General features: G+C 64.7%; 96 protein-coding genes, 1 tRNA gene and 1 riboswitch (2 of these 98 cut by a window edge). Of the genes, 67 read left to right on the top strand and 30 right to left on the bottom strand.

Annotation, left to right across the window (positions count from 1 at the left end):
- From fdnG to BMX85_RS04605, 4 genes are all read right to left on the bottom strand, one after another.
- Positions 1-941, bottom strand: the beginning of a protein-coding gene (gene fdnG / locus BMX85_RS04625) for a formate dehydrogenase-N subunit alpha (RefSeq protein ID WP_143067894.1). The gene continues 2,131 nt to the left of window position 1, outside the view; the window shows 941 of its 3,072 coding nt (coding positions 1-941); it begins with the start codon at positions 939-941; its stop codon lies beyond the left edge, outside the window.
- A gap of 231 nt (positions 942-1,172) precedes the next feature.
- Positions 1,173-2,105 (bottom strand): carbohydrate kinase family protein, encoded by a 933-nt coding sequence (locus BMX85_RS04615; RefSeq protein WP_090314465.1) that lies wholly within the window; start codon positions 2,103-2,105, stop codon positions 1,173-1,175.
- 1 nt (position 2,106) lies between these two features.
- Positions 2,107-3,318, bottom strand: a complete 1,212-nt coding sequence (locus BMX85_RS04610; protein WP_090315236.1) for an AGE family epimerase/isomerase — start codon at positions 3,316-3,318, stop codon at positions 2,107-2,109.
- A gap of 137 nt (positions 3,319-3,455) precedes the next feature.
- Positions 3,456-4,520 carry a LacI family DNA-binding transcriptional regulator gene (locus BMX85_RS04605; RefSeq protein ID WP_090315234.1) on the bottom strand — a complete coding sequence of 355 codons (1,065 nt, stop codon included), beginning with the start codon at positions 4,518-4,520 and terminating at the stop codon, positions 3,456-3,458.
- Between the two features lie 311 nt (positions 4,521-4,831).
- On the opposite strand from BMX85_RS04605, the gene BMX85_RS04600 reads away from it, so the two are divergent.
- Genes BMX85_RS04600 through axe2C form a run of 7 tightly spaced genes read left to right on the top strand, consistent with a single transcriptional unit; the run spans position 4,832 to position 16,361 of the window.
- Positions 4,832-6,100, top strand: coding sequence for a sugar MFS transporter (locus BMX85_RS04600; protein ID WP_090314464.1), 1,269 nt, complete (start codon positions 4,832-4,834; stop codon positions 6,098-6,100).
- 47 nt (positions 6,101-6,147) lie between these two features.
- Positions 6,148-8,442 carry a glycoside hydrolase family 3 C-terminal domain-containing protein gene (locus BMX85_RS04595; protein ID WP_090314463.1) on the top strand — a complete coding sequence of 765 codons (2,295 nt, stop codon included), beginning with the start codon at positions 6,148-6,150 and terminating at the stop codon, positions 8,440-8,442.
- A 26-nt stretch (positions 8,443-8,468) separates the two neighbouring features.
- Positions 8,469-9,800, top strand: a complete 1,332-nt coding sequence (locus BMX85_RS04590) for a glycoside hydrolase 5 family protein (protein WP_090314462.1) — start codon at positions 8,469-8,471, stop codon at positions 9,798-9,800.
- Between the two features lie 10 nt (positions 9,801-9,810).
- A complete protein-coding gene (locus BMX85_RS04585) occupies positions 9,811-11,025 on the top strand; it encodes a glycoside hydrolase family 27 protein (protein ID WP_090314461.1) in 1,215 nt (404 codons plus the stop codon).
- Between the two features lies 1 nt (position 11,026).
- Complete coding sequence (locus BMX85_RS04580) at positions 11,027-14,539, top strand: glycosyl hydrolase 2 galactose-binding domain-containing protein (RefSeq protein WP_090314460.1); 3,513 nt, start codon at positions 11,027-11,029, stop codon at positions 14,537-14,539.
- Positions 14,536-15,297: a GDSL-type esterase/lipase family protein gene (locus BMX85_RS04575; RefSeq protein WP_229210278.1), complete on the top strand. Its 762-nt coding sequence runs from the start codon at positions 14,536-14,538 to the stop codon at positions 15,295-15,297. Before BMX85_RS04580 ends, BMX85_RS04575 begins: the two co-directional genes overlap by 4 nt.
- Positions 15,297-16,361: a bifunctional acetylxylan esterase/glucomannan deacetylase AxeC2 gene (gene axe2C, locus BMX85_RS04570; RefSeq protein WP_090314459.1), complete on the top strand. Its 1,065-nt coding sequence runs from the start codon at positions 15,297-15,299 to the stop codon at positions 16,359-16,361. Before BMX85_RS04575 ends, axe2C begins: the two co-directional genes overlap by 1 nt.
- A 44-nt stretch (positions 16,362-16,405) precedes the next feature.
- Here axe2C and BMX85_RS04565 read toward each other — a convergent pair whose 3' ends face one another.
- A complete protein-coding gene (locus BMX85_RS04565) occupies positions 16,406-19,075 on the bottom strand; it encodes a TonB-dependent receptor (RefSeq protein WP_229210277.1) in 2,670 nt (889 codons plus the stop codon).
- Between the two features lie 470 nt (positions 19,076-19,545).
- On the opposite strand from BMX85_RS04565, the gene BMX85_RS04560 reads away from it, so the two are divergent.
- The 32 genes from BMX85_RS04560 (at position 19,546) to BMX85_RS04405 (ending at position 52,547) form a co-directional block, all read left to right on the top strand.
- On the top strand, positions 19,546-20,883 hold the full coding sequence (locus BMX85_RS04560; protein WP_218147299.1) for a sugar MFS transporter: 1,338 nt from the start codon (positions 19,546-19,548) through the stop codon (positions 20,881-20,883).
- 51 nt (positions 20,884-20,934) lie between these two features.
- Positions 20,935-23,571, top strand: coding sequence for a TonB-dependent receptor (locus tag BMX85_RS04555; protein ID WP_229210276.1), 2,637 nt, complete (start codon positions 20,935-20,937; stop codon positions 23,569-23,571).
- A 27-nt stretch (positions 23,572-23,598) separates the two neighbouring features.
- Complete coding sequence (locus BMX85_RS04550) at positions 23,599-26,223, top strand: family 20 glycosylhydrolase (protein ID WP_090314456.1); 2,625 nt, start codon at positions 23,599-23,601, stop codon at positions 26,221-26,223.
- Between the two features lie 261 nt (positions 26,224-26,484).
- Positions 26,485-27,714 (top strand): ABC transporter substrate-binding protein, encoded by a 1,230-nt coding sequence (locus BMX85_RS04545; RefSeq protein WP_229210275.1) that lies wholly within the window; start codon positions 26,485-26,487, stop codon positions 27,712-27,714.
- Positions 27,707-28,414 (top strand): response regulator, encoded by a 708-nt coding sequence (locus BMX85_RS04540; RefSeq protein ID WP_090314454.1) that lies wholly within the window; start codon positions 27,707-27,709, stop codon positions 28,412-28,414. Before BMX85_RS04545 ends, BMX85_RS04540 begins: the two co-directional genes overlap by 8 nt.
- Positions 28,407-29,870, top strand: a complete 1,464-nt coding sequence (locus BMX85_RS04535) for an ATP-binding protein (RefSeq protein WP_090314453.1) — start codon at positions 28,407-28,409, stop codon at positions 29,868-29,870. The genes BMX85_RS04540 and BMX85_RS04535 overlap by 8 nt, the downstream gene beginning before the upstream one ends.
- Before the next feature lie 234 nt (positions 29,871-30,104).
- Complete coding sequence (locus tag BMX85_RS04530) at positions 30,105-30,875, top strand: GIN domain-containing protein (protein ID WP_229210274.1); 771 nt, start codon at positions 30,105-30,107, stop codon at positions 30,873-30,875.
- Positions 30,876-30,918: 43 nt separating this feature from the next.
- Complete coding sequence (locus tag BMX85_RS04525; RefSeq protein WP_090314452.1) at positions 30,919-31,527, top strand: tetratricopeptide repeat protein; 609 nt, start codon at positions 30,919-30,921, stop codon at positions 31,525-31,527.
- 74 nt (positions 31,528-31,601) lie between these two features.
- Positions 31,602-32,582 (top strand): NAD(P)H-quinone oxidoreductase, encoded by a 981-nt coding sequence (locus tag BMX85_RS04520; RefSeq protein WP_090314451.1) that lies wholly within the window; start codon positions 31,602-31,604, stop codon positions 32,580-32,582.
- Positions 32,583-32,689: 107 nt separating this feature from the next.
- Positions 32,690-33,445: a triose-phosphate isomerase gene (gene tpiA / locus BMX85_RS04515; RefSeq protein WP_090314450.1), complete on the top strand. Its 756-nt coding sequence runs from the start codon at positions 32,690-32,692 to the stop codon at positions 33,443-33,445.
- 137 nt (positions 33,446-33,582) lie between these two features.
- Positions 33,583-33,996, top strand: coding sequence for a preprotein translocase subunit SecG (gene secG / locus BMX85_RS04510; protein WP_090314449.1), 414 nt, complete (start codon positions 33,583-33,585; stop codon positions 33,994-33,996).
- A 216-nt stretch (positions 33,997-34,212) separates the two neighbouring features.
- Positions 34,213-34,297, top strand: a tRNA-Leu gene (locus BMX85_RS04505).
- A gap of 175 nt (positions 34,298-34,472) precedes the next feature.
- Positions 34,473-34,832 (top strand): NADH-quinone oxidoreductase subunit A, encoded by a 360-nt coding sequence (locus BMX85_RS04500; RefSeq protein ID WP_090314448.1) that lies wholly within the window; start codon positions 34,473-34,475, stop codon positions 34,830-34,832.
- Between the two features lie 3 nt (positions 34,833-34,835).
- The gene (locus BMX85_RS04495) at positions 34,836-35,312 is read left to right on the top strand and encodes a NuoB/complex I 20 kDa subunit family protein (protein ID WP_008450353.1); all 477 of its coding nucleotides are present in this window, start codon (positions 34,836-34,838) and stop codon (positions 35,310-35,312) included.
- An 18-nt stretch (positions 35,313-35,330) separates the two neighbouring features.
- Positions 35,331-35,921, top strand: coding sequence for an NADH-quinone oxidoreductase subunit C (locus BMX85_RS04490; protein ID WP_090314447.1), 591 nt, complete (start codon positions 35,331-35,333; stop codon positions 35,919-35,921).
- Between the two features lie 3 nt (positions 35,922-35,924).
- Positions 35,925-37,178 (top strand): NADH-quinone oxidoreductase subunit D, encoded by a 1,254-nt coding sequence (locus BMX85_RS04485; protein WP_090314446.1) that lies wholly within the window; start codon positions 35,925-35,927, stop codon positions 37,176-37,178.
- Positions 37,179-37,189: 11 nt separating this feature from the next.
- The gene (gene nuoE, locus BMX85_RS04480; RefSeq protein WP_090314445.1) at positions 37,190-37,681 is read left to right on the top strand and encodes an NADH-quinone oxidoreductase subunit NuoE; all 492 of its coding nucleotides are present in this window, start codon (positions 37,190-37,192) and stop codon (positions 37,679-37,681) included.
- On the top strand, positions 37,678-38,973 hold the full coding sequence (gene nuoF / locus BMX85_RS04475) for an NADH-quinone oxidoreductase subunit NuoF (RefSeq protein WP_008450345.1): 1,296 nt from the start codon (positions 37,678-37,680) through the stop codon (positions 38,971-38,973). Before nuoE ends, nuoF begins: the two co-directional genes overlap by 4 nt.
- Positions 38,974-38,995: 22 nt before the next feature.
- Positions 38,996-41,332: an NADH-quinone oxidoreductase subunit NuoG gene (gene nuoG / locus BMX85_RS04470; protein ID WP_090314444.1), complete on the top strand. Its 2,337-nt coding sequence runs from the start codon at positions 38,996-38,998 to the stop codon at positions 41,330-41,332.
- Positions 41,332-42,417: an NADH-quinone oxidoreductase subunit NuoH gene (gene nuoH / locus BMX85_RS04465; RefSeq protein WP_177196644.1), complete on the top strand. Its 1,086-nt coding sequence runs from the start codon at positions 41,332-41,334 to the stop codon at positions 42,415-42,417. Before nuoG ends, nuoH begins: the two co-directional genes overlap by 1 nt.
- 12 nt (positions 42,418-42,429) lie before the next feature.
- On the top strand, positions 42,430-42,918 hold the full coding sequence (gene nuoI, locus BMX85_RS04460; protein WP_090314443.1) for an NADH-quinone oxidoreductase subunit NuoI: 489 nt from the start codon (positions 42,430-42,432) through the stop codon (positions 42,916-42,918).
- An 84-nt stretch (positions 42,919-43,002) separates the two neighbouring features.
- Positions 43,003-43,647: an NADH-quinone oxidoreductase subunit J gene (locus BMX85_RS04455; protein WP_090314442.1), complete on the top strand. Its 645-nt coding sequence runs from the start codon at positions 43,003-43,005 to the stop codon at positions 43,645-43,647.
- Positions 43,644-43,952, top strand: coding sequence for an NADH-quinone oxidoreductase subunit NuoK (gene nuoK, locus BMX85_RS04450; protein WP_090314441.1), 309 nt, complete (start codon positions 43,644-43,646; stop codon positions 43,950-43,952). The genes BMX85_RS04455 and nuoK overlap by 4 nt, the downstream gene beginning before the upstream one ends.
- A 48-nt stretch (positions 43,953-44,000) precedes the next feature.
- Entirely contained in the window at positions 44,001-46,106 is a 2,106-nt protein-coding gene (gene nuoL, locus BMX85_RS04445; protein WP_090314440.1) for an NADH-quinone oxidoreductase subunit L, read from the top strand.
- 31 nt (positions 46,107-46,137) lie between these two features.
- Positions 46,138-47,637: an NADH-quinone oxidoreductase subunit M gene (locus BMX85_RS04440; protein ID WP_090314439.1), complete on the top strand. Its 1,500-nt coding sequence runs from the start codon at positions 46,138-46,140 to the stop codon at positions 47,635-47,637.
- 19 nt (positions 47,638-47,656) lie between these two features.
- Entirely contained in the window at positions 47,657-49,162 is a 1,506-nt protein-coding gene (nuoN, locus tag BMX85_RS04435; protein WP_090314438.1) for an NADH-quinone oxidoreductase subunit NuoN, read from the top strand.
- A complete protein-coding gene (locus tag BMX85_RS04430; protein WP_090314437.1) occupies positions 49,162-49,467 on the top strand; it encodes a DUF2818 family protein in 306 nt (101 codons plus the stop codon). Before nuoN ends, BMX85_RS04430 begins: the two co-directional genes overlap by 1 nt.
- 30 nt (positions 49,468-49,497) lie before the next feature.
- A complete protein-coding gene (locus BMX85_RS04425) occupies positions 49,498-50,052 on the top strand; it encodes an NUDIX domain-containing protein (RefSeq protein ID WP_090314436.1) in 555 nt (184 codons plus the stop codon).
- Positions 50,053-50,056: 4 nt separating this feature from the next.
- Complete coding sequence (locus tag BMX85_RS04420) at positions 50,057-50,758, top strand: hypothetical protein (protein ID WP_090314435.1); 702 nt, start codon at positions 50,057-50,059, stop codon at positions 50,756-50,758.
- Between the two features lie 5 nt (positions 50,759-50,763).
- A complete protein-coding gene (ispD, locus tag BMX85_RS04415; RefSeq protein WP_090314434.1) occupies positions 50,764-51,480 on the top strand; it encodes a 2-C-methyl-D-erythritol 4-phosphate cytidylyltransferase in 717 nt (238 codons plus the stop codon).
- A 13-nt stretch (positions 51,481-51,493) separates the two neighbouring features.
- Entirely contained in the window at positions 51,494-51,982 is a 489-nt protein-coding gene (gene ispF, locus BMX85_RS04410) for a 2-C-methyl-D-erythritol 2,4-cyclodiphosphate synthase (protein ID WP_090314433.1), read from the top strand.
- Positions 51,983-52,244: 262 nt separating this feature from the next.
- Positions 52,245-52,547 carry a hypothetical protein gene (locus BMX85_RS04405; protein WP_090315225.1) on the top strand — a complete coding sequence of 101 codons (303 nt, stop codon included), beginning with the start codon at positions 52,245-52,247 and terminating at the stop codon, positions 52,545-52,547.
- On the opposite strand, the gene BMX85_RS04400 is transcribed toward BMX85_RS04405, so the two are convergent.
- Positions 52,548-53,792, bottom strand: a complete 1,245-nt coding sequence (locus BMX85_RS04400) for an MFS transporter (protein WP_090314432.1) — start codon at positions 53,790-53,792, stop codon at positions 52,548-52,550.
- A gap of 104 nt (positions 53,793-53,896) precedes the next feature.
- Between BMX85_RS04400 and BMX85_RS04395 the strand changes: the two genes are divergently transcribed.
- On the top strand, positions 53,897-54,505 hold the full coding sequence (locus BMX85_RS04395; RefSeq protein WP_090314431.1) for a TetR/AcrR family transcriptional regulator: 609 nt from the start codon (positions 53,897-53,899) through the stop codon (positions 54,503-54,505).
- Between the two features lie 93 nt (positions 54,506-54,598).
- Here the strand turns inward: BMX85_RS04395 and BMX85_RS04390 are convergent, their stop codons facing one another.
- From BMX85_RS04390 to BMX85_RS04375, 5 genes are all read right to left on the bottom strand, one after another.
- Positions 54,599-55,597, bottom strand: a complete 999-nt coding sequence (locus BMX85_RS04390) for an FHA domain-containing protein (protein WP_090314430.1) — start codon at positions 55,595-55,597, stop codon at positions 54,599-54,601.
- Positions 55,594-56,952: a S1 family peptidase gene (locus BMX85_RS04385; protein ID WP_229210273.1), complete on the bottom strand. Its 1,359-nt coding sequence runs from the start codon at positions 56,950-56,952 to the stop codon at positions 55,594-55,596. The genes BMX85_RS04390 and BMX85_RS04385 overlap by 4 nt, the downstream gene beginning before the upstream one ends.
- Before the next feature lie 46 nt (positions 56,953-56,998).
- A complete protein-coding gene (locus tag BMX85_RS30890) occupies positions 56,999-57,271 on the bottom strand; it encodes a hypothetical protein (RefSeq protein WP_229210272.1) in 273 nt (90 codons plus the stop codon).
- A gap of 26 nt (positions 57,272-57,297) precedes the next feature.
- The gene (gene ribA, locus BMX85_RS04380; protein WP_090314428.1) at positions 57,298-57,951 is read right to left on the bottom strand and encodes a GTP cyclohydrolase II; all 654 of its coding nucleotides are present in this window, start codon (positions 57,949-57,951) and stop codon (positions 57,298-57,300) included.
- A 137-nt stretch (positions 57,952-58,088) separates the two neighbouring features.
- Positions 58,089-58,790, bottom strand: a complete 702-nt coding sequence (locus BMX85_RS04375; protein ID WP_090314427.1) for a pirin family protein — start codon at positions 58,788-58,790, stop codon at positions 58,089-58,091.
- 173 nt (positions 58,791-58,963) lie between these two features.
- Between BMX85_RS04375 and BMX85_RS04370 the strand changes: the two genes are divergently transcribed.
- The 6 genes from BMX85_RS04370 (at position 58,964) to BMX85_RS04345 (ending at position 64,802) form a co-directional block, all read left to right on the top strand.
- Positions 58,964-59,896, top strand: a complete 933-nt coding sequence (locus BMX85_RS04370) for a LysR family transcriptional regulator (RefSeq protein ID WP_090314426.1) — start codon at positions 58,964-58,966, stop codon at positions 59,894-59,896.
- Positions 59,897-60,009: 113 nt separating this feature from the next.
- Positions 60,010-61,020, top strand: a complete 1,011-nt coding sequence (locus BMX85_RS04365) for an EAL and HDOD domain-containing protein (protein WP_090314425.1) — start codon at positions 60,010-60,012, stop codon at positions 61,018-61,020.
- Positions 61,013-63,184 carry a putative bifunctional diguanylate cyclase/phosphodiesterase gene (locus tag BMX85_RS04360; protein WP_090314424.1) on the top strand — a complete coding sequence of 724 codons (2,172 nt, stop codon included), beginning with the start codon at positions 61,013-61,015 and terminating at the stop codon, positions 63,182-63,184. Before BMX85_RS04365 ends, BMX85_RS04360 begins: the two co-directional genes overlap by 8 nt.
- Before the next feature lie 121 nt (positions 63,185-63,305).
- A complete protein-coding gene (locus BMX85_RS04355; RefSeq protein WP_090314423.1) occupies positions 63,306-63,887 on the top strand; it encodes a BPSL1445 family SYLF domain-containing lipoprotein in 582 nt (193 codons plus the stop codon).
- Between the two features lie 160 nt (positions 63,888-64,047).
- Positions 64,048-64,413 (top strand): glutaredoxin, encoded by a 366-nt coding sequence (locus BMX85_RS04350; protein WP_090314422.1) that lies wholly within the window; start codon positions 64,048-64,050, stop codon positions 64,411-64,413.
- A complete protein-coding gene (locus BMX85_RS04345; protein WP_090314421.1) occupies positions 64,413-64,802 on the top strand; it encodes a PPC domain-containing DNA-binding protein in 390 nt (129 codons plus the stop codon). The genes BMX85_RS04350 and BMX85_RS04345 overlap by 1 nt, the downstream gene beginning before the upstream one ends.
- On the opposite strand, the gene BMX85_RS04340 is transcribed toward BMX85_RS04345, so the two are convergent.
- The 3 genes from BMX85_RS04340 to BMX85_RS04330 form a co-directional block, all read right to left on the bottom strand.
- Positions 64,799-65,098, bottom strand: a complete 300-nt coding sequence (locus tag BMX85_RS04340) for a protealysin inhibitor emfourin (protein ID WP_229210271.1) — start codon at positions 65,096-65,098, stop codon at positions 64,799-64,801. The genes BMX85_RS04345 and BMX85_RS04340 overlap by 4 nt on opposite strands.
- A 17-nt stretch (positions 65,099-65,115) precedes the next feature.
- Entirely contained in the window at positions 65,116-66,147 is a 1,032-nt protein-coding gene (locus BMX85_RS04335) for a M4 family metallopeptidase (protein ID WP_090314419.1), read from the bottom strand.
- Between the two features lie 87 nt (positions 66,148-66,234).
- Complete coding sequence (locus BMX85_RS04330) at positions 66,235-66,444, bottom strand: DUF3820 family protein (protein ID WP_090314418.1); 210 nt, start codon at positions 66,442-66,444, stop codon at positions 66,235-66,237.
- Positions 66,445-66,637: 193 nt separating this feature from the next.
- Here BMX85_RS04330 and BMX85_RS04325 point away from each other — a divergent pair, with 193 nt between their 5' ends.
- Positions 66,638-67,849, top strand: a complete 1,212-nt coding sequence (locus BMX85_RS04325; protein ID WP_090314417.1) for an MFS transporter — start codon at positions 66,638-66,640, stop codon at positions 67,847-67,849.
- A 70-nt stretch (positions 67,850-67,919) separates the two neighbouring features.
- A complete protein-coding gene (locus tag BMX85_RS04320) occupies positions 67,920-69,554 on the top strand; it encodes an ATP-binding domain-containing protein (RefSeq protein ID WP_090314416.1) in 1,635 nt (544 codons plus the stop codon).
- Positions 69,555-69,566: 12 nt separating this feature from the next.
- On the opposite strand, the gene BMX85_RS04315 is transcribed toward BMX85_RS04320, so the two are convergent.
- Entirely contained in the window at positions 69,567-70,097 is a 531-nt protein-coding gene (locus tag BMX85_RS04315; RefSeq protein WP_090315223.1) for a sugar O-acetyltransferase, read from the bottom strand.
- Between the two features lie 186 nt (positions 70,098-70,283).
- On the opposite strand from BMX85_RS04315, the gene BMX85_RS04310 reads away from it, so the two are divergent.
- The 3 genes from BMX85_RS04310 (at position 70,284) to sppA (ending at position 74,526) form a co-directional block, all read left to right on the top strand.
- Positions 70,284-71,066 carry a DeoR/GlpR family DNA-binding transcription regulator gene (locus BMX85_RS04310; protein ID WP_177196642.1) on the top strand — a complete coding sequence of 261 codons (783 nt, stop codon included), beginning with the start codon at positions 70,284-70,286 and terminating at the stop codon, positions 71,064-71,066.
- A gap of 89 nt (positions 71,067-71,155) precedes the next feature.
- Positions 71,156-72,619 carry a sodium:solute symporter gene (locus BMX85_RS04305; protein WP_090314414.1) on the top strand — a complete coding sequence of 488 codons (1,464 nt, stop codon included), beginning with the start codon at positions 71,156-71,158 and terminating at the stop codon, positions 72,617-72,619.
- Between the two features lie 32 nt (positions 72,620-72,651).
- The gene (sppA, locus tag BMX85_RS04300) at positions 72,652-74,526 is read left to right on the top strand and encodes a signal peptide peptidase SppA (protein WP_090314413.1); all 1,875 of its coding nucleotides are present in this window, start codon (positions 72,652-72,654) and stop codon (positions 74,524-74,526) included.
- 43 nt (positions 74,527-74,569) lie between these two features.
- Here sppA and BMX85_RS04295 read toward each other — a convergent pair whose 3' ends face one another.
- A complete protein-coding gene (locus BMX85_RS04295) occupies positions 74,570-75,835 on the bottom strand; it encodes an ATP-binding protein (RefSeq protein WP_090314412.1) in 1,266 nt (421 codons plus the stop codon).
- On the bottom strand, positions 75,835-76,569 hold the full coding sequence (locus BMX85_RS04290; protein WP_090314411.1) for a response regulator transcription factor: 735 nt from the start codon (positions 76,567-76,569) through the stop codon (positions 75,835-75,837). The genes BMX85_RS04295 and BMX85_RS04290 overlap by 1 nt, the downstream gene beginning before the upstream one ends.
- Positions 76,570-76,856: 287 nt before the next feature.
- Here BMX85_RS04290 and BMX85_RS04285 point away from each other — a divergent pair, with 287 nt between their 5' ends.
- The 9 genes from BMX85_RS04285 to BMX85_RS04245 all read left to right on the top strand — a co-directional run bounded on the left by BMX85_RS04285 (position 76,857) and on the right by BMX85_RS04245 (position 94,071).
- Positions 76,857-78,236: an MdtA/MuxA family multidrug efflux RND transporter periplasmic adaptor subunit gene (locus BMX85_RS04285; protein ID WP_090314410.1), complete on the top strand. Its 1,380-nt coding sequence runs from the start codon at positions 76,857-76,859 to the stop codon at positions 78,234-78,236.
- Positions 78,236-81,355: an efflux RND transporter permease subunit gene (locus BMX85_RS04280; protein ID WP_090314409.1), complete on the top strand. Its 3,120-nt coding sequence runs from the start codon at positions 78,236-78,238 to the stop codon at positions 81,353-81,355. The genes BMX85_RS04285 and BMX85_RS04280 overlap by 1 nt, the downstream gene beginning before the upstream one ends.
- Positions 81,352-84,666 carry an efflux RND transporter permease subunit gene (locus tag BMX85_RS04275; RefSeq protein WP_090314408.1) on the top strand — a complete coding sequence of 1,105 codons (3,315 nt, stop codon included), beginning with the start codon at positions 81,352-81,354 and terminating at the stop codon, positions 84,664-84,666. Before BMX85_RS04280 ends, BMX85_RS04275 begins: the two co-directional genes overlap by 4 nt.
- The gene (locus BMX85_RS04270; RefSeq protein WP_090314407.1) at positions 84,663-86,120 is read left to right on the top strand and encodes an efflux transporter outer membrane subunit; all 1,458 of its coding nucleotides are present in this window, start codon (positions 84,663-84,665) and stop codon (positions 86,118-86,120) included. The genes BMX85_RS04275 and BMX85_RS04270 overlap by 4 nt, the downstream gene beginning before the upstream one ends.
- Positions 86,121-86,279: 159 nt before the next feature.
- On the top strand, positions 86,280-88,886 hold the full coding sequence (locus BMX85_RS04265; protein ID WP_229210270.1) for a chemotaxis protein CheB: 2,607 nt from the start codon (positions 86,280-86,282) through the stop codon (positions 88,884-88,886).
- Positions 88,883-90,637, top strand: a complete 1,755-nt coding sequence (locus tag BMX85_RS04260) for a sensor histidine kinase (protein ID WP_090314406.1) — start codon at positions 88,883-88,885, stop codon at positions 90,635-90,637. The genes BMX85_RS04265 and BMX85_RS04260 overlap by 4 nt, the downstream gene beginning before the upstream one ends.
- Before the next feature lie 82 nt (positions 90,638-90,719).
- Entirely contained in the window at positions 90,720-92,858 is a 2,139-nt protein-coding gene (locus tag BMX85_RS04255; RefSeq protein WP_177196641.1) for a S46 family peptidase, read from the top strand.
- Positions 92,858-93,538 carry a nicotinamide riboside transporter PnuC gene (gene pnuC / locus BMX85_RS04250; protein WP_090314404.1) on the top strand — a complete coding sequence of 227 codons (681 nt, stop codon included), beginning with the start codon at positions 92,858-92,860 and terminating at the stop codon, positions 93,536-93,538. The genes BMX85_RS04255 and pnuC overlap by 1 nt, the downstream gene beginning before the upstream one ends.
- Positions 93,535-94,071, top strand: a complete 537-nt coding sequence (locus tag BMX85_RS04245; protein WP_090314403.1) for an AAA family ATPase — start codon at positions 93,535-93,537, stop codon at positions 94,069-94,071. The genes pnuC and BMX85_RS04245 overlap by 4 nt, the downstream gene beginning before the upstream one ends.
- 32 nt (positions 94,072-94,103) lie before the next feature.
- On the opposite strand, the gene BMX85_RS04240 is transcribed toward BMX85_RS04245, so the two are convergent.
- Positions 94,104-96,263, bottom strand: a complete 2,160-nt coding sequence (locus BMX85_RS04240; RefSeq protein WP_090314402.1) for a TonB-dependent siderophore receptor — start codon at positions 96,261-96,263, stop codon at positions 94,104-94,106.
- A gap of 56 nt (positions 96,264-96,319) precedes the next feature.
- A riboswitch (TPP riboswitch) is annotated at positions 96,320-96,418 on the bottom strand.
- 195 nt (positions 96,419-96,613) lie between these two features.
- Here BMX85_RS04240 and BMX85_RS30390 point away from each other — a divergent pair.
- Entirely contained in the window at positions 96,614-97,102 is a 489-nt protein-coding gene (locus BMX85_RS30390) for an Imm26 family immunity protein (RefSeq protein ID WP_090314401.1), read from the top strand.
- On the opposite strand, the gene BMX85_RS04230 is transcribed toward BMX85_RS30390, so the two are convergent.
- From BMX85_RS04230 to ompR, 3 genes are read right to left on the bottom strand one after another with little or no spacing between them, the layout of a single operon-like run.
- Positions 97,086-97,805, bottom strand: coding sequence for a hypothetical protein (locus BMX85_RS04230; RefSeq protein ID WP_090314400.1), 720 nt, complete (start codon positions 97,803-97,805; stop codon positions 97,086-97,088). The genes BMX85_RS30390 and BMX85_RS04230 overlap by 17 nt on opposite strands.
- Positions 97,802-99,169: a sensor histidine kinase gene (locus tag BMX85_RS04225; RefSeq protein ID WP_090315219.1), complete on the bottom strand. Its 1,368-nt coding sequence runs from the start codon at positions 99,167-99,169 to the stop codon at positions 97,802-97,804. Before BMX85_RS04225 ends, BMX85_RS04230 begins: the two co-directional genes overlap by 4 nt.
- 15 nt (positions 99,170-99,184) lie before the next feature.
- Entirely contained in the window at positions 99,185-99,952 is a 768-nt protein-coding gene (gene ompR / locus BMX85_RS04220; protein ID WP_090314399.1) for an osmolarity response regulator transcription factor OmpR, read from the bottom strand.
- Between the two features lie 233 nt (positions 99,953-100,185).
- Here ompR and BMX85_RS04215 point away from each other — a divergent pair, with 233 nt between their 5' ends.
- The 3 genes from BMX85_RS04215 (at position 100,186) to BMX85_RS04205 (ending at position 104,669) form a co-directional block, all read left to right on the top strand.
- The gene (locus BMX85_RS04215) at positions 100,186-100,518 is read left to right on the top strand and encodes a hypothetical protein (RefSeq protein WP_229210269.1); all 333 of its coding nucleotides are present in this window, start codon (positions 100,186-100,188) and stop codon (positions 100,516-100,518) included.
- 239 nt (positions 100,519-100,757) lie between these two features.
- Positions 100,758-102,668, top strand: a complete 1,911-nt coding sequence (locus tag BMX85_RS04210; protein ID WP_229210268.1) for a flagellar assembly protein A — start codon at positions 100,758-100,760, stop codon at positions 102,666-102,668.
- Positions 102,669-102,803: 135 nt separating this feature from the next.
- Complete coding sequence (locus tag BMX85_RS04205) at positions 102,804-104,669, top strand: flagellar assembly protein A (RefSeq protein ID WP_229210267.1); 1,866 nt, start codon at positions 102,804-102,806, stop codon at positions 104,667-104,669.
- Positions 104,670-104,673: 4 nt separating this feature from the next.
- Here BMX85_RS04205 and BMX85_RS04200 read toward each other — a convergent pair whose 3' ends face one another.
- On the bottom strand, positions 104,674-105,582 hold the full coding sequence (locus BMX85_RS04200; protein ID WP_090314396.1) for a LysR family transcriptional regulator: 909 nt from the start codon (positions 105,580-105,582) through the stop codon (positions 104,674-104,676).
- Positions 105,583-105,664: 82 nt separating this feature from the next.
- Between BMX85_RS04200 and BMX85_RS04195 the strand changes: the two genes are divergently transcribed.
- Positions 105,665-106,450 (top strand): sulfite exporter TauE/SafE family protein, encoded by a 786-nt coding sequence (locus BMX85_RS04195; RefSeq protein ID WP_090314395.1) that lies wholly within the window; start codon positions 105,665-105,667, stop codon positions 106,448-106,450.
- Here the strand turns inward: BMX85_RS04195 and arfB are convergent.
- Complete coding sequence (arfB, locus tag BMX85_RS04190; protein ID WP_090314394.1) at positions 106,440-106,838, bottom strand: alternative ribosome rescue aminoacyl-tRNA hydrolase ArfB; 399 nt, start codon at positions 106,836-106,838, stop codon at positions 106,440-106,442. The two genes, BMX85_RS04195 and arfB, sit on opposite strands and share 11 nt — an antisense overlap.
- A 159-nt stretch (positions 106,839-106,997) precedes the next feature.
- On the opposite strand from arfB, the gene BMX85_RS04185 reads away from it, so the two are divergent.
- Positions 106,998-107,513 (top strand): chemotaxis protein CheW, encoded by a 516-nt coding sequence (locus BMX85_RS04185; protein WP_229210325.1) that lies wholly within the window; start codon positions 106,998-107,000, stop codon positions 107,511-107,513.
- Between the two features lie 22 nt (positions 107,514-107,535).
- Here the strand turns inward: BMX85_RS04185 and BMX85_RS04180 are convergent, their stop codons facing one another.
- Genes BMX85_RS04180 through BMX85_RS04165 form a run of 4 tightly spaced genes read right to left on the bottom strand, consistent with a single transcriptional unit; the run spans position 107,536 to position 112,014 of the window.
- Complete coding sequence (locus tag BMX85_RS04180) at positions 107,536-109,536, bottom strand: ATP-binding cassette domain-containing protein (protein WP_090314392.1); 2,001 nt, start codon at positions 109,534-109,536, stop codon at positions 107,536-107,538.
- A gap of 25 nt (positions 109,537-109,561) precedes the next feature.
- Positions 109,562-110,449, bottom strand: coding sequence for a 50S ribosomal protein L3 N(5)-glutamine methyltransferase (gene prmB, locus BMX85_RS04175; RefSeq protein ID WP_090314391.1), 888 nt, complete (start codon positions 110,447-110,449; stop codon positions 109,562-109,564).
- Between the two features lie 60 nt (positions 110,450-110,509).
- On the bottom strand, positions 110,510-111,643 hold the full coding sequence (gene dapE, locus BMX85_RS04170) for a succinyl-diaminopimelate desuccinylase (protein ID WP_090314390.1): 1,134 nt from the start codon (positions 111,641-111,643) through the stop codon (positions 110,510-110,512).
- Between the two features lie 17 nt (positions 111,644-111,660).
- On the bottom strand, positions 111,661-112,014 hold the full coding sequence (locus BMX85_RS04165; protein WP_090314389.1) for an ArsC family reductase: 354 nt from the start codon (positions 112,012-112,014) through the stop codon (positions 111,661-111,663).
- Between the two features lie 189 nt (positions 112,015-112,203).
- On the opposite strand from BMX85_RS04165, the gene BMX85_RS30385 reads away from it, so the two are divergent.
- Positions 112,204-112,377, top strand: a complete 174-nt coding sequence (locus BMX85_RS30385) for a hypothetical protein (protein WP_177196640.1) — start codon at positions 112,204-112,206, stop codon at positions 112,375-112,377.
- A 14-nt stretch (positions 112,378-112,391) separates the two neighbouring features.
- Here BMX85_RS30385 and BMX85_RS04160 read toward each other — a convergent pair whose 3' ends face one another.
- The 3 genes in view from BMX85_RS04160 to dapC are tightly spaced (at most 59 nt apart) and all read right to left on the bottom strand, a layout consistent with a single transcriptional unit that may run on beyond the window.
- Entirely contained in the window at positions 112,392-113,534 is a 1,143-nt protein-coding gene (locus BMX85_RS04160; RefSeq protein ID WP_090314388.1) for a PilT/PilU family type 4a pilus ATPase, read from the bottom strand.
- Positions 113,535-113,593: 59 nt separating this feature from the next.
- Positions 113,594-114,421 (bottom strand): 2,3,4,5-tetrahydropyridine-2,6-dicarboxylate N-succinyltransferase, encoded by an 828-nt coding sequence (gene dapD / locus BMX85_RS04155; protein WP_090314387.1) that lies wholly within the window; start codon positions 114,419-114,421, stop codon positions 113,594-113,596.
- Positions 114,422-114,432: 11 nt separating this feature from the next.
- A protein-coding gene (gene dapC / locus BMX85_RS04150) for a succinyldiaminopimelate transaminase (RefSeq protein WP_090315215.1) crosses the window boundary here: on the bottom strand, positions 114,433-115,343 show its 3' portion. 307 nt of this gene lie beyond the right edge of the window; 911 of the gene's 1,218 nt are visible here — the last part of the coding sequence; its start codon lies off the right edge, out of view; its stop codon occupies positions 114,433-114,435.

Raw genomic sequence — 115,343 nt, 5'->3', positions numbered from 1 at the left:
CGGACGATGAACGGCATGTCCGTGTAATTGCGGACGTACTCGTGCTGGATTTTGTCGTTCGTGAGCAGATAATTGATGATCGCGCCCAGGAATACGATGTCCGAGCCGGTACGGGTAGGGACGTAATAGTCGGCTACCGAGGCGGTTCGGGTAAAGCGCGGATCGACCACGATCAGCTTGGCGCCGCGATGCGCCTTCGCTTCCGTGACCCATTTGAATCCGCAAGGGTGTGCTTCAGCGGCGTTTCCGCCCATGACCAGGATGACATCCGCGTTCTTGATGTCTACCCAGTGATTCGTCATCGCACCACGTCCAAATGTCGAGGCAAGACCTGCCACCGTCGGACCGTGTCATACACGTGCTTGATTGTCGAATGCCAGCATGCCCAGACTGCGCATGGTTTTATGGGTTAAGTAGCCTACCTCGTTGGAGCCGGCCGACGCGCACAGCATGCCGGTCGTGGTCCATCGGTTGACGGTTTTGCCGTCGGCGCTCTTCTCGATGAAGTTGGCGTCGCGGTCGGCCTTCATCAACTTGGCGATGCGCGTGAGCGCGTCGTCCCAGGCGATCGGGCTCCATTCCGTGGCGCCCGGGGCGCGGTATTCCGGCACCATCAAGCGATTCGGCGAGTGGATAAAGTCGATCAGGCTTGCGCCCTTTGGACACAGCGTGCCGCGGTTGACCGGGTGGTCGGCATCGCCTTCGATGTGGATGATTTTGGCGGTGGCGTTTTTGGCGCCGTCGCCCAAACCGTACATCAGGATTCCGCAGCCTACGGAGCAGTAGGGGCAGGTGTTGCGGGTTTCGGTGCTGCGCGCCAGCTTGTACTGCCGGACTTCGGCCAGGGCCGTTGCCGGCGCAAAGCCGAGGAGCGCGATGCTCGAACCCGCGATGGTCGCGCCAGTTACCCGAAGGAACTGTCGCCTGGACATCTGGTTCATGGAAAGCCTCTCAGTTGGAACAAAGACTTTCCGAGTGTAGCACCGGAAAAACATTTATGTTCGCACTGACACGGGTCAAATGTTGGGTTAACGCCAGTGCCGCACCTTTGACATAGCTCAAAGAATAATGTTTCAGCGGCTTGTTGAAGGAAGATGATTAATTTGCTACGACGCCGGTCGGATTGCGCCATGGCGGCCAATCCGACCAACGTGTCAATATGCTAACGTGGCTCAGGCGTCGGCGGTCGACGTCAGCAGCGCTTCGATCGCCGCCAGCGACGGCGGCGAGGCGCCCGCCGCCAGGCAGGCGGCGGCGCCGGCGGCCACCGCGAAGCGCAGGTGCTCCAGCGGCGCGCGTTCGGCGTTGTGCATCATGCTGTAGGCCAGCGCGGCGATGCTGGCGTCGCCCGCGCCGACCGAATCGACCACGGTGATGCGCGGCGCCGGCAGCGCCCATTGCTCGCCGCCGATGTGCAGCGAGGCGCCGTCGCCGCCCTTGGTGTACAGATAGGTGGCCGCCGGATTCCAGCCGCGCAGCGTGGCGAACGCCGTCTCGATGTCGCCGGTGCGGAACAGGCCCGCCAGATCCTCTTCCGACACCTTGACCACGTCGGCCAGCTCCGTCATGCGGCGCAAGGTCGCATCGTAACGCTCGTCCATCAGCAGCCGGTAGTTCGGATCGAAGCTGATGCGCACGCCGTCCAGTTTGAGCTGCTCGGCCAGCGCCACCAGCTTGCCGGCCAGCGGCTGGCGCGCCAGGCTGATGCCGCCGAAGTGCACCCATTTGCAGTGTGCGCGCCAGCCTTCCGGCAGCAGCGCGGCGTCGAAGTGCAGGTCGGCGCTGTCGTCGCCGACGAAGAAGTAGGCCGGCGGATCGGTGCGGTGCACGATCGCCAGCAGCGGCGATTTCGCATAGCGCTGCAGGAAGCGCATGTCGAGGTTGGCCGCTTCGCTGGCGCCGTGCAGCGCGTCGCCGAAGACGTCGACGCTGACGGCGCCGGCGAACGCGGTCGGCACCTCCAGCTTGGCCATCGTGCGCGCCACGTTCCAGGTCGAGCCGCCGACCTGGCTGAGCCAGCGCTGGGGATTGGGCTGGTCGCCGTCCTGCACGATCATGTCGGTCAGCGCCTCGCCCGCCGCGACAAACAAAGGAAAATTCGCCATCTCAATCCTTCTTCAATACGTTGAGCACTTCGTAGCAGGCGCCCATGGTGTGGTAATCCACTTTGCCGGCCGGGCTTTTCTCGTCCGTCAGCTTGCTGTTGTCGGCGCCGAGGATGCGGTACCACGCGCCGTATTGGTGATCGACGAAATGCTCCCAGCTATAGGCCCAGATCTTGTCGTACCAGGTCCAGTAGCTTGCCTCGCCGGTGCGCGCGCCCAGCAGGGCGGCGGTGGCCAGGCTCTCGGCCTGCACCCAGAAGTATTTGAGATCGTCGCAGATGCTGTCGTCCGGGCCGAAACCGTAGTAGATGCCGCCGTGCTGCGCGTCCCATGCCTTGTCCATCGCCGCGTTGAACAACTCCACCGCGCGCGGCAGCAGCCAGTCCTTGCCGCCTTCCAGCTGGTCGCCGTGACGCTCCAGCAGCAGCAGCAGCTTGGCCCATTCGGTCAGGTGGCCCGGCTGGTAGCCCCACGGACGGAAGATGTTGCTCTTGTCGTGGCGGTTGTACTCGGTGTCGACCGACCAGTCGGCGTGGTAGTGCTCCCAAATCAGATTGTCCGCCAACGCGGCCTGGCGTTGCGTGATGTTGCGCGCCAGCGTTTCGGCGCGCAGCAGGAAGGCGCGCTCGCCGGTCGCTTCGAAGGCGGCGATCAGCGCCTCGCAGGCGTGCATGTTGGCGTTCTGGCCGCGATAGGCGTCAAGGGTCGACCAGTCGGCGCTGGCCTCGTCGGCGTACAGGCCGTAGTCGGCGTCCCAGAAGCGCTGTTCCATCAGTTCGAAGGTTTCGTCGATCCATGCGCGGGCGTCGGCTTCGCCGGCCATCAGCGCGTGGCTGTAGGCGAGCAGCACGAAGGCCAGGCCGTAACAGTGGTTGGTGCCGTCGGTGACGCGGCCTTCGCCGTTGTTCCAGTCCAGTTGCCAGGCGTAGCCGCCGGTCGCCGGGTTGCGGTGGGCGGCGCGCAGGAAGGCCAGGCCGTGGCGCAGGCGCTGCTGGTCGGCCGCCTCGCCGAACTGGCGCCACGCCATCGCGTGCGTGAAGATGAAGCGCGTGCTGCTGACCAGATGGCGCGTGCGGCTATCGTAGACGGTGCCGTCATCCTTGTAGAAGTGATAGAAGCCGCCGCTCGGGTCCACGCAACGGCTGTCGTAGAAGTTGCGGGTGTGGCGGATGTGGTTGAGCAGCGTTGCGCGGGATTGAAAATCTGGTACCATCATTGGGTCCGTTTTTAGTTGATAGGCAGGGCGCTTTTTACGGCTGCCCGGTGGTATATTTTCGGGCGCGCACAGGCCCCCGCATCGGCGCGGAGCCGATGCCAGTTGTTGCGCGACCTTGCTCGGTCTAGCTAGTTTCAGGCGGCGGCCACGCTGCCTCCTTTGCCCTGCGGCTTCTGTACCCGCCAGCCGTCGAACACCGTGCTGGCCCTCACCACCAGCTCCACCGGCGCGATTTTTTCCACCGGTTCGTTATGCGGGCCATTCAACAGCATTTCCACGCCCAGCGCGCCGAGCGCCTTCTTATCGATGCGCAGCGTCGTCAACGGCCGGTGTCCCAGCACGGCGGTCGAAATATCGTCGAAGCCGACGATCGCGATGTCATGCGGGACCTTCAATCCCTTGGCCAGGCAGCAGCGCATCGCCACCAGCGCGGCGCTGTCGTTGTAGCAAAAGACGGCGTCCGGCGGATGGGGAAGGGCCAGCAACTGCTCCATCGCCTCCCATGCGCCGGTTTCCAGGTCGACGCCGTCCGGCAGGCCCGCTTCCATACGCGGGTCGGCCAGAATGCCCTCTTCGAACAGGGCCTGGCGGTAGCCGCGCGCCCGCTCGCGAATACTGTAGTGCGACAGCGGACCTGAAATAAAACCCACCCGCGTGCGGCCGGTGTCGATCAGGTGCTTGGTGGCCAGGTAGCCGCCCATCATATTGTCCGGGTTGACCGAGCTGTAACCGCGCAGCTTCATATCAATCAGCACCAGCTGCTTGCCGGTCGAGCGCAGGGCGCTCAAGGTTTCGGGCTCGAAGAAGCCGGCGCAGACGATACCGTCCGGCGCGTGCATGCGTATCTGGTCGATCAATCCATCGGCCGGGCCGACCGCCATGAACGACAGCACGATGCCCTGTTTGCGGCAGGCCTCCTCGGCCCCGTGCAGCACCGGGGAGTAGAAAGGGCTGCTCGAGGCGGTGTTGTGCTGTCGGTGCAGCAGGAAAGTCAGGCGGCGCAGACGTTTCGGCCGCAGCTTGCAAAAGTCGTAACCGAGCTTGCGCGCCGCCTCCAGCACCATCTGGCGCGTGGCTTCGGTCAATCCCGGTTCGTTTTTCAGGGCGCGTGAAATGGTCCCCGCCGACACGCCGGCCACGCGTGCGATATCCCGTATCGTCACTCCGGTGGTCGCAGCGCTATTTGTGGAATCGCCCATCTCGGTCTCCAAATCTCTCATGAACCGGCTCGCGGCGGTGCCGTCGGCGGGTTTCTGGTGTGAATACAGTCTTGCATAATCGTCCAGCCACGGTCAAACGACACGTCGACTTTCTCGAAAAGTTTAGCGCAATTTACTAAACACGCCGATTTTAGCCGTACGCTGCGCCGCAACACGGCGTATCGCCTTGCATCGTGTGTTTAGTGAAGGCGGCTAAACTGCGCCTCAAATTCGCTTGCTGTTTGACCCTTGGGCGTCGCCGATGCAGAATCTTTTCACTAATATAAAAACCATCCAAGAGGAGACAGCTGATGGAGCACGTTGCACCGGCAACTTTGAACACCCACGATCATGCGCGTCAGGGCGGAGGCAGCACCACCTTCCCGATGATGATCATCACGCTGCTGTTCTTCATGTGGGGGTTGATCACCTCGCTGAACGATGTCCTGATTCCCCACCTCAAATCGATTTACACGCTCACCTATGTGCAGGCGATGCTGGTGCAGTTCTGCTTCTTCGGCGCCTACTTCATCGTCTCGCTCCCCGCCGGCATGTTGATCAAGCGGCTGGGCTACCAGCGCGGCGCCGTCGCCGGGCTGGTGGTCGCCGCCATCGGCTGCGCCATGTTCTATCCCGCCTCGATGGGCGGCTACGCGCTGTTCCTGCTGGCGTTGTTCGTGCTCGCCGGCGGCATCACCATCCTGCAAGTGTCCGCCAACCCTTTCGTCGCGGCGCTGGGCGCGCCGGCCACCGCATCGAGCCGCCTGACCTTGACGCAGGCGTTTAATTCGCTCGGCACCGCGATCGCTCCGGCGCTTGGCGGTTTCCTGATCCTGTCCGAAGGCGTTCCAGCCGTCGCCAACATCGTCAAGACCAAGGCCGAGGAGGCCGCGACCGTGCAGGGGCCGTACCTGGTGCTGGCGGCCACCTTGCTGGCCATCGCCATCCTGTTCGCGCTGGTGCGCCTGCCGAAGATCGTCGACGCCGAAGAATCGGGCGCCTACACGCTGGATAAAAAAGTGACGTCGCACCGCCACTTGGTGCTGGGCGCGATCGGCATCTTCCTGTACGTCGGCGGAGAGGTCAGCATCGGCAGCTTCCTGATCAACTTCCTCGGCGAGTCCAACATCGCCGGCATGTCGCACGGCGCCGCCGCCAATTACGTCAGCTTCTACTGGCTCGGCGCCATGATCGGCCGCTTCGTCGGCTTCGGCGTGATGCGCTACGTCAGCCCGGGCAAGGCGCTGGCGTTCAACTCGGCCGCCTCCATCGTGCTGCTGCTGACGGCGATCTTCTCGCATGGCGCGGTCGCCATGTGGGCCGTCATCGCCGTCGGCCTGTTCAACTCCATCATGTTCCCGACCATTTTCAGCATGGCGCTGTACAAGCTCGGCCCCCTGACCAGCCAGGGCTCGGGCATCCTGTGCATGGCCATCGTCGGCGGCGCGCTGGTGCCGTTCGCGCAAGGGCTGCTGGCCGACACCATCGGCTTGCAGCTGTCGTTCTTCGTGCCGGCCGCCTGCTATACCTTTATCCTGTACTACGGTTTGAAGTACGCCGGCATGTACTCCGACCGTTGATCTTCGATCCTTTGATTTCGCCCTCCAATAATAAAGTGAGACAGCTAATGAATTCCGAACTGAACCTGCGTCCGCTGGCCATCGCGCTGGCGGTGGCGGCAACGCTTGCCGCCGCGACCATCGTCACCGTGGCCACCGCGCTGCCGGCCTACGCCGCCGGACAAGAGGCGGGCGCGCCGGCCGAACCGGCCTCCAAGCCGTGGCTGGACAAGTCGCTGAGCTCCGACAAGCGCGCCAAGCTGGCGCTGGACGCCATGACGCAGCAGGAAAAACTGAACTGGGTGCTGGGCTACTTCGGCGCCGATTTCGTCCCCAACAAAACCAAGAAGCATCCGGCCGCGCTGCCTTTCTCGGCCGGTTACATTCCCGGCGTGCCCCGACTGGGCCTGCCGGCGCTGTTCGAGACCGACGCCGGCCTTGGCGTTGCCACGCAATTGAGCAAAAACCCGCGCGAGCGCACCTCGCTGCCTTCCGGCCTGGCCACCACGGCCACCTGGAACCGCGACCTTGCCTACCAGGGCGGCGCGATGATCGGCCGCGAGGCGCGCGCCTCCGGCTTCAACGTCATGCTGGCCGGCGGCGTAAACCTGCTGCGCGAACCGCGCAACGGCCGTAACTTCGAATACGCCGGCGAAGATCCGCTGCTGGCCGGCACCATGGTGGCGCAGCAGATCAAGGGCATCCAGTCGAATAATCTGATTGCGACCATGAAGCACTTCGCCGTCAACGACCAGGAGACCGGTCGCTTCGTGCTCGACGCCCGCCTGGACGACACCAGCAACCGCATGTCGGACCTGCTGGCGTTCCAGTTCGTTCTGGAGCAGTCCAACCCCGGCTCGGTCATGTGCTCCTACAATCGCCTGAACGGCGTCTACGCCTGCGAAAACGACTACCTGCTCAACCAGGTGCTGAAGAAGGACTGGGGCTTCAAGGGCTATGTGATGTCCGACTGGGGCGCCGTCCACAGCACCGTGGAAGCGGCCAACAGCGGCCTGGATCAGCACTCCGGCTGGGAGTTCGACAAGTCCGCCTACTTCGGCGGCGCGCTGGAGGAGGCGGTCGAAAACGGCCACGTGCCGCAGGCGCGGCTGGACAACATGGCTTACCGCGTGCTGTGGGCGATGTTCGACAAGGGCGTGGTCGACAATCCGGTCAAGGAAGGCGGTTCGATCGACTACGACGCCCACAAGCTGGTCAGCCAGGCCGACGCGGAAGAGGGCATCGTCCTGCTGAAGAACAGCAACAGCGTGCTGCCGCTCAAGGCCGGCGCCAAAAAGATCGTCGTCATCGGCGCGCACTCGGATGTGGGCGTACTGGCCGGCGGCGGCTCGTCGCTGGTGTATCCGATCGGCGGCAATCCGGTGCCGGGCATCGAGCCGACCATCTGGCCGGGGCCCGTGGTGTACCACCCGTCGTCGCCGCTGAAGGCGATCAAGGCCCGCGCCGGCGGCGCCAAGGTGGTCTACAACGACGGCAAGGACACCGCGTCGGCGGCCAAGGATGCGGCGGACGCCGATGTCGTCATCGTCTTCGCGGAGCAATGGGTGGGCGAGTCGCTCGACGCCGTGTCGCTGTCGCTGCCGAACAACCAGGACGCGCTGATCGCCGCCGTCGCCAAGGCCAACCCGAAAACGGTGGTGGTGCTGGAGAGCTCCGGTCCGGTGCTGATGCCGTGGGTCGACCAGACCGCCGCCGTGGTGCAGGCATGGTACGCCGGCAGCGGCGGCGGCGACGCCATCGCCCGCGTGCTGTATGGCGAGGTCAATCCGTCGGGCCACTTGCCGACCACCTTCCCGGTCTCCGAAAGCCAACTGCCGCGTCCCAAGCTCGATGGCGATCCGAAGAAGGACCGCGAGCGCTTCACCGTCAACTATCACGAAGGCGCGACGGTCGGCTACAAGTGGTTCGACGCCAAGGGCCTCAAGCCGCTGTTCCCGTTCGGTCACGGCTTGTCGTACACGCAGTTCTCGTATTCCGGCCTGGCCGCCAGCCAGAAGGACGGCAAGCTGCAACTGAGCTTCAAGGTCACCAACACCGGCGCGGTCAAGGGCAAGGACGTGCCGCAGGTGTACGTCTCGCCGGTCGGTGTGAAGTGGGAAGCGCCGAAGCGCCTGGCCGGCTGGGACAAGGTCGAACTCGCGCCCGGCGAGAGCAAGGACGTCAGCGTGACGGTCGATCCGCGCCTGCTGGCCATGTATGACGGTAAATCGAAGACCTGGCGCGTCGCCAGCGGTGGCTACAAGGTATTGCTGGCGCATGACGCCGGGGACACCAAAGCCGCCAGCATCACCGTGCAGCTACCCAAGCAGACCTTGAACGTCGCAGGCAAGCCAACCAAGTAACCATCCATAAAAAGAAAGAACGAGACATGAAACAACTCTACAAATTCTGCGCGACCGCGTTGATGATCGGTGCTTGCGGCATCGTGTCCGCCGCCGATGGCGCCACCGTCGGCAAGGGCGATTTCGTCACCGCCAAGAAGACCCACTTCGCGCGCAAAGGCCAGGCCTACTACATCGTCGGCGCCAACTTCTGGTACGGCGGCTACCTCGGCGCGCCGAAGGGCGTGGGCGAGCGCGCCCGCCTGCTGAAGGAACTCGATAGCATGCGCGCGATCGGCATCAACAACCTGCGCGTGCTGGCCGTCTCCGAGAAAACCGACATGAAAAGCGCCGTCAGCCCGGCGACCACCGCCAAGCCGGGCGAGTACGACGAGAATCTGTTGGTCGGCCTGGACTTCCTGATGGCCGAAGCGGCCAAGCGCGATATGACGGTGGTGCTCTACCTGAACAACTTCTGGCAATGGTCGGGCGGCATGACGCAGTACCTGAACTGGTTCGAGGGCACGCCGGCGCTGGACCCGAACGTGACCAAGGATTACGACGACTACATGAAGAAGAACGCGCGCTTCTACGTCAACGCCGCCGCGCAAAAAGAGTACCGCAACGTGATCCAGAAGATCGTCAAGCGCGTCAACACCATCACCGGCAAACCTTATTCGGAAGACCCGATCCTGATGTCGTGGCAGCTGGCCAACGAGCCGCGCCCGGGCAACGGCAACGCCACACCGGAAGAGAAGAAGGCCTACATCAAGTGGATCGACGAAACCGCCGCATACATCCACAGCCTTGACAAGAACCACATGGTCAGCAGCGGCAGCGAAGGCCTGGCCGGCTCCGCGCAGGACGCCCAGCTGTTCCTCGACTCGCACCGCACCAAGCATATCGACTACCTGACCTATCACCTGTGGCCGAAGAACTGGGGCTGGTTCGATTCCAAGGACCCAACCGGTTCGTGGGATGGCGCCATCACCAAGAGCCGCAACTACCTGACTTCGCACATCGACCTGGCCAAGAAACTGGACAAGCCTATCGTGCTGGAGGAATTCGGCCTCGATCGTGACGGCGCCTCGTTCAGCATCAAGGCCACCACCAAGATCCGCGACCGCTTCTACCGCGAAGTGTTCGATTTCGTCTACGACGGCGCCAAGAAGGGCGATCCGATCGCCGGCTTCAATTTCTGGGCCTGGGGCGGCGCCGGCCGCGCGGCCAACGCGGATTACTGGTGGAAGCCGGGTAACGACTTCGTCGGCGATCCACCGCAGGAAGAGCAGGGTCTGTACTCGGTGTTCGACTCGGACACCAGCTCGCTCAAGTTGATCAAGGAGTACGCCGACAAACTCAATACCATCAAGCGCTAAGGGGGCACGCATGAAACGTACCGTCATAAGCATGGCGGCGCTGGCCGCCTGCGCCTGCGCTTTCAACGCCCACGCCCAGAAGTTCGACGGGCTGGCCGACACGCCGCAAATGGGTTGGAACAGCTGGAATACCTTCGCCTGCGACATCAACGAGCAGCTGATCAAGGACACCGCCGATGCGATGGTCAAGAACGGCTTGAAAGACGCCGGCTATCAGTATGTCAACATCGACGATTGCTGGCACGGGAAGCGTGACGAGACGGGCGTGATCCATCCGGACAAGGAGCGCTTCCCGTCGGGTATGAAGGCGCTGGCCGACTACGTTCACAGCAAGGGCCTCAAGATCGGGATCTACTCTGACGTCGGCGCCACCACTTGCGGCGGCCGCCCGGGCAGCCGTGGCTATGAATACCAGGATGCGCGCACCTATGCCTCCTGGGGCATCGACTACATCAAGTACGACTGGTGCGACAGCAAGGGCCTGTCGTCGGTGGGGGCGTACACCACCATGCGCGACGCCATCCGCGCCGCCGGCCGGCCGATGTTGTTCAGCATTTGCGAATGGGGCGACACCAAGCCCTGGGAATGGGCCAAGGATGTCGGCCACTCGTGGCGCACCACCGGCGACATCCATATGTGCTTCGATTGCGAATTCAGCGAGGCGTCGTATTCGCGCTGGGGCGTGCTGCAGATCCTCGACAAGCAGGCGGGCCTGCGGGTGCATGCCGGTCCGGGTCACTGGAACGATATGGACATGCTGGAAGTGGGCCGTGGCTTCACCGAAGACGAGGACCGCACCCACTTCGCCGCCTGGTCGATGCTGGCGTCGCCGCTCATCCTGGGCAACGACGTGCGCAAGATGTCCGAGGCGACGAAACGCATCCTGACCAACAAGGCGGTGATCGGGATCAACCAGGACAAGCTGGGTATCCAGGCGTGGCGCTTCCTGCAATCCGGCCAGTTGGAGTATTGGGCCAAGCCGCTGGCCAACGACGAGTGGGCGGTGATGATCCTGAACCGCAGCGACGAGGTCAAACCGGTGACTTACCAGTGGTCGACATCCCGCATCAACGACGATGCGAACAAGCGCGTGCTCGACACCACCAAGACGGTCTTCAACTGGACCGACGCCTGGACCGGCAAGACCGGCGACACCAGCAAGAAACTGGAGAGCAAGCTCGCGCCGCACGGCGCGATTGTCCTGCGCCTGAAGGCCCGGAGCTGAAATGAAGCACACGATGACTGTGGCGGCGTTGGCCGCGATGATGTGGTCCGGCGCCCAAGCCGGCGACCAGTGGGGACCTTATAACGCCGAATTCCCGGCCGCCAGCGACGGCCTGGTGAAGAAGGTCAAACAGGCCGACATCTTCGCTTCGGCGGTGGCGGGCAGGGTGCAGCCGTTCGCTTTGAGCGGCTGGTTCAAACCGTCGGAGCCGGCGCCCGGCCGCACCCTGATCGCCGGTGTCGCCGGCGCGCAGGCGGGGCCCGGATGGTTCGTGTGCAGTGTGGACGGCGCGTTCGGCTTCTGCGGCTATGGACTGGAAGTGGTCTCGCCGCTGAAGCTTGCGCCCAATGCCTGGGTGCACCTGGCGGCCAGCTACGACGGCAGACGGGTCACCTTGTACGCCAACGGCAGCGCCATCGCCCGGCAGGACGCGGTGCTCAAAGCCGAGGGCTTTACGCCAGCTCCGATCAAGGAAAGTGCGCAGGCCGCGCCGGTCGACGACTTCGCCCCCCGGATTTCGATGGGCCCGCGCAGCAAGGCCGCGACAGGCTACGCCGGGCGGATCGCCGGCTTCACCGTCACCGCCACCGCGCTGGACGAAGGTGCTGTGCGCGCGATGGCCGCCACGCAGCCGAACGATGCGCTGATCAACTTCGAATCCGGCAGTCCATCGTGGCCGATACAGGTTCGCCAGATGTACGGCCAGGTCGCGCCGCAGGACCCGTGGACCTTGCCCAAATCCGGTTCACCGTTCCAGGAGCCGAAAGCCAAGCCGGCCTACAGCGGTCCGGCGCTGGTGCAGAAGGACGCCAACCTGTGGACCATCAAGTCGTGGAAGCTGCAGGCGGCGCCAGAGGTAAGCGCGAAGCCGGAGCACATTTCGTCGACCGGCTTCGACGCCGCCGGCTGGTATCAGACCACCACGCCCGGCACGGTGCTGACCACGCTGGTCGACCGTGGCGTCTATCCAGATCCCGACTACGGCCTCAATAACATGGCCATTCCGGAATCGCTGAACAAACAGGATTACTGGTATCGCACGTCGTTCCAGCCGCCCGCCGCCTTCAAGCAGGGGCAGCGTCTGTTCGTCACCTTCAAGGGCGTGAACTACGAGGCGGAGGTGTGGATCAACGGCCGCAAACTGGGCGGCATGAAGGGCGCCTTCGTGCGCGGCACCTTCGACATCAGCCCCTATCTGAAGCTCAAGGGCGATAACGTCATCGCGGTCAGGGTGTCGCCGCCGCCGCATCCCGGTCTGCCGCAGGAGGAATCGATCGCGGCCGGCGCCGGCGAAAACGGCGGCACGCTGGCGCAGGACGGGCCGACCTTTATCGCCTCCGAGGGCTGGGACTGGATTCCCTCGGTCCGCGACCGCAACACCGGTTTGTGGCAGGACGTGGAGCTGCACGCCACGCGCGACTTCAAGCTGGGCGACGCCCAGGTGATCACCGCGCTGCCGAAGGCGGACAACAGCGTGGCCGATGTCAGCATCGAAGTGCCGGTCTCGAATTTGTCGAAGTCGGCGCAACGGGTCACCGTCCGCGCGACGATTTCGCGGCGTGACGGTAGCATGAAACCCATCCAGGTCAGCAAGACCGTCGGCCTGGCGCCGGGCGAGCATAGCGTGCGTTTCACGCCGGCCGATTTCGCCGCGCTCAAGCTGAAAAATCCCAAACTGTGGTGGCCCAACGGCTACGGCGCGCCGGATCTGCATGAGCTCAAGCTCGAGGCGATGCAGGGCACGCAGCTGTCGGACCAGGCCAGCACCCGGTTTGGCGTGCGGGCGGTGACGTACGAACTGTCGCTGGTGGACCAGGGCGGCCACCTGCGCCGCGTGGAAGCCGACTTCACCAAGGGGCGTGAACTGGGCGTGCGCATCACCGACGGCCGCCACCAAGCCATTAAGAAGCTCTCCGATAATAATTGGGCCACGGGCCTGCGCCCGGAGGCCGAATGGACGGCGGCGATTCGGCCGCTGGAGGAAACCACGCTCAGTCCTTTCCTGGTCATCAAGGTCAATGGCGTGCGCATCGCGGCGCGCGGGGGCAACTGGGGCACGGAAGACTGGCGCAAACGCATCGACCGTGAGCGGCTGGAACCTTACTTCCGCCTGCACCGGGACGCCAACGTCAACATCATCCGCAACTGGGTGGGGCAGAACACCGAGGAGAGCTTCTTCGAGCTGGCCGACGAATACGGTCTGATGGTGATGAACGACTTCTGGGCGTCGACCCAGGACTACAACCTGGAGCCGCAGGACGTCAACCTGTTCATGGAGAACGCGCGCGATGTGGTCAAGCGCTATCGCAACCATCCGTCGGTGATCATGTGGTTCGGCCGTAACGAGGGCGTGCCGCAGCCGGTGCTGAACGAGGCGCTGGAGGCGATGATCTATCAGCTCGACGGCACGCGCTGGTACAGCGGCAGCTCGAACCGCGTCAATCTGCAAAACAGCGGTCCGTATAACTACCAGACGCCGACCAGCTACTTCACCGAGCACGCCAAAGGCTTCTCGGTGGAAGTGGGCACGCCGTCGTTCCCGACGATCGAGGCGATCAAGGCGGCGGTGCCGTCGACCGACCAGTGGCCGTTGACCGACACCGTCACGTATCACGACTGGCACCCGGACGGCAACGGCAGCGTCAAGACCTTCAACGCGGCGATGGCCGCCGGTTACGGCGCGCCCGACTCGCTGGCGGACTTCGAACGCAAGGCCCAGTTGCTGAACTACGAAAGCCACCGCGCCATCTTCGAAGGCATGAACGCGGGGCTGTGGCGCCAGCACAGCGGCCGCATGCTGTGGATGACGCAGCCGGCCTGGCCGAGCACCATGTGGCAGATCCTCAGCCACGACTACGACACGCACGGCGCCTTTTACGGCGTGAAGAGCGCGGCGGAGCCGGTGCACGTGCAAATGAACCTGCCGGACTACCAGCTCATGGTGATCAACAACCCGGCCGCCGCGTTGAATGGCGCCACGCTGTCGTACGCCGCGTATGACGTTCAGGGCAAGCTGCTGGCCAGCGGCGACAAGCCGGTGGCGGTGGCGGCGGTGAGCACCTCGGAACCGATCGACGCCGGCATCGGCGCGCTGGTGGCGCAGCATAAACTGATCGTGCTCAAACTGGCGCTCAAGGACGCCGACGGCAAGCTACTGTCGCAGAACGCCTACTGGCCAAGCAGCACGCTCGCCGGCCAACAGGGCTTGAACCAGCTGGCGACGGTGCCGCTGGAACTATCCACGCGCTGGACCGGCGCGGCCGCGCGGGGCGAACGGCAGTTGGAGGTTACAATGCGCAACGGCGGCGAAGTGCCCGCCCTGAGCGGTAAACTGACCTTGTTCAATGCGGACGGCGAACGGATACTGCCGGTGTATTTTTCGGATAATTATGTAGCGCTGATGCCGGGCGAGAGCCGCACCGTGAGCGTCACGTTCAAGAGCCAGGGCGCGGTGCGCCTGGATCTGCGTGGCTGGAACGTGGCGCCGCAATCGCTGCGGATAGGCGCGCAATGAAAGGATTCCAGATGAAGAAGTCGCTGATCCCCGCGATCGTCGCCGCCGGCCTGCTGGCGCTGGCCAGCGCCCCAAGCCACGCCGACGCGCCGCTTAACCCGGCCGCCTGCAGCACCACGCCGGCGCCACGCAAAATCGAGTACCCGTGGATGTCGGTGGCGCGCTGGCACGAGATGTTCAAAGAGGACGTCGCGGTGGCCGATGCCGGCAACGTCGATCTGCTGTTCGTCGGCGACTCCATCACCGAAGGCTGGAACCGCGAGATCTGGGACAAGTCCTTCGGCGCCTGGAAGGCGGCCAATTTCGGCATCGGCGGCGACCACACCGGCAACGTGCTTTGGCGGCTCGATAATGGCCACGCCGACAAGCTGCACCCGAAGCTGGTCGTGCTGACGATCGGCGTGAACAACTTCTTCCACTGCGGCGCCGCGCCGGACGACGTGTTCCAAGGCGTGCAGGCGGTGCTCAAGAAGTTGCGCGCGCTGTACCCGGACGCGAAGATACTGCTCAACGCCGTGCTGCCTTACGAGCAATCGGCGCAGAATCCAAAGCGGCAGCAGATCATTGAGCTGAATCGCAAGATCGCATCGCTGGGCGATGGCAAGACCATCATTTTCAGGGATTACGGCGCCCGTTTCCTGCTGGCGAACGGCGATATGTCGCCGGAGGTGATGGCCGACTTCCTGCATCCGACGCCCAAGGGGTACCAGATCTGGTCGGACGCGATGCTGCCGGACATACAGAAGTTGATGAAGTAATGAACGGCGCGCACCGCCGTATCGCCGGCTGCGCGGCGTTGATCGCCTCGCTGTGGGGCCAGGCCCCGCTGGCCGCGGCGGCGTCGATGACGGCCGCCGATCCCCACGTCGCCCGCATGGGCCGAGCCGCTATCAGCGCCGACGGCGTGGTGCGGTTCGGCTATCCGGGCGTTAGTTTTTATCTCAACTTCGAGGGCACGCGCCTGAGCGTGGACGCGCAGGCCAGCGGCGGCAACAGCTATCTGGACGTGATCGTCGACGGCGTCGCGCGCAAGGTGAGGCTGGCGCCTGGCAAACAGACCCTCAGCCTGGTCGACGGCGCCGCCGACGGCAGGCACACGGTGGAAATCGTCAACCGGTCCGAGACCTGGCACGGCACTGCCGCGCTGCTGCGGTTTGACACCGACGGCAAGTGGAGCGCCGCGCCCATCCTGCCGCAACGGAAAATGCTGATGCTGGGCGATTCCGTCACCTGCGGTGAGGCGATCGACCGTATCGCCGGCGCCAAGAAGGATCCGTCCTGGTGGAACGCGCGTTCATCCTACGGCATGCTGATGGCGCGCGACTTGGGCGCGCAGGTGCAACTGGTCTGCTACGGTGGACGAGGCTTGATACGCACCTGGGACAACAAGACCAACGAACTGAATTTGCCGGACTATTATCAGTTGGCGATACCTGACCGGGAACAGCCGGCAGAATGGGATCAGCGCGATTATCGGCCAGATGTGATTCTCAGCGCGATCGGCAACAACGACTTCAATCACGGCATTCCGGACCGCGAGCAGTACGTGGCAACCTACGTGCGGTTCGTGCGCACGCTGCTAAAGGATCATCCGCAGGCGCGGGTGGTGCTGACCGAAGGCGGTTTGATGACCGGCGAGAAGCGGGTGGCGCTGATCGAATACATCGCCGAGACGGTGAAACGGGTGGGGGACAAGCGGGTGCACGCCATCGCGTCGAAACCCTATTCGGGCGATGCCGATGACGGGCATCCGACCAGGGAGCAAACCGTCGATATCGCCAACGACTTGCTCCCCCAGGTCCGCGCCATCATGGGTTGGTGAACGCAGGCGGGATTAGCCGGAACGGCTAATCCCGTTAAACAACCTTAGTAGTTCGCGCCAACCCGGAAACCGAACATGCGAGGCTGCACGAAGTTGGCCTCCATGAACCCACCGTACACCGAATTGCCGCTCAACTTGGCGTGGCTGTTCGACACGTTGCGGACATACAGCTCCGCGTGCCATTTGTCGTCCGGCGCCTCCAGCCGCACCGACGCATCGCCCATCGCATACGCTTTCTGGTAGCGGCCGATGTGCGCGAACTCCGAATTGAGCATGTCGAAGTAAGCCTTGTCGCGCCAGTTCACCTTCACGTACGGGATCACCTTGTAGCCGTTTTCAAACCCGAACTCCTGCGAGAAGTTGAGGTTGAACTGGTACTTCGGCGTGTTGGGCAGGTGGTTGCCGTCGACGTTCGCCAGGCGGCGGCCCAGCAAGGTCTTGTCAGGGCCGTTGTAAGCGGTCGGGCAGGCCGGCAAGCCCAGTTCCAGTCGCACATCGCACTGATAGTCGTCGCTGTACGAATTGTAGTCGTGGATGCTGGAGTTGATGTAAGCGAAGCCGCCGCCGATACGGCCGCCGCGCCATGGCTTGTAATCCCATTCCAGCTCCAGTCCCGGGATGTTCACCTTGCCGACGTTGATCGTGCGCCAGCCTTCATATACGTCGCACTTCGGCTGGTCGGCCGGGCATGGCAAGCCGTTCGAAGGGATGATCTGGTTGATGAAATAGGTGCCGGTGACCTGCATGTCCTTGTACTTCATGAAGAACGCGGTGGCCGACAGGCTCAAACGGTTGTCCAGGAATTTGCCCTTGAAGCCCAGCTCATAGTTGGTGACGGTCTCCGGCTCGTACGGCAGGAAGGTCTCGACGCCGGGTTTGCCGTCGGCGCACAGCCGGTAGTTGCAGCTGTCGGTCTTGTCGGCGAAGCCGCCCGCCTTGTAGCCGGTCGACACCGAGGCGTACACCATCTTGTTGGCGTCGAGCTGCTTTTGCAGGCCGGCGCGCCACGTCACTTTTTTCCATTCCTGTTTGTGGTCGTTCGAGGTCGGCGCGCCATACAGGTTGTAGGCCGCCACGCTGCCGCCCATCGCCGGCGTCAGGTCGGTGCCGTCATGGACGTGGAAGCCGGGCGTGCCGGGCGTGCCTTGCGAGTATAGGCCGTTGTAGTAGGCCGAGTTGCCGATCCAGTTGGCGCCATATACCTTGCCGCCCTTGTCCTCCTTGCTGTCGATGCTGTAGCGCGCGCCGAGGGTACCGGTCCACGTCGGCATGAACTTCCAGTCGGCCTGGGCGAAGACCGCCTTGGCGTCGACCTGGCGGTTAGGCTGGTTATACAGCACGCTGCCAACGTCTCCGTACGGCTTCTGGATGGTGTTGGTCTGCTCGTAGTCGATGCGGTTACGCTCGTGCATCCAGAACAAGCCGCCGACGTACTGCACATTGCCGAGCTGCTGCTTCAACTGCGCCTCGTGCACCGTCGACAGGTAGCGCGAATCGAGCGTGCGGTGGAAGGAGTCGGTCAGCGGCCAGGTGCCCCAGTTGCCGTCGGCCGAATTCGGATACGCGCCGTTGATCTGGAACGGCGCCGCATGCTGCATCCCCAAATCGTCGTCGGTGATCTGCGAGCGGCTTTGGTCGGCGATCTGGAAGGTGTAATCGAAGTTGGTGTGGTCGTTGATGTTCCAGTTGACCCCCGTGCGCAGCGTCTTGATACTCAGGTCGTTCTGGCCGGGGACGTTGACGTTGATGTCCCACTTGCCCTGGCCCGGGCCGCAGGCGTAGCGGGTGCCGGCGGTGGCGTCGCAGTCGCGGAAGGTGGCGCCGCCGGCGCCCGAATCCTGGAACTGCTCATACGAGGCCTTGGCCGTGATGTCCTTGTTGATCTTCAGCAGTGCCGTCAGGCGGCCGGCCCATTCGTCCTGGTTGGTGTAGTAGTCGCTCTTGCCGATCACGCGGTTGAAGCGCTGGTCGACATCGGGCTTGCCGTTCGGGATCCAGCCGAGTGCCGGCGCGTTCGCTTCGCTCAGATCGCGCGTCTGGTTGGCATAGCCGTCGCGCTTGACCTTCATGAAGGTGCCGCGCAGGGCCAGCGCGTCGTTGACGACGATGTTCTGCACCACCGAGATTTGCTTCTTGCGGTAGTTGCCGATATCGATGTCGGCCTTGCCGTAGTTGCCCGTCCAATCCGGCTTGGCGGGAATCACGTTGACGCTGCCGCCGGTGGAGTTACGGCCGAACAGCGTGCCTTGCGGACCGCGCAGCACCTCGACCTGTTCCAGGTCGAACATCAGCGCCTGCGCGCCTTGTGGACGCGGCGAGTACATGCCGTCGACGTGGAAGCCGACCGCCGGGTCGCCGGTCTCGGTGAAGTTGGTGGAGGTGATGCCGCGGATGGTGATCTGCACGGCCGAATCCTCGCCGGTGTTTTCGATCACGACGTTGGGCATCTCGCCGCTCAGGTCCGACAGGCTGGTGGCGCCCTTGCGGGTCAGTTGCTCCTGGCTGAGCGCCGCGACGGCCAGCGGGGTGCGCAGCAACGAGGTCGAATAGCGCGTCGCGGTGACGCGCACTTCCTGGATCTGGTCCGGGTTGGACGACGCAGCGGCCGGCGCGGCTTGCGCATCGGCGGCGGCGGTGGCGGTGGACTCGGCTTGGGCCTGGGCCTGGGCGGCGAACGTCATGAATGAACAAGCGCTGGCGACGGCCAGGCTCATGAGAGTGCGTCTTGTGGGTTGCAGCATTGTGTCTGTCTCCTCGATGTTTTTGGAATTATGGAAAGCGCCAGTGCCGCAGGTTGTCTGATACGGCTTAGCTTCCTGGCAACCGGAGTATCGATCCGTAAATATCGAGGGTCAAATGAAACTAAATTTGCAACCGATGTTTAACAAACTTTACTAAACACACAATCTTTTACGGTTTTCGGCCAGCGTGGCTATGCCGACACAACGCCGTAATTTCTCGAACTGTTTTGTAAAGATTTGCAAGCATGCATTGCGCGATACCCGGGCGCGGAACGGGCGCCAGCGGCCGCTTTGTAAAGAAATGTAAGCGGTATACATGTGGGCGCACGACAATGTCCAGTAAAAACAAGGACTTAATCGCGATCGACCGGATGCTGGCTTGAGTGGTATTGCACTGGTAGCATAACTGATCGATAACTTGGGGGAGCCCCATGCAAATGAGCGTGAACACAACGGAACAGACACCCCGCGACGCGTCGCGGTCGGTAGTGGTCGGCATGTTGTTCGTCGGCCTGCTGTTTTTCATTCTCGGCTTCGTCACCTGGCTGAACGGGTCGCTGGTGCCCTTCCTCAAGATCGTCTGCGGCCTGAACAACTTCCAGGCGCTGTGGGTGACGTTCGCGTTCTACATCGCCTACACGGTGATGGCGCTGCCGGCCGCCGCCGTGCTGGCCCGCATCGGCTACAAAAAGGGCATGACGCTCGGCCTGGGCATCATGGGCGCCGGCGCCTTGCTGTTCATTCCGGCGGCGCGCAGCACGCACTACGAACTGTTCCTGGCGGCGCTGTTCACGCTGGCCACCGGCATGACCTTGATGCAGACCGCCATCAATCCCTACATCGTCCAGATCGGCGACCGTGACAGCGCGGCCATGCGCATCAGCATCATGGGCCTGTTCAACAAGGGCGCCGGCGTCGTCGTGCCGCTGGTGTTCAGCTCGCTGATGCTGGCCGATATCGACAGCTTCTCGCACACCGCGCTGGCCACCTTGGAGCCGGCCGCGCGCGACGCCATGCGCGCCACCTTGGCCGAGCGGCTGGTGTTCCCCTATGCCTGCATGGCCGCGGTGCTGTTCGTCATCATGGTGTTCATCCATTTTTCCAATCTGCGCGACATCCCCCCTGACGCGGACGACGCCACCGCCAATGTCGAGCGCACCGGCGTGCTGCAATTCCCGCAACTGGTGCTGGGCGCGCTGGCCTTGTTCGGCTACGTCGGCGTCGAGGTGATCGCCGGCGACACCATCGGCCTGTACGGCCATGAACTGAACGTCGCCAACTTCGGCGTGCTCACTTCCTACACCATGGTGTGCATGGTGCTCGGCTACGTGGTGGGCGTGGCGGCGATCCCGCGCTACCTGTCGCAGAAGGGCGCGCTGATGGTGTCGGCGCTGCTCGGCCTGGTGCTGACGATCGGCGTCGCCACCGGCTCCAGCCAATCGAGCGGCATCGCGCAGGTGCTGCTGGGTTGGTCCGGCGTGCCGCTGGTGCCGGACACGGTCATGTGCCTGGCGCTGCTGGGACTGGCCAACGCGCTGGTATGGCCGGCCATCTGGCCGCTTGCGCTGCAAGGCCTGGGACGCTACACCGCCGCCGGTTCGGCCGTGCTGGTGATGGCCATCTCCGGCGGCGCCGTGCTGCCGCTGCTGTATGGCCGCTTGTCCGACGCCTCCGGTCCGCAAGCGGGTTACTGGCTGATGCTGCCTTGCTACGCGATGATCCTCTGGTACGCCGCGAGCGGCCACAAGATCCGCAGCTGGCGCGGCGCGGGACGCGCGTAAAAGCGGTTTATCGAAGCGGTCTTTTTTGAACAGAAACAGGAGAATCAAATAATGACGACGACCACCAAGCCGCTGTTGAAGCAAAAGCTGCTCCCCAAACTGATCGCGCTGGCGCTGGGAAGCGCTTTCGCGCCGCATTTGTATGCCGCCGCCGATCAGGCGGCGGCCGCGCAGTCCGCCGACGCCGCGCCGGCGGCAGAGCCGGCGGTGGTGGAGGTGAAGGGCATCCGCGAGCGCCTCAAGCGCAACCTGGCGGAGAAGCGCGACTCGGGCAACGTGATCGACACGGTGACGGCGGAGGAGGTGGGCAAGTTCCCGGACAAGAACGTGGCCGACTCGCTGCAGCGCGTGCCGGGCATTTCGGTCGACCGCACTTGGGGCGAGGGCCGCGACATCTTCGTGCGCGGCACCGACAAGAACCTGAATCTGACGCAGTTGAACGGCCAGGCCGTGGCCTCGGGCTACTGGTGGAAAAACGATTCGCAAAGCCGTGGCTTCAACTACGACATCCTGGCGTCGGAGCTGGTGGGCAGCATCGACGTCTATAAAAGCCCGTCGCCCGACTTGGACGAGGGCAGCATCGGTGGCCTGGTCAACGTCAAGACCCGCAAGCCGTTCCAGTTGAAGCCTTTCGTGGCGCAGGTGTCGGCGGAAGCGACCTACAGCGAACTGCCGAAGAAAACCGATCCCCAGTTCTCCGGCCTGGTGAGCTGGACCAACGAACAGAAGACCTTCGGCGCCTTGGTCGCGGTGAGCCAGCAAAAGCGCACGATGCGCCGCGACGGCCTGGAAAACTTCACGGACACGACCAAGTACAACATCGTCGACCAGAACGGCGCGGTCACGCCGGGCGCCTATGCGTCGTGGGGCGGCGGCACGCCGATCTTCCGCCAGGACCGCGAACGCACAACCGGCAACATCACCTTGCAGGCGCGCCCGAACGCCAACACGGATATCTCGCTGAACTACATGAACTCCGATATGAGCATGGACAACAGCAACCAGAACTACCTGTGGCAAGCGGGTGGCCTGGTCGACGCGCGCGGCAATATCGCCGTCACCGATCCGCGCTTCATCACCACCTCGGACGGCACCAAGGCGCTGGTCGGCGGCACCGTCGGTCCGACCAACGGCGTATCGTTCGAGCCGATCTTCCGCCAGTCCTATGTCAAATCGCAGGTGCTGGACCTGGAGGGCACCTACGATGCCGACAACTGGAAGTTCCACGGACAGGCCGGCACCACCAAGGGCTCCGGCGGCAGCGACCATGACCGCAATTTCTGGTTCACCGGGAATACCCGCGCCACCTTCAACCTGGCGCCCGACACCTACGAGATCAAGTACCTGGATATGAGTCCGCTCGATCCGACCAAACTGACATTGCAAAGCACGCGCGACTGGATCCGCCGCATGGAGACCAAGGAGAACTACGCGCAGGGCGACCTGACGATAGACCTCGATAACGCCTTCTTCAAGTCGATCAAGATCGGCGTCAAGCTGCGCGACACCAAGGTGCAGAACCGCCGCATCATCGGCACCAATGGTCCCGGCAATCCGGGCTGGGAGACGCTGACCCTGGCGGACCTGTCGACCGGGCCGTCGCCGCTGATCTCGCAGGAGGCGGCCAGCGCCGGCTCGCTGACGCAATACGCGTGGGTCGATGACGGGCTGGCATCGTCGAGGGGCTTCGCCATGTTCGACAAAGGCATGGTCTACGCCGAGGCGAAGGGCGAGTACTACCGCATCAAGGAGAAAATCTACGCCACCTACGTGCGCGCCGACTTCGCGGTGGGGCAGTGGCGCGGCGACTTCGGCGCCCGGCTGGTCAAGACCGACCAGACCTCGGAAGCCTACCAGGACCTGAACGGCAACGGCAATTACGTGTTGGGCAGCGTTTCGCGCACCTACAACGATGTGCTGCCCAGCCTTAACGCGGTCTATTCGGTGAACAAGGATTTGCTGGTGCGCGGCGCCGTCGCCCGCGTCATGGCGCGTAACACCTACAGCGATTTGAGCGCCAGCACGGAAGTGAGCGGCACCACCAACGCCGCCACCGCCGGCAATCCGTTCCTGAAACCATACCACGCCAACCAGGCGGAGATCGGCGCCGAGTGGTACTACGCCGACGCCTCGCTGCTGTCGGCGACCTTGTTCGCCAAGAAGCTCGACACCTTCATCTACACGCAAAGCGCGCTGGAAAACGTCGGCGGCGTCACCCGCTCGGTCACGCGGCCGTACAACGCCAGCAGCGGGCAGACCGTCAACGGGCTGGAAGTGCAGTGGCAGCAGGCGTTCGGCAGCGGCTTTGGCGCCATCGTCAACTACACCTTCACCGACGCCAAGACCGGCGCCAACGCCAACGGCCAGAAGCTCAATGTGGTGGGCAACTCGCGCAACCAGGCCAATGTCAGCGGCTTCTTCGAAAAGGACGGCTACAGCGCCCGGCTGTCGTACAACTACCGCTCCAAGTCCTATGGCGGCCTGAATGAGGGCGGCCAGGATGTGACCAGCGCCTATGGCCAGTGGGACGCGTCGGCCAGTTGGGACGTCACGCCCAAAATCAGCTTGTACCTGACGGCGGTCAATATCGGCAATGAACTGATACGCACCAATACCACCGACGGCTTGCCGGTCGGCGTGTATGAGAATGGCGCCCGGTATAGTGTCGGTGTCAAAGCCAAGTTCTAACTATTAATCGTCACCCAGGGGAGTGGAATGCTGAAACGGAAAACGGCCGGAGGTATCGGACTGGCGTCGCTGTCATTGTCGCTGTCATTGTCGCTGTCATTGTCACTATTGATGACGGCGCAGGCCGCGCAAGCGGACAAGCCGGCCGTGGCGGCGCAGCCGGCGAAGGCCACCGCGACCCCTTCCGCTGCCGCCGGAGCCAGTCTGCGGCTGCGCTGGGAGCTCGAGCGCAACGAGTTCACTGCCCAGGCGCCCGGCGGCATCACGCATGCGCGCTTCATCCTCACCAACCTGGACAAGTCTCCGCTTCCGCCGCAAGGCTGGTCGCTTTACTTCAACTGCATGGACGGTGTCGCGACCGGCCCGCTGGCCGGCAACCTGACGGTGGAAAAGGTCGCGGGCGGTCTTTACCGCATCCGTCCCGCCGCGGGGTTTGCCGGCGTGGCGCCGGGCCAGACGTTGAACGTGCCGTACATCCATCCGAACCTGGTGATCAAGCTGGCGAAGGCGCCGGCCGGCCCGTATCTTGTCTACGACAGCGCGCCCGATGCGGCGCAGAATATCGTGGACTACGAACTGCTGCCGGTCGTTCGCCCGGAACAACTGGACAAAGGCGGCACCGGCGCCAAAGCCGTCGTGACGCCGCAGGACACCTACCGCCACAACGCCAAGGCCAATGCCACCGCGCTGCCGGCGGAGGCGTTGCCACCGCTGTTCCCGACGCCGCTGCGTTTGGAACAGGGCCAGGGCAGGCTGCGGGTGTCCGCGCAGCCGAAGCTCGTCGCGCCGGCCGCGCTGAAGACGGAGGCCACCTTCGCGCGCTCGCTGTTTTCGTCCGCCTTGCCCGCCGCCGCCGCAGGGGCGGCGGCGGCGCCGGACCTGCGCCTGAGCATCGGCGCGGTCGCCGGTCAGACTTCGCCGGAAGCCTACAGCCTGACCATCAACGCCGATAGCGGCATCGCCATTGTCGGCAACAGCGCCGCCGGCGTGGCCTACGGCCTGCAATCGCTGCGCGACCTGATGCCTTTACCTGGCGCCGCCAGCATCGATCTGCCGGAGCTGGCGGTGGTCGACGCGCCCCGGTTCCCGTATCGCGGATTCCAGCTGGACGTCAGCCGCAACTTCCACACGAAACAAACCGTGTTCAAGCTGCTCGACCTGATGGCGCGCTACAAGCTCAACACCTTCCACTTCCATCTGACCGACGACGAGGGCTGGCGGCTGGAGATCGCCGGCTTGCCCGAGCTGACCGGCGTCGGCGCGGTGCGCGGCCACAGCGCCAAGGCGGGCGTGCGCCTGCAACCGGCGTACGGCTCCGGCGGCGATCCGGACAACGCCACCGGCACCGGCTACTACACCCGCGCCGATTACATCGAGATACTGCGCTACGCCGCCGCGCGCCATATCGACGTGATCCCCGAGATCGAAATGCCCGGCCACGCACGCGCGGCCGTGCAGGCCATGGAGGCGCGCTACCACCGTCTCAAGGCCGCCGGAAAACCCGGCGCGGCCAAGTACCTGCTCAACGACTTCGAGGACAAATCCGTCTATAGCTCGCCGCAGCATTACAACGACCACGTGATCAATCCCGGCCTGGAGTCGAGCTTCACGTTCATCGAGCATGTAGTTGGACAGATCGCCGCGCTGCACCGCGAGGCCGGCGTCAAGCTGCGCACCATTCACGTCGGCGGCGACGAACTGCCGCATGGCGCGTGGGAAAAATCGCCGGCCAGCCTGGCGGTCATGAAGCAGAAGAAGCTGGAAACCGTCGCCGACCTGTGGGACTACTTCTACGACCGCGTCGACGTCATCCTGCGCAAGCAAGGCCTGTTCGCCTCCGGTTGGGAGGAGATGGCCGCGCGCGCGACCATGCTGCGCGGGCAGCACAAGCTGATCCCGAATCCCCGCTTTACGCAGCGCGGCTTCAGCGCCTACGTGTGGAATAACACCGAGGGCGCCGAGGACTTCGCCTACCGGCTGGCCAACGCCGGCTACGACATCGTGCTGGCGCCGGTGACCAAGATGTACATGGACATGGCCTACAACGCCAATCCGCAGGAGCCGGGCGTCAATTGGGGCGACTACGTCGAACTGGATACGGTGTACGACTTCATCCCGCTGGATTACCTGAAGAATGCCGCCAGGCCGATGCCCGGCAAGGATGCGTTGACCGATTTCGGCAAGCGCCGCATCCGCGGGCTGGAAGCGACACTATTCACCGAGACCGTGCTGACCCCGGACCGCATTGACTATCTGGTCATGCCGCGATTGCTGGCGATGGCCGAGCGCTCGTGGGCGCCGGATCCCGCGTGGGCCACCGAAAACGACGCGGACAAAGCCGCCGTGCTGCACCGCGCCGCGTGGTCCGGCTTCGTCAACACGCTGAGCCAGCGCGTGCTGCCGCGCCTCGATTTGGAGAAAACGGGCGTCAACTACCGCATCGCGCCGCCCGGACTACTGGTCGAAGGCGGCCGGGTGCTGGTCAACCACGTCTTGCCCGGCATCGCGCTGCGCTACACCACCGACGGCGCCGCCCCGGACGCCAACAGCAAACCGGTGACGGGACCGATCGCGGAAAAGGGCGTCATCCAGGTCGCCGCCTTCGACCGCAACGGCAGGGCGGGCCTGGTGGCGCGGGTGGAAAACCGCTAAAACCACAGGCATGACGAGCCGTCCCCGCGGGTGGTCATCTCCGCTATAATCATCCCACTGTTTTTTCAGGGATGATGAGTGATAGCGTCGATGGAAAAAGTACTCCCGCCCCGGTTAGGCCGGTTACGATTTCGTTCGAGCGCGCGCTGCGCGACCGCCGTCCGCGCATTCACGTTCTGCCTGTTCGCGACCGGGGCCGGCGCCGCCTGCTGCGCATCGTCGCCGGCGGCGTCCGCGGCGCCCGGAACACCCGTCGCTCCCGTGGCGCCATCGGCGCAGGCCCCGGCCAACACCCTGCAGGTGCTGCACTGGTGGACATCCGCCAGCGAGCGCAAGGCGGCGGACTTGCTGGCCGCGCGCATGGCCGACGAAGGACTGGCATGGAAGGACGCCGCCATTCCCGGCGGCGCCGGCATCGGCGCCGGGAAGGTGCTCAAGGGCCGCGTGCTGGCCGGCGACGCCCCGCAGGTCACGCAGATCATCGGCGCCTCGGTCGCCGAGTGGGCCGAACTGGGCCTGCTGCTCGACATCGACGGCGTCGCCAGCGCCGGCGACTGGAACGGCTTTCTGTTCCCGACCGTCCAAAAGCTGATTCAGCACCGCGGCCATGTGGTGGCCGCGCCGCTCGGCATCCACCGCGTCAACACCTTGTACTACAACCGCGCGCTGTTCGCCCGGCTCAAGCTCGCGCCGCCGCGCACCTGGGCCGAGTTCGAGGCGGCCGCGCGCAAGCTCAGGGCGGCCGGCGTGGCGCCGCTGGCGCAGAGCAGCGAATCGTGGCAGGTGGCCGCGCTGTTCGAGAACCTGGTGCTGGCCGAGAGCGGGCCCGAGTTCTACCGCGAATTGCTGGTCAAGCGCAGCCCTGCCGCCGCCGCCGACCGCCGCACCGCCGAGGCGCTGGTGCGGCTGCGCATTGTCAAGGACTTGATCGGCCGCGAGATGGAGGAGCGGCCCTGGCCCGAGGTGGTGCGCCAGTTCGCGCGCGGCGAGGCGGGCATGATGATCATGGGTGACTGGGCCAAGCCGGAGCTGGCCGAACGCGGCATGGCGCTGGACGAGGACTACGGCTGCGCCGCCGCGCCGGGGACGGCCAGGTATCACCTCTACAGCGTCGATACGCTGACGATGTTCGCCGGCGCCAACCGCCACCGGCCGGCGCAGGAGAAGATGGCGCGGGTGCTGGTGTCGCCGTCGGTGCAGGCCGATTTCAACGCGCTCAAGGGCGCGGTGCCGGTGCGGCGCGACGCCGACCCGGCGCGCATGGACGGCTGCGCGCGCGCCTCGTGGACCATCTTCGCGCAGGGCGCGGCGGTGCAGGCGCCAAGCCTGGTGCACCGCATGGCCTCCGACGAGGCCAGCCGCGACGCCATCATCGCCGAAGTCCATCGTTATTTTCTCGACGACCGGGCCACGCCGGCGGAGGCCCAGCGTCGTCTCGGCGCGCTGTTCCGACTGTTCAATCTCAGAAGCCAAGGAGCACCCGGTGCGTAAGATACTGATCGTAGACGATGACCAAAAAACCCGCGTGCTACTCAAGACCTACCTGGAGAAAAACCAGTACGAGGTGATTTTGTCGCATAACGGCGAGAGCTTCCTGGCCGAGCTGCACGCGCACGCCGACCAGCTGTCGCTCGTGATCCTCGACGTCATGCTGCCGGACACCGACGGCTTCGCGCTGTGCAAGCAGGTGCGCCAGCGCTCCAACGTCGCCATCATCATGCTCACCGCCAGCTCCGACGAAACGGACCGCATCGTCGGCCTGGAACTGGGCGCCGACGACTACATCGCCAAGCCGTACAGCCCGCGCGAGCTGCTGGCGCGTATCAAGGCGATCCTGCGGCGCAGCGCGGCCGAGTCGCCCTCGGCGCGCTATTACCGGTTTGTCGGCTTCACGCTGGACCTCAAGGAGCGCAAGGTGGTGGACCGGGACGGCAATCCGGTGGTGCTGACCGGGCTCGATTTCCAGCTGCTTAAATACTTCGCCGAGCATCCGGGCGTGATCCTCGACCGGGGCGTGTTGTGCGAAGAGACGCGCGGGCGCGACGCCGGACCGCTGGACCGCTCGCTCGACGTCCAGATCAGCCGCCTGCGGCTGCGGCTCAACGACGACGGCAAGCAGCCGGCGCTGATCAAGACCGTGCGCGGGGCCGGCTACGTGTTCTCGGCCGATGTCAGCGTCTCGCATGCCTAGACGCCTGCCCGCGTTGCTCGACAAGCTGCTGCCGCAGTCGCTGCTGGGGCGACTGACGCTGGTGATGGTGGCGGGGCTGCTGGTGACGCAGCTGGCGGCCAGCATCATCTGGGCCACCCAGCTGCGCGCCAAGTCGCAGGTGGAGGCGCAATCGGCGTCGCAGTACGTGGCGCACAGCGCCTCCGGCGCGATCCGGTTTTTCCGCAGCCTGCCGGCCAATTACCGCCTGCTGCTGATCCAGCAGCTGCGCGAGATGGGCGGCACGCGCTTTTTCGTCAACCTCAATCGGGCCTACGTGCCGGTTACGCAGATCGCCGGTCATCCGCTGGCGCGCAGCGTCATCGACACCGTCGGCGCCACGCTGAAAAGCGATCTGCCGCATTCCCCGGCGTTCCACCTGGCGTTCGCATGGCCCGATCAGCTGGTGGTGTCGGAAAACGACGTCCACCTGAGCGACCTGCCGGACGCCTGGGTGCAGCACATCCTGCTGCTGCAGCCGGACCCCGCGCCCATCCTGGTGATCCAGACCGAGATCGAACCGGGAAACTGGCTATACATGGCGGCGCTGATGCCCAACCCGTACTTCTTAAGCACTAACGATCCGCTGGCGTGGGACCGGCTCGCGCTGCAAGGACTGTCGCTGGCGGCGGTGCTGCTGCTGTGCCTTTTGGTGGTGCGCTGGATCACCCGCCCGCTGGCGGCGCTGTCGGAAGCCGCCGCCGCCTTCGGCAACGGCCAGGACGACCGCGCGCCGCCGCTGCCGGAGACCGGCAGCCGGGAATTCATCAACACCGCGCGCGCCTTCAGCGCCATGCGCGAGCGCATCCAGCGCTACATCGAAGACCGCGACCGGCTGTTCATCTCCATCTCGCACGATCTGCGCACGCCGATCACGCGCCTCAAGCTGCGCTCCGAGTTGCTCGACGACGAGGCCCTGCGCAACGAGTTCGAGGAGGACCTCGATGAACTGGACATGATGGTGAAGGGCGCGCTGCAGTGCGTGAAGGACAGCGACATCCACGAGAACCCGGCCGAGGTCAAACTCGACGCCTTGCTGGGGCGCCTGGTGCGCAGCGCGCGGCTGGCCGGGCACGAGGTGGGCTATCGCGACAGCGGCCTGTCGGTGCGGGCCAAGCCGCTGGCGCTCAAGCGGGCCATCGGCAACCTGCTCGACAACGCGCTGTTCTACGGCGACCGCGCCGAGATCGACGTGCGCGGCGAGCCGGGCGCGGTGGCGATCACGGTGCGCGATCACGGCCCGGGCGTGCCGGAGGAGGCCTTCGCCAGCCTGTTCGAGCCCTATGTGCGGCTGGAGCACGGGCGCGAACAGAACGACGGCGGCATGGGCCTGGGGCTGGGCATCGCGCGCAGCATCATCGAGTCGCACGGCGGCGAGCTGATACTGGAAAACCACCGCGAAGGCGGCTTGAACGCGACCATCCGCCTGCCGGCCTGAGTTGGTTCAGCCGCGTCAGCCGCGCCCTGTCAGCCGCCCGCCGCCCACTCCGCACCCGTCGCCCATCCGCGGTTTTCGACGCCCGGTCGCCGTTTTATGCAGTTCGTCGCAATCCCCGCCGGCGCCGCGCCGCCGATCGATATAGTGTCGGCATCCATCATGGATGGTTGGCGGCCGCCGCTGTTGTTGCTATATTGACACCATCGGCTGGTTAAAAAATATTAGAGGATAGAGATGATGACGAAGCTTTTCCGGTTTGGCCTGCTGTTTGCCGCCTTCTGTGCGCTGTTTGCCCGCGCCAGCGCCGCCGAGGAGCGCGAAACCCGCGTGGTGACGATCGACGCGCGCGTGGTGCGGGTCAAGCTCGACGGCGTGATCGACGTCAAGATGCGGCAGGGCGACACGCCGTCGCTGCGCATCATTGGAGACAAGCGCGACATCGATAAGCTGAACGCGGCGCAGACCGGCGACACCCTGTACCTGGACACCGACAACGGCCGTGGCGTGAAGGTGGGGCGCTCCAGCGCGCGCGCCGAGCTGATCTTGCCCGGTTTGCGCCAGGTGATCTGCGAGGGCGTCGGCACGACCGACATCAGCGGCTTCAGCGGAGACGAGCTGGAGCTGACAATGGACGGGGCCGGCAGCATGCGGGCGGTGGTCGACTACAAGGTTCTCAAGGCCAACCTGGGCGGCGTCGGCAAGATGCATCTGCTGGTCGGCGAGAACGAGAGCGTCGAACTCGACTTGCGCGGCGCCGGCTACATCACGCTCGGCGGACGCAGCAAGCTGCTCAAGGCCACCCTGGGCGGGTTGGGCGGACTGAACGCTCAGCAGTTCCAGGCGGAATCGGTCAACGTCGACCTCAGCGGCCTGGGCAACGCCACCGTGCACGCCACGTCGAACGCCACATTGAACCTTAGCGGCCTCGGATCGGTCATCGTCTATGGCAAGCCCCTGAACCGCAACGTCACCGTTGACGGCCTGGGCAAGGTAAGTTGGAAATAAAACCAAGTAAACGTACCCACCGCACCACTTACATGCACGCGACATGAAAAAATTCATACTAGCGCTAGGCCTCGCATTTGCTCTGCAACAGAGCGCGATGGCTGGATTCGCCGAAGGCGCCACCGCCTACAACAACAAAAACTACGCGGTGGCTTTAAAAGAGATCGCTCCGCTGGCCAAGGCCGGCAACGCCGACGCCCAGCACCTGCTGGGGCTGATGTATTACATGGGCCGTGGCGTCAAGCAGGACTACAAGCAGGCGCTGAGCTGGCACCGCAAGGCCGCGCTGCAAGGCAAGGCCGACGCGCAATACGTCGTCGGCGCCATGTACTACACCGGCAACGCCGTGATCCAGGATCACAAGCAAGCGGTCGGCTGGTTCCGCAAGGCCGCCGAGCAGGGGCATCCGGACGCGCAGCAGGTCATGGGGCTGATGTACCGCTACCAGATGGCCGGCATGCCGCAGGACAACGTCATCGCCTACATGCTGTGGAACCTGGCGGCGGCCAAGGGCTCGGTCAACGCCGCCGAGCAGCGGTCGGCCGTGGTCAAGCACATGACGCAGGAGCAGCTCGAGGAAGGGCAGGCGTTGTCGGCGGCCTGGAAGCCGAACACGCCGCTGCCGACCAAATCGCGCACCGGGGGAGGGTAGGGTTCGGATCGCCTCCACGCCCTGCGCCGCCGGGGCGTCTCGCGTACAATCGCCGTTTTGTCCGGAGATGCTCCATGCGCGCGATTGAAATCACCCAGCCCGGCCCGGCCGATGTGCTGAAACTGTGCGAACGTCCGATGCCCGTCGTGAAGGCCGGCGAAGTGCTGATCAAGGTGCACGCCGCCGGCGTCAACCGGCCGGACGTGTTCCAGCGCATGGGCAATTACGCGCCGCCGCCGGGCGCCTCCGACCTGCCGGGCCTGGAAGTGGCCGGCGAGATCGTCGACGGCGACCTCGATTACACCACCCTCGACATCGGCGACCAGGTCTGCGCGCTGGTGCAGGGCGGCGGCTACGCCGAATATGTCGTGGCGCCCGTCGCCCAGTGCCTGCCGATTCCCAAGGGCTGGAGCATGCTGGAGGCGGCCTCGATCCCCGAAAACTATTTCACCGTGTGGAGCAACGTGTTCGACCGCGCCCACCTGAGCGCCGGCGAGACCTTGCTGGTGCAGGGCGGCACCTCCGGCATCGGCGTGACCGCGATCCAGCTGGCGTCGGCCATGGGCCACCGCGTGTTCGCCACCGCCGGCAGCGACGACAAGACCGCTGCATGCGTCAAGCTGGGCGCCGAACGGGGCATTAATTACAAGACCGAGGATTTCGTCGAGATCGTCAAATCGCTGACCAACGACCGTGGCGTCGATGTGATCCTGGATATGGTCGGTGGCGATTACGTCCCGCGCGAGATCGCCGCGCTGGCCGACGACGGCCGCATCGCGCTGATCGCCACCCTGGGCGGCGGCAAGGCGACCGTGGACCTGGGCCAGGTGCTGCGCCGGCGCCTGACGATCACCGGCTCGACCCTGCGTCCGCGCTCGGTCGAGTTCAAGGGCGCGATCGCCAAGAACCTGCTGAAAAAGGTGTGGCCGATCATGGCGGCGGGGAAAATCAAGCCAGTGATCCATACCGTGTTCCCGCTCGAGCAGGCCGCCGCCGCGCATGCGCTGATGGAGAGCAGCAGCCATGTCGGCAAGATCATGTTGCAAGTAATCTAATGATTGACGTGGTATTTTCGCAATTGTCGCCGGCGCTCCGTCGCCCCCTGGTTTGACCCGTCCCCGGCCCCGCGTTAAAATAGCGGGTTATTGAATTTTAGGCTACTATGCGACGCAAACTCGTCATCGGCAATTGGAAAATGAACGGCAACCGCGCCGCCAACACGGCATTGTTGTCCGGCATCGTCGCCGGCCTCGAGGCCGATGGCGTGCCCCGCGCCGACTGCGCGGTCTGCGTGCCGGCCCCCTACCTGGCCCAGTGCCAGGCCGAGCTGCAAGGCAGCCCGGTCGCCTGGGGCGGACAGGACCTGTCGGTCCACGCCAGCGGCGCCTATACTGGTGAAGTGGCGGCGGCTATGCTGGTCGATTTCGCGTCCACCTACGTGCTCTGCGGCCATTCCGAACGCCGCGCCTACCACAACGAAAGCAGTGAACTGGTGGCGCGGAAGGCGCTGGCGGCGCTGGCCGCGGGCCTGACGCCGGTTATTTGTTTCGGCGAAACGCTGGAGCAACGCGAAGCGGGCACCACCGAGTCGGTCATCTGCGGCCAACTGCAGGCGGCGCTGGACGTGATTCCGGCGGGCGAGCTGACCAAGGTCGTGCTGGCGTATGAGCCGGTGTGGGCGATCGGCACCGGCAAGACGGCCACGCCGCAAATCGCGCAAGACGCCCACCGCTTCCTGCGCGCGCGCCTCGAGCAAAAGAACGTGGAGGCGGCGGCCAAGGTGCAAATCCTGTACGGCGGCAGCATGAAGCCGGAAAACGCCAGGGAATTGATGGCGCAGCCCGATATCGACGGCGGCCTGATTGGCGGCGCCGCATTGAAGGCGGTGGATTTCCTTGGAATTATCCACGCCGTCTAACCGTAACGCCGAGTGTTGCGTAATTGCCGCAGCGGTAATCGGGCGGTAATGGCGCGATGGTAAAAATCCTGTTGCCGGTTGATGAACAGGTGTGAAACAAAACGATACAAAACTATTTAATCTTTGAATGGAATAACATGAGCAGCTTCTTCAACCTGGTAGTCATCGTGCAAGTCATTTCGGCCCTCGCCATTATCGGCCTGGTCTTGCTGCAGCACGGCAAAGGCGCCGACATGGGCGCCGCCTTCGGTTCCGGCGCTTCGGGCAGCCTGTTCGGCGCGACCGGTTCGTCGAACTTCATGTCGAAGTCGACCGGCGTCGCCGCCGCGATCTTCTTCAGCGCCACGCTGGCGCTGGCATATATTTCGGCGCAGGGCCACAGCACCGTCAGCGGCGGCGTGATGGATAAGGCGCTGCCAGCGGCGCCAGCCCCGGCGCCAACCGGCGCGGCCGCGATCCCGACCGCACCGGCCACCGCGCCGGCGGCGCCGGCCGCACCCGCGCCAGCCGCTCCGGCGCCGGCCGGTCCTGCAGGATCGATCCCAAAGTAATATAATTACAGTCTGAATGGCGCGGCGCAACATCGGCCGCGCGGCATTTGCCAGTTGTTTTGGCAGAAGTTACGATAGTTTTAGAAGTGACTCCGGTCGCCCCGGCCGGAAAATCAACCGGGTGATCAAAGAAGTAAAGATTTATCGTTTTTCTCCTTGTTTTGGCGCAATACGCATTAACAACAGCGTGAAAACAAAGTAGAATAGCGGCCTTATGCCGACGTGGTGAAATTGGTAGACACGCTATCTTGAGGGGGTAGTGGCGAAAGCTGTACGAGTTCGAGTCTCGTCGTCGGCACCAGAAATATATAGAGGCCAGCAAGGGAGTAGTGTGTACCTGAGCTGGCTTTTTTACGAGGATGTGTCGTTCGATCCTGGTCTAAGTTGTACGATTGGGGCGAACGTTAAGAGAGCACCGCAGAATACCGCAAGTCCTCGCAGTCCCTAACCGATCGTTCAATTTAAGCTCATCAATCGTGAACCTCGAAAATTATCTCCCCGTTCTGTTGTTTATCCTCGTCGGTCTCGGCGTAGGGATCCTTCCCCAGGTGTTGGGCCACGTGCTCGGTCCGAACAAGCCTGATGCGGCAAAACTCTCCCCGTATGAATGCGGCTTCGAAGCGTTCGAAGACGCGCGCATGAAATTCGACGTGCGTTACTACCTCGTCGCTATCCTCTTTATTTTGTTCGATCTGGAAACGGCATTCTTCTTCCCATGGGGCGTCTCCGTGCGCGAACTGGGCTGGAACGGGTTCCTGGTGATGATGAGTTTCATCGCCGAATTCGTCGTCGGTTTTTGGTATATCTGGAAGAAAGGTGCCCTTGATTGGGAATAAGCCATGGCTATTGAAGGCGTATTAAACGAAGGTTTCATCACCACCTCGGCCGACAAGCTGATCAACTGGGCGCGCACGGGTTCGATGTTCCCGATGACGTTCGGTCTGGCTTGCTGCGCGGTCGAAATGATGCACGTGGGCGCTGCCCGTTACGACATGGACCGCTTCGGCGTGGTGTTCCGTCCGTCGCCACGTCAGTCCGACGTGATGATCGTCGCCGGCACGCTGTGCAACAAGATGGCGCCGGCGCTGCGCAAGGTCTACGACCAGATGCCGGAACCGCGCTGGGTCATCTCGATGGGCTCGTGCGCCAACGGCGGCGGCTACTACCACTACTCGTACTCCGTGGTGCGCGGTTGCGACCGCATCGTGCCGGTGGACGTCTACGTGCCGGGCTGTCCGCCAACGGCCGAGGCCCTGCTGTACGGCATCATGCAGCTGCAAAACAAGATCAAGCGCACCAACACGATCGCACGCTAAACGAGGCCGCTTCAGAAGATGACTACACAATTAGAACAACTGCAAACCGCCCTCGGCACCGCCCTGGGCGATCGCGTTAGTATCGCCGTCGCGCTGGGCGAGGTGACCATCACCGTCAAGGCCGCCGACTACTACGGCGTGATGCAAACGCTGCGCGACGACAAGTCGCTCGGCTTCGAACAATTGATCGACCTGGCCGGCGTGGATTACCTCAGCTACGGCGACGGCGCCTGGGACGGCCTGCGTTTCGCCGTCGTCGTGCACCTGCTGTCGATCCAGCACAACTGGCGCGTGCGCGTGCGCGCGTTCTGCGCCGACGACGAGATGCCGCTGCTGCCGTCCTTGGTGCCGCTGTGGCGCGCCGTCAACTGGTACGAGCGCGAAGCGTTCGACATGTTCGGCATCCTGTTCGAAGGCCACAACGACTTGCGCCGCATCCTCACCGACTACGGCTTCATCGGCCATCCGTTCCGCAAGGACTTCCCGGTGTCGGGCTATGTCGAAATGCGCTACGACCCCGAGCAGAAGCGCGTGATCTATCAGCCGGTCACCATCGAGCCGCGTGAAAACGTGCCGCGCGTGATCCGCGAAGAAAATTACGGGAAGTAAAAAATGGCTGAAATTAAGAACTACACCCTGAACTTCGGCCCGCAGCACCCGGCCGCGCACGGCGTGCTGCGCCTGGTGCTCGAGCTCGACGGCGAAGTGATCCAGCGCGCCGACCCGCACATCGGCCTGCTGCACCGCGGCACCGAGAAGCTGGCCGAGCAGAAGACCTACCTGCAGTCGGTGCCGTACATGGACCGTCTGGACTACGTCTCGATGATGTGCAACGAGCACGCCTACGTGATGGCCATCGAGAAGCTGCTGGGCCTGGAAGTGCCGCTGCGCGCGCAATACATCCGCGTGATGTTCGACGAGATCACCCGCATCCTGAACCACCTGATGTGGCTGGGCGCGCACGCGCTCGACGTCGGCGCGATGGGCCCGTTCCTGTACGCGTTCCGCGACCGCGAAGACCTGTTCGACTGCTACGAAGCGGTGTCGGGCGCGCGCATGCACGCGGCCTACTACCGTCCGGGCGGCGTCTACCGCGACCTGCCGGACGCGATGCCGCAGCACAAGCCGTCGATCATCCGTTCGGACAAGGCGATCGCCAACCTGAACGAGAACCGCCAGGGCTCGCTGCTGGACTTCATCGAGGATTTCACCCGCCGTTTCCCGACCTATGTCGACGAATACGAAACGCTGCTGACCGACAACCGTATCTGGAAACAGCGCACCGTCGGCATCGGCGTGGTGGCGCCGGAAGACGCGCTGGCGATGGGCTTCACCGGCGCCATGCTGCGCGGTTCGGGCATCCAGTGGGATCTGCGCAAGCACCAGCCGTACGAAGTGTACGACCTGATGGACTTCGATATTCCGATCGGCACCAACGGCGACTGCTACGACCGCTACCTGGTGCGCGTCGAGGAATTGCGCCAGTCCAACAAGATCATCAAACAGTGCGTAGAATGGCTGCGCAACAATCCAGGTCCGGTCATCACCAGCAATCATAAAGTCGCGCCTCCGGGCCGCGTCGACATGAAGACCAACATGGAATCGCTGATTCACCACTTCAAGCTGTTCACCGAGGGCTTCCACGTGCCGCCGGGCGAAGCGTACAGCGCGGTGGAGCATCCGAAGGGCGAGTTCGGCATCTATCTGCTGTCGGACGGCGCCAACAAGCCATACCGTATGAAGCTGCGCGCACCCGATTACGCCCACCTGCAGGCGCTGGACGAAATGGCGCGTGGACACATGATTGCCGACGCCGTGACCATCATCGGTACGCAAGACATCGTGTTCGGCAGTATTGACCGCTAAAAGGTAAAAGTATGTTGTTATCAGAGCAGTGCTTAAAAAAAATCGATCGCGAGTTGGCCAAGTATCCGGCCGACCAGCGCCAGTCGGCCGTGATGGCCGCGCTGGCCCACGCCCAGGTTGAACTGGGCTGGATCTCGCCGGAAACCATGCAGGAACTGGCCGACTACATCCAGATGCCGGCGATCGCCGTGCAGGAAGTGGCCACTTTCTACAATATGTACAACCTGAAGCCGGTCGGCACGCACAAGATCACCGTGTGCACCAACCTGCCATGCGCGCTGTCGGGCGGGGAGCGCGCCGCGCACCACCTGAAGCAAAAGCTGGGCATCGACTACCGCGACACCACCGCCGACGGCAAGTTCACGCTGATGGAAGGCGAGTGCATGGGCGCCTGCGGCGACGCGCCGGTGATGCTGGTGAATAACCATCGCATGTGCAGCTTCATGTCGAACGACAAAATCGACGGTCTCGTCGAGGAACTAAGCGGGAACACTACGAAATGACGTCACTCCACAATCGTCACATCGACCCTGTCATTCTGGCCGGCCTGGACGGCAAAAACTGGCACCTGGAAGATTACGTCAAGCGCGGCGGCTACAGCGCCCTGCGCAAGATCCTCGAAGAGAAAATCACCCCGGAACAGATCATCGCCGACCTCAAAGCGTCGTCGCTGCGCGGCCGTGGCGGCGCGGGTTTCCCGACCGGCTTGAAGTGGAGCTTCATGCCGCGTCAGTTCCCGGGGCAGAAGTATCTGGTATGTAACTCAGATGAAGGCGAACCTGGCACTTTCAAGGACCGCGACATCATGCGTTACAACCCGCATGCATTGATCGAGGGCATGGCCATCGGCGCCTACGCCATGGGCATCACGGTCGGCTACAACTATATCCACGGCGAGATCTTCGAAGTCTATACGCAGTTCGAGGACGCGCTGGAAGAGGCGCGCGCCGCCGGCTTCCTGGGTGACAAGATCATGGGCAGCGAGTTCAGCTTCCAGCTGCACGCGCACCACGGTTACGGCGCCTACATCTGCGGCGAGGAAACCGCGCTGCTGGAATCGCTGGAAGGCAAGAAGGGCCAGCCGCGCTTCAAGCCGCCTTTCCCGGCCTCGTTCGGCCTGTACGGCAAACCAACGACGATCAACAACACCGAGACTTTCGCCGCCGTCCCGTTCATCCTGAACATGGGCCCGGAAAAGTACCTTGGCATGGGTCGTCCGAACAACGGCGGTTCGAAGATCTTCTCGATCTCGGGCGACGTTGAATTGCCGGGCAACTACGAAGTCCCGCTGGGCACGCCGTTCGCCAAATTGCTGGAACTGGCAGGCGGCATGCGCGGCGGCAAAAAGATCAAGGCTGTCATCCCTGGCGGCTCGTCCGCTCCGGTGATCCGCGGCGAACTGATGATGAACACCGACCTGGACTACGACTCGATCGCCAAGGCCGGTTCGATGCTCGGTTCGGGCGCCGTCATCGTCATGGACGAGACGCGTTGCATGGTCAAGGCGATGGAACGCCTGGCGTACTTCTACTTTGAAGAGTCGTGCGGCCAGTGCACCCCGTGCCGCGAAGGCACCGGCTGGATGTACCGCATGATCCACCGCATCGAAAACGGCCAGGGCCGTCCGTCGGACCTGGACGTGCTGAACTCGATCTGCGACAACATCCAGGGCCGCACCATTTGCGCGCTGGGCGACGCGGCGGCCATGCCGATGCGCGCGTTCATCAAGCAATTCCGCGAAGAATTTGAATATCACGTCGAGCACAAGCATTGCTTAGTGCCCGCTTACATCTAAGCTGCGTCAGGTAACGATCACCATGGTTGAAATCGAAATAGACGGCAAAAAAGTCGAAGTCCCTGCTGGTAGCATGGTGATGGACGCCGCCAACAAATTGGGAACCTACATTCCGCACTTCTGCTATCACAAGAAATTGTCGATCGCCGCGAACTGCCGCATGTGTCTCGTCGAAGTGGAGAAGGCCCCCAAGCCTTTGCCAGCATGCGCCACGCCGGTCTCGGCCGGCATGATCGTGCGCTCCGCGTCGGACAAGGCCGTGCAGGCACAGAAGTCCGTCATGGAATTCCTGCTGATTAACCACCCGCTCGACTGCCCGATCTGCGATCAGGGCGGCGAATGCCAGTTGCAGGATTTGGCTGTCGGATACGGCAAGGGCGAGTCGCGCTATGAGGAAGACAAGCGCGTCGTCGTGCCGAAGGATGCCGGTCCGCTGGTCTCGATGCAGGAGATGGCGCGCTGCATCCAGTGCACCCGCTGCGTGCGTTTCGGCCAGGAAGTGGCCGGCGTGATGGAGCTGGGCATGATCGGCCGTGGCGAACACTCGGAAATCACCGCCTTCGTCGGCCAGACCGTCAACTCGGAAATGTCGGGCAACATGATCGACCTGTGCCCGGTGGGCGCGCTGACGTCCAAGCCGTTCCGCTACAGCGCCCGTACGTGGGAACTGTCGCGCCGCAAGTCGGTGTCGATGCACGACGGCCTCGGTTCGAACCTGATCGTCCAGGTCAAGGGCGGCAAGGTCATGCGCGTGCTGCCATTGGAGAACGACGCCGTCAACGAGTGCTGGATCTCGGACAAGGACCGCTTCGCCTACGAAGGCTTGAACGCCGACGACCGCTTGACCCAGCCGATGCTGAAGCAGGGCGGCGAGTGGAAAGAAGTGAGCTGGCAGACCGCGCTGGAATACGTGGCGCACGGCCTGAAGAACATCAAGCACGAACACGGCGACAAGGCGCTCGCCGCGCTGGCGACCCCGCATTCGACCCTGGAAGAACTGCACCTGCTGCAAAAGCTGACCCGCGCGATGGGCTCGGACAGCGTCGACACGCGTCTGCGCCAAAGCGATTTCTCGCTGGGCGACGTGACTCCTTGGCTGGGCATGAGCATCACCGAATTCGGCGCGTTGAACCGCGCCTTCGTGATCGGCTCCTTCCTGCGCAAGGATCATCCGCTGCTGGCGACCCGCCTGCGCACCGCCGTCAAGGGCGGCGCCAAGCTGTCGATCCTGAACGCGACCGACGACGACCTGCTGATGAAGGTGGCGAACAAGATGATCGCCGCGCCGTCGGAGTGGCTGTCCGCGCTGTCGCAAGTGGTGGTGGCTGTCGCCAAGGCCAAGGAAGTGTCGGCGCCAGCCGGCTTCGAAGGCATCGAGGCGTCGGACGCCGCGACCGCGATCGCCGCGTCGCTGCTCTCCGGTGACGCATCTTCCATCACTAAGGGCATCTTCCTGGGTAACGCGGCAACGCAGCACCCGCAAGCGGCCGCGCTGCACGCCGCCGCGCAATGGATCGCCGAACAAACCGGCGCCAAACTGGGCTACCTCACCGAAGCCGCCAACACCGTCGGCGCCTACCTGGTCAACGCCAACGGCGCCAAGGCCCCGGCCTTCACCGAACCCAAGCAAGCGTACCTGCTGCTGAACGTCGAGCCGGAACTGGACGCCTACAATCCGCAAGCGGCCGTCGCCGCGCTGAAAAAAGCCGAGATGGTCGTCGTCATGTCCGCCTACAAGCATGGCATGGACTACGCCGACGTGCTGCTGCCGGTGTCGCCATTCAGCGAAACCTCGGGCACCTTCGTCAACTGCGAAGGCCGTCCGCAAAGCTTCAACGGCACCGTCAAGCCGCTGCTGGAAACCCGCCCCGCGTGGAAAGTGCTGCGCGTGCTGGGTAACATCCTCGGCCTGGCCGGTTTCGACTACGACACCTCGGAAGCGATCCGCGACGAAGTCGTGGGCGCCGATTTCGCGGCCCGTTTGAACAACACCAGCAAACAAGCCGTCGTCGCGTCCAACTTCGCCGGTTCGATCGAGACCACCGGCACCGAGCGTATCGCCGACGTTCCGATCTACTTCGCCGACGCCGTCGTGCGCCGCGCCGAGTCGCTGCAGAAGATGGCCGATTCGGCCGCGCCCAAAGCGCACCTGTCGACCGCGCTGGCGCAGCAGCTGGGCGTCGCCGCCGGCGACACCGTCAAGGTCACGCAAGGTTCGGGCAGCGCCATCCTGGTCGCCGCCGTCGATGCAAGCCTGCCAGCGAACGCCGTGCGCGTCGCCGCGGCGCACGCTTCGACCGCCGCGCTGGGTGGCATGTTCGGTCCTATCACCGTTGAAAAAGCAGGGGAGGGTAAATAATGGCTCTGCCTGAATTCGTCACTACATTCTATGAACTGGGCGCCACCAGCCCGATCGCGCCGGTGTGGCCGATCGTCTGGACGATGATCAAGATCGTGCTGGTGCTGCTGCCGCTGATGGGCCTTGTCGCCTACCTGACGCTGTGGGAACGTAAGTTCATCGGCTGGATCCAGATCCGCGTCGGTCCGAACCGCGTCGGTCCAATGGGCCTGCTGCAGCCGATCGCCGATGCGCTCAAGCTGCTGTTCAAAGAGATCATCATGCCGGCCAAGGCCAACCCGGGCCTGTTCGTCATCGGTCCGATCATGACCATCATGCCGGCGCTGGCCGCATGGTCGGTGGTGCCATTCGGCCCGCAAGCGGTGCTGGCCAACGTCAACGCCGCCTTGCTGCTGCTGATGGCGATCACCTCGATGGAAGTTTACGGCATCATCATCGCCGGCTGGGCGTCGAACTCGAAGTACTCGTTCATGGGCGCGATGCGCGCCTCGGCGCAGATGATTTCCTACGAAATCCCGATGGGCTTCGTGTTCGTCGTGATCCTGATGGTTTCCGGTTCGCTGAACTTCGGCGACATCGTCGCCATGCAGCAGCGCGGCATGATGGCCGACCAGGGTCTGAACATCCTGTCGTGGAACTGGCTGCCTTTGCTGCCGCTGTTCGTGGTCTACCTGACCTCCGGCCTGGCCGAAGCGAACCGCCATCCGTTCGACGTGGTCGAGGGCGAGTCCGAGATCGTCGCCGGCCACATGGTCGAGTACTCGGGCATGGCCTACGCCATGTTCATGCTGGCCGAATACGCCAACATGATCCTGATCGCGACCATCGGTTCGATCATGTTCCTGGGCGGCTGGTCCGCACCGTTCGCCTTCCTCGAATTCTGGGGCGGTTTCGGCGGCTTCTTCTGGCTGTTCGCCAAGGCGTTCTTCCTGGTGTCGGTCTTCATCTGGGTGCGCGGTACCTTCCCACGCTACCGCTATGACCAGATCATGCGTCTGGGCTGGAAAGTGTTCATTCCTCTGACGCTGGTGTACCTGGTGTTCGTGGCCGGCTGGATGCAGACATCCTGGAATATCTGGAAGTAAGGACAAGAGAAAATGGAACGATTAAAAGACTTTTTCGGCAGCTTCATGCTGGCCGAATTGATCAAAGGGATGGCGCTGACGGGCAAGTACATGTTCTCGCGCAAAATCACCGTGCAGTACCCGGAAGAGAAGACGCCGATGTCGCCGCGCTTCCGCGGCCTGCACGCGCTGCGCCGCTATCCGAACGGCGAAGAACGCTGCATCGCCTGCAAACTGTGCGAAGCGGTGTGCCCGGCGATGGCCATCACCATCGAATCGGAACAGCGTGACGACGGTTCGCGCCGCACCACGCGTTACGACATCGATCTGACCAAGTGCATCTTCTGCGGTTTCTGCGAAGAGTCCTGCCCGGTCGATTCGATCGTCGAGACGCACGTGCTGGAGTACCACGGCGAGAAGCGCGGTGATTTGTACTACACCAAAGAGATGCTGCTGGCCGTTGGCGATCGCTATGAAAACCAGATCGCCGAAGCCCGCGCAGCGGACGCTCCTTACCGCTGACGACAGGCGGACCTCGGTGAAGCTTGCCGGTCCGCCGCAACAGTGGTGTGTCGATAATAAAACTGTACGTCTCTTGGGTTAGTTATGGAATTTAAAACTGCTTTGTTCTACGCCTTCTCAGCCATCATGGTATTGGCTGCGACGCGCGTTATCACGGCCCGCAATCCGGTGCACGCAGCGCTGTTCCTGGTGCTGGCGTTCTTCTCGGCCGCCGGCATCTGGATGCTGCTCGAAGCCGAGTTCCTGGCCATCGTGCTTGTGCTGGTCTACGTCGGCGCCGTCATGGTGCTGTTCCTGTTCGTGGTCATGATGCTCGACATCGACACCGACAAGATGCGGGAAAACTTCTGGGGCTACCTGCCGATCGCGTCGTTCGTCGGCGTCATCATCGTGCTGGAAATGGCCGCCGTGCTGTGGCGCTCCTTCCTGTCGTTCGACCAGCAGGCCGTCAGCGCCGGCAACATCGGCGGCACCAAGGAACTCGGTATCCTGATCTTCACCAAATATGTCTACGGCTTTGAAATCGCAGCGGCGATCCTGCTGGTCGCGATCGTCGCGGCGGTGGCGCTGACCCTGCGCAAGCGTAAGGACACCAAACATTTCGACCCGGCCGATGCGGTCCGCGTCAAGCGCAACGACCGTCTGAAGATCGTCAAGATCGATGCCGTGTCCTCGCGCGGCGCCGATGCAGCCGCCGCCGGTTCGGCGGAAGTAAAGGAGACCCCATGACTTTATCGCTTGCTCACTACCTCGTTCTCGGCGCGATCCTGTTCGCGATCTCGATCGTGGGTATTTTCTTGAATCGCAAGAACATCATTATTCTGCTGATGGCCATCGAATTGATGCTGCTGGCGGTGAACATGAACTTCATCGCGTTCTCCCACTATCTGGGCGACGCGGCCGGGCAGATCTTCGTTTTCTTCATCCTGACCGTGGCGGCCGCCGAATCGGCGATCGGCCTCGCGATCCTGGTGGTGATGTTCCGTAATCTGGACACCATCAATGTGGAAGACCTGGATAGCCTCAAGGGTTAATCCCGCGGCTTTAGTTCTAATCTCGAAAAATAACGATTAAGGTTCATCATGGCGGGTACTCTTCTTAACCCTAACCTCCTGCTAGCCGTACCTCTGGCGCCGCTGGCCGGCGCTGCGGTGGCGGGTTTGTTAGGAACCAAATTCTTTGGCAACGTTGTCGGTCGCAAGACTTCGCACACCGCGACCATCCTCGGCGTGCTCGTCGCGCTGATCCTGTCGGTGATGACGCTGAACGATGTGCTCAATGGCGCGACGTTCAACGGCACCATCTACCACTGGATGACGGTGGCGGGCGTGAAGTTCGAAGTCGGCTTCCAGATCGATTCGCTGTCGGCGATGATGATGTGCGTGGTGACCTTCGTGTCGCTGATGGTGCACATCTACACCATCGGCTACATGGCGGAAGACGAGGGCTACAACCGCTTCTTCGCCTACATCTCGCTGTTCACGTTCTCGATGCTGATGCTGGTCATGGCCAACAACTTCCTGCAGCTGTTCTTCGGCTGGGAAGCGGTGGGCCTGGTTTCGTACCTGCTGATCGGCTTCTGGTACACCCGCCCAACGGCGATCGTGGCCAACATGAAGGCGTTCCTGGTCAACCGCGTCGGCGACTTCGGTTTCATCCTCGGTATCGGCCTGCTGCTGGCCTACGCCGGCACCATGAACTACCAGGAAGTCTTCGCCAAGAAGGAAGCGCTGGCCATGCTGACGCTGCCGGGCACCGACTGGATGCTGCTGACCGTCGCCTGTATCTGCCTGTTCATCGGCGCGATGGGTAAATCGGCGCAGTTCCCACTGCACGTCTGGCTGCCGGATTCGATGGAAGGCCCGACCCCGATCTCGGCACTGATCCACGCCGCGACGATGGTTACCGCCGGTATCTTCATGGTGTCGCGCATGTCGCCGCTGTTCGAACTGTCGGACACCGCGCTGTCGTTCATCCTGGTCATCGGCTCGATCACCGCGCTGTTCATGGGCTTCCTGGGCATCATCCAGAACGACATCAAGCGCGTGGTCGCTTATTCGACCTTGTCGCAATTGGGCTACATGACCGTGGCACTGGGCTCGTCGGCCTACTCGGTGGCCGTGTTCCACCTGATGACCCACGCGTTCTTCAAGGCGCTGCTGTTCCTTGGCGCCGGTTCGGTCATCATCGGTATGCACCACGACCAGGACATCCGCAACATGGGCGGCCTGCGTAAATATATGCCGATCACCTGGATCACGTCCCTGCTCGGTTCCCTGGCGCTGATCGGCACCCCGTTCTTCTCCGGCTTCTACTCGAAGGATTCGATCATCGAAGCGGTGCACGAGACCCACATCTGGGGTTCGGGCTTCGCTAACTTCGCCGTGCTGGCCGGTGTGTTCGTAACCGCGTTCTACTCGTTCCGTATGTACTTCCTGGTCTTCCATGGCAAGGAGCGTTTCGGCCAGGCCCACGCCCACGACCATCACGCCCACGATGCGCACGCACCGAAAGCGGCACACGGCGCGCACGACGACCACGGTCACGATGCGCACCACGAAGAGGAAGAAGACGACCACGCGCACCACGGCCTGGAGCCTGGTCAGAAGCCGCATGAATCGCCATTCGTGGTCTGGTTCCCGCTGGTGATGCTGGCCATCCCTTCGGTGCTGATCGGCTACCTGACGATCGAGCCTATGCTGCACGGCGACTTCTTCAAGAACGTCATCTTCATCGGTGAAAACCACAAGGCGATGGAAATCCTGGGCGAAGAGTTCCACGGTCCGATGGCCATGGCGATCCACTCGCTGACAACCCTGCCACTGTGGCTGGCGATTGCGGGCGTAGCGACGGCTTACTACTGCTACATGATCAATCCACGCGTACCGGCATGGTTCTTTGCCAAGTTCAAGGCGATCCACACCCTGTTGGACAACAAGTACTACATGGACAAGTTCAACGAGGTGGTGTTCGCCGGTGGCGCGCGCCTGCTGGGCAACGGCCTGTGGAACGTCGGCGACAAGACCCTGATCGACGGCCTGCTGGTCAACGGCAGCGCCAAGGTCGTGAACTGGTTCTCGAAGCTGACGCGTTTGGGGCAGACGGGTTACATCTACCACTACGCTTTCGTCATGATCCTGGGCATTCTGGGGTTCCTGGTCTACTTCCTGCCGTTTTGGCACGCTTAATTAGCTGATACGCAAAGAGATAACGATAACCATGATGCAGTCAACTATATCTACCTTACCTCCGTACCTGAGCCTGGCGATCTGGCTTCCGATTGTCTTCGGCCTGATCGTCCTGGCCGTCGGCCGTGACACCAACGCGGCGTTCGTCCGCGTCGGTTCGCTGATCGGCGCGATCGTCAGCTTCGCCGCGACGATCCCGCTGATCACGAACTTCAACAACGCCGCCCACGGCATGCAGTTCGTCGAAAAGTCCCCTTGGATCGAGACGTTCAACATCTACTACTCGCTGGGCATCGACGGCCTGTCGCTGTGGTTCGTGCCGCTGACGGCCTTCATTACCGTGATCGTCGTGATCTCGGCCTGGCAGGTGATCCAGAAGCGCGTCGCTCAATACATGGGCGCCTTCCTGATCCTGTCCGGCCTGATGATCGGCGTGTTCTGCGCGATGGACGGCCTGCTGTTCTACTTCTTCTTCGAAGCGACCCTGATTCCGATGTACATCATCATCGGCGTGTGGGGCGGCGAGAACCGCGTGTACGCGTCGTTCAAGTTCTTCCTCTACACCTTCTTCGGCTCCTTGCTGACGTTGGTCGCGATCATCTACCTGTACCGCATGACGGGCACCTTCGACATCCTGACCTGGCACCTGACGCCGTTGACGATGCGCGAGCAGATCTTCATCTTCATCGCCTTCTTCATGGCCTTCGCCGTCAAGGTGCCGATGTTCCCGGTCCACACCTGGCTGCCGGACGTCCACGTCGAAGCGCCGACCGGCGGTTCCGCCGTGCTGGCCGCGATCATGCTGAAGCTGGGCGCGTATGGTTTCCTGCGCTTCTCGCTGCCGATCACCCCGGATGCGTCGCACTACCTGTCGGGCTTCGTCATCACCCTGTCGCTGATCGCCGTGATCTACGTCGGCCTGGTGGCGCTGGTCCAGAAGGACATGAAAAAGCTGGTCGCCTACTCGTCGATCGCGCACATGGGCTTCGTCACCCTGGGCTTCTTCATCTTCAACGCCATCGGCGTGCAGGGCGCGATCGTGCAAATGATCTCGCACGGTTTCATCTCCGGCGCGATGTTCCTGTGCATCGGCGTGCTGTATGACCAGGCCCACTCGCGCCAGATCGCCGACTACGGTGGTGTCGTCAACAAGATGCCGAAGTTCGCCGCGCTGTTCATCTTCTTCTCGATGGCCAACTGCGGTCTGCCTGCGACTTCCGGCTTCGTCGGCGAGTTCATGGTGATCCTGGGCGCCGTGCAGTACAACTTCTGGATCGGTTTGCTGGCCGCGACCGCGCTGATCTTCGGTGCAGCCTACTCGCTGTGGATGGCCAAGCGCGTCATCTTCGGCAAAGTGACCAACCACCATGTGGCCGCGCTGGTCGACGTCAATGGCCGCGAGTTCTTCATGCTGGGTGTCCTGGCGATCGCGGTGCTGGTCATGGGTCTGTACCCTGCGCCATTCACCGACACGATGCAAACCTCGGTCGCCGACCTGCTGACGCATGTCGCAAAAAGCAAGCTGCCTTAAGAAAATCGGAAACGTATAAATGATGACACCTAATCCTCAAGAGGCGTTCAATCTCGCACCGGCGTATGCCGAGGTGACGTTGATCATTGGCGCCTCGCTACTCCTGCTGGTGGACATGTTCCTGTCCGAGTCCAAGCGGTCGATCACCTACGTGCTGTCGCTGGCGATACTGGCCGTTTTGGCCGGCATCACCTTCGCCGACTTCAGCGCCGGCACCACGGCGTATACCTTCCACGGCATGTACGTCAACGATCCGATGGCGAACCTGCTCAAGCTGGCCACCTACGTGGCCGTGGCGCTGACCCTGGTGTATTCGCGCCAGTACGTCACGCAGCGCGGCATGATGAGCGGTAACCTGGGCGGCGAGTTCTACGTCCTGGCGCTGTTCGCGATGCTGGGCCAGATGGTGATGATCTCGGGTTCGAACTTCCTGACGATCTACCTCGGCGTCGAACTGATGTCGCTGTCGCTGTACGCGCTGGTCGCGCTGCGCCGCGATAACCACAAGGCCACCGAAGCGGCGATGAAGTACTTCATCCTCGGCGCGCTGGCATCCGGTTTCCTGTTGTACGGTATCTCGATGCTGTACGGCGCCACCGGCACGCTGGAAATCAGCAAAGTGGCCGTCGCCGTCGCAGCGGGCACCATCAAGCCGACCATCGTGGTGTTCGGTATCGTGTTCCTGGTCGCTGGCCTGGCGTTCAAACTGGGCGCCGTGCCGTTCCATATGTGGGTGCCGGACGTCTACGAAGGTTCGCCAACGGCAGTGACGCTGCTGCTGGGCGGCGCGCCGAAGATCGCCACCTTCGCGATCTGCATCCGCCTGCTGGTGGAAGGCCTGCTGCCGATGGCGTTCGACTGGCAGCAGATGCTGATGGTCCTGGCCGTGCTGTCGCTGGCGATCGGTAACCTGACCGCCATCGCCCAGACGAACCTGAAGCGCATGCTGGCTTATTCGACCATCGCGCAAATCGGCTTCGTGCTGCTTGGCCTGCTGGCCGGCGTGGTCGGCACCACCGACCGCACCGGCATCGCCGCCGCCTACAGCTCGTCGATGTACTACATCCTGACCTACGTGCTGACCACCGTCGGCAGCTTCGGCCTGTTGATGCTGTTGTCGCGTTCCGGCTTCGAAGCCGAAACGCTGAACGACTTCAAAGGCCTGAGCAAGCGCAGCGGCTGGTTCGCGGTCGTCATGACGATCCTGATGTTCTCGCTGGCCGGCGTGCCGCCGATGATGGGCTTTGCCGCCAAGTTCTCGGTGCTGAGCGCCGTGCTGGGTACGGGCCAGATCTGGCTGACCGTGGTCGCGGTGATGTTCTCGCTGATCGGCGCGTTCTACTACCTGCGCATCGTTAAACTGATGTGGTTCGACGAGCCGACCGACACGGCGCCTATCGTCGCCCACGGCGACATGAAGTTCGTCCTGAGCGTGAACGGTCTGGCCATCGTGGTGCTGGGCATTCTGCCCGAGCCGCTGCTGGCGATGTGCATGAAGGCGATGCAAGCGACCCTCGCCACCTGATGGATGTTTCCGTCGCAAGCTGGTTGGTGATCGCGATAGCCATCGCGGCCGCCAACCTGCCTTTTTTCAACGACAAGGTGCTCGCGCTGGTCCCGGCCACGTGGCGGCGCAAGCCGCTGATTGTGCGCCTGGTCGAAATGGTGGCGCTGTACTTTGTCGTTGGCCTGCTCGGCTTCGCACTCGAAGGCCGCATCGGCAACCGCTTCCCCCAGACCTGGGAGTTCTACGCGATCTCCGGCTGTCTGTTCCTCGTTTTCGGCTTCCCCGGATTCATCGCACGCTACCTGCGCAAGCACCGCGACTGATACACTAGCGGCTTCAATCAAGGAGCCGACATGTCGACACTGACAGAAACCCGCATCGACGGTGCATTGGTCTACGACGGCCACTTCCTCAAAGTCCAACGCGACACCATCGAACTCCCCGACGGCAAACGCACCGGCCGCGAATATATTCTGCATCCCGGCGCGGTCGTGATCCTGCCGCTGCTCGACGACGGCAAGGTGCTGCTCGAGCGCCAGTACCGCTATCCGCTGCACGACGTGTTCATCGAATTCCCGGCCGGGAAAATCGATCCGGGCGAAGATCCGCTCGCCAGCGCGAAACGCGAGCTGGAGGAAGAAACCGGCTACACCGCCACCGACTGGCAGTTCGTTAGCAAGATCCACAACGCCATCGCCTATTCGGACGAACATCTGGACCTGTACCTGGCGCGCGGCTTGACGAAGGGCGAGCAAAAGCTCGACGACGGCGAGTTCCTCGAATTATTCACCGCCACCATCGACGAGCTGCTGCAGTGGGTCCGCGAAGGCAAGGTCACCGACGTCAAGACCATCATCGGCGCGTTCTGGCTCGACAAGCTGCGCGCGGGCGACTGGAAGCTGGACTAAGGCCATGAAGCCGGCAGCGCTGATCCTGTTGTGCTGCGGCGCCGGGGCCGGGGCTGGCTTAACCCAGGCGGCCGAACGCACGCCGTTCCAGATCCGCTGCGAAGACACGATCAGCAAAACCATTTCGGTGCTGTCGACCAAGAGTAACGGCTTCACGATCAACAACCAGCTGCCTTACCGCGCGTTGACGCTGAAAACCGGCAGCATCGATGGCCGCAGCGAGACCCTGGGCTTGACGGTCACGCGCGCGCAGTTTGCCGCCACCATGGGCGGGCCGATTTTGCAGGACAGGGTTAGCGGCTACGAATGCGTGGCGCCGCGCGTGGAGATCAAGTTGAACTACTCGCCGGTGCTGATTTATGTCGGCAACGAGTTCGTGCCCGGCAGCTGCGGCTACAACACGATCCTGGAGCATGAACAGCGCCACCTTAAAGCCTATATGGACAATCTGGTGCGGGTCGAAAAGGTGGTGCGCGACGCGCTGAACCGCCGATTTGAAGGCAAGCCGCTGTACGCGCCGTCGGGTACCGCGCAGTCGGCGCTGCAGCACGAGATCAACAGCCAGTGGATGCCGTTTATTCAGGCCGAATTCGACAAAGGCAAGTCGGAGCAGGCTAAAATCGATACCCCCGCCGAATACGCGCGCCTGGCCAATACCTGCAATGGCGAGATTCGGGAAATCGTCCAGCGCAGGCGCAGAAGATAAAGAAGATGACAGCCCAAACAAAAACAATCCGCGATACACCGCGCTATTTCGCGCTGCTGCCCGCCGCCGGCGTCGGCGCGCGCATGGCGGCCGACGGACCCAAACAATACCTGACGGTGGGCGGCAAGCCAATGCTGCGCCATGCCGTCGACGCTTTCCGCGCCAGCGATTTGGTGGCGCATACCTATGTCGTCGTCAGCGCGGCGGACGGCCAGATCGACGCCGTGCTGCCGAACGACCTCGATGGCGTCACGGTGCTGCGCTGCGGCGGCGCCACGCGCATGGACACGGTGCTCAACGCCTTGCGCGCGCTGGATGGTGTCGTCACCGGCGCCGACCTAGTCATGGTGCACGACGCCGCGCGCCCCGGCCTGACGCCGGCCTTGATCGCAAAGCTGATTGAGGGCGTTGGCGACTATCCCGCCGGCGGCCTGCTGGCGCTGCCGGTGGTCGACACGGTCAAGCGCAAGGCGGGCGCCGATGTCGCCACCGTGCCGCGCGACGGCCTGTGGCTGGCGCAGACACCGCAGATGTTCAGCTACGCGCTGCTGCTACGGGCACTGGGCGGCGCGCCGGACGCCAACGCCATCACCGACGACGCCAGCGCCGTCGAGATGCTGGGCATGTCGCCGCGCCTGATCGAAGGCCATCCACGAAATTTGAAAGTCACGCTGCCGGCCGACATCCGCATCGCCGAAATGTATCTGGCCGCCGGCGAATAACCAAGGAAACAAAATGAACAAACTCCCGTTCCGCATCGGCCAGGGCTACGACTGCCACGCGTTGGTGGAAGGCCGCAAACTGATCATCGGCGGCGTCGACATCCCGCACCACGTCGGCCTGCTGGGCCATTCGGACGCCGATGTGCTGCTGCACGCGATCACCGATTCGATCCTGGGCGCGGCCGCGCTGGGCGACATCGGCAAGCACTTTCCGGATACCGACGCGCAGTTCAAAGGCGCCGATTCGCGCACCTTGCTGAAGGAAGCCGCGCGCCGCGTGGTGGCCACCGGCTACAGCATCGGCAACGTCGATTGCACCATCATCGCCCAGCGCCCGAAGATGGCGCCGCACATCCACTCGATGCGCGCCAACATCGCCGAGGACCTGGGCCTCGATATCAGCCAGGTCAACGTCAAGGCCAAGACCAACGAGAAGCTGGGCTACTTGGGCAGGGAAGAGGGTATCGCGGCCGAATCGATCGCTTTGCTGATATCTTCGTAGAAAAGAGTCAGCTGATAGCGTATTCCTGAACACAGGCATTCCGCCAAGGATGCCAGGTTTCATTCGCACTAGTGGCGTCTTCGATTTCATGGAATGAAGTAGCGTGGATCATACTCTGCGCCATCCTCGTCGATTAGGACGTCTCGCGACATCCTGCGCCCGGCTTTCCCGTCGGTCGTTCGACCGGATCGATGGTGCGCGCGGATTGTCATGCCTGCGTAAAACGATCTGCTACCATGGCGGTTTTTCAGCAAGGATGACCATGGCGCGCGATATTTATGCTTACCGGCAGGTTGCGGTGCACTCGGTGCGGCGCGGCGGCGCGGTCGAGATCCATCCGGTGCCGGGGCAGGCGTTTTCGCCGGAGCTGGCGGTGCAGTGCTCGCGGCGGATGAGCGATACGTCCTTGTATCCGCTCGGTACGTGCTTTCTGCTGGACGCCAAGCTGACCGACCGCCAGGGCGGCACGCCCTATCTGTACGCCTGGCACGGCGACGACATCAAGGTATTGTCCGCCAGGGAGACCAAGGCCTTCCTGGCCGAATTCAGACGCGGCAGGATCTAATCAGTGCACGGCGTGCAGTTTGCCTGACGGCTTGCCGTCGTCCTCGCCCCACTTGGCGATGACCGCCGCCATCGCCACGGCGAACACGCCGCCCACCAGCATCGCGCTCGACACGCCCAGATGGTCGACCGCCACGCCGCCGACCAGCGCGCCGCTGGCCAGCGAGATCTGCGCGGTGGCGACGAACACGGCGCCGCCGCTTTCCATCGCATCCGGCGCGGCCCGGAACATCCAGGTCTGCACCGAGATCGGCATCATGCCGAAGGCCAGGCCCCAGATCACGATCAGCGCCGTGGCGCCCAGCAGCGAGGTGCCGATCAGCGGCAACGCCGCCGCCGACAGACCCATCACCAGACCGGTGACGATCATCGACATGCGCACGCTGCGCGCCACAGTCCAGCCGCCGATCAGATTGCCGACGAAGCCGGCCGCGCCATAGGTCAGCAGCAGGGCGCTGATGGTGGTCGCGTTCAGGCCGACGACCTGGCTGAGGAACGGCGTGACATACGTGTAGGCGGCGAACTGGCCGATGAAGACCAGCAAGGTGGCCAGCATGCCGAGCCGCGCCTTTTTCACGCGCAGCAGCGCCGGCAATTGCGCGAACGTCAGCGATTGCGTGGTCGGCAGCCGTGGCAGCAGCCACATTTGCGTCAGCAGCACCAGCACGGCGACCGCGCCGGCCGCGTGGAACGCCACGCGCCAGCCGACCAGTTCGCCGATCAGCGCGCCGGCAGGCACGCCCGCCACGGTGCCGAGCGAAATGCCGGCGAAGATGATCGAGGTCGCCCGCGTCGCATACGCGGGCGGCACCAGCCGGTTGCCGAGCGCGCCGCCAATGGCCCAGAAGCCGCCGACGCCGATACCGAGCAGGGCGCGGCCGACCAGGATCACCAAGAAGGAATCGGACAGCGCCACCATCAGATTGGAAATGATTAGCGTTGCCGTCAGCCCCCAGATCACGTAACGGCGGTCGGTCTTGCCGACACCGATGGTGACCAGGATGGCGGCAAACGCGGCGACGATGCCGGGGATGGTGACCATCATGCCGGCCAGGCCTTCGGTCACCTTCAGTTCGGCGGCGATCGACGGCAGCAGGCCGACCGGCAGGAATTCCGTCGTGACGAGCGCGAACGATCCGACGGCGACGGAAAGTACGGCCAGCCAGGCGGCGCGGGTGGGGGCGGGCGTGGTGAGCGCCGACGGTTGACTTACAGGCACAGCCTGCGCGTTGGATGTAGATTGCATGGGAAATAGTCCTGGGTAGTCGTAAAAATGCTTGAGTTTTTTACTGATCGGTTCATAATGACGGCTGGAGATCACGTTGTCAATATAATTTTTAACCGATTGGTATGAAAGAGAATACTTCCACAGTCCGCAAGACGGGCCGTCCGCGCACTTTCGATGCTGAAACGGCGCTGGACAAAGCGATGAAGGTGTTCTGGGAGAAGGGCTACGAGGGTAGTTCGCTGCCGGAACTGACCGAGGCGATGGGCATGAACCGGCCCAGTTTGTACGCTGTGTTCGGCAACAAGGAAAACCTGTTCCGCATGGCGCTGGACCGGTACGGGGCCACGCACGACCCGCTGTTCAACGCGGCGTTGAAGGAAGCGACCGCGCGCGCCGTGGTCGAGCATTTTTTGCGCGGCAACGCCGATGCCCAGACCGAGACCGACAAGCCGCATGGCTGCCTGGTGATCAACGGCGCGCTGGCTTGCAGCGACGATGCGCTGCCGATTCGTAATTCACTGATCGAGCGCCGGGCGGCGAGCGAGGAAAAACTGCGCGAGCGGTTCGAGCGGGCCAAGGTCGATGGCGATTTGCCGGCCGATAGCTGTTCGGGGCAGATGGCGCGCTATGTGATGACGGTGTCGAACGGCATGGCGGTGCAGGCCGCCGCCGGCGCCACGCGCGAACAGTTGCAGGGCGTGGTCGACCAGGTATTGCGCGGCTGGCCGTAACGCCGCGACCTTCACGGATTCGTGCCGGCGCCATGCCCGGCACGAATCCGTTCCCGACGTTACCGGTTGCCTGGCGGCTTCACCATCGCCACCTTATTCGGCGCTGCCGTCGTCGTCGTCATCGGCGGCGTCGTCCGCGCCGTCCTTGACGCCGCGCGCCCGCGCCGCATCGGTGTCGGACTTGAGCTTGGCGGCGTTGCCCATGAATTGGTCGACGCTGCGGTCGGGGCTGCGTTTGACTTCCGGCGGCAACAGCACCGACATATACAGCTCGTCCGACAAGCGGCCCGTGCCTTGCAGGTTGGCCATCAGCATCAAGCCGGCGCCGACCAGCATCATGATCGTGGCGGTGGTGGCGAACTGCTTCGTCAGGTGCGGCTTGATGGTCTTCAGATGGAAGAACAACATGCCGCAAACGATCGCGAGGCTGACCAGGTTGCCATACCGCGTGAACCCTTCGGCCGACCACGCATACGCCATGGTGCTGCTGGCGGCGCGCCAGACGCCCACCACCGCCAGGCCGCTGCCCAATATGAACAGGTGCCGGCCCATGCGCGCGTGGCTGCCGAACAGGCGGTTGGACAGCGCCCACACGCCGCTCCACAGCAAACCCGCCGCCAGGCTGGACGCGAGCACCAGCAGATACCGGATCAGCGCGAACGGTTCGACGTCGGACAGCCACGTTTCCAGGCAGCTGAAGACGGCGATCAGCACCAGGCCGATGGTGGCCGGCGTCGCGCCTTCCCAGCCGTGCATGGTGGTGTCGGCGATTTCGGCCGGCACCGGGAAGTCGGCGGCGCGGATGCGCAAGCGGGTATGGCCGAGACGCACCACCGTGTCGCCGCCCAGCACCACTTCGGTCTGGCGCTTGCCGCGCGCGTAGGTGCCGTTCTTGCTGCCGAGGTCGCGCAGTACCAGTTTCCCTTGTTCGTCGAGGTCGACGATGGCGTGCGCGGCGGCGCTGTGGGCGTCGTCGAGAATGATGTCGTTGTCGTAGCTGCGTCCAAGGCGGATCGGCAAGGCGTCGGCCTTGTGCCGGTGCAGCACGTCGCCATTGCGGGCGAGGATTTCCACGAAGTAGGGCGCCATCATTGCGCGCCTCCCGTGGCCGGCTTGGCCGGGGGCGGGGCGGGGATCGGCGCCTTGCCGGCGGTCCCGCTTGCCGGCGTCGTGCTCGACGGCTTGCCCGCCGGTTTCACGACCGGCGTGCGCGCGGGCACGGGCGCGCCGGCCGGCGCCAGCGACAGCGATTCGAGGAACACGCGCGACACGCGCATGCCGTTGTCATACGAGACGCCGCGCGCATCCAGTCGGCTTTGTAGGCTCATCAACCCCTGATCGGTGGTGGCCGTCAGCAGCGCGAAGTCGTACAGGCCGGCGAATTTGCGGTAGGCGCGCACGCACAGCACGGCGCGCAACGGCAGGTTTTTATTCTTGACGAAGTCTTCGGTGCAGTTGGGGCCGGTCAAACGGGTGTCCTTGTTGCTGCCGAAGTGCTCGTTCTTGAACGAGGCGCTGGCCAGTTGCGCGAAGCGCAGCTTGTCGAGGCCGGTGCCACGGATGAACTGGTGGCGGATGCTGAGCTGTCCCGTTTGCAGCGAGCCGCTGACGAAGATCGCCGACTCCATCGCGCAACTGGCGTCGTCGACGGTGAACGGCTTGTCGGCCTTGACGTTGGAGCGGCCCCAGCAGCGCATCTGCTCGGACTCGCGCACCGGCACCTGGTAGGGTCCCATCGGCTTCAAACTCAGCGGACTGGCCAGCAGCTGGTCGACCATCGCGCGCTGATGGCTCAGCAGCTGGCCCGCCACCACCGACGTGAAATCGGCCGGCGCCTTGGCTTGTTGTTCGACCTTGCGCAGCAGGTCCTGGGCGAAGCGGGCCGGCACCAGGAAGCTGACCAGCTCGCCGTCGAGGCGCTTGGAGACGTTGACGCCGGCCACCGAGCCGTCGACCGTCACGCTGGGGCCGCCGCTCATGCCGGAGTTGATCGGGCCGGTGAACATCAGCTGGTCGTAGAAGCTGCGCGCGATCACGCCGTTGTAGGCGCCCTCGGAAATGGCGAAGCCCAGATCGAGCGGATTGCCCATCGAATACAGGTACTGGCCCTGCGTCAGGCGCGCCAGCTGGTCCGGCATCTTGAAGAAGCCGGTGCCGTTGCGGTTGACGCGCAGCACCGCCAAATCGTGCAGCACGTCGACCGCCAGCAATTCCACGTTGCCGCGCTGGCCGCTGGTGTCGACCCATTCGCCGACGTAGGTGTCCGGATCGAGCGCGAATTGCGACACCACGTGGTAATTGGTGACGACCAGGTTGCTGGTGCCGATCAAGAAGCCCGAACCCACCGACGATTGCGTGCGGCCGCTTTTCAGCAGCGAACGCACTTGCAGGATGTCGTTCTTGGCCGACGCATATAAATGCTGGGCCGCGCTCGACGGCGGCGGCAACGGCGCGGTGTCGGCGGCGGCGGCGCCGGCGGACGGGTCGGCGGAATCAGGCGACGCGGGTGATGAAGGTGATGAGGGGGATGAAGGTGATGAGGGTGATGAAGGTGAGGCAGGCGGGGCCGGCGGCTGTTTGCCCCTGGCCGGCGCGCTGGCGGTCGTTGCGCCGGTCGTGGCGGTGGTGGTCGCCGCCGCGGTGGCCGCGCTGGCTGCTGCGGCCAGCGTCGGCGCGGCGGGGTTTGCAGTGGTGGGAGCCGCTAGCGCGCCAGCGCAGGCCCCGGTCAAGGCGATGGATGTGGCAAGCGCGGTAAATTTCATGCAAACCTTAGACTTATTCTATCGGCAACCTCAGAGCGCGCCATCTTCCACGGCGGCGGGCGTCAAAGGCGTCATCATATGGCCCAGCTTGGCGGCTTTGGTGTTCAGATAATGCTGGTTGAACGCATTGCGGTTGACGAGCAGCGGCACGCGCTCGGCCACCTCGATGCCAAGTTTGGTCATGGCATCAATCTTACGCGGATTATTGGTCATCAGGCGCAGGCTTTTAACGTCGAACTGGGCCAGCATCGGCTTGACCAGGCCGTAGGTGCGCTGGTCCGGTTTGAAGCCCAGCTGCTCGTTGGCCTGGACCGTGTCGGCGCCGGCCTCTTGCAGGCGGTAGGCGCGGATTTTGTTGATCAGGCCGATGCCGCGGCCTTCCTGGCGCAGGTACAGCAGCACGCCGCGGCCCTCGGCGGCGATCTTCTTGAGCGCGCCCTCCAGCTGGGCGCCGCAATCGCAACGTTGCGAGAACAGCACGTCGCCGGTCAGGCACTCCGAGTGCACGCGCGCCAGCACCGGCGCGCCGTCGCCGATATCGCCCAGCACCATGGCCAGATGTTCCTTGCCGGTGGCTTTTTCGACGAAGGCGTGCAAGGTGAACTGTGCCCAGGGCGTCGGCAGGGCGCACGAAGTCATGTAGTCCAATTCGTCTTTTGCCGGTGTTTCCGCGCTCTGCAACATAGCTATGCTCTTCAAATATTGATGATGTAATAAAGTAAAAAAGGCGCGCCGGGCTGTTCGAACAGACCCGGCGCGCCCTTCATCATACCAAAACTGGCGGAAAATTATTTTGGGCCAGCCTTTCCCATGGGGAAGGGTCAGTTAGGCAAATCAAACACCAGCACCTCGGCGTCGGTCGCCTGTTCCAACGTGACCAGGTTTTCCTCCGTCAGCTTCAGCGCGTCGCCGCCTTTGAGCGCGGTGCCGTTGACGGTCACGTCGCCCCGGATCACGTGGACGTAGGCGATGCGGCCGTTGCCCAGCTCGTGCTTCAGGCTGTCGCCGGCGGCCATGATGGTCGCATAGATCGCGGCATCCTGATGCACCAGCACCGAGCCTTGGCGGCCGTCGTTCGAAGCGATCAAGCGCAGCTGGCCTTGTTTGCTCTCCGGCGTGAAGTGCTTTTCCTCGTAGCTTGGCGCGATGCCGGCCTGGCCGGGCTGGATCCAGATCTGCAGGAAATGCACCTGGTCCTTTTGCGAACCGTTGAACTCGCTGTGACGCACGCCGGTGCCGGCGCTCATGCGCTGCACATCGCCGTAGTGCAGCACCGAACCGGTGCCCATGCTGTCCTTATGCTCGAGCGCGCCGCTCAGCACGTAGGAAATGATCTCCATGTCGCGGTGGCCGTGGGTGCCGAAACCCTGGCCGGCTTCGACCTGGTCTTCGTTGATCACCAGCAGCGGGCCGAAACCGACGTGTTTCGGGTCATGGTAGCTGCCGAACGAGAAGCTGTGGCGGGAATTCAACCAGCCGTGATTTGCCAGACCGCGTTCTTCACTTTTACGAATTTGCAACATGATGAGCTCCGTTTCTTCGATTGTTTTTAAGGTTGTGTTCAGCTGATGTGCGATAATTTTGAAGGTCGATCCGTTGTTTCTTCGATCATCGCCGCATCCATGAATCACAGTATAGACCCCGGATTCCGGATTAAAAAACGGAAAATTTACCCCTTTACTATCGAAAAAATCGAATGCTCAGATTAAGCCTCGAAGCGCTGCAAATCGTCGACGCCATCGACCGTCGCGGATCGTTCTCTGCCGCCGGCAAGGAGTTGCACCGCGTACCGTCGACGATCTCCTACACCGTCGGCAAGCTCGAGGACGACCTCGGCGTCCAGGTGTTCGAGCGCAACGGTCCGCGCGTGGTGCTGACGGCGGCCGGCGTCGAGCTGCTGAAGGAGGGGCGCTACCTGCTCAAGGCCGCGCAGGACCTGGAACACCGGGTGCGGCGCGTGGCGTCCGGCTGGGAGACCGAACTGGCGGTCGGCATGGATTCGATGTTCTCGCCATGTCTGTTCCTGGAAGATATCAACGCCTTCTACGAGGTCGCGCAGCAAACCCGCCTGCGGGTGGTGAAGGAAACCCTGTCCGGCGCCTGGGAGGCGCTGCTGGACCGCCGCGCCGACCTGCTGGTGGGCGTGGCCGGCGATGGTCCGGCCGGCGGCGGTTATGTCTCCGAGCCGATCGGCAAGGTCGAGTTCGTCTTTGCGGTGGCGCCGTCGCATCCGCTGGCGGCCGTCGAAGGCGCGCTCGGCCGCGCGCATCTGCAGCAATACCGGGCCGTCAGCGTCGCCGATTCGGCCCGCCAGCTGGCGCCGCGCACCGTCGGACTGCTGCTGGGGCAGGATACCCTGACCGTGCCGGACATGAAAACCAAGCTGCAATTCCAGCTGGCCGGCACCGGCTTCGGCTTCCTGCCGGAGCCGTGCGCGCGCGCCGCCATCGACGCCGGACTGCTGGTCGAAAAACCGGTCGATGAGCCGAAGCCGGCCGAAACCTTCTACCTGGCCTGGCGCAGCGGCGAGCACGGCGCCGCGCTGAACTGGTGGATCGCCCGCATGCGCCAGCCGGGCCTGTTCGAGCGCTTGTTGCGCCATTTGCCCCACCACACGCAGTCGGTTTGACGCAGAACAGGAAACCTGCGGGCGAAAGCCTCGCCCGGCTTGACAATGTTGACCGGGGCCAACAGTTTCGGAGTACCATAGCAGCATAACTGACTGTTTTTGCTGGATCATTTATGACCGCCCTGATTGCCCTCCCGCCTGTATTCCTGCACCCGCTGGCCGACCGCAACGGTCACCCCGGCGCGTTGCTGTTCGACGCCGGCTTTCTCGACCAGCCCCCTCAGCCCGATCGGCCGGCGGCGCTGCCGGACGCCATCGTCGCGGTGTTGCGCGAGGTGGCGGGCGGCAGCATGGGCTGCTACTACCGCGCCGGCCTGAGCGAGGAGCTCGGCCGGTTGCTGGACCAGGCGGGCTGGAAAAAAATGCCCGCCGAGAAGCTTTATCGCGCCGACGCCGAACTCGCCAGCACCTTGCCGTCCGGCGTCGCATGGATCGAGGGCGAGTGGTTCCTGGCGCCGCCGTCCAAGCCGGTGGGCAGCCAGGTCGCCTCGCGCGCGCTGGCGTTGCAACTGGTGCAGCTGGTATCGGCCGACGCCGACACCCACGAGATCGAAGCGCTGTTGCGCCAGGACCCGACCTTGTCGTATCACCTGCTGCGGCTGGTCAACTCGCTGGGCATGGGCGCCGGCCGCCGCGTCACCAGTTTTTCGCAGGCGATCCTGATCCTGGGCCGCGCGCAGCTGCGGCGCTGGCTCCATCTGATGCTGTTCTCGTCGCGCGAGGGCGACCAGCGCTCGCCGATGCTGCTGGCGCGGGTGGCGGTGCGGGCGCGGGCGATGGAATTGCTGTCGCGCGACGCCGGCCTGGGCAAGGCGCGGCAGGAGCAGGCGTTCATGGTCGGCATGTTCTCGCTGCTGGGCGTGCTGTTCGGACTGCCGCTGGCCGAGGTGCTCAAACCGCTGACGATGAGCGAGGCCGTGCAGCAGGCGCTGCTGGCGCACGAGGGCGAGCTGGGCGCGCTGCTCGGCGTGGTGGAGGCGGCCGAGCGCGACGATCACGCCGCGCTGGACGCGCGTCTGCAAGCGCTGCAGATCGACACCGACAATTTCAACCGGGTCGCCGCCGAAGCGTATCTGTGGATGCAGACGGTGGCGTCCGGCAAGACAGGTAAAACCCATGCTTGACGCCATCGAGCGCTGTCTGGCGCTGAGTCAGCGCGCCCGCGGCGAGCAGGGCGAGGCGCTGGCGCTCACGCTGGCCAGCCTCGACGCCGCGCTGGCCGAGGCGCGCGCGGCGATGGCGCCGTCGGTCGACGCCGACGACCAGGCGGTGCTGGAACTGGACCTGACCGGCTACCTGACGGCCTGGAGCCCGGGCGCGGCGCAGATGTTCGGCTACACCGCCGACGAGGCGCTGGGCCAGCACGTGCTGTTCCTGTACGCCGGGGACGATGACGACGGCAATATCGCCGAACTCGGTATCGAGGGCGGCGGCGAAGCCGGCGGCGAGGCCGGCGCCACCGCCGAAGTGCGGCGCCGCAAGAAAAACGGCGACATCATCCGGGTCAAGATGCACATCTTCCTGCGCCACGACGACAGCGGCGAACCGGTCGGCATGCTGGTGCGGCTGGCAAGGGTGGGCGAGGCGCTGTCGGCGGCCGACAAGATCAACCTGCACGCGCGCATCATCGAGGACAGCGACCAGGGCGTGCTGATCACCGACGGCCACGAGCGCATCGTCTCGATCAATTCCTCGTTCACCCGCATCACCGGCTACACGCCGGAGGAATCGATCGGCAAGACGCCGGACCTGCTGCGCTCGGGCGTGCACGACGCCGAGTTCCGCGCCAAGGTGCGCGCGGCGATGCAGGGCGCCGGGCCGTGGCGCGGCGAGATCATCGGCAAGCGCAAGAACGGCGAGCTGTTCCCGCAATCGGTGACGATCAGCGTGGTGCGCGACGGGCGCGGCAAGATCAGCCACACGTTCTCGCTGTTTTCCGACATCAGCGAGCACAAGGACGCGCAGGCGCGCATGCAGCGCATGGCCAACTACGATCCGCTGACCGGGCTGCCCAACCTGTGCCTGCTTACGCAGCTGGTCGGCCAGGCGCTGACCGAGAACCGTCGCTCGCAGGAGCACGGCGCGATGCTGGTGGTGGAGATCACCCGCGTCGGCGCCATCAGCGACACGCTCGGCAGCGACATCGGCAACGAGCTGCTGTGCGAGATCGGCCGCATGTTCCGCGCCGTGCTGCGCGAGGCCGACGTGCTGGCGCGGCTCGACGGCCACAAGTTCGCCGTCGCGCTGCTGCACATCGAAAAACGCGAACACGCCGCCGTCGTCGCGCAAAAGCTGCTGGCGGCGCTGACCGCGCCGATCCAGATCGCCGCCCACAGCCTGCAGGTGGGCGCGCACATCGGCATCACCGTCTACACGGAGGACGCCACCGATGTGCCGACCTTGATCCGCTACGCCGACGTCGCCATGAACAAGGCGGCGCAGAACATCGAGGCCGACTTCCTGTTCTACAGCGAGGAGATGAACCAGCGCGCCAAGGAGCATTTGCGGCTCGAGAGCGAACTGCGCCAGGCGCTCGTCAACGACGAGCTGCTGCTGTACTACCAGCCGAAGGTGAGCCTGCGCAGCGGCCGCATCGTCGGCGCCGAGGCGCTGCTGCGCTGGCGCCATCCGGTGCGCGGCCTGGTGTCGCCGGGCGTGTTCATTCCGGTGGCCGAGGAGACCGGGCTGATACTCGACCTGGGCACCTGGGTGCTGGAGCAGGCCTGCCGCCAGATCCGCGACTGGCGCGAGGACAACCTGATCATGCCGCCGGTCGCGGTCAACCTGTCGGCGCGCCAGTTCGACAGCCAGCTGCCGCAGCGCATCGCGGCGGTGATGGAGCGCTACGGCGTGCAGCCGGACCAGATCAACCTGGAAATCACCGAAAGCCTGCTGGTGCGCGGCACCGACAACGTCATCGCCATCATGAACGAACTGGTGGCGATGGGCATGTCGCTGGCGCTGGACGACTTCGGCACCGGCTATTCGAGCCTGGCCTACCTGAAAAAATTCCCGATCAGCACCTTGAAGATCGACCGCTCGTTCGTGGTCGGTTTGCCGTATGAAGAAAACGATTGCGCCATCGCGCGCGCGATCGTGACGATGGCGCAGCAGTTGCGCCAGGAAATCGTCGCCGAGGGCGTGGAGACGGTTGAGCAGATGAGTTTCCTGCGCGAGCTGGGCTGCGACCAGTTGCAGGGCTACCTGTTCAGCCAACCGGTGCCGGCGGTGGAATTCGCCACGATGTTGCGTGAAGGCAAGCGCTTGGCCTTCGGGACCCGCGCCTAAAGCGGACAGCCGTGGCGTTGTCGCGCACCTGAGACAAGTCGGGTTGGCACGTTTCTAATAAAGGTGCCAAAATCGAACTGCTATTTTGGCAAGCTGGCTCACTATTCCTCAGGAGACTTCTATGCAAAAACGTACATTTTTGATGCGCGCCACCGCCGCCGTCGCGTTCGCCGGTCTGGCCCTCGGTGGATGCACGACCACCACCACCGACGCCAAGTCCGATCCGGCCGCCGTCAAGACGGAGATCGAGCGCGGCTCCTACGACACCCTGGAGCGGCTGTACAAGGAGGTCAAGGGATCGCGCGAGCTGGTGCGCAAGGCCAACGGCGTGCTGGTGTTCCCGCGCGTGCTGGCGGCGGGGCTGGTGGTGGGCGGCGAATATGGCCGCGGCGTGCTGCGCGCGGGCGGACAGACGGCCGATTACTACAGCATGACGTCGGTGTCGGTCGGCTTCCAGGCGGGCGCGCAGTCGAAGGCGGTGGTGATGCTGTTCATGACGCGCGAAGCGCTGGATAAATTCCGCAATAGCAAGGGCTGGACGGCGGGCGTGGATGGGTCGGTGGCGCTGCTCAAGGTGGGCGCCAACGGCGAGATCGACACCGCCACGGCGACCGGGCCGGTGCAGGCGCTGGTGCTGACCAACGCGGGGCTCATGGCCAATCTGAACCTGGAAGGGACCAAGGTCACCAAGCTGGCGCTGTAAAGCGCAGACACGGAACCGCGCGGGGCGGATCAGGCGGAACGCCGTCACCGGCCCCACGTGTGTTTCAGAGGTCGCTTGCATGCCAGGCCCCCGCTAAAAACGCTGGCTCTTCGCGCCGGTTACGGCTACGCTTGCGGTTTTCATGATCACGAGGAACACGATGAGCCGCAACATCCTGGACGAAGCCCACATCCACCCCGCCATCCGCGAGCGCGTCGGCGACTACCGCCGCGACCTCGTCGCCGAAGTCCAGGCCGCCATCGCCGCCAACAGCGTCGTCGTGGTCGGCATGGGACTCAATCCTTTCCCCCGCAAAGCCCGCCAGATACTCGACGCCAACGGCACCCCCTACAAATATCTCAGCTACGGCAATTACTTTTCCGAGTGGCGCCCGCGCACCGCGTTGAAGATGTGGACCGGCTGGCCGACCTTTCCGATGATCTTCGTCAAGGGCGTGCTGATCGGCGGCGCCACCGATCTGCAGCGACTCATCAAGAGCGGCGAGTTCGCGACCATGGTGGCGTGATGCTGACCTTGCCGTTACGTCTGCAGCCCGGCGACGACGTGCGCGGCGCGGTGGTGGCCGCCTTGCTGGCCAGCGGCCACCGGGCCGGCTTCGTGCTGCAAGGCATCGGTAGCCTGCACGTCGCGCAACTGCGCTATGCCGGGCAGCCGCAGGCGACGGCGTTGCACGGCGACCTGGAAATCCTGACCCTGGCCGGCGCGATCGCGCCGGACGGCGCCCATCTGCACATGTCGGTAGCCGACGCGCGCGGGCAGGTCTTCGGCGGACATGTCGGCCCCGGCTGCGTGGTGCGCACCACGGCCGAGCTACTGCTGGCCTTGCTGCCCGACCACCGCTTCAGGCGCGAGCACGACCCGCGCACCGGCTATCCGGAACTGCGAATCGACTAGTCGGGATCGACCTCGTCGTTGATCTTCTCGGTCAACGCCCGCAACTGTTCCGGCACCGCGTCCAGATGGTAGCGCACGGTGTGGGCCTGGCGGCCCTCGTCGACCTCCAGGTCGTACTGGAAATCCCAGGACTTCGGCGCGGTCTTGACCAGCTTTTCCGGCAGCGCGAAAAAGTCGCAGGCCTGCACCAACTGCTGCATTTGCTCGGCCTGCTCATGCGGCAGCTGCGCCAGATCGATGGTGCGCGTCTGCGCCCCGGCCGGTCCGGCGAAGCCGCCTGTACATCGCAATGTCATACGCATCATCGTTCCCCTCAAATCACGCCAACCAGCTTCCACGCGGCCTGCACCGCATGCTGTTCCTTCGAATCGGCGCCGTACAACAGCTCGGCGGACTGCATCGTCGCCCTGGCCATGTCGGCGAAGGTGGCGGTGGACGTCAGCAAGGATAGCGACTTGTACCAGATCGGCCCGGCCTTGTCCCAGGAGTTGCCGTTGAGCGCGATGCAGGCCGCGTAAAAGGCGTGGTTGGGAATGCCCGAGTTGGTATGGACGTCGCCGTCCTCGATATAACCGGCCATCGTCTTCGGTTGGTCATCGCCGGACCACGTAAGTTCCTTGTTGCCCGGATCGGCCATCGAGCGCAGCGCCTTGCCGACGGTCGGCCCCATGATGCCGGCGCCGATCAGCCAGTCGGCCTGGGCGCTGCTCTGCTTGAGCTTCCACTGCTTGACCATGCTGCCGAACACGTCGGAGATGGATTCGTTGAGCGCGCCGCTCTGGTCCTCGTAGTCCAGGCCGCCGGGGACGGCGTTCTGCGTCAAGCCGTGGGTCAGTTCGTGGGCGATGACGTCGACGGCGGTGGTGAAACCCATGAACAGTTTGCCGTCGCCGTCGCCGTAGACCATCTGCTGGCCGTTCCAGAAAGCGTTGTTGAAATTCTTTTGATAGTGGACGGTCGAGTCGAGCCGCACGCCCTTGCCGTCGATGGAATTGCGCTTCAACACCTCGAACAAAAAATCGTAGGTGGCGCCGGCGCCGTCGTAGGCCTGGTTGACGGTGGCGTCGTCGCTGGCCTTGGCGCCTTCGCCGCGCACCAGCTTGCCGGGCAGGGCGCTCTTGTTTTTGGCGTCGTACACGGTGCGGCGTTTCTCGCCGGTGGTGGTGATGCCGAAGGCGGCGGTCGTCGGCGTCGCCACCGACCGCTGGCCGCGCAAATGGGCCGACAGCTCGGCCTGGTCCAATAGCACGCAACGTTCGTGTGCATCGCTCGTCTCGTCGGCCAGCAGGCGCAGCATCTTCGACGAGATGATGAAGCAAGTGCAGCGATATGGGTTGGGCGCCATGGTGTTCTCCTCTGTTAGCGATAAGTGACTTTATACACGGAATCTACATTGTCCGATGTCACCTATTGCCAACCGTGAAGCAGCGCTTCACCGCCGCAGCGGGTCGAGCAGGGCGCGCAAATCGTTATGGTCGAGCTCGTACATCAACGCGATCAACGCCCCCAGTTCGCCCGACGGAAAGCCCTCGCGCGCGAACCAGTCGAGGTAATGGCCGGGCAGATCGGCGATCATGCGCCCCTTATATTTACCGTAAGGCATTTCACGCGTCAGCAACAGCGCGAGTTTTTCTGAATTCATGGCGAAGCGGATAGCGGAAGTCAACAGCCCTCCATCATAAATCACTCCGGGGTCAAGTCTGTCATTCGGACACGGACTCATGTATCTACGCCCCATATTTGCGCCGGAGTCAAATATCTTCTACCCGATCGTGGCTTTTTCTTGTCGGCGAAAGTCTGGATACTGCATGCATTAACTTTTCAGGAGTGAAGTCATGCCACTTGCCTTGCTGGCGCTGACCATCAGCGCATTCGCCATCGGGACCACCGAATTTGTCATCGTCGGTCTTTTGCCGACCATCGCCGCCGATCTTGGCGTAAACCTGCCGTCCGCCGGTCTGCTGGTCAGCCTGTACGCGCTGGGCGTCGCCGTCGGCGCCCCGGTGCTGACCGCGCTGACCGGAAAATTGCCGCGTAAAACGCTGCTGGTCTCGCTGATGGTGCTGTTCACCGCCGGCAATCTGCTGGCCTGGAAGGCGCCCAGTTACGAATCGCTGGTGATCGCCCGCATCCTGACGGGTCTGGCGCACGGCGTGTTCTTTTCGATCGGCTCGACCATCGCCACCTCGCTGGTGCCGAAGGAGAAGGCCGCCAGCGCGATCGCCATCATGTTCACCGGATTAACCGTGGCGCTGGTGACCGGCGTGCCGCTCGGCACTTTCATCGGCCAGCATTTCGGCTGGCGCGAGACCTTCCTGGCCGTCTCGGCGCTGGGTGTGCTCGCCTTCATCGGCAGCCTGCTGTTCGTGCCGTCGACGATCCAGCACAGCAAACCGGCCTCGTTGCTGCAGCAGGTCAAGGTGCTGGGCGAGCCGCGCCTGTTGCTGGTATATGCGATGACCGCCGTCGGCTATGGCGGCACCTTCATCGCCTTCACCTATCTGGCGCCGATTCTGCAGGAAATCTCGGGTTTCAGCGCCGGCGCCGTGGGGCTGGTGATGCTGGTGTACGGCGTCTCGGTCGCGGTGGGCAACATCTGGGGCGGCAAGCTGGCCGACGCGCGCGGACCGATCGGCGCGCTCAAGATCATCTTCCTGGGTCTGGCCGCCGTGCTGCTGGTCGTCACCTTCGTGGCGCCGTTCAAATGGCTGATGCTGGCGACGGTGCTGGTGTGGGGCGCCTTCGCCTTCGGCAACGTGGCCGGGTTGCAGGTGTATGTGGTCCAGCAGGCCGAGCACTTCACGCCGCGCGCGGTGGACGTCGCCTCGGGCCTGAATATCGCCGCCTTCAACCTGGGCATCGCGGCCGGTGCATGGGGTGGCGGTTTGATCGTCGAGCACGCCGGCCTGGTGCACACCGGCTGGATCGGCGCGCTGGTGGTGCTGGGCGCGTTCGGCCTGACCGCGCTCAGCGGCCGCCTCGACCGTCTCAATCCGCGCCGGCAGGTCGCCGGCGAGGCCCAGCGCGTGCGCGTCGCATCGCACTAATGGGACGTTGACAACGGCGGATCTGCCTTACAATGTTTTTTTTCATTGACGGCAGACCCGCCCACCTTTCATGGCTCATCTTCATCCTACCGGCTGGCAAGAGATGGCCGTCACCGGCACCGCCGCGCGCGAGATTGAAACGCTCACCTATCTCGAATCCACCCTCGCCAGCGCTCCCTATCGCATCTATCACGGCGTCCACTGGACCAATGTCGAGAACGGTTTCTCGGCGTACGGCGAGATCGATTTCATCATCGTCGCGCCCAACGGGCGCATGCTGCTGATCGAGCAGAAGTCCGGCTTCCTCAACGAGACGCAGGAGGGCCTGGTGCGCAACTACGAGGGCAAGCCGCGCAAGGTGGCCAACCACATCATGCGTTCGATCAAGGGCTTGAGCGAGCGCTTCGGCAGCGAGCTGTCCATCGATTATCTGCTGTACTGCCCCGACTACACCGTCCGCAACGCGAATCTGGCGGGCATCGATCCGCGTCACATCATCGACGCCACCAGCAAGGACCGCCTGGCGCAAGTGGTGCGCGACATCCTGCCCATCACCGATCCCAAGCCCGGCGAACAGTTCGACAAGGTCACGCGCTTCCTCGGCAACATGCTCAGCCTGCGGCCCGATCCCAGCTCGATGATCGGCAATGCCGCGCAAATGGTCGCGCGGCTGTCCGGCGGCCTGGCGACCTGGGCGCGGCGGCTGGAGTTCACGCCGTTCCGCCTGCACGTGGTCGGCACCGCCGGCAGCGGCAAGACCCAGCTGGCGCTGGCCGAATACGCCGCCGCCATCGACGCCGGCCTGTCGCCGCTGTACGTGTGCTACAACCGGCCGCTGGCCGACCATATCGAGCGCCTGGTGCCGCCCGGCGGCAAGGTCGCCAGTTTCCACATGCTCAGCGACGCCTTCATGCGCGCGCAAGACCAGGTGCCCGAGTACGGCGCGCCCGGCGTGTGGGAGCAGATCGAGGCGCAGATGACCGCCTCGCCGCTGCCCGGGGAGTGGCGCTACGACGTGGTGATCGTCGACGAGGGCCAGGATTTTTCGCCGGCCTGGCGCGACATCCTGCTGCGCATGCTCAAGGACGACGGCCGCGCGATCTGGCTCGAGGACCCGAACCAGAACCTGTACGGCCGCGCGATGGTGCCGCTGCCGGGCTGGGTCACCCTGCATTCGAACACCAACTACCGCAGTCCGCGCCAGATCGTCGACATGCTGGCCTCGATCGGCGCGACCGCCTCGCCGGTGGAGGCGGGCAGCCCGTTCAAGGGCGCCGATATCGAGGAGTTGATGTATCCCGAGGGCGATACCGAGGCGATGCTGGCGCAAACCCGCAAGGCCGTCACCCTGTGCCTGGGCGCCGGCTTCGCGCGCCACGACATCGCCATCGCCTCGTTCCGCGGGCGCGAAAAATCGGCCATCCTCAACCTGGACAAGCTGAGCGACGCCCACACCTTGAAGTCGTTCACCGGCGTCTACGACCTGTTCGGCAACCCCGAGTACCGGGAAGGCGGCTTGCTGGCCGAGTCGGTGTACCGCTTCAAGGGCCAGTCGGCCCCGGCGGTGATTTTCACCGAGATCGACTTCGCCGAGATCGACGAGCGCGTGCTGCGCAAGCTGTTCGTGGGCATGACGCGCGCCCGGCTCAAGCTGGTGCTGGTGCTCAGCGAGCGCGCCGGGCAGCAGTTGCTCGACCGGATGTAAGCCCGGCCGCGATCAGGCGGAGCGCGGCCGCGCCGGATTGCCCATCACCGTCACGCCCTGCGCCACGTCGCGCGTGACCACGCTGCCAGCGCCGATCAGCGCGTCGTCGCCGATGGTCACGCCCGGCATGATGAGCGCGCCCGCGCCTATCCAGACGTTGCGCCCGATGCGGATCGGACGCCCGAACTCCAGCCCTTGCGCCCGCAGCGCCGGCTCGCGCGGATGGTCGGCGGTGAGGATCTGCACGCCCGGACCGATCTGGGTCATGTCGCCGATCTCGACCTGCACCACGTCCAAAATGACGCAGTTAAAGTTTAAAAACACCCCATTGCCGACCTTGATGTTGTAGCCGTAGTCGACGTGGAAGGGCGGGCGGATAACGACGCCTTCGCCGACGCCCCCAAGGCCTTCCACCAGCAGTTCGCGGTGCTGGTCCTGCGTCAGGCCGACGCCGCAGTTGTAGCGTTCCATCCAGTCGCGCGCGGCCGCTTGATCGGCCTGAATCTCGGCGTCCGCGGCGGTGTAGAACTCGCCCGCCAGCATTTTCTGTTTTTGCGTCTGTCCCAATTTTGTATCCTTTATGCATAAACGTGCATGAACGTGCACTAACGTGTATCCGAACGATACGCCAATCCGCCCTCCGTTGCAATGGGTTTCCGCCTGATGTGGCGAGCGGCCACCGGCGATTGTCGATTGTTTATGCACGTTTGTGCGTGTTATCATGCGCCCATGAATCCTATCCTTCCCCTTGAACGCCGCGCCGCGATCGCCGAACGGTTGTCCGGCGGTCAGACGGTTTCGGCCGCCTTGCTGGCGGCCGAATTCGCCGTTTCCGAGGACGCCGTGCGGCGCGACCTGCGCGCGCTGGCGGCGGAGGGCTTGTGCCAGCGGATCTACGGCGGCGCCATGCCGACCTCCGGGGCAGCGCAACCGATCGCCGTCAGAATGCACACCGCGCAGCGCCAGAAGGCGGCCCTGGCGCGCGCGGCCGCCGCAACGGTCGAACCCGGACAGCTGATCTTTCTCGATTGCGGCAGCACCAACCTGCTCATCGTCGAGTTTTTGAAAGATGGCCTGGAGTTGACCGTGGCCACCAATTCCATCGATATCGCCGCTGCCGTGCTTAAGCGCTCCGATCTGCGGCTGATCCTGGTCGGCGGGGTGGTCACCCCGGCGCTCGGCGGCAGCGTCGACGCCGGCGCCATCGCCACGGTGTCGGGCATGAATATCGACCGCCTGTTCCTGGGCGCGTGCGCGATCGCCGCGTCCACCGGCGTCAGCGCTTTCGACCCGGCCGACGCCCAGTTCAAACGGGCGCTGGTCGCCGCCAGCGCCAAGGTCACGGTGCTGGCGACAAACGAGAAGCTGGGCACGAGCGCGCCGTTCCGCGTAGCGCAGATCAACGGCGTCAGCGGCTTCATCCTTGAGCATGACGTGGCCGACGCCGCGCTCCGGCCGCTGCTGGAAGCGGACGCCGTGGTGTCGAAAGCGGCGCCGTGGGAAGCGGCGTGAGCCGCTAGCTGGAGTCGGCTGCCGCACGCGGGCGGGGGCGGGGGTGTATATTGGCGGCGATTTGAATTACTTGCCGCTGGATAATCCTCATGTCTGCTGTCACGCTGTTTTGCCTGATCTTCGCCTATTTCGCCTTGCTGCTGGGGGTCGCCTGGCGCACCTCCCGCAACGCCACCAACGACAGCTTCTTCATCGGTAACAAAAGCAGCAACTGGATCCTGGTGGCGTTCGGCATGGTCGGCACCACCCTGAGCGGCGTCACTTTCGTCAGCGTGCCCGGCGCCGTCGGCCGCGACGGCTTCGGCTATCTGCAGGTGATCCTCGGCTACGTACTTGGCTACATCGCCGTCGCCCATGTCCTGCTGCCGCTGTACTACCGGCTCAAGCTGACCTCGATCTACCACTACCTCGACGTCCGGCTCGGCACGCGTTCCTACCAGAGCGGCGCGGCGTTTTTCATCCTGTCGCGCACGTTGAGCGCGTCCGCGCGGCTCTATCTGGTCGTCAACATCCTGCAAATCACCATCCTCGACAATATGGGCGTGCCGTTCTGGCTGACCACCGTGGTGATCCTGGGCATGATCCTGCTGTACACCTACGAAGGCGGCGTCAAGACCATCGTCTGGACCGATACCCTGCAAACCACCGGCATGGTGCTGGGGCTGGTGGCCTGCGTCGGCTGGCTGCTGCACGACATGAACCTGAGCCTGCCCGAGAGCCTGGCGCGCATGCGGGCCCAGGGCTTGACCAACGTGGTCACGACCTCGGTCGACAGCCCCGCCTATTTCTGGAAGCAGGTGCTGGCCGGCTTCTTCATCGTGCTGGCGATGACCGGCATGGACCAGGAGATCATGCAAAAGAATATCTCCGTCAAGACCCTGCGCGACTCGCAGAAGAACATGCTGCTGCTGACGCTGGTGCTGACCGCCGTCCTGGTGCTGTTCATGTTCCTTGGCGGGCTGCTGTACCTGTACGCGCCGACGGTGGGCCTGGCGGCCAGCGGCGACAAGATCTTCCCGGCGGTGGTCATGGGGCACATGCCGGCGGCGCTGCAGCTGATCTTCTTCATCGGGCTGGTGTCGGCGCTGTTCCCCAGCGCGGACGGCGCGATGACCGCGCTGACGTCGACCTTTTGCATCGACATCCTCGGCATGCAGCGCCGCACCGATCTGCCCGAAGCGGCCAAGGTACGATGGCGCCACCGCGTGCACCTGACCTTCTGCGCGCTGTTCCTGCTGCTGGTGCTGATGTTCAAATGGATCGACAATGCCAGCATGGTGGGGCTTGTGCTGAAGCTGACCGGCTATACCTATGGCCCGTTGCTGGGGTTATTCGCCTTCGGTATCCTGACCCGCCGCGCGGTGCGCGACCGCTGGGTGCCGCTGGTGGCGTTGGCCGGTCCCGCGCTCTGCTACGTCGTTGATGTCAATCAAAAATTACTATTCGGTAACTATCGTTTGGGTCTGGAATTGCTTATCATGAACGGTTTGCTGGTGTTTGGAGGCTTGCTCCTTATTTCGGTACCGGGACAGCGCAGGCCGCATGCAGTATGATCTTGTAAATTACGCAATCACTTGGAGTATCAATGGCCCGATCCCCGTTTTCCTACATTCGTAGCGGCTTCGCTTTCTTTTGGCGCGCGCTCGACGCCGGCCGCCGCACGATCCTGAACCTGCTGTTCCTGGCGTTGCTGATCGCGCTGGCCTACGCCATCTTCGGCGGCGGCTTCAAGCCGCTGCAATCGAAGACCACGCTGGTGCTGGACCTGAAGGGTCAACTGGTCGAACAGTCCAGCGTCAGCGCGCGCGAGGCGCTGGTCACCACCGCGCGCGGTGGCGAAACGCTGAAGATGATCCAGCTGCGCGACGTGCTGACGGTGCTCGACACGGCCGCCAAGGACCCGTCGATCGGCGCCGCCGTGCTGCTGACCGACGAAATGGAAGGCGGCGGCCAGGCCATGCTGCGCGAAGTGGCGGCGGGCCTGGACCGCTTCAAGGCCTCCGGCAAGCCGGTGGTGGCCTGGGGTTCCAGCTACGACCAGCGCCAGTACCTGCTCGCCTCGCACGCCAACGAGGTGTACATGCACCCGATGGGCATGGTGCTGATGGAGGGCTTCGGCCGCTATCGCAACTACTACCGCGACGCCCTCGATAAAGTCGGCGTGACGGTCAACCTGCTGCGCGTGGGCACCTACAAGAGCTTCGGCGAGCCCTATGTCGCCAACGGCCCGTCGCAGGCCGCCAGCGAGGCGGAGTCGTATCTGAACAACGCGCTGTGGACGGCGTACACCAACGACGTCGAGAAGGCGCGCAAGATGCCGCAGGGGCAGATCATGAAGAACATCAACGACTTGCCCGCCCAGGTGGCCGCGCTCAATGGCGACATGGGCAAGCTGTCGGTGGCGGACAAGCTGGTCGACGGCCTGAAAACCCGCGATGAAATCCGCCAGTTGATGATCAAGCGCGGCGCGCCGGACGCGGAAGGCAAGAGCTTCCGCCAGGTCGGCTTCGACGAATACCTGGCGCGCACGCCGCACAAGCTGACCGGCGACGCCGTCGGCGTGATCGTGGCGCAGGGCGAGATCAGCGACGGCACCGCCGGTCCCGGCTCCATCGGCGGCGATTCCACCTCCAAGCTGATACGCGCCGCGCGCGAGGACAACGGCATCAGGGCCATCGTGCTGCGTGTCGATTCGCCCGGCGGCAGCGCCTTCGCCTCGGAGTTGATCCGCCGCGAGCTGGAACTGACGCGCGCCGCCGGCAAGCCGGTGGTGGTCTCGATGGGTAACGTGGCCGCTTCCGGTGGTTACTGGATGTCGATGGCGTCCGACGAGGTGATCGCCGATCCGAACACCATCACCGGTTCGATCGGCGTGTTCGCGATCCTGCCGACCGCCGACAAGGTGATCGACAAGCTGGGCATCCACACCGCCGGCCAGCCGACCACCTGGCTGGGCGACGCCGGCAATCCTTTGCGGCCGCTCGATCCGCGCTTCGCGCAGGTCATCCAGGGCAGCATCAACCATATCTACGCCGAGTTCACGACCCGCGCGGCCAAGGCGCGCAAGACCACGCCGGAGAAAATCGACGCGGTGGCGCAGGGCCGCGTATGGACCGGCGCCCAGGCCAAGGAGCGTGGTCTGGTCGATACGCTGGGCAGCTATAACGATGCGTTGAAGTCGGCCGCCAAGCGCGCCAGCCTTGGCGGGGATTTCCGCGTGGTGTATATCGAGCGCGAAACCAGCAAGTTCGATCGCGTGATCGATATGCTGGGTGGTTCGGCCGCGCAGGCGGTGGCCAAGGCCATCAGCCAGCAGGTGAACCTGGGCGTGACGGCCAGCACCGGCTTGCCGCCAAGCGCGGCGAACGGCATCGCCAGGGATTTGGGTTGGTTGTCGGAGCTGACGGCGTCGCGCAAGCCGTTCACCGCGATCACGCATTGCCTGTGCGAGTCGCCGTGATGTATTGACCGCCGTCGGCGGCGCCGTGCTGGCCGCCGACGGATCATGGTTTACCCGGTGTCAGCGGCAGCGTGATCTCGAAGCCGCTGCGCCCATCGGCCATCAACACACAGCGCGCCTCGCCGCCATGGCGGCGCGCGATCTGCCGCACCAGCGCCAGTCCCAATCCCGCGCCACTGTTGTCGCGCGTGTTGCGGCGGCGATAAAACGGCTCAAACACCTGTTCGAATTCCGCTTCCGGCACGCCCGGTCCGTCATCCCACACCGTCAGCCTGGCCGTGCCACCGTCATTGGCGATGCCCACGTTCGCCGGCGGCTTGCCGTGGCGGTGCGCGTTCTCCAGCAGATTGCGCAACAGGCGCCGCAGCAGGCGCGGGTCGCCCTGCATCACCGCCGATTCGCCATCGAGCACCGCGTCGTCGTAACGCGCGCATTCCTCGGCCGCCAACGCCAGCAGGTCGATTTCCTCCAGCGTGGTGTCGTCGACCACGGCCCCCAGCCGGCTGGCCAGCAGGATCTCGTCGAGCAGCTCATTGAGTTCGGCGATATCCTGTTCCAGTCCGGCGCGGCGCTTGGCGTCGACGCCGTCCTTGATCAACTCCAGCGCTAGACGGATGCGCGCCAGCGGCGTGCGCAATTCGTGCGAGGCGTTGGCCAGCAGCGTCTTGTGCGCGCCGACCAGTCGCTCGATCTGGTCGGCGGTGCGGTTGAAACTGAGCGCGAGCCGCGCCACCTCGTCCTTGCCTTCGACCTGCACGCGCGCCTTCAGGTCGCCCGCGCCCAGCAAGTCGACGCCGTGCTGCAGCCGCTCGAGCCGTTTGGTCAGCCCGCGCACCAGCGGGAAGGCGGCGATGCCCAGTCCCACCGCCAGCAGCATCAGCGTGTTGTTCAGCATCGCCCTGGGCCGGGCGAACCCCAGCGGCTCGCTCGACAGCAGCTTGCGGCCGTCGGGCAGCCGCACGAACGATTCCGGCGGCGGGCCGGTGATGCCGCGCTGGCGCCAGTGGCGCGATGGGATCTGGTCGCCGACCACCGCCAGCGGCTTCCAGTCGCGGGTGTAGAGCGTCATGTGCGCGTTCAGGCCCCTGGCCACGTTCTCCAGCGCCGCCTGTTGCGCCTCGCGCGGCGCGTCCGGCGGCGCCAGCACGTTCTGCATCACGCGCGACAAGGTGGCGTTGGAGCGCTCCAGCGGCCCGCCGCCGCGGCGCCACACCTGCATCACGGCCAGCGAAAACAGCAGCAGGATGACCAGTATCGCCGCGTAGAAGCGGATGTACAGGCGCGGCAGGCCAAAATTCAGGCGCTTCATCAATCCTGCACCTTGGCGAACAGGTAGCCGGCGCCGCGCACGGTGATGATGCGGCGCGGTTTTTTGGGGTCGTCCTCGACGGCGGCGCGGATGCGCGACATGTGGACGTCGATGGAGCGGTCGAACGCCTCGATCGGCTCGCCCTTGAGCAGTTCCATCAGGCTGTCGCGCGAAAGCACGCGCCCGGCGTGGCGCGCCAGCACCAGCAGCAGGTCGAACTGGTAGGCGGTCAATTCGCAGGGCACGCCGTCGATCCTGGCGGAGTGCGAATCGGGGTCGATCTCCAGCCGGCCGAAGCGCAGGAAGTCGCCGCGCACCGGCGCTCCCGCGCCGCGGCGCGCGCTGTCCAGATGACCCAGGTCGACCCGGCGGCGCAGGATGGCGCGCAGGCGCGCCAGCAGCTCGCGCGGCTCGAATGGCTTGGGCAGGTAGTCGTCGGCGCCCATTTCCAGGCCGACGATGCGGTCGATGGCGTCGCCGCGCGCGGTCAGCATCAGCACCGGCACGTCCGAGACGGCGCGTGCCTGGCGGCAGACCTCCAGGCCGTCCATATCGGGCAGCATCAGGTCGAGCACCACGGCGTCGACCTCGCCGGCGGCGATGTGGGCGACGGCGGTGCGCCCATTGGGCGCGTGCGTGACGCGGAAGCCGGATTGGCTCAGGTACTCGGTGAGCATCTCGGCCAGGCGGGGATCGTCCTCCACCAGCAGGATGCGGTCGTTTGTCGTATTCATTCGGTTCATTCTACGGACCGGCGCGCGGCTCCACAAGGTTGCGCGGGCGGCGCCATGTCGCAATCGTCAAAGGGGCAAGTGTGCCGTTTAAGCATGTCATCGGAATGTCTAACCCGTAAAGAAATGTAAAGCGGGATGAACGCCGCCGGGCGAAATCCCCTGTTTTGTAGCGAGTTTGTAACCCGGGGTTGCAGGCCACTGACAGGGCAGGGTGCATATGCTAGAGTCCACGCATCAACCGCCATGGTGTTTTTGTCATGGACACGCAAGCCTATAAAAGGATAACAATGGATTCGCAAGCCAAGCCGACTCAGAACGTCAACCCACCGAAGCGCAGCCGCCGCAGTAAAGTCGTCGGCGGCGTGATCGCTGTCGCCGCGATGGCGGCGCTGGGCGGCCTGGCCTGGTACCTGACGCACCAGCCGGCGCCGGCGCCCGGCGGCCCGCCGGGCGCCGGCGGGCCCGGAGGCCCGGGCGGCCCCGGTGGTCCCGGCGCCGGTGGCGGCCGGCGCGGCGCGCCGGCCACCACCGTTGGCGTGGCGACGGCGCTGAAGGCCGACATTCCGGTCACGCTCGATGCGCTGGGCACCGTGACCGCCGCCGCGACGACCACCGTGCGTCCGCAGGTGTCGGGCATCTTGCAAAAGGTGCTGTTCAAGGAAGGCCAGATGGTCAAGGCCGGCCAGGTGCTGGCGCAGATCGATCCGCGCCAGTTCGAAATGGCGCTGCTGCAGGCCAGCGGCCAGCGCCAGCGCGACGAGGCGCAGCTGGAAAACGCCAAACTGACGCTGCAGCGCTATCAAACGCTGCTCAAGCAGGATTCGATCGCCCGCCAGGACGTCGACACGCAGGGCGCGCTGGTCAAGCAGCTCGAAGGCACGGTCATGACCGACCGCGCCGCCGAGGGCACGGCCAAGCTCAATCTGGGCTACACCAAGGTCATCGCGCCGATCACGGGCCGGGTCGGCCTGCGCGTGGTCGACATCGGCAACCTGGTCGGCTCCGGCGACTCCACCGGCATCGCCGTGATCACCCAGTTGTCGCCGATCGACGTGGAATTCTCGATCCCCCAGGACAGCGTGCCGGGCGTGATGCAGCGCGTGGACGACGGCGCGGCCCTGCCGGCGCTGGCGCTGGACCGCACCCGCACCAATACCCTCGACAGCGGCAAGTTCGCGGCGATGGACAACCAGGTCGACACGCAGACCGGCACCGTCAAGGCCAAGGCGCGCTTCGACAATGCCAAGTCGACGCTGTTCCCGAGCCAGTTCGTCAACGTGCGCCTGGAACTGCGCACCATCAAGGACGCGATCATGGTGCCGGTCAACGCGGTGCGCCACGGCACCAAGGGCGATTTCGTCTGGGTGCTCAAGGACGACAAGAGCGTCACCATGCGCAGTATCACGCGCGGCGAGGCCACCGTCGACAAGGTGCAAATCGCCAGCGGCCTGCAGGCCGGCGAGCAGGTGATCACCGAGGGCGCCGACCGCCTCAAGGAAGGCGCCAAGGTGACCTTGCCGGGCGCCGGCGGCGGCCGCCGCGCGCATGGCGCTGGCGCCGCCGGCGCCGCCGCTGGCGCCGCGCCGGGCGCGCCGGCCGCCGCCGAAGGCGCGTCGGCGCCGCCCGCCGAGCGCCGTCACCGCAAAGAACAGGGCGCGGCACAATAATGAGTCCATCCGCTCCATTCATCCAGCGGCCGGTGGCGACTTCGCTGCTGATGCTGGCGATCGTGCTGGCCGGCCTGGTCGGCTTCAAGTTCCTGCCGCTGTCGGCGCTGCCGCAGGTCGATTTCCCCACCATCCAGGTGCAAACGCTGTACCCCGGCGGCAGCCCCGAGGTGATGGGGCAGACCGTGACGGCGCCGCTGGAACGCCAGTTCGGCCAGATGGCCGGCTTGCAGCGCATGAGCTCCACCAGCGCCGCCGGCGTCTCCATCATCACGCTGCAGTTCGGCCTGGGCCAGACGCTGGAGGTGGCCGAGCAGGAAGTGCAGGCCGCGATCAACGCCGGCTCCTCGCTGCTGCCGACCGACTTGCCGGCGCCGCCGATCTACGCCAAGGTCAATCCGGCCGACGCGCCGGTGCTGACCCTGGCGATCACCTCCGACACGATGCCGCTGACCGAGGTGCAGAACATCGTCAACACGCGCCTGGCGCTGAAAATCAGCCAGGTCTCCGGCGTCGGCCTGGTCACCCTGAGCGGCGGCCAGCGGCCGGCGGTGCGGATCCAGGCCGACACCAATGCGCTGGCGTCGTACGGCCTTGGACTGGACACCTTGCGCACCGCGATCAGCGCCGCCAACGCCAACGGCGCCAAGGGCAGTTTCGACGGTCCGACCCGCGCCTACACCATCAACGCCAACGACCAGCTGGTGGCCGCCAAGGATTACCAGAACCTGATCCTGGCGTACAAGAACGGCGCCCCGGTGCGCCTGGCCGACGTGGCGCAGGTGGTCGACAGCGCCGAGAACGTGCAACTGGGCGCGTGGTCCGGCAACAAGCAGGCCATCATCCTCAACGTGCAGCGCCAGCCCGGCGCCAACGTCATCGCCACGGTCGATGCGATCAAGGCCCGCCTGCCGGAGCTGGAGGCGGGGCTGCCCGGCGCCATGAAGCTGGAGGTGCTGAGCGACCGCACCACCGGCATCCGCGCCTCGGTCACGCACGTCGGCATGGAACTGCTGCTGGCGGTGCTGCTGGTGGTGCTGGTGATCTTCGCCTTCCTGCACAGCATCCGCGCCACCGTGATCGCCAGCCTGTCGGTGCCGATCTCGCTGATCGGAACCTGCGGCATCATGTACCTGCTCGGATATAGCCTGAACAACCTGTCGCTGATGGCGCTGACCATCGCCACCGGCTTCGTGGTCGACGATGCGATCGTCATGATCGAGAACATCGCCCGCTACATCGAGGAGGGCGAGACGCCGATGGCCGCCTCGCTCAAGGGCGCCAAGCAGATCGGCTTCACCATCATTTCGCTGACGGTGTCGCTGATCGCGGTGCTGATCCCGCTGCTGTTCATGGGCGACGTGGTGGGCCGCCTGTTCCGCGAGTTCGCGATGGCGCTGGCGATCACGATCCTGATTTCCGCCGTGGTGTCGCTGACCCTGGTGCCGATGATGTCGGCGCGCTGGCTCAAGAGCCACGGCGAAGAGAAACCGGGCCGTTTCGCCGTGCGCTTCCAGCAGTTCTTCGACTGGGTGATCGGTCATTACGACCGCGCGCTGATATGGGTGCTCAAACACAGCGGCCTGACCCTGCTGGTGGCATTGGCCACCTTGCTGTTGACGGTGCTGCTGTACGTGGTGATCCCGAAAGGGCTGTTCCCGACCCAGGACACCGGGCAGCTGCAGGCGCGCCTGGAGACCGGCAAGGCCGTCTCCTACGCCCGGATGGCCGAGTTGCAGCAGCAGGCCGCGAGACTGGTGCTGGAGGACCCGGACGTGGCCACCCTGAGCTCCGTGGTCGGCGTCGACGCCGCCAACAACACCATGCTCCATACCGGCAGCATGCTGATCAACCTCAAACGCGAGCGCACCGGCAGCCAGCAGGAGACCATGGACCGGCTGCGCAACCGCGTGGCGACGATCCCGGGCCTGACCTTGTATCTGCAGCCGACCCAGGACTTGACCATCGACGCCGAATCCGGGCCGACCCAGTTCCGCGTGTCGATCGAGGGCGCGGACAACGCCTCCGTCAATGAATGGGCCACCAAGCTCGCGGAGCAGATGCGCACCAAAAAGGAGCTGCGCAACGTCGTTTCCGACGTCGGCGCCAGCGCCAACGCCGCCTACATCACCGTCGACCGCGATACCGCCTCGCGCCTGTCGGTCACCGCCGCCTCGATCGACGACGCGCTGTACAGCGCCTTCGGCCAGCGCATCGTCTCGACCATCTTCACCGAGACCAACCAGTACCGCGTGATCCTCGAGGCGAAAAGCGACGACATCACGTCGCCGCAGGACCTGGGCAATCTGCAGTTGCGCACCGGTTCCGGCAAGTCGACGCCGCTGTCGGCGCTGGCGACCATCAGCGAGCGCCCGGCGCCGTTGCAGGTGACGCACGTGGCCCAGTATCCGGCCACCACCCTGGGCTTCGATACCGCCGCCGGCGTCTCGCTCGGCACGGCGGTCGACAGCATCCGGCAGGCCGCCGTCGAGATCAAGTTCCCGCCGTCGGTGACGTTGACCTTCCTCGGCGCATCCGGCGCCTACCAGGCCTCGCTGTCCAACCAGCTCTGGCTGATCCTGGCTGCGGTGGTCTGCGTGTACATCGTGCTGGGCGTGCTGTATGAAAGCTACGTGCATCCGCTGACCATCCTGTCGACGTTGCCGTCGGCCGGCGTCGGCGCCTTGCTGGCGCTGATGATCAGCGGCCAGGACCTCGGCGTGATCGGCATCATCGGCATCATCCTGCTGATCGGCATCGTCAAAAAGAACGCGATCATGATGATCGACTTCGCCATCGACGCCGAACGCGAAGGCGGCAAGCCGCCGCGCGAGGCGATCCACCAGGCCGCGCTGCTGCGCTTCCGTCCCATCCTGATGACGACCCTGGCGGCGCTGTTCGCCGCCGTGCCGCTGATGCTGGGCTGGGGCGAGGGCGCTGAACTGCGCCGCCCACTGGGCCTGGCGATCTTCGGCGGCTTGATCGTCAGCCAGCTTCTGACCTTGTTCACCACGCCGGTCATTTACCTTGGCTTCGATAGCCTGGCGCGCCGCTTCGGCGGCGGCAAGCCGAATGGGCCGGCATTGAAACACACGCCGGCCGAAGGTGGTGCGCTGTGAACCTGTCGTCGCCATTCGTCAAACGGCCGATCGCCACCGTCCTGCTGACGGTCGGCATCGCGCTGGCCGGCATCGGCGCGTTCTTCGTGCTGCCGGTGGCGCCGCTGCCGCAGGTCGATTTCCCCATCATCACGGTCAACGCCAACCTGCCGGGCGCAAGCCCGTCGACCATGGCCAGCGGCGTCTCGACGCCGCTGGAGCGCCATCTGGGCGTGATCGCGGGCGTCAACGAAATGACGTCCAGCTCCAGCACCAGCTCCGCCAACATCACCCTGCAGTTCGATTTGAACCGCAACGTCGACGCGGTGGCGCGCGAGGTGCAGGCGGCCATCAACGCCAGCCGCGTCGATCTGCCGGCCACCTTGCGCAGCAATCCGACCTACCGCAAGGCCAACACCTCCGGCTCGCCGGTGATGATCCTGGCGCTGACGTCCAAAACGCGCACGCCGGGCCAGATTTACGACGCGGTGTCCAACACCGTGCTGCAACGCCTGTCGCAGGTGACCGGCGTGGGCGATGTGGAACTGGGCGGCGGTTCGCTGCCGGCGGTGCGCGTGGAACTCAACCCGTATGCGCTCAACCGCTACGGCCTGTCGATGGAGGATGTGCGCGCGGCGATCCAGGCCACCAACGCCAACCGTCCGCGCGGCGCGCTACAAGGGCAGGGCCGCCGCCTGCAAATTTATACCGAGTCGGCCAACGCCAGCGGCGGGCGCAACGCGCGCGACTACCAGGACCTAGTGGTCGGATGGCGCAACGAGACGGCGATCCGCCTCAAGGACGTGGCCGAGGTGGTCGACGGCGTCGAGGATGTGAACAATCTGGGCCTGTTCAACGGCCAGCCGGCGATCGTGGTGCTGATCCGGCCGCAGGCGGGCGCCAACGTGATCGAGACGGTCGACAGCGTGCGCGCGCAACTGCCGGCGTTGCAGGCGCAGATGCCGCCGGACGTCAACGTCGCCATCGCCAGCGACAGCACCAATTCGATCCGCTCCTCGCTGCACGAGATCGAGGTCACCCTGATCATCTCGATCCTGCTGGTGGTGCTGGTGGTGAGCGTTTTCCTGCGCAACCTGCGCGCCACCATCGTGCCGGCGGTGGCGACGGTGGTGTCGCTGCTGGGCACCTTCGGCGTGATGTACCTGCTCGGGTTCAGCCTTAACAACCTGTCGCTGATGGCGCTGACCGTGGCCACCGGCTTTGTCGTCGACGACGCCATCGTGGTGCTGGAAAACACCCAGCGCCATATCGAGGGCGGCATGGACCGCCTTTCGGCGGCGTTGCTGGGCGCGCGCGAAGTGGGCTTCACGGTGTTGTCGATCAGCCTCTCGCTGATCGCGGTGTTCATCCCGCTGCTGTTCATGGGCGGCCAGTTCGGCGCGCTGTTCAAGGAGTTCGCCATCACCTTGTCGGCGGCGGTGATGATCTCGCTGGTGATCTCGCTGACCACCACGCCGATGATGTGCGCCTGGCTGCTCAAGCCGGACCAGCATGGCAAGCCGCCGGGCCGCGTGGCGCGCTTCTTCGAAGCAGGTTTCGACAAGATCCTCAAGGGCTATGAACATAGCCTGGACTGGGCGCTGTCGAGCGTCTGGCTGGTGATGCTCAGCCTCGTGTTCGTGATCGGCCTGAATGTCTATCTGTTCGCGGCCATTCCCAAGGGCGGCTTTCCGCAGCAGGACACGGGCCAGGTCAGCGGCGGCATCCGCGCCGACCAGAGCATCTCGTTCCAGGCCATGCAGGGCAAGCTGCGCCAACTGGTCAACATCATCAAGGACGATCCCGATGTCGCCACCGTGGTGGGCTTCACCGGCGGGCGGCGTGCCGGCGGCGGCTTCATGTTCATCAACCTGAAACCGGCCAGCGAGCGCTCCGTGGCGGGCAACGCCGTGATCGCGCGCCTGCGGCCCAAGCTGGCCAAGGTCACGGGCGTGAGCCTGTTCCTCAGTCCCGTGCAGGATTTGCGCTCGGGCGGGCGCTCGGCCAACGCCAACAACCAGTACACGCTCAAAAGCGACAACGAGGCCGATTTGAAGAAATGGGCCACCCGCCTGGCGGACGCGATGAAGGCTAAGAAATCGCTGGTCGATGTCGACAGCGACCAGGCGGAAAACGGCGTCGAAACCTTCGTCACCGTCGACAAGGATAGCGCCTCGCGGCTGGGAGTGTCGGCCAGGGATATCGACAACGCCTTGTACAACAGCTTCGGCCAGCGCCAGGTCGCGACCATCTACGGTGAGGTGAACCAGTACCACGTGATCATGGAGGTGGCGCGCGACTACACCAAGAGTCCGGAATCGCTGAAGGACGTGTACGTGCCGTCGAAGGGCTTGCCGGCGCCCACCGCCAGTAATCCGAGCGGCGCGCCGACGGTCACCACGACCGCGAGCACGACCACGAGCACCGGAGCGACGGCGGCCGGCGCAACGGCCGCCGGCACGGCCACCGCCGCCAACGTCGCCGCGCCGGCGGTCAGGGACGCGTCGTCGGGCTCCGCGCTGAGCACCACCGCCACCACCATGGTGCCGCTGTCGGCGATGGCCAGGTTCGCGGAAAGCTCGACGGCGACGTCGATCAACCACCAGGACGGCGAGCTGGCGACGACCATCGCCTTCAACCTGGCCGACGGCGCCAGCCTGTCCGACGCCGCCGCCGAGATCGCGGCGGCGGAGGCGGAAATCGGCATGCCGAATAATGTGCGCGGCAGCTTCGCCGGCGCCGCCAAGTCGGCGCAGGACAGCAACAAGTCGCTGCCGCTGCTGATCCTGGCGGCCATCGTGGTGATTTACATCGTGCTCGGCATCCTGTACGAAAGCCTGGTCCATCCGGTGACCGTGCTCACCACCCTGCCGTCGGCGGGCGTGGGCGCGGTGCTGGCGCTGCTGATCTTCAAGATGGAGTTCTCGACGATCGCCTTGATCGGCATCTTCCTGTTGATCGGCATCGTCAAGAAGAACGCCATCCTGATCATCGACTTCGCGCTGGAGGCGGAGCGCTCGCGCGGCCTGTCGCCGCTCGAGGCGGTGCGCGAAGCCTGCCTGCTGCGCTTCCGCCCCATCCTGATGACGACGCTGGCCGCCGCCCTCGGCGCGCTGCCGCTGGCGATCGGCTTCGGCGAGGGCTCGGAGCTGCGCCGGCCGCTGGGCGTGGCCATCATCGGTGGCCTGATCGCCAGCCAGTTGCTGACGCTCCTGACCACGCCGGTGGTCTACATCCTGATGGACAAGCTGCGCCGACGCGGCCCGTCCGAAGAACAATTAAGCAAGCATTCAAGCGAAATTCACAGCGATCCGTCGCCGAGCACACCATGAACCCACACGCACCAACCATCCTCCATCCAGCGCCGCGCCATCGGGCGGTCGCGCTGGCGGTCCTGACCCTGGCCGTGCTGGCGAGCGCAGGCTGCGCCGTCGGCCCGGCCTACCAGCTGCCGCAGACGCCGACGCCGGCGGCCTTCAAGGAAACCGCCACCGACGCCGAGAAGGCCGCCGCCGGATGGACCGTCGCCGCGCCGGCCGATACGCTCGAACGCGGGCCGTGGTGGCAGTTGTTCGGTGACCCGCTGCTGAACCAGCTGGCCGACGGCATCGAGGTCTCGAACCAGAACGTCGCCATCGCCGCCGCCAACTACGCGCAGGCGAGGGCGCTGGTCGTCGAACAGCGCGCCGCGCTGTTCCCGGCGGTCGATTTGGACGGCACCGCCGCCCGTTCCGGCGGCGGCGGCAACACGCAGAACGCCAGCCAGTACCGCGCCAACATCGGCGCCAGCTGGGAGCCGGATATCTGGGGCAGGCTGCGCGCGGGAACCAACAGCGCCCAGGCCAGCCTGCAGGCCAGCGCCGCCGACCTGGCCGCCGCCCGCCTGTCCGCCCAGGGCGAACTGGCCACCAACTACTTCCTGCTGCGCCAGGCCGACGCCGAAAAGGCGCTGCTCGACGCCACCACCGAAGGCTACGAGCGCGTGCTGCAGATCACGCAGAACCGTTTCGACGCCGGCGTCACCACCAAGTCGGATCTGCTGCAGGCGCAAACCCAGCTGGCCAACGCGCGCATCGACCAGGTCACCTTGGTGCGGCAGCGCGCCACGCTCGAACACGCGATCGCCGTCCTGCTGGGCAAGGCCGCCAGCGATTTCGCGCTGGCGCCGGCGCCGTGGAATATCACGGTGCCGGACGTGCCGGCCGGCGTGCCGTCGACCTTGCTGCAGCGCCGCCCGGACATCGCCTCGGCCGAACGCTCGGTGGCCGCCGCCAACGAGCAAATCGGCATCGCGCGCGCCGCCTATTTCCCGAGCCTGAATCTGACCGGTTCCTACGGCGTCGGTTCCAACGCCGCATCGGGGCTGTTCAACGCCTCCAACAACCTGTGGTCGCTGGGCTTGTCGGCGGCGCAGACGCTGTTCGACGCCGGCGCCACCAGGGCCCGCGTGGCCGGCGCCGAGGCCTCGCGCGACGCCGCCATCGCCCGCTACCGCCAGACCGTGCTGACCGCGTTCGCCGACGTCGAAAACCAGCTGTCGGCCACCAGGGCGCTGGCGCAGCAGCAGGACTTGCGCAGGATCGCATCGGAGGCGGCCGACCAGGTCGAGGTGCAGATGCTGAACCGCTACCGGGCCGGCCAGGTCGGCTACACCGACGTCGTGACCGCCCAGACCACGGCGCTCAACGCGCGCCGCGCGCTGGTGCAGTCGCAGGCGGACCGCCAGGCGACGGCCATCGCCTTGATCCAGTCGCTGGGCGGCGGCTGGCATGCCGCAAGCGACTAGAAGGCGCGCTGGCGCACGCTCCCGGGCGTGGCCGCTTGGTTTTTGGGCGCTACCTTTGTATAATCATCTGGCAAGTTGTAGACAAAAACCACATACCCTGCTGCCCGCATCCTTTGTGTAGCAGGCGGCGGGGCCCCTACGGTTGGTTTGAATGCCACGATGACGAAACGCCCGCTTCCCAACGCCATGGTTTCCCGCGCCGCTGCCGCCGATGGCGCGCCGCCGCCTGCAGCCGCCGCGCCGTCGCCGGTGACGGTGGTGGGCATCGGCGCCTCGGCCGGCGGCCTCGATCCGATCTGCGAATTCCTGGTGGCGGTGCCGCCGGCCAGCGGCTTCGCCTACGTCGTCGTGCAGCACCTCGATCCGCTCCACAAGGGCATGCTGCCCGATTTGCTGCAGCGGGTAACGCCGATGGTGGTGGCCGAGGTGACCGAGGGCATGGCGGTCGAAGCGGACCATGTCTACGTGATCCCGCCCGATCGCAACCTCGGCTTCGAGGGCGGCCGGTTCGCGCTGCTGCCGTCGTCGGGGCGACGCGGTTTCCGCTTGCCGATCGATAGTTTCTTCCGCGCGCTGGCCGGGCATGGCCGCGAGCGCGCGGTTGGCATCGTCCTCTCCGGCATGGGCATGGACGGCACCCAGGGGCTGGCGGCGATACGCGAGAACGGTGGCCTGACCATGGCGCAGCAGCCCGGATCGGCGCGTTTCGACCCGATGCCCCTGAGCGCCATCGACGCCGAGGTGGTCGACATCGTCGCGCAGCCATCGGAGATGCCGGCGCACCTGTCGGAGTGGCGCGGCGGGCACGAAGGCGGTCTGCCGGCGCAGGCCTCGGCGCAGCGCGAGGCGCTGCAGCGCTTGTTCCTGCTGCTGCTCAAGCAGACCGGCGCCAACTTCTCCGACTATAAACTGAGCACCGTCATGCGCCGCATCGAGCGCCGCATGAAGCTGTGCCAGTGCCTCACCTTGGGCGCCTATGTCGGCCATATGGACGCCAACCCGGCGGAAGTCGAGCTGCTGTTCAAGGAACTGCTGATCGGCGTGACCAGCTTTTTCCGCGATCCCAAAGTGTGGGAGTACCTGATGGCGAGCGCGTTGCCGCAACTGCTGGCCGAGCATCCGGAGGGCGCCGCCTTCAAGGCATGGGTGCCTGCCTGCTCGACCGGCCAGGAGGCGTACTCGCTGGCGATCGCCTTCAACGAGGTGCTCGAGCAACTGCGGCCCACGGCGCGCTACACATTGCAGATCTTCGCCACCGACCTTGACGAAGACGCCATCGACCGCGCGCGCCAGGGCGTGTTCGGCGCCGCCATCGAGGACGACGTCTCCGCGGAACTGCTGCAGCGTTACTTCATGCCAGGCGGGAAGGGCGGCTACCGCATCCGCAAGGACGTGCGCAACACGATCATCTTCGCGCGCCAGAACATCATTTCCGATCCGCCGTTCACCAAGCTCGATATCCTGTGCTGCCGCAACCTGCTGATTTATTTCACCGCAAAGCTGCAGGAGCAATTGATCCCGCTGTTCCACTACGCGCTCAAGACCGGCGGCCTGCTGATGCTCGGCAGCGCCGACACGCCCGGCCACTTCAACGAATTGTTCGCGCCGATGTCCGGCGGCGGCCGCATCTACCGGCGCCTGGACGCGTCCATCCACCGCGTGGCCAACTACTTCCCCACGCGTGTCAACACCGTGTCCATTCCTTCTGCCAGCGAGCCTATCAGCCCATCCATGAACGGTAACCTCCAAACCCAGGTCGAGCAGCTGCTGCTTAAAAAGCACGCGCCGGCCGCCGTGCTGCTCAACGTCCATGGCGACATCCTCTATATCCATGGCCGCACCGGCGCCTACCTGGAGCCGGCAGCCGGCAAGGCCAACTGGAACATCCACGCGATGGCGCGCGACAGCCTGCGCCACGAACTGGCCGACCTGCTCAAGCGCGCCGCCCAGGGCGACGGCATGGTCGCCGTGCGCGGCCTGATACAGCGCGACGCGACCGGCAGGCCGTCGCAGGCGCTGGACCTGACGGCCGAGGCGATGCCGGAATCGGGACCGCTGTCGGGCACCGTGATGGTGACCTTCGCCACCTTGCCGCTGCCGTCGGAACGGCGCCGTTCGCGCTCGGCCAACCCGCAGGTGCTGGAGCTCGAGCAGCAGCTGGCGCAGGCGCGCCTGGAGATCCAGGCGGTGCGCGACGAGATGCAGGCCTCGCGCGAGGAGCTCAAGTCGGCCAACGAGGAGCTGCAGTCGACCAACGAGGAACTGCAATCGACCAATGAGGAGCTGACCACCTCCAAGGAGGAGATGCAGTCGCTCAACGAGGAGCTGTACACCGTCAACGCCGAGCTGCAGTCGAAGGTGGACGATCTGTCGGTGGTCAACGGCGACATGAAAAATCTGCTCAACAGCACCGATGTGGCGACCATCTTCCTCGACAACAAGCTGCGCATCCGCCGCTTCACCGACCAGACCACCCACATCTACAAGCTGATACCGGGCGACGTCCAGCGGCCGTTGGGCGACATCGTCAACGACCTGCTGTATCCGGAGCTGGAGGCCGACGCGCAGGAGGTGCTGCGCACGCTGGTGTTCTGCGAAAAACAGATCCCCACGCGCAGCGGCGGCTGGTATACGGTGCGCATCATGCCGTATCGGACGGTGGAGAACGTGATCGACGGGGTGGTGGTCACCTTTATCAACATCACCGAATCGAAACTGCTGGAGGCGCAGCTACGGTCCATGCAGAATGGTCCGGGGCCGCTATGAACAAGCGCCAGCGCCCCGAACTCGATCCCGACCGGCTGCGCTACGTGGCCGAGCAGGCGGTCGCCGCGCTGGCCAAGACCGGACGTCCGCCGCCGGCCGACGCCGACAGCGAAACGCTCAAGCGCTGGCACGAGCTGCAGGTGAGCCAGATCGAGCTCGATATGCAGAACGTGGCGCTGGCCGAAGTGCAGACCGAGCGCGATCTGGCCGAGGCCGCGCGCGAGCACTACGCGGCCTTGTACGACCAGGCGCCGGCCGGCTATCTGTCGCTCGATCCGGAGGGGCGCATCACGCGCGCCAACCACGCCGCCGGCGATTTGCTCGGCTGCCGCCGCGAGGAGCTGCGCGGCCGCTCGTTCGAGCAGTTCGTGGCGCCGCAGTCGCAGGCGGGCCTGCGCCGTTTCCTGGCCGAGCTGCTGGTCAGCGGACGGCGCGCGGTGCTGGAGGTGCCGCTGTTCGCCGCGCTGCGCGGCGGCGCCCAGCGCCAGGTGCATATCGAGGCCAATCTGGATGTCGCCGCCCGCAGGTGCCGCATGATCCTGACCGACATCGGCAGCGCCGACGCCCGCGAGGCGGCGCGCCGACGCGCCTTCCAGGTGATCGACAGCATGGGCGAGGGCGTGATGGTGTGCGATGTCGAAAAGCGCATCGTTTCCGTCAATCCGGCCTTCACCAGGCTGACCGGCTATCCGGTGGAGGAGGCGCTGGGCCGTGATCCGCGCTTCCTGGGCCGGCCCGGCGCCCATCCCATGGGCTACCACGCCGAGGCGATGCGCTGCCTGTGCGCCTACGGCAGGTGGCAGGGCGAGGTGTTCAACCGCCGGCGCGACGGCGTGCCGTATGTCGCGGCGATGTCGCTGACGGTGATCCGCGACGAGGACGGCGCCATCAGCCACTTCATCGGCGTGTTCTCCGACATCACCGCGCGCCAGCGCGCCGAGGCCGACCTGCTCAAGTTGTCGCGCGAGCTCGATGGGCGGGTGGCGGCGCGCACCGCCGAGCTGACCGAGGCGAACCGCCTGCTGACGCTGGAGGTGGCCGAGCGCAAACGCACCGAGGCCGCGCTGCAGGAATCGCGCGACCAGCTGCGCAAGCTTGCCGAGCACCTGGAGACGGTCAAGGAGGATGAGCGCAAGCGCATCGCCCGCGACATCCACGACGAACTGGGACAAAACCTGCTGGCGCTGCGCATCGACATCTCCATGCTCAGCGTGCGCACCGGCGAGCGTCACGCGCGCCTGCACCAGCGCGTCAACGGGGTGCTGGAGAATATCGATACGACGATCCGCAACGTGCGCGGCATCATGAACGAGCTGCGTCCGGCGGTGCTCGATCTGGGCCTGCAGGCGGCGATGGAATGGCAGGCGGCCGAGTTCCGCAAGCGCAGCGGCATGGCCTGCGCGTTGACCCTGCCCGGCGAGGCGACCTTCGCGGCGATCACGTCGGACATGGCGATCGTGCTGTTCCGCGCCATGCAGGAAGCGTTGAGCAATGTGCGGCGCCACGCGCTCGCCAGCCATGTCGAGATCGTGCTGGCGGCGCGGCCCGGGCGCCTGGTGTTCAGCGTGGCCGACAACGGCATCGGCATCGCGCCGCAGCAGCACGGCAAGAGCGAGTCCTTCGGCTTGATCGGCATGGCGCAGCGCGTGGCGGCGCTGGGCGGCAGCTTCGAGATCGGCCAGTATGTGGCGGGCGGCGGCTGCAAGCTGACGCTGGGCTTCGACCTGTCCGCGCAAGGCGGAGGCGATTAGCGGTCCGGCGATGCGCAAAAAGCATTTTCAGCCATCCGCATAAGGAATATACTGCCGCTGAACTCAATCAGGGGCTTTTATCTTGTTAAAATATCTAGTGCTGCCGGCCGCTATCCTCGGCGCGGCGGCGGCTCACGCCGACGAAGGGCAGTGGCAGCCATACCAATTGCCGCAGCTGAAATCCGAACTACAACGCATCGGCATCGCCATCCCGGCCGAAAAGCTGGCCGACCTGTCCAAGCATCCGATGAGCGCCATTGTCGCGCTGCCCGGCTGTTCGGCGTCGTTCGTGTCCGACGCCGGCCTGGTGGTCACCAACCACCACTGCGCCTATGGCGCCATCCAGCGCAACGCGACGCCGGAGCACAATTACATCGTCGACGGCTTCCTGGCCAAGACCCGCGCGCAGGAGCTGCCCGGCGGCCCCAATTCGCTGGTGTATGTGACCGACAAGGTGGAAAACGTCACCGCCCGCGTGCTCGAAGGCGTCACGCCCGCGATGAGCGGCAAGCAGCGCCACGACGCGGTGGAAAAAGCCGTCAAGGCGCTGATCGCCGAATGCGAAACCGACAGGATCTACCGGTGCTCGGTGCCGGCCTTCCATCGCGGGCTGGAATACTACCGCATCCGACAAATGATGATACGCGACGTGCGCCTGGTCTACGCGCCGCCGGACATGATCGGCAACTACGGCGGCGACGTCGATAACTACGAATGGCCGCGCCATACCGGCGACTTCGCGTTCCTGCGCGCCTACGTGGGCAAGGACGGCCGTCCGGCCGATCCGTCGCCGGACAACGTACCGTATCAATCGAAGGACTTCCTGGTGCTGTCGGCCGAGGGGTTGAAGAACGGCGACCCGGTGCTGCTGGCCGGTTATCCGGGCCGCACCAGCCGCTACAAGCTGCCGTCGGAGATCCGCGCCGCGCGCGACGTCGGTTATCCGGCGCGCGTGGCCGAAATCCAGGCCGATCTCGACGTCATCGCCGCCGCTACCAAGGGCAAACCGGCGGCGGAAGTGCGCTACGCCAGCGTCGCCAAGAGCCTGAACAACGTGATGAAGAAATCGCAGGGCCTGATGGACGGTTTCGCGCGCAAGGACATCGCCGCCGTCAAGGACGTGCAGGACGCGCAATTCCGCGCCTGGTACGCGGCGCAGAAGGACGTGTCGAAAACGCTGCTGGCGGAGCTGGACGCGGTGATCGCCGCCGACATCGCGCTGGGCGACGAGGAGTTCGGCTACAGCGTCGCCACCACCGGCGAGCTGCTGAAAAGCGCCGCCACCCTGCATCGGCTGGCGCTGGAAGGGGCGAAGCCTGACGCCGAGCGCGAGACCGGTTTCCAGCAGCGCGACGCGACCTTCATCAAGGCGCGCCTGAACCGGCTGGAACAGTCGTACGTGGCGGAGGTGGACCAGGCGCGTTTCGTGGCGGCGCTGCGGCGCTACGCCAAACTGCCCAAGTCCATGCACGTGGCGGGCCTCGACCCGCTGCTGCCGGCGCCCGAGGCGGTGCCGGCGCTGTACGCCGGGACGGGACTGGGCGACACCGCCACGCGGCTGGCGTGGATCGGCAAGGACGCCGCCGCCGTCAAGGCATCGGACGACGCCTTCATGCAACTGGCGGCAAAGCTGGACGGCGCGGCGCAGTCGCTCAAGGACCGCCGCAAGGAATTGGACGGAAACCTGGAGCGCGTGATCCCGCGCTACATGGAAGCCGTCATCGCGTGGAAGAAATCGCAGGGCAAGCCGGTGTACCCGGACGCGAATGGCACCTTGCGCGTCACCTACGGCACCGTGGCGCCGTATTCGCCGCGCGACGGCATCAGCAAGGGACCGTTCACCACCGTCGAAGGCATCGTCGAGAAGCATACCGGCAAAGATCCGTTCAACGCGCCGCAACGGGAGCTCGACGCCATCAAGGCCAAGCGCTACGGACCATTCAAGGACGCCGTCCTCGGCACCGTGCCGGTCGACTTTTTGAGCAGCGCCGATACCACCGGCGGCAATTCCGGCTCGGCGGTGATGAACCGCAGGGGCGAGTTGATCGGGCTGAACTTCGATTCGACCTACGAGTCGATCACCAAAGACTGGTATTTCGATCCCGCCATCACCCGCGCTATCCATCTGGATATCCGGTATATGCTGTGGGTGATGAGCGAAGTCGATCATGCCGACAACCTGCTCAAAGAGATGACCATTAAATATCCGGCGAAAAAATAATGCACGAATTATCGGTTCTGTTGGGGTACCTGAATTTGCCGCTGCATCTGGCGGGATTCGCCACGACCCCGTTGGAACTGGTGTCGTTCATCCTGGCGGTGGCCACGGTGTGGCTCAACATCCGCCAGAGCCATTGGGCCTGGCTGTTCGCCATCATCTCGTCGGCCACCTACGGGCTGGTGTTCTACGGCTCGCGGCTGTACGGCGACATGGGGCTGCAACTGGTGTTCATTTCGGTGTCGTTCTATGGCTGGTACCAGTGGCTGCACGGGAATGACCGCCACGAACGGCTCGCGGTCAGCGCGCTCGACGCGCGCGGCCGCTGGATCGCCGTGGCGGCGTGGCTGGCCGGCTTCGTGCTGCTGGCGTGGTTCCTCAAGACCTACACCGATACCGACGTGCCGCGCTCCGATGGTTTCCTAACCGCCGGCAGTCTGGTCGGACAGCTGCTGCTGTCGCGTAAGAAGATCGAGAACTGGCATGTCTGGATCGTTGTCGATGTGCTGTATGTCGGACTCTATCTGCACAAGCACTTGATGCTGACGGCGATCCTGTACGCTGTCTTCGTCGGCATGGCGGTGGTCGGCCTGCGCACGTGGCAGCAGTCGGCCGGCATGGGGGCGGGCGGTGGCGGTAGCGGCGGCGAGGAAACCGGCGGCCGCAGGCTGGTACTAGAATGACGCTGGCGGCCATGCCACGGCGCGTGGCGATACTGGGCCCGGCCTCCTCGGGCAAGACCACCTTGGCGGCGGCGTTGGCCGCGCGCTATCGGACGGTCTGGGTGCCGGAGTATCTGCGCGAATTCGTCGATGTGGGGCGGCGGGTTCCGGTGGCGGCTGACCAGTTCCATATCGCCAGTACGCAACGTGAACGCGAGGACGCGGCGGCGCGCTCGGCGTACGGGTACCTGTTCTGCGATACGGCGCCGCTGATGACGGCGGTCTACAGCCGTCATTATTTCGGCGGCATCGACGATCAATTGGCGCGGCTGGCCGACGGGCACCAGCGCGACTATGCGCTGACCCTGGTGACCGCGCCGGACATTCCGTGGGTCGCCGACGGTTTGCAGCGCGAGTCCGAGCAGGTCAGCGTTACCATCAACCTTATGCTGATGGAGGAATTGGCGGCGCGCCGGATACCGTATGTGCTGGTATCGGGCGCGCCGCAGCAGCGGCTGGCGCAGGTGGAGCGGTTGTTGGCGGCGATGCCGTAATCGCCGTCGCCGCGCCGCCTGCGGATTTCGCTTTACAGGTCGAACTGTGCCGACACACGGAACGTGCGCGAAGCACCCGGCATCAAATATCCACCCAGATCCTGCGTCACGTCGCGCCAGTAGAACTTGTCCAGCGCGTTGTTCACGCTGGCGCGCAAGGTTGTCGAGACACCCCCGATGCGCGTGGCGTACGAAGCCCCGAGGTTGAGCACATGGTAGCTTGGCACGAACACCTGGTTCTCGGGATCGAAAGCCTTCTTGCCCGAGTACTGCCAGTTCGCGTTCAGATTCAAGCCTTCGATTTGCGGCACCGCGTAATCCGCATACACCGACGATTTGAACGCGGCGACGTTGGTCACGCGCTTGCCGTCCAAACTGGCCTGGCCCGTATCGCTTTGCCTGGTATTGAGCGCGGTGGCCGACACGCCCACCATCAGTTCGCGCGTGGCGCGGCCGTTCAACGCCATCTCCAGGCCACGGTTCTGCGCCTCGCCATTGCGCACGTAGGAATTGCCGGCGTCGGTATATTCCAGTCCCTTGCGGATCTCGAACAACGCCAGGGTGGCGCTCAGGTCCGGGCGGATGTCGGCCTTGATTCCGACTTCCACCTGCTTGGATTTGGACGGCGCCAGCGCCTGCCCCTCGTTTTTGGTCTGCATCGGCGCGATGCCGCCATGCTCCAAACCTTGCGCGTACGAGGTGTAGAGCGAGACATTGGGAAGCAGGCTATAGACCAGCGCCACATTCGGCAGCCAGAAGCCAACGTCGGTATTCGCATCCGGCAGCGGGACGTTTTGGTCGTTGGGGCCAACGTATTCCACGCGCCTGACCTGCACGTAGCGCGCGCCCGCGTGCAGTTTAAGCTTCGCATTCAAACTGACGATGTCCTGGGCGAACAAGGAGCGTTCGTTGCCGTGGCGTCGTTCGAAGGCTGGGGCGTTGACATCGCCGCCCACCGGAGCGACCACCACTGGCTGGTAGATGTTGCTACGGCCGGACTCCGTGTAAATGTAATCGCCCCATTTTTCGCTGTTCTTCTGGAACGACGCGCCGCCGGTGAACTGGTGCGCCAGCGCGCCGGTGGCGAAGCGGCCCTGGACCAGCGCCTGCATCGTCAGCGGCGACTTCTTCTCGCCCAGGCTGACGTAGTTGTAGACGTCGTAGTCGCCGTTGCCGCAGTAGCCGGGGTAGAAGTTCGGGCCGCAGCCGTAAGGGAATGCGGTGTAGTCGTCGCGTTTGAAGTGGTGCTGGTTGGCGCTGACCGTGGTGCTCCAGTCGGACGAGAACTTGTATTCGAAGCGCGCGCCGATGTTGCTAGTGGTGGTTTCCACCGGACGGCTCCACGGCTGATTGTTGAGCATCGTGTCGGCGTCGACCACCGGCAAGGTGGTGTTGTCCAACAGCTGGAAGCCCGGCGCGGTCAGTTGGGATTTGCGCTGGTAGTCGGCATCGACCTGCAGCAGCGCCTGCGGCGACAGGCGCCAGTCGAAGGCGGCCGAGATGAACTTGCGGTTGCCGTCCGCGCCCTTGATATAGGAGCGCAGGCGCTCGCCGGCGACGTTGACGCGGTAGCCGAAACGGTTATCCTCGAAGCGTCCGCCGACATCGACGGCGCCATACAGGGTGCCGCGCTCGCGCGCCTCCAGCACGACGGTGCGCAGCGGCGTGTCGGTCGGGCGTTTGGTGACGTAGTTAATGATGCCGCCCGGCGCGGAGACGCCGGCTTGCAGGCCCGACAGGCCCTTGAGCACTTCCAGGCGCTCCTTGTTCTCGAGCGGGATCTGGGTGTCGCCGGGGATCGCCATGCCGTCCTTGCGGTAGCTCGACGCGTTGTCGAGCTTGAAGCCGCGGATCGAGAATTGTTCGGCGTAGCCGACGGCGTTGTAGGAGTCGCTCAGGCTGGCGTCGAATTTGGCGGCGTCGGTGGTCGAGCGGATTTGCAGGTCGAGCATTTGCTGCGACGTCAGTACGCTGACCGAGGCCGGCGTTTCCAGCAGCGGGGCGTTGCCGAAACCGGCGACGGAGGCGGTGGTGGCGCGCACCTTGGTGGCGCTGACGACGACCTCCGGCATGGACTGCTCGGCGGCGGCTCCGGCCGCCTCGACTGCCGGCTCGGCGGCGACGGCGGCGCCGGAAAATGCATGGAACACCGCCAGGGCGATGACGGAAACTGCGAAATGTGGTGTGGACATGTCTGCTCTCTGCTTGTTCTCGGCTGGACGCCGCGAGGAGAGCCATCAAAGGAGGGGAGAACTACTTTGCGCTTTCCTTCGCTGGCATTATCCAGATCAGGTACGAAGGGTATCTCTCACCCGGAACAAAATGCCCAGGACCCCTAGCGAGCCGGCAGTGTATCACACCCGTTGCCGGGGGCGGCGCGCGCGGTGGCGTGCGACACAATTCGCGCCGCGCCGATACACTTCGGGTTTGCGCCGCACGGCGTCAATGAAGCAGTCACAGCATATGTGGAGGCGGCGCCATGTCCTGTTCGTCAGTGCATTTCGGCGCCACGTTGCTGGTTCGCGCTAGCGAAAGGAGTGGAATGAGGCAGTCGTATCATGAAGGAAGCTGGTTTGCGGTGCCGTTGCTCGATGGCGGGTACGGCTGGGGCTTGGTCGCCCGTTTGTCGCCGGGCAGCAAGATCATGCTGGCCTATCTGTTCGGGCCCAAGCTCGACAGGATACCGTCGATCGATGAACTCAACACCCTGCAGCCGCAGGACGCCGTCAAGGTGCTGCGCGTGGGCGACATGGCGTTGGCCAGCGGCCATTGGCGCGTGCTGGGCGAGGCCGTCGACTGGAATCCGGCACTGTGGCCGATGCCGCAGTTCCTGCGCCGCGCCGACGCCTTGAAGCGCGCCTGGCGCGTGACATATTCCGACAACGATCCTAGCCGTTCCGAGCGGGAAGAATCGGTGCCCTACGATACGCCCGGGCTGGAGGCCGATTCGCTGTACGGCTACGGTTCGACCGAGTTGCTGCTGACCAAGCTATTGGAGTCGCGCGAGCATCCGATCAACCGGAGCAGCTGACGTTCCAGGCGGCATATTCGCCACGGTGCTTGCGCACGGCGACCGTCGCCGTCGTGTCGCGATCGCTTTCAAACACCAAACCGTACATGACCGGCGCGCCGGCCGCCGCCGCCGCCGGCTTCAGCGCCGCCAGCCGGAAGGTGAGGGCGCGTTGCCGCGCGCAGCCGGAGTTGCCGGCGAATAGCAGGCGCGCGCGCAACAGCAGCTCGCGGTGCTGTCTCAGCAACGCCACCGCATCTGCCGGTGGCACGGCCTGATCCATCAATACCGTATATCTGGCCGCCTGACACGGAATGTTCGGTTGCGCCAGCCACACGTGCCATTGCGGCGCCTCGGCGGCGTCGGTCCAGCGCTCGCCGCCGGGTTTGGCCGCATCGTAGACAAAACTGGAGCGCACTTGCCGGCACAGATCCGGCGCCGAGCGGCGCGGCGCGGAATCGACACTGGCGATCACGTTCCACGCCTTGCCGCGCTGGCGTTCGATTTCGAACGCGGGGGCGAACAACGGCGCGGCGCCCCAGGGCCGCTGCGGTTGCGCGGCGTTGCGGGCGCGGAAGAAGTCGTCGAACGATTCCCGCTCGGCCGCCGTCGGCGCGCGTTGTTCGATGCGCGGCGCGGCCGTCGCGGAGGGCGCGGCGCCGGCGTTCGGCGCGGCCAGCAGAGCCGGCAACAGCACGGCGGCGAAGATGGACGGCCGCGTCATACCGCCTTCATCGCGATCTGGATCACCAGGCCGCCGCCTTCGCGGTTGCTCAAGGTCAGTTCGGCGCCGTGGCGCAGCAGCACCCGGTCGACGATCGCCAGTCCCAGGCCGGCGCCGTTGGCCTGGCCGCGCGCGGCGTCGAGGCGGGTGAAGGGCTTGAGCAGTTGTTCGATCTGGTCGTCCGGCACGCCGCAGCCATGGTCCCCCACCTCGATGACGACGCGCCTGGACGCGCCCACGCCCTTGACGGCGCACGTGATGTCGATCTCGGTGATGTCCGTGTCCGGCGTTTTGCCATAGCGGCGGGCGTTTTCGACCAGGTTGTTGAACACCCGTTTCAGGTCGGTGCCGTTGCCCATCACGTGGGCGCCGGCGGCGATGGCGGTGGTCACGCGCACGTCCTGCAAACGCTCGGCCTCGTGCGCGGTGTCGGCCAGCAGTTCGCTGACATCGACATTGGTAAAGCTCGACGCCTCGGTCGGTTTGGCGTAGTCGAGGAACTGGCCGATGATGGCGTCCATCTGGCCGATGTCGGACTGGATGCCTTCGCGCGCCTCGTTCGACAGATTGGCCATTTCCACCTCGAGCTGCATGCGCGCCAGCGGCGTGCGCAGGTCGTGCGAGATGCCGGCCAGGATCACGGCGCGGTCCGATTCGACCTGCTGCAGCTGGTCGACCATCTGGTTGAAGCTGCGGTTGGCCTCCATGATTTCGGCCGGGCCGCTTTCCGGCAGCGGGTCCGGCCGCCTGCCCTGCGCGAAGGCGCGGGTGGCCTTGGTCAGGCGCCGCAGCGGCAGGTTGATCAGGCTGGAGATGAAGGCCGCGCCGAGCAGCGACACCACCGACACCACGCTGGCCCAGCCCAGCCACTGGATGCCGGTCAGGCCGCGTATGCGTTCGCGTTCGAGCATCAGCCAGTATTGGTCGTCGTCGATCTTGAAGCTGACCCAGAAGCCGGAGACGCCGTTCACCTTGGCCGAGAAGCGCGTGTCCGCGCCCAGCTTGGCCTTGACCAGTTTTTGAATATCCGGCATCAGCGCGTTCTTCGGCGGCGGTTCGACCTTGTCGTCCTCCTCCAGCGGGAACACGCGGATCCCCTCGTTCGACACCAGGTCGAACAGCAGCTCGCGCCGCAGTTCGGGCGCCGAGTGGGTGAGGGCGGCGTGGGTGATGGTGACGACCGAGATCACCTGCGCGGAGATCTGCTGCACCTGCGGCTCGTGCTGCACCACGCTGATCATGCCGACCCACGCGGTCATGCTGGTCGTCGTCAAGGCGCCGAGCAGGAAGAAGGTGCGCCAGAAAAGGCCGCTTTTCATGCTGGCCAGCCGAAAAGCGAAACGGAACTTCGAAAGAGACTTCATGCGCATCTTCGCGCGTTAGCGCGGCTGCCCCTCCGGGATGAACACGTAGCCCAGGCCCCAGACGGTCTGGATGTACAGCGGGCTCGATGGATCGGGCTCGATCAGCTTGCGCAGGCGCGAGATCTGCACGTCCAGGCTGCGGTCGAACACTTCGTATTCGCGCCCGCGCGCCAGCTCCATCAGCTTCTCGCGCGACAGCGGCTGGCGCGCATGGCGGGCGAATACTTTCAGTACCGAGAACTCGCCGGTGGTCAGCGGCACCGTCTCGCCGTTTTTCTTCAGCGTGCGCGTGCCCAGGTCCAGCACGAATTGGCCGAATTCGAACGATTGCGGCGTTTCCGACGGCGCGCCGGGGATCTCGTCCGGGCCACGGCGGCGCAGCACGGCGCCGATGCGGGCCACCAGTTCGCGCGGGTTGAACGGCTTCGGCAGATAGTCGTCGGCGCCCATTTCCAGGCCGACGATACGGTCCACGTCCTCGCCTTTAGCGGTCAGCATGATGATCGGCGTCTGGTCGCCGGCGCCGCGCAGGCGGCGGCAGATCGACAGACCGTCCTCGCCAGGCAGCATCAAGTCCAGCACCAACAGGTCGTAGCGTTCGCGCAGCCACAGCTTGTTCATGGCGGTCGCGCTTTCGGCGGTGAAGACGTTGAAGCCTTGCTCGGTCAGGTAGCGCCGCAGCAGATCGCGCAGGCGGACGTCGTCGTCCACCACCATGATCTTGGCCTGATGGCCATGCTGGTTGGCGGAGTTGTTGCCGGATTCAGTCGTTGTGCTAGTCATTTGCTCTGTCAGAATTGTCTTATTGATGTTGCTATGGTAACGTCATATCCGTTTTGCGAAAACGTCTGTGGCGACCCATTACAAAGTGTTACAAACTTTACCCAATTGGTCTTACCCCCTCGGTTAAAGCATCATACACTTCAAGCACGGATTCAGCTTTTAGGAACATCATGTTCATCGATCACAAAAAAATACACGCGGCAGCAAGCGCATCTTTTTGCGTTCGATCCTCCATGGCTTCCTTATTGGTGTGCTGCGGTGTGTTGGCGGCGGGGCTTGCCCATGCCGAGCCCGGCGACGGGCCGCGGCGCGAGGAAAACCGGCCTCAGCAAGTACAAATCCAGCGCCAGGCCGATCCGCGCCAGGCCGACCAGCAGCGCCAGGCCGAGCAGCGCAACAACTATGAGGCCCGCGCCGAAGAGCAGCGCCGCGCCATGCAAGAGGCCAGCCGCAACGCCGAGATGAACCGTCGCGTGGGACGCCTGACGCCGGACGAGCGTCGCGATCTGCGCCGCCAGATCAACGAAGCGGGGCAGGACATCTACGCCAATCCGCCGCGCCGCTAGGCAACCGGCCGCTATTTCCCCTGGCCGCGCCCGGCCGCGCGCGATGCCCTCCCGTCCTGGCTGTCCTCCTGTTATCCCCCGTTTGACCCGGTAAATATCAAATCATTATTGATCTGTGACAATAACATCACGGTTGTAGAGTTTTTACCACGAATACCGCTATCTTTTTCTTTGTCTGTGTGTAATATTAATTAATTGCACGCAATGCCCTTCGGCCGCGTGACGCCTGGAGGAAAATCGTGGTTCAAGACGTTGCCGCCGCAGCGCCCTTTCCCGTTGGCGAGCCATCGGCTCCCAGCGCCAGCCTGCCTATCGGTTTGGTTCGTAAAACCGACGGTATTTATATCGATGTCGGCCTGCCGCGGCCGGCGCTGATCGCCGCCATCGGCCAAGTGTTCCGCGCCGGTTATTACCTGCCGGGCCTCAATTACCCATTGATGATCAAGGCGCTGTTCGGCGTCGGTCCCGATCTGGGCGCGGCCCAGGCGGTGCGCCTGTGCGACGACCTGCGCCTGATCGATCCGCTGCGCGTTCCGCTGTATAAAAATCCCAAGATGGGCCACGGCTACGCCGAATACTACTTCGAGCCGCTGTATCTGGACGAGGAGGTGCTCCCCGACGGCACCGTGATCCCGGAGCGCCAGACCCGCCTTGACGTCGACGAATTCGTCGCCGACATGTGGGGCAAGGGCATACAGTTCGGTATCGACGTGGCGGCGGTGGCGTCGGCGATGGCCGCCGCCAAGGCGGACCGCATCACCTTCGCCACCGATCTGGAACCGGAGCCGGGGCAGAACGCGACCGTGATGGAGGTCTCGTCCGACCTGCACCGCAGCGACGCGCCGAAGGCGCGCGCCGACGGCCGCATCGATTTGCAGAGTTTTCAGAACCGCTTCCCGCAAATCAAGGCGAACGTCAGGTTGCTCAAAAAGGTGCCGGCGGTGCCGGGCCAGCCGGGCTTCGACCTGTCCGGCCGCATGACGGCGCCGGAGCCGCCGCAGGACCTGACCTTGCGCTTTTACGCCGGCGACGGCACCGAGGCGCAGACCCTGGAGGACGGCGAGTATCTGGTGTCCACGCGCGAGGGCTTCCTGAGCGTGGACTCGAAGTCCAGCCGCATATCCATCACCGACAAGATCGTCAGCACGGAAGGCGTCAGCGGACGCACCACGGGCAACCTGCAGCTGGCCGGCGCCTATGAGGAATACGGCGACGTGCAGGAACAGCGCGACGTCACCGGCGGCGACATCACGGTGCACGGAAACGTCTATGGCAACATCCATTCGCGCGGCGGGGTGGTGGTGCTGGACAAGAATCTGGTGAGCGGCAGCGTGCAGAACGCGCTGGGCTCGATCAGCATCGCCGGTGTGGCCTCCAATTCGGTGATCCACACCAGCGGCGGCGCGATCACGATAGCGCGCGCCGAGAACTGCGTCATTTCGGGCAGCATCGTCAAAATCGATGAAGCCTCTAATTGCGAAATCATCGCCGACGAGGTGGTGATCGCGGTGGCCGAGGGCTGCGCGGTGGCGGGGCGCAACGTGGAAATCGAAAGCGCCGGCCCACGCCGCCGCACCGAGATGGTGATCCATGTGCTGGTGCGCGACGTCAAGCGCTTCGACGAGGAAATCGCCGAACTCGATGTGCGCCTAACCGGTTTCGCGCAGACCATCGAGGCCGGCGAGCAGGAAGCCGCGCGCATCGCCGCGCTGCCCGACGTGCGCCGCTATCTGGCGCTGGCGGTCAAGCTGCGCACCCAGGAATTGACCTTGACGCCCGAGCAGGGCCAGTTCCTGCGCAAGATCGCCGGCGCCGTGGCCACCGAGATCCAGGCGATCGAGCAGTTGAAGAAGGAGATCCAGGCCGCGCAAACGCAGCAAACGCTGTTGCGGGACCGGTTGGCGCGGGTGATCGAGCAGAAGGTGGCGGCGGCCGGCGTGGCGCGCTGCGGCCTGCACATGGTCAGCGGCGAGACCACGGTGCGCACCATGCCTTTCGCCGCCGACGGCGTGTCGTTGACGCTGTTGCCGCCCAAGGAGATCAAGCAGCGCCTGCGCGGCACCCCGAGCGGCGGCGAGATGCTGTTCTGCGACAGCGCCGGATCGCTCGACTGGCATCTCGACCCGCGCGCGCGGGCATCGGCGGACTAGCGGGCCGCCTGGCATGCGCAAGCCGCGCGCGCGCATGATGTGCGCGCACAATGCCCTGCGTTCATGCTAATCTACAAATAATATTAAAAAAGTGAAGGAGCTGCCGCTCCGACGTACATCTTTGTGGGGACTACCGTGTCAGACGACGCAACGACGCTGGAACAAACTGCGGAAGGTGATTTGCCCGCGGCGATCGTCAAGCGCGATGACGGCGTTTATTTCGATGCCGAAGCGACCGCGGTATCGTGCGTCGCGGCGGTCGGCCAGGTCTTCCTCGGCGGGGCCTACTTCGCGGGGCTCGATTACGCCGTCTTCACCAGAATGCTGTACAACTGCGGCCCGGAGCTGCCGGCCAACCTGGCCGGCCAGCCGCTGCTGCGCTTCGCCGACAGCGTCGAGCCGTTCCACGCGGTGCGCCGCGCCCTGTACAAGACCGTCAAGGTGATCGCCGGCGAGGCGGAATACTACTTCGAACCGGTGTTCTTCGAGGTGCCGGATATGCCGCCGCAACCGGCGCGCCTGAAGTTCGACGAATTCGTCGCCGACATGTGGGGCAAGGGCATCCGCTTCGGTATCGACGCGCCGGCCGTGCGCGACGTCATCGTCAGCGGGCGCCTGGCGCGTATCATCGTCGCGCGGCGGCTCAACGTCGTGCAGGGGCGCGACGCTACCATCGTGGAAGTATCCCGCGATATCCACCGCAGCAACGCGCCGCGCGAGACGCCGGACGGCAAGCTCGATCTACAGACGTTTCAAAACCGCTTCCCGCAGGTCAAACCCAACGTCAAGCTGCTGCGCAAGGTGCCGCGCACACCGGGCGTGCGGGGCTTCGAGTTGTCCGGCGTGGTGCTGGAGCCGCCGGTGCCGCGCGATATCGAACTGACTTCGGTGGCCGGCGCCGGGACGGTGATCGAAAACCTGCGCGACGGCGAGTACCTGGTGTCGGCGGTCGAAGGCTTCCTGAGCGTGGAGCCGGGCAGCAAGCGCATCTCGATCGGCCCGAAGATCATCAGCCGGGAAGGGGTGAGCGCGCGCACCACCGGCAATCTGCAACTGACCGGCGAGTACGAGGAATTCGGCGACGTGCAGGACCAGCGCTCTGTCGACGGCGGCAACATCACCATCCACGGCAACGTCTTCGGCAATATCAGCTCGCGCGGCGGCGACATCGCGCTGGGCCGCAACCTGATGGGCGGCACCGCCGTCAACGCGGACGGGGCGATCCGCGTGAAGGGCGTGGCGTCGGGCGCGGTGCTGCAGACCAAGCGCGGCGAAGTCTCGCTGGCGCGGGCCGAGAGCTGCATCATCTCCGGCACGCGGGTGGTGATCGGGGAGGCCAGCAACTGCGAGATCATGGCCGACGAGGTGATCATCAAAGTGGCCGAGGGCTGCGCGATCGCCGCCCGCAAGATCGAGATCATTCACGCCGGGCCGCGCAAGCAAAGCGAGATGCTGCTTTACACGCTGGTGCCGGACCTGACAAAATTCGACCGGAAGATCGCCGAGCTACTGCCGAAGGTGTCGCAGGCGCTGCGCGATGGCGAACAACGCAAGGCCGAGATGGACGCCATCACCAGCCAGCCGGAAGTGCGCAATTATCTGAATCTGGCGACCCGCGTGCGCAAGCGCGAGGTGATACTGACGACCGAGCAGGAGCCCTTGTTCCACAAGATGGCGACGGCCGTGGGGCCATCGCTGCGCGCGGTCGCCAAGGTCTCGCTGGCGCTCAAGGCGGCGCAAGCGCAGCAGGAGCAGGCGCAGCAAGAGGTCAATCAGGTGGAGCGGGAAAAGAACGCGCTGATGAACGGCTCGCGCTGCACCGTCCACATGCTCACCGGCGACGTGCTGGCGCGGACGATGAGTTTCGTGCCGGACGGGCCGCCGCCGTACGACCGCCCCGCGAAGGAACTGAAAGCCAAAGTGCGCGGCGCCGACGCCGGCATGACGAAAATCTTCTCCGGCCACGTGGGCCCGATCAACTGGGCGCCGCAAGCCGACTAGTCACTCAAGTACGCCGCAACGCCGCAACCAACTCCCGCACGTGCAGCGGCAAGGCCGCATGATCGCGCACGCAGATCAGCAACTTGCGATCGGCCCAATCGTCGTTCAACGCCACCACCCGCAACGCCTCCGGATCGGCACTGCGCCGCGCCGCCGCCTCCGGCAATATCGCCACACCGGCGCCGCTGGCGACCATGCGGCAAACCGCCTCAAAGCTGCGCAGCCGGATCTTGCAGTGCATCTCGCGCCCCAGCCGCGACGCCTGTTCGGCCGCATACTGCTGCAAGGCGCTGTCGCCCGCCAGACCGATGAAGTCCTGATCCAGCGTATCGGCGAACAGCACGCCGCGCCGCTTGCCGCGCCCTTTGCCGATGCGCTGGGCCAGCGGATGTTTGCGCGCCATCACCAGCACCAGGGGATCGTCACGAAACGGCAAGGTTTGCAGCGCCGCGCTGTCCACCGCGTCGGTGACGATGCCGATATCGGCCGCGCCGTCGGTGACCGCCCGCACGATGTCGCGGCTCAGCCGTTCTTCCAGATCGATGCTCAGTTGCGGGTGGCCAGCCAGGAAGCCGGCCAGCGCCTCCGGCAGGAATTCGGTCATCGCCGAGGTGTTACACAGCAGCCGCACCTGCCTTTTCAGGCCCGACCCGAATTGGGCCAGGTCAGCGCGCATGTCGTCCAGTTGGCGGGCGATGGCGCGCGCGTGATGCAGCAGCGCGCGTCCCGCCTCGGTGGGCTCGGCGCCGCGCCGTCCACGCTCCAGCAGCGCCAGGTTCAGGCCTTCCTCCATGCCGTGGACACGGGCGCTGGCCGAGGGCAGCGACAGGTGCGCCAGCTTGGCGCCGGCGGTGATGCTGCCGCTTTCGGCGATATGGACGAACAATTTAAGGTCGATCAGGTCGAAGCGCATGGTTCAGCCTACGGATAATGTGAAGTCAGGCTAAGTATATTCCACATTCCCACGCAAGCCGCCGGCGTGCAGAATAGCTCCCATGAACACATCGACACTCTTTATCGCATTGGTATTTGTGCTGGCCGGCCTGGTGAAAGGTGTCACCGGGATGGGCCTGCCGACGGTGGCGATGGCCTTGTTGACATTGACGTTGCCGCCACTGGAAGCGGCGGCGCTGCTGATCGTGCCTTCGGCTGTGACGAATGTATGGCAGCTGGCCAGCGGCCCGGCGCTATACCCGCTCTGGCTGCGCCTGCGGACCTTGCTGGTGGCCGTTTGCGTGGGCACGGCGGCCGGCGGATGGCTGTTGTCGTCGTCACCGCCGCCCGATGATTTCATCGCTGCCGGCGCGCAGGGCATGTCCAGCGGCGCGTGGGCCTCGGTGGTGCTCGGGCTGGCGCTGGCGGGCTACGGCGCGTTGGGGTTGAGCGGCTGGCGCGGTCGCGTGGCGCGGCGTGCGGAGTCGTGGGCCGGGCCGCTGGCCGGCGCCGCCACCGGCGTGCTGGCCGGTATAACGGGAGTCTTCGTCATGCCGGTCGCTCCCTATCTGCAAGCGCTTAACCTGGAGAAGGACGATCTGGTGCAGGCGCTGGGACTGGCCTTCACCGTCTCGACGTTGGCGCTGGCCGTGGTGCTGACCTGCCGGGGCAGTTGGCAGGTGTCGTCCGCCGGCGGCTCAGTGCTGGCGCTGCTGCCCGCCGGCGCCGGCATGATGCTGGGCCAGTGGCTGCGCGACCGCATGCCGGCCGCCGTCTTCAGGCGTTGCTTTTTTATTAGCCTGCTGGCGCTGGGCGCGCATCAATGCCTGCGTGTCGCTACAGGGTGACTTTGCCGCGCATCTGTTTGCGTTCGCCGTCCTTGGCTTTTCCATCGAGCCTGCGGCGCTGCGAGCCGCGCGTCGGCTTGGTGGCGCGCCGCACGGCGGGCAGCACCGCGATGCTGTCGACCAGTTCCTGCAGGCGCCGCAGGGCGTCCTCCTTGTTGGCTTCCTGGCTGCGCGACTGCTGCGCCTTCAATACCACCACGCCGTCCTTGGTGATGCGGCTGTCGCGCATGGCCAGCAGGCGTTCCTTGATATGCCCGGGCAGCGAGGAGGCTACGATATTAAAACGCAGATGCACCGCGCTGGAGACCTTGTTGACGTTCTGTCCCCCGGGTCCCTGCGCGCGGATCGCACTGAGCTCCACGTCGTTCATATCTATTAAGTTCGTCATCGGGTTGGTCGCGCTCTTTGTCGCATTGTAGCAAACGGCTGCCGGCCGCCGGGCTAACGTTGATGCCAATCAATCCCGCACCGGAAGCGTGCGGTTAGGATGATTCATGCCTGTTACCGCACGTCAATAGACGAAAGGATGATCATGATTCTCTCGAAGATGCAAGCCATGAATGCCAACGCCGCCGTGCGTCCCACCGAGCCGGGGGCGCAGCAGTATCTCGTGTTCCGGCTAGGCGGTCTCGATTACGCGCTGGACTTCAGCAAGGTGCAGGAACTGCGTCCGCTGAAGGAGCTGGAACGCTTCGCCTCGGACGGCGAGATTATCAGCGGGGTGGCGGTGTCGCGCGGCGTGATCATGCCGATCGTCGACATGCGCATCGCCTTCGGCCCGCGTCCGCCGGCGCACGATCCGCTGACGGACGTGATCATCCTCAAGCTGTCGACCTGCGTGATGGGGATGGTGGTCGATGGCGTGACCGATATCGTCTCGCTGACGCTCGACGAGCTGCTGCCCATACCCGGCACCGGCACCAGCCCCGGCGGCGGCACGGCGCCGCCGGTGGATTACCTGCTCGGCCTCGGAGAGGTCGACGGGCGCCGCCTGATCGTGGTCGACATCGACAGGCTGATGTCGATCCGCAAAGTGCCGGTCGGCGCCCGCCAGGCCGCCTGAGCGCCCGCGCGGGCTGGCCCGGTCAGGCCAGCGCTTCGAGCTGCTCCTGCAATTCCAGCCATTCCGCTTCCAACTGGCCCAGGTCCTTGGTGAAGAAGCTTTGATCGGCCAGCAGCTGTTTCAGCTTGGCCTTGTTGGCCGCTTCGTAGATCGAAGACTCGCCCAACTTGGCATCCACCTCGGCTTTTTGCGCGCTGCGCTTGGCGATTTGATCGTCCAGGCGCTTGATCTTTTGCTCCAGCGGCTTGCGCAGCGTGGCCAGGCGCTGGCGGTCCTCGGCCTGCTGGCGCTTCTGGTCCTTGCTGGCGGCGGCCGGCGCGGCTGCCGCCGGCGCGGCGACCGGCGACACCACCGGGAAGTCGGTCTTGTTGGCCTTGCCGGCGGCGGGCAGCACGTCGGTGCCTTTCCCCAGCTTGGTCTTGAACAGCCAATCCTTGTAGTCGTCCAGATCGCCGTCGAACGGTTGCAGCTTGCCGTCGGCGACGATGATGAATTCGTCGGTGGTGGCGCGCAGCAGGTGGCGATCGTGGGAGACCACGACCAGCGTGCCTTCGAACTGCGCCAGCGCCTCGGTCAGCGCCTCGCGCGTTTCCAGGTCCAGGTGGTTGGTCGGTTCATCGAGCAGCAGCAGGTTGGGGCGCTGCCAAACGATCAACGCCAGCGCCAGGCGGGCCTTCTCGCCGCCGGAGAACGGCGCGATCGAGCTGGTGACCATGGTGCCGGGGAAGTTGAAGCCGCCCAGGAAGTTGCGCAGCTCCTGTTCGCGCACGGTCGGGGCGATCTTGGCCAGGTGCCACAGCGGCGATTCGTCGTGGCGCAGCATCTCCACCTGGTGCTGGGCGAAGTAGCCGATGTTCAGGCCCTTGCCGATGGTGGCGTCGCCGGTCAGCGGCGCCAGTTCGCCGGCGATGGTCTTGATCAGGGTCGATTTACCGGCGCCGTTCACGCCCAGCAGGCCGATACGCTGGCCGATCTGCAGCGAGAACTTGATGTTGTTGACGATGGTCTTGTGGGTGATCTCGCCGGTCGCTTCGTTTTCGATCGCGTAGCCGGCGTTGACGTCTTCCATCACCAGCAGCGGATTCGGAGCGCTCAGCGGCTCGCGGAACTCGAACGAGAATTCGGCGGCGGCGCGCAGCGGCGCCAGTTCTTCCATCTTGGCCAGCGCCTTCATGCGGCTTTGCGCCTGGCGGGCCTTGGAGGCCTGCGCCTTGAAGCGGTTAACGAACGATTCCAGGTGGGCGCGCTTGCGCTGCTGCTTTTCCAGCGCGCCGGCCGCCAGGATCATCTGCGCCGCGCGCTGACGCTCGAACGACGAGTAGTTGCCCGAGTAGCGTTTGAGCTTGCGCTCGTCGATGTGCACCACCACGTTGACCACTTCGTCGAGGAAGTCGCGATCATGGGAGATGATCAGCAGGGTGCCGGCATAGCGTTTGAGCCAGTCTTCCAGCCAGATGATCGCGTCCAGGTCCAAGTGGTTGGTCGGTTCATCGAGCAGCAGCAGGTCGGAAGGGCACATCAGCGCCTGCGCCAGATTCAGGCGCATGCGCCAGCCGCCGGAGAAGCTGGCCACCGGCTGCTGCATCTGGTCGAGCGTGAAGCCCAGGCCGAGCAGCAGCTGTTCGCCGCGCGACTGCACGGTGTAGGCGTCGGCGTCGGCCAGCGCGCTGTAGATTTCGCCGATGGCGATGCCGTTTTCCGACGATTCGGGTTCCGATTCCAGGCGCGCCAGTTCCGCTTCCAGCTTGCGCAGGGTGACGTCGCCGTCGATCGCGTAGTCGAGGGCCGCGCGGTCCAGCGGCGGCGTTTCCTGCGCCACGTAAGCGACGCGCCATTTGGCCGGGAAGTCGATTTCGCCCTGGTCCGGGTGCAGCTCGCCGCGCATCATCGCGAACAGGCTCGATTTGCCGGCGCCGTTGGCGCCGATCAGGCCGATCTTGTCGCCCGGGTTCAGCGTGACATCGACTTGTTCCAACAGCGGCTTGGTGCCGCGCATCAGACTTACTTGTATAAAGCGGATCATTGGTTCTTGTACTTTAAAGAGGGTGTTACAGCTTCAGCTGGTCGGCGGTCAGCAGGAAGACCATGTCGTCGCCGGCGCTGGTGGTGAGCCAGGTCAGGCCCAGCGCGCCGAAGGCGGCTTCGGCGAATTCGCGTTCGTTGCCGATTTCGACGATCAGGATGCCGTCGTCGGTCAGGCGCTCGGCGGCGCCGGCGACGATCTTGCGCACCAGGTCCATGCCGTCGCTACCGCCGTCGAGGGCGATTTGCGGCTCGGCCAGGTATTCCTTCGGCAGCTTGGACATCGAACCCGAATTGACGTACGGCGGATTGGTGATAATCAGGTCGTACTTCTTGTCCGGCACATTGGCGTACAGGTCGGACTGGATCAGCGTCAAGCGGTCTTCCAGCTTGTAGGTGGCGACGTTTTTCTTCGCCACTTCCAGCGCATCGGCCGAAATGTCGACCGCGTCGACGCGGGCGTCGGGGAAGGCGTCGGCCAGCATGATGGCCAGGCAACCGGAGCCCGTGCACAGTTCCAGGATGTTGGCGATGTTATCGGGCTGGTTGACCCACGGCGCGAAGTAGTCCGGGATCAGTTCCGCGATGAAGGAGCGCGGCACGATGGTGCGCTCGTCGACGTAGAAGCTGTAGGTGCCCAGCCACGCCTCGTTGGTGATGTAGGCGGCCGGCACGCGGTCGACGGTGCGGCGGTCGATCACCGCCAGCACCGACGCGACTTCCTCCGGCAGCAGGCGCGCGTCCAGGAACGGCTCCAGCTTGTCCAGCGGGAGCTTGAGCGTGTGCAGGATCAGGTAGGCCGCTTCGTCGAAGGCTTCGACGCTGCCGTGGCCGAAAAACAGCTGGGCGGCGTTGAAGCGGGTGACGGCGTAGCGCAACAGGTCGCGCGGCGTGGTGAAAGGAGTCGTGTTCATGGTTATCTCGGTATAACGGTAATCGGTTCGCGCACGCCGCGCGGGCAGCCGGCCGGTGAATCAGGCCAGCAGGTTTTCCAGTGTACGGCGATAGATATTCTTCAGCGGATCGACGAAACGCAGCTCGATATGCTCGTCGATCTTGTGGATACTTGCGTTGGGAGGCCCGAATTCTATCACTTGGGGGCAGATCTGAGCGATAAAGCGTCCATCCGAGGTGCCGCCGGTGGTCGACAGTTCGGTGTCGACGCCGGTTTCCGACTTGATCGCCGCCGACAGCGCGTCGCTCAGGGTGCCACGCGGGGTCAGGAATGGCAGGCCGCTCAGCGCCCATTTCAGGTCGTAGTGCAGATCGTGCTTGTCGAGGATCGCGTGCACGCGGCGTTTGAGTTCCTCGTGGGTGCTGGCGGTCGAGAAGCGGAAGTTGAAGTCGATGACCATCTCGCCGGGGATGACGTTGTTCGCGCCGGTGCCGCCGTTGATGTTGGACATTTGCCAGGACGTCGGCAGATAGTATTCGTTACCGGTGTCCCAGACCTCGGCCACCAGCTCGGCCAGCGCCGGCGCGGCCAGGTGGATCGGGTTCTTGGCCAGCTGCGGGTAGGCGATGTGGCCCTGCACGCCCTTGATGGTCAATTTGCCCGACAGCGAACCGCGGCGGCCGTTCTTGATCACGTCGCCCAGCGTTTCGTCGGAGGTCGGCTCGCCGACGATGCAGTAGTCCAGCGTCTCGCCGCGTTCCTTGAGCATGTTACAGACGATGACCGTGCCGTCGGTGGCGGGGCCTTCCTCGTCGCTGGTGATCAGGAAGGCGATCGAGCCTTTGTGGTCGGCGTGGGCGGCGACGAACTCCTCGCAGGCGACGACGAAGGCGGCGATCGAGGTTTTCATGTCGGCGGCGCCGCGACCATAGAGTTTACCGTCGCGGTGGGTCGGCGTGAAGGGCTGCGAGCGCCATTGTTCGACCGGGCCTGTCGGCACCACGTCGGTATGGCCGGCGAACACCAGCAGCGGCGCGGTCGTGCCCTTGCGCGCCCACAGGTTGGTCACGCCGTTCGATTCGATCACCTCGCAGACAAAGCCCAGCGGCGACAGCAAGTCGATCAGGTGCTGCTGGCAGCCCTTGTCGTCGGGGGTGACAGAGGAGAGGGCGATCAGTTTTTCGGTCAGCGCCAGGGTCTTGGAAGGTGTCATGGTGGGGGTAAAGAAGATCAGAGATTGAAAATTTGTTTGTACTGGGCGTCGGAGAAGCTGACGGCGAAGGTGCCATCCTTGTCCAGCACCGGGCGCTTGATCACCGAGGGATTCTCCAGCATCAGCGCGATGGCCGCTTCGTCATCGACGATGGACGCCTTGCGCTCGTCGGACAGCGCGCGCCAGGTCGTGCCTTTTTTATTCACCAGCACATCGCGCGACAGGTGTTTGAGCCAGCCGGCGACGATTTCGCGGGTCAATCCCTGCTTCTTGAAGTCGTGGAAGGTGAATTCCTGCTGCTGGTCGGCCAGCCATACGCGGGCTTTTTTGACGGTGTCGCAGTTGGGGATGCCGTAAAGGGTGGTTTTCATGTGCGTGCGGTGTCGGGCGAAAGGCCGACAGAATACCATGGGGCGCAGGCGGAGGGTACGGGCAGGGGCCACGCACTCGGCCCGCTGGTATAACAATTTGATATTGCCACTTATCGAATTGACATTGGTAGTCCGGGTATCCGCTGCCTAATATGGATCGGTTGTCGTACAACTATCAGGAGCCGTGGGATGGAATTGCCGAACAAGCCGACCAAAGAACAGATCCGTCAGTATATGAGCGAGCGTTTGACGCAACACTGCTCGCCGCCGTCGACCGGGGATATCCGCCGTCAGCTTGGTTGGGGTTTGGTGCCGTCCACAGACGATTGCGTGGCGCCGGCCGACCCGCAGCCGCGCCGCTGACCGAAGTGTCCCGGTCAGGTATTGAGCGTGAACTCGGTGAAGGATGCCTCGTCGGGAGGCTGCCTGGCTTCCGGCTCGGCCTTGGCGGCCTTGCTGTCGGGGCCATTATTCAATAGCCACAGCAGGTTGGTGGCCGAATCGGCGTTGGCCAGCGCCTCCTCCTGGCTGATCAAACCGTCCTGCACCAGCTTGAGCAAGGCCAGCTCGAACGACTGCGAGCCTGGCGACAGGCTTTTCTCCATCGCTTCCTTGATCTGGCCGATGTCGCCTTTTTCGATCAGGTCCGAGATGTAGCGGGTGTTGACCATCACTTCCACCGCCGCCGTGCGCGTGCCGCCGTTGATCGAGCGGACCAGCCGCTGCGAGACGATCGCCTTGACCGTCGACGACAAATCCTGCAGCAGCGCCGCGCGGTTCTCGATCGGGTAGAAACTGATAATACGGTTTAGCGCGTTATAGCTGTTGTTGGCGTGCAGGGTGGCCAGCACCAGGTGGCCCGACTGCGCGTAGGCCAGCGCCGCCGCCATGGTCTCCTTGTCGCGGATCTCGCCGATCAGGATGCAATCCGGCGCCTGGCGCATCGAATTGCGCAGCGCCGTGGCAAAATCCTTGGCGTCGCTGCCGATTTCGCGCTGGTTGACGATCGACTTTTTGTTCTTGAACAGGTACTCGATCGGGTCTTCCAGGGTCAGGATGTGCCCCGAGCGCAGCTCGTTGCGGTAGTCCAGCATCGAGGCGATGGTGGTCGACTTGCCCGAGCCGGTGGAGCCGACCAGCAGCAGCAGGCCGCGCTTTTCCATGATCAGGTCCGACAGCACCGGTGGCAGTCCCAGATCGGCCAATACGGGGATGGAGGCGGGCACGAAGCGGAACACGGCGGAGATGGTGCCGCGCTGCTTGAAGGCCGACAGGCGGAAGCGGCCCAGGTTCGCCACCGACACGCCCATATTGAGCTCATTGGTGGCGGCCAGTTCTTCCATCTGCGCCGGCGAGGCGATTTCGGCCAGCATGGACTCGATGTTGCCCGGTTCGAGCTTCTGCTGGTTGATGGGAATGAGGTTGCCGTTGATTTTGATGTGCACCGGCGAATTCACCGCGAAGAACATGTCCGACGCGTTCTTTTCCTTCATCAGCTGGAACAGGCGGTCCATGGCCATGATGCGCTCCTCAAAATCAAAGGCGGGCGGGTATCGCGTGCCGGCACCCGCCGGGGTGCTTAGATACCGCGCAGCAGTTCGTTGATGCCGGTCTTGGCGCGGGTTTTGGCGTCCACGCGCTTGACGATGACGGCGCAATACAGCGAGTACTTGCCGTCTTCCGATGGCAGGTTGCCCGAGACGACCACCGAACCGGCAGGCACGCGGCCGTAGGTCACTTCGCCGGTGGCGCGGTCGTAGATCTTGGTCGACTGGCCGATGTAGACGCCCATCGAGATCACCGAGTTCTCTTCGACGATCACGCCTTCGACGATTTCCGAACGGGCGCCGATGAAGCAGTTGTCTTCAATGATGGTCGGATTGGCTTGCATCGGTTCGAGCACTCCGCCGATGCCGACGCCGCCGGACAGGTGGACGTTCTTGCCGATCTGCGCGCACGAACCGACGGTGGCCCAGGTGTCGACCATCGCGCCTTCATCGACGTAGGCGCCGATGTTGACGTAGGAAGGCATCAGCACCACGTTCTTGGCGATGAAGGAGCCACGGCGCGCGACGGCCGGCGGCACCACGCGGAAGCCGCCCTTGGCGAAATCTTCAGGCGTGTAGTTGGCGAACTTGGTCGGGACCTTGTCGTAGAACTGCATGGTGCCGTCGGACGGCATGACCACGTTGTTCTCCAGGCGGAACGACAGCAGCACGGCTTTCTTGACCCACTGGTTGACGACCCAGTCGCCGGTGGTCTTTTCGGCCACGCGGATGGTGCCGGCGTCCAGGCCCGCGATCACGTGCGAGACGGCGTCGCGCAGTTCAGCGGCGCCGTTGGCCGGGTTGATGTTGGCGCGGTCTTCCCATGCCTGGTCGATGATTTGCTGGAGTTGTTGGGTCATGATTTGCTCAATTATTTGTTAAGGAGGGACTTGCAGAATTGGACGATGCGCCGGGCGGCTTCCAGACCTTCCTCCGTCTCGGCGACGAGCGCCATGCGGATGCGGTTGCGGCCCGGATTGGCGCCGTGCGCGTCGCGCGCCAGATAGCTGCCCGGCAGTACCGTGACATTATATTCGGCGTACAGGCGCTGCGCGAATTCGGTGTCCGACAGGCCGGTGCGGCTGACGTCCGCCCACAGGTAGAAGCCTGCGTCCGGCAGTTCCACCGTCAGCACCTCTTGCAGCAGCGGCGTGATGGCGTTGAATTTCGCGCGGTATTTTTCGCGGTTCTGTTCGACGTGGGTTTCGTCGTTCCAGGCCGCGATCGATGCAGCTTGCACGGAAGGGCTCATGGCTCCGCCGTGATAGGTGCGGTACAACAGGAATTTTTTCAGCACGTCGGCGTCGCCGGCCACAAAGCCCGAGCGCATGCCCGGCACGTTGGAGCGCTTCGACAGGCTGCTGAACACCACCAGGCGCGCGTATGGCTTCTCGACCGTCGACAGGCCCAGGGTGTGGGCCGCTTCCAGCGCGCCCAGGGGCGCCTGCTCGCCGTGGAAGATCTCGGAGTAGCACTCGTCGGCGGCGATGATGAAGTTGTAGCGCTCGGACAGGGCGAACAGGTTCTCCCAGTCGGTCAAGGTCAGCACGGCGCCGGTCGGGTTGCCCGGAGAGCACAGGAACAGCAGCGACACGCGTTCCCAGACCGAGGCGGGGATGCTGTCGTAGTCGCAGCCGAAATTGCGGGCCGGGTCGGAGTTGACGAAGTAAGGCTCGGCGCCGGCCAGGTAGGCGGCGCCTTCGTAGATCTGGTAGAACGGGTTGGGGCACACCACCAGCGACTTGGCCGCCGGGTCGATCACCGTTTGCGCCAGCGCGAACA

It is taken from the genome of Duganella sp. CF517 (assembly GCF_900110275.1).
Taxonomy (GTDB): Bacteria; Pseudomonadota; Gammaproteobacteria; order Burkholderiales; family Burkholderiaceae_D; genus Rugamonas.
This window is presented reverse-complemented; position numbering and strand designations above follow the sequence as displayed.

Excerpts from the sequence above, each read along its gene's own strand:
- BMX85_RS04615 (WP_090314465.1), bottom strand. The coding sequence starts at position 2,105 with ATGGCGAATTTTCCTTTGTTTGTCGCGGCGGGCGAGGCGCTGACCGAC.
- BMX85_RS04610 (WP_090315236.1), bottom strand. The coding sequence starts at position 3,318 with ATGGTACCAGATTTTCAATCCCGCGCAACGCTGCTCAACCACATCCGC.
- BMX85_RS04605 (WP_090315234.1), bottom strand. The coding sequence starts at position 4,520 with ATGGGCGATTCCACAAATAGCGCTGCGACCACCGGAGTGACGATACGG.
- BMX85_RS04600 (WP_090314464.1), top strand. The coding sequence starts at position 4,832 with ATGGAGCACGTTGCACCGGCAACTTTGAACACCCACGATCATGCGCGT.
- BMX85_RS04595 (WP_090314463.1), top strand. The coding sequence starts at position 6,148 with ATGAATTCCGAACTGAACCTGCGTCCGCTGGCCATCGCGCTGGCGGTG.
- BMX85_RS04590 (WP_090314462.1), top strand. The coding sequence starts at position 8,469 with ATGAAACAACTCTACAAATTCTGCGCGACCGCGTTGATGATCGGTGCT.
- BMX85_RS04585 (WP_090314461.1), top strand. The coding sequence starts at position 9,811 with ATGAAACGTACCGTCATAAGCATGGCGGCGCTGGCCGCCTGCGCCTGC.
- BMX85_RS04580 (WP_090314460.1), top strand. The coding sequence starts at position 11,027 with ATGAAGCACACGATGACTGTGGCGGCGTTGGCCGCGATGATGTGGTCC.
- BMX85_RS04575 (WP_229210278.1), top strand. The coding sequence starts at position 14,536 with ATGAAAGGATTCCAGATGAAGAAGTCGCTGATCCCCGCGATCGTCGCC.
- axe2C (WP_090314459.1), top strand. The coding sequence starts at position 15,297 with ATGAACGGCGCGCACCGCCGTATCGCCGGCTGCGCGGCGTTGATCGCC.
- BMX85_RS04565 (WP_229210277.1), bottom strand. The coding sequence starts at position 19,075 with ATGAGCCTGGCCGTCGCCAGCGCTTGTTCATTCATGACGTTCGCCGCC.
- BMX85_RS04555 (WP_229210276.1), top strand. The coding sequence starts at position 20,935 with ATGACGACGACCACCAAGCCGCTGTTGAAGCAAAAGCTGCTCCCCAAA.
- BMX85_RS04550 (WP_090314456.1), top strand. The coding sequence starts at position 23,599 with ATGCTGAAACGGAAAACGGCCGGAGGTATCGGACTGGCGTCGCTGTCA.
- BMX85_RS04535 (WP_090314453.1), top strand. The coding sequence starts at position 28,407 with ATGCCTAGACGCCTGCCCGCGTTGCTCGACAAGCTGCTGCCGCAGTCG.
- BMX85_RS04530 (WP_229210274.1), top strand. The coding sequence starts at position 30,105 with ATGATGACGAAGCTTTTCCGGTTTGGCCTGCTGTTTGCCGCCTTCTGT.
- BMX85_RS04525 (WP_090314452.1), top strand. The coding sequence starts at position 30,919 with ATGAAAAAATTCATACTAGCGCTAGGCCTCGCATTTGCTCTGCAACAG.
- BMX85_RS04520 (WP_090314451.1), top strand. The coding sequence starts at position 31,602 with ATGCGCGCGATTGAAATCACCCAGCCCGGCCCGGCCGATGTGCTGAAA.
- tpiA (WP_090314450.1), top strand. The coding sequence starts at position 32,690 with ATGCGACGCAAACTCGTCATCGGCAATTGGAAAATGAACGGCAACCGC.
- secG (WP_090314449.1), top strand. The coding sequence starts at position 33,583 with ATGAGCAGCTTCTTCAACCTGGTAGTCATCGTGCAAGTCATTTCGGCC.
- BMX85_RS04495 (WP_008450353.1), top strand. The coding sequence starts at position 34,836 with ATGGCTATTGAAGGCGTATTAAACGAAGGTTTCATCACCACCTCGGCC.
- BMX85_RS04490 (WP_090314447.1), top strand. The coding sequence starts at position 35,331 with ATGACTACACAATTAGAACAACTGCAAACCGCCCTCGGCACCGCCCTG.
- BMX85_RS04485 (WP_090314446.1), top strand. The coding sequence starts at position 35,925 with ATGGCTGAAATTAAGAACTACACCCTGAACTTCGGCCCGCAGCACCCG.
- nuoE (WP_090314445.1), top strand. The coding sequence starts at position 37,190 with ATGTTGTTATCAGAGCAGTGCTTAAAAAAAATCGATCGCGAGTTGGCC.
- nuoF (WP_008450345.1), top strand. The coding sequence starts at position 37,678 with ATGACGTCACTCCACAATCGTCACATCGACCCTGTCATTCTGGCCGGC.
- nuoG (WP_090314444.1), top strand. The coding sequence starts at position 38,996 with ATGGTTGAAATCGAAATAGACGGCAAAAAAGTCGAAGTCCCTGCTGGT.
- nuoH (WP_177196644.1), top strand. The coding sequence starts at position 41,332 with ATGGCTCTGCCTGAATTCGTCACTACATTCTATGAACTGGGCGCCACC.
- nuoI (WP_090314443.1), top strand. The coding sequence starts at position 42,430 with ATGGAACGATTAAAAGACTTTTTCGGCAGCTTCATGCTGGCCGAATTG.
- BMX85_RS04455 (WP_090314442.1), top strand. The coding sequence starts at position 43,003 with ATGGAATTTAAAACTGCTTTGTTCTACGCCTTCTCAGCCATCATGGTA.
- nuoK (WP_090314441.1), top strand. The coding sequence starts at position 43,644 with ATGACTTTATCGCTTGCTCACTACCTCGTTCTCGGCGCGATCCTGTTC.
- nuoL (WP_090314440.1), top strand. The coding sequence starts at position 44,001 with ATGGCGGGTACTCTTCTTAACCCTAACCTCCTGCTAGCCGTACCTCTG.
- BMX85_RS04440 (WP_090314439.1), top strand. The coding sequence starts at position 46,138 with ATGATGCAGTCAACTATATCTACCTTACCTCCGTACCTGAGCCTGGCG.
- nuoN (WP_090314438.1), top strand. The coding sequence starts at position 47,657 with ATGATGACACCTAATCCTCAAGAGGCGTTCAATCTCGCACCGGCGTAT.
- BMX85_RS04430 (WP_090314437.1), top strand. The coding sequence starts at position 49,162 with ATGGATGTTTCCGTCGCAAGCTGGTTGGTGATCGCGATAGCCATCGCG.
- BMX85_RS04425 (WP_090314436.1), top strand. The coding sequence starts at position 49,498 with ATGTCGACACTGACAGAAACCCGCATCGACGGTGCATTGGTCTACGAC.
- BMX85_RS04420 (WP_090314435.1), top strand. The coding sequence starts at position 50,057 with ATGAAGCCGGCAGCGCTGATCCTGTTGTGCTGCGGCGCCGGGGCCGGG.
- ispD (WP_090314434.1), top strand. The coding sequence starts at position 50,764 with ATGACAGCCCAAACAAAAACAATCCGCGATACACCGCGCTATTTCGCG.
- ispF (WP_090314433.1), top strand. The coding sequence starts at position 51,494 with ATGAACAAACTCCCGTTCCGCATCGGCCAGGGCTACGACTGCCACGCG.
- BMX85_RS04405 (WP_090315225.1), top strand. The coding sequence starts at position 52,245 with ATGGCGCGCGATATTTATGCTTACCGGCAGGTTGCGGTGCACTCGGTG.
- BMX85_RS04400 (WP_090314432.1), bottom strand. The coding sequence starts at position 53,792 with ATGCAATCTACATCCAACGCGCAGGCTGTGCCTGTAAGTCAACCGTCG.
- BMX85_RS04395 (WP_090314431.1), top strand. The coding sequence starts at position 53,897 with ATGAAAGAGAATACTTCCACAGTCCGCAAGACGGGCCGTCCGCGCACT.
- BMX85_RS04390 (WP_090314430.1), bottom strand. The coding sequence starts at position 55,597 with ATGATGGCGCCCTACTTCGTGGAAATCCTCGCCCGCAATGGCGACGTG.
- ribA (WP_090314428.1), bottom strand. The coding sequence starts at position 57,951 with ATGTTGCAGAGCGCGGAAACACCGGCAAAAGACGAATTGGACTACATG.
- BMX85_RS04375 (WP_090314427.1), bottom strand. The coding sequence starts at position 58,790 with ATGTTGCAAATTCGTAAAAGTGAAGAACGCGGTCTGGCAAATCACGGC.
- BMX85_RS04370 (WP_090314426.1), top strand. The coding sequence starts at position 58,964 with ATGCTCAGATTAAGCCTCGAAGCGCTGCAAATCGTCGACGCCATCGAC.
- BMX85_RS04365 (WP_090314425.1), top strand. The coding sequence starts at position 60,010 with ATGACCGCCCTGATTGCCCTCCCGCCTGTATTCCTGCACCCGCTGGCC.
- BMX85_RS04360 (WP_090314424.1), top strand. The coding sequence starts at position 61,013 with ATGCTTGACGCCATCGAGCGCTGTCTGGCGCTGAGTCAGCGCGCCCGC.
- BMX85_RS04355 (WP_090314423.1), top strand. The coding sequence starts at position 63,306 with ATGCAAAAACGTACATTTTTGATGCGCGCCACCGCCGCCGTCGCGTTC.
- BMX85_RS04350 (WP_090314422.1), top strand. The coding sequence starts at position 64,048 with ATGAGCCGCAACATCCTGGACGAAGCCCACATCCACCCCGCCATCCGC.
- BMX85_RS04345 (WP_090314421.1), top strand. The coding sequence starts at position 64,413 with ATGCTGACCTTGCCGTTACGTCTGCAGCCCGGCGACGACGTGCGCGGC.
- BMX85_RS04340 (WP_229210271.1), bottom strand. The coding sequence starts at position 65,098 with ATGACATTGCGATGTACAGGCGGCTTCGCCGGACCGGCCGGGGCGCAG.
- BMX85_RS04335 (WP_090314419.1), bottom strand. The coding sequence starts at position 66,147 with ATGGCGCCCAACCCATATCGCTGCACTTGCTTCATCATCTCGTCGAAG.
- BMX85_RS04330 (WP_090314418.1), bottom strand. The coding sequence starts at position 66,444 with ATGAATTCAGAAAAACTCGCGCTGTTGCTGACGCGTGAAATGCCTTAC.
- BMX85_RS04325 (WP_090314417.1), top strand. The coding sequence starts at position 66,638 with ATGCCACTTGCCTTGCTGGCGCTGACCATCAGCGCATTCGCCATCGGG.
- BMX85_RS04320 (WP_090314416.1), top strand. The coding sequence starts at position 67,920 with ATGGCTCATCTTCATCCTACCGGCTGGCAAGAGATGGCCGTCACCGGC.
- BMX85_RS04315 (WP_090315223.1), bottom strand. The coding sequence starts at position 70,097 with ATGCTGGCGGGCGAGTTCTACACCGCCGCGGACGCCGAGATTCAGGCC.
- BMX85_RS04310 (WP_177196642.1), top strand. The coding sequence starts at position 70,284 with ATGAATCCTATCCTTCCCCTTGAACGCCGCGCCGCGATCGCCGAACGG.
- BMX85_RS04305 (WP_090314414.1), top strand. The coding sequence starts at position 71,156 with ATGTCTGCTGTCACGCTGTTTTGCCTGATCTTCGCCTATTTCGCCTTG.
- sppA (WP_090314413.1), top strand. The coding sequence starts at position 72,652 with ATGGCCCGATCCCCGTTTTCCTACATTCGTAGCGGCTTCGCTTTCTTT.
- BMX85_RS04295 (WP_090314412.1), bottom strand. The coding sequence starts at position 75,835 with ATGAAGCGCCTGAATTTTGGCCTGCCGCGCCTGTACATCCGCTTCTAC.
- BMX85_RS04290 (WP_090314411.1), bottom strand. The coding sequence starts at position 76,569 with ATGAATACGACAAACGACCGCATCCTGCTGGTGGAGGACGATCCCCGC.
- BMX85_RS04285 (WP_090314410.1), top strand. The coding sequence starts at position 76,857 with ATGGATTCGCAAGCCAAGCCGACTCAGAACGTCAACCCACCGAAGCGC.
- BMX85_RS04280 (WP_090314409.1), top strand. The coding sequence starts at position 78,236 with ATGAGTCCATCCGCTCCATTCATCCAGCGGCCGGTGGCGACTTCGCTG.
- BMX85_RS04270 (WP_090314407.1), top strand. The coding sequence starts at position 84,663 with ATGAACCCACACGCACCAACCATCCTCCATCCAGCGCCGCGCCATCGG.
- BMX85_RS04265 (WP_229210270.1), top strand. The coding sequence starts at position 86,280 with ATGACGAAACGCCCGCTTCCCAACGCCATGGTTTCCCGCGCCGCTGCC.
- BMX85_RS04260 (WP_090314406.1), top strand. The coding sequence starts at position 88,883 with ATGAACAAGCGCCAGCGCCCCGAACTCGATCCCGACCGGCTGCGCTAC.
- pnuC (WP_090314404.1), top strand. The coding sequence starts at position 92,858 with ATGCACGAATTATCGGTTCTGTTGGGGTACCTGAATTTGCCGCTGCAT.
- BMX85_RS04245 (WP_090314403.1), top strand. The coding sequence starts at position 93,535 with ATGACGCTGGCGGCCATGCCACGGCGCGTGGCGATACTGGGCCCGGCC.
- BMX85_RS04240 (WP_090314402.1), bottom strand. The coding sequence starts at position 96,263 with ATGTCCACACCACATTTCGCAGTTTCCGTCATCGCCCTGGCGGTGTTC.
- BMX85_RS30390 (WP_090314401.1), top strand. The coding sequence starts at position 96,614 with ATGAGGCAGTCGTATCATGAAGGAAGCTGGTTTGCGGTGCCGTTGCTC.
- BMX85_RS04230 (WP_090314400.1), bottom strand. The coding sequence starts at position 97,805 with ATGACGCGGCCGTCCATCTTCGCCGCCGTGCTGTTGCCGGCTCTGCTG.
- BMX85_RS04225 (WP_090315219.1), bottom strand. The coding sequence starts at position 99,169 with ATGAAGTCTCTTTCGAAGTTCCGTTTCGCTTTTCGGCTGGCCAGCATG.
- ompR (WP_090314399.1), bottom strand. The coding sequence starts at position 99,952 with ATGACTAGCACAACGACTGAATCCGGCAACAACTCCGCCAACCAGCAT.
- BMX85_RS04215 (WP_229210269.1), top strand. The coding sequence starts at position 100,186 with ATGGCTTCCTTATTGGTGTGCTGCGGTGTGTTGGCGGCGGGGCTTGCC.
- BMX85_RS04200 (WP_090314396.1), bottom strand. The coding sequence starts at position 105,582 with ATGCGCTTCGACCTGATCGACCTTAAATTGTTCGTCCATATCGCCGAA.
- BMX85_RS04195 (WP_090314395.1), top strand. The coding sequence starts at position 105,665 with ATGAACACATCGACACTCTTTATCGCATTGGTATTTGTGCTGGCCGGC.
- arfB (WP_090314394.1), bottom strand. The coding sequence starts at position 106,838 with ATGACGAACTTAATAGATATGAACGACGTGGAGCTCAGTGCGATCCGC.
- BMX85_RS04185 (WP_229210325.1), top strand. The coding sequence starts at position 106,998 with ATGCAAGCCATGAATGCCAACGCCGCCGTGCGTCCCACCGAGCCGGGG.
- BMX85_RS04180 (WP_090314392.1), bottom strand. The coding sequence starts at position 109,536 with ATGATCCGCTTTATACAAGTAAGTCTGATGCGCGGCACCAAGCCGCTG.
- prmB (WP_090314391.1), bottom strand. The coding sequence starts at position 110,449 with ATGAACACGACTCCTTTCACCACGCCGCGCGACCTGTTGCGCTACGCC.
- dapE (WP_090314390.1), bottom strand. The coding sequence starts at position 111,643 with ATGACACCTTCCAAGACCCTGGCGCTGACCGAAAAACTGATCGCCCTC.
- BMX85_RS04165 (WP_090314389.1), bottom strand. The coding sequence starts at position 112,014 with ATGAAAACCACCCTTTACGGCATCCCCAACTGCGACACCGTCAAAAAA.
- BMX85_RS30385 (WP_177196640.1), top strand. The coding sequence starts at position 112,204 with ATGGAATTGCCGAACAAGCCGACCAAAGAACAGATCCGTCAGTATATG.
- BMX85_RS04160 (WP_090314388.1), bottom strand. The coding sequence starts at position 113,534 with ATGGCCATGGACCGCCTGTTCCAGCTGATGAAGGAAAAGAACGCGTCG.
- dapD (WP_090314387.1), bottom strand. The coding sequence starts at position 114,421 with ATGACCCAACAACTCCAGCAAATCATCGACCAGGCATGGGAAGACCGC.